General features: G+C 70.3%; 102 protein-coding genes and 3 pseudogenes (1 of these 105 running past the window's edge). 51 read left to right on the top strand and 54 right to left on the bottom strand.

Translation table 11 applies throughout. The features are described from left to right. Positions 1–28: 28 nt before the first annotated feature. From ACFVWD_RS07855 to ACFVWD_RS07875, 5 genes are all read right to left on the bottom strand, one after another. Positions 29–445, bottom strand: coding sequence for a hypothetical protein (locus tag ACFVWD_RS07855; RefSeq protein ID WP_389594448.1), 417 nt, complete (start codon positions 443–445; stop codon positions 29–31). A 2-nt stretch (positions 446–447) separates the two neighbouring features. Then, a complete protein-coding gene (locus ACFVWD_RS07860; protein ID WP_389594449.1) occupies positions 448–648 on the bottom strand; it encodes a hypothetical protein in 201 nt (66 codons plus the stop codon). Beyond that, complete coding sequence (locus ACFVWD_RS07865) at positions 645–1,079, bottom strand: ATP-binding protein (RefSeq protein WP_389594450.1); 435 nt, start codon at positions 1,077–1,079, stop codon at positions 645–647. Before ACFVWD_RS07865 ends, ACFVWD_RS07860 begins: the two co-directional genes overlap by 4 nt. 535 nt (positions 1,080–1,614) lie before the next feature. Then, positions 1,615–2,394: an anti-sigma factor family protein gene (locus ACFVWD_RS07870; protein WP_389594451.1), complete on the bottom strand. Its 780-nt coding sequence runs from the start codon at positions 2,392–2,394 to the stop codon at positions 1,615–1,617. A gap of 25 nt (positions 2,395–2,419) precedes the next feature. Beyond that, on the bottom strand, positions 2,420–3,022 hold the full coding sequence (locus ACFVWD_RS07875; protein WP_389594452.1) for a sigma-70 family RNA polymerase sigma factor: 603 nt from the start codon (positions 3,020–3,022) through the stop codon (positions 2,420–2,422). A gap of 619 nt (positions 3,023–3,641) precedes the next feature. Between ACFVWD_RS07875 and ACFVWD_RS07880 the strand changes: the two genes are divergently transcribed. From ACFVWD_RS07880 to ACFVWD_RS07930, 11 genes are all read left to right on the top strand, one after another. Beyond that, entirely contained in the window at positions 3,642–3,938 is a 297-nt protein-coding gene (locus tag ACFVWD_RS07880; RefSeq protein WP_168513593.1) for a plastocyanin/azurin family copper-binding protein, read from the top strand. Then, the gene (locus ACFVWD_RS07885) at positions 3,935–4,936 is read left to right on the top strand and encodes a metallophosphoesterase family protein (protein ID WP_389594453.1); all 1,002 of its coding nucleotides are present in this window, start codon (positions 3,935–3,937) and stop codon (positions 4,934–4,936) included. The genes ACFVWD_RS07880 and ACFVWD_RS07885 overlap by 4 nt, the downstream gene beginning before the upstream one ends. Further along, a complete protein-coding gene (locus tag ACFVWD_RS07890; RefSeq protein WP_389594454.1) occupies positions 4,933–5,373 on the top strand; it encodes a hypothetical protein in 441 nt (146 codons plus the stop codon). The genes ACFVWD_RS07885 and ACFVWD_RS07890 overlap by 4 nt, the downstream gene beginning before the upstream one ends. Before the next feature lie 50 nt (positions 5,374–5,423). Continuing rightward, positions 5,424–5,696 carry a hypothetical protein gene (locus tag ACFVWD_RS07895; RefSeq protein ID WP_389594455.1) on the top strand — a complete coding sequence of 91 codons (273 nt, stop codon included), beginning with the start codon at positions 5,424–5,426 and terminating at the stop codon, positions 5,694–5,696. Positions 5,697–5,863: 167 nt separating this feature from the next. Continuing rightward, positions 5,864–6,928, top strand: a complete 1,065-nt coding sequence (locus tag ACFVWD_RS07900; protein ID WP_389594456.1) for a Rieske 2Fe-2S domain-containing protein — start codon at positions 5,864–5,866, stop codon at positions 6,926–6,928. Further along, positions 6,925–7,116: a hypothetical protein gene (locus ACFVWD_RS07905; protein WP_389594457.1), complete on the top strand. Its 192-nt coding sequence runs from the start codon at positions 6,925–6,927 to the stop codon at positions 7,114–7,116. Before ACFVWD_RS07900 ends, ACFVWD_RS07905 begins: the two co-directional genes overlap by 4 nt. Next, positions 7,113–8,048, top strand: a complete 936-nt coding sequence (locus ACFVWD_RS07910; protein WP_389594458.1) for a PDR/VanB family oxidoreductase — start codon at positions 7,113–7,115, stop codon at positions 8,046–8,048. The genes ACFVWD_RS07905 and ACFVWD_RS07910 overlap by 4 nt, the downstream gene beginning before the upstream one ends. Before the next feature lie 175 nt (positions 8,049–8,223). Then, positions 8,224–9,195: an ABC transporter substrate-binding protein gene (locus ACFVWD_RS07915; RefSeq protein WP_389594459.1), complete on the top strand. Its 972-nt coding sequence runs from the start codon at positions 8,224–8,226 to the stop codon at positions 9,193–9,195. Further along, the gene (locus ACFVWD_RS07920; RefSeq protein WP_389594460.1) at positions 9,192–9,965 is read left to right on the top strand and encodes an ABC transporter permease; all 774 of its coding nucleotides are present in this window, start codon (positions 9,192–9,194) and stop codon (positions 9,963–9,965) included. Before ACFVWD_RS07915 ends, ACFVWD_RS07920 begins: the two co-directional genes overlap by 4 nt. Continuing rightward, positions 9,962–10,741, top strand: coding sequence for an ABC transporter permease (locus tag ACFVWD_RS07925; protein ID WP_389594461.1), 780 nt, complete (start codon positions 9,962–9,964; stop codon positions 10,739–10,741). Before ACFVWD_RS07920 ends, ACFVWD_RS07925 begins: the two co-directional genes overlap by 4 nt. Positions 10,742–10,761: 20 nt before the next feature. After that, positions 10,762–11,574, top strand: a complete 813-nt coding sequence (locus ACFVWD_RS07930) for an ABC transporter ATP-binding protein (RefSeq protein WP_389594462.1) — start codon at positions 10,762–10,764, stop codon at positions 11,572–11,574. Between the two features lie 117 nt (positions 11,575–11,691). On the opposite strand, the gene ACFVWD_RS07935 is transcribed toward ACFVWD_RS07930, so the two are convergent. The 15 genes from ACFVWD_RS07935 to ACFVWD_RS08005 all read right to left on the bottom strand — a co-directional run bounded on the left by ACFVWD_RS07935 (position 11,692) and on the right by ACFVWD_RS08005 (position 27,600). Next, on the bottom strand, positions 11,692–13,284 hold the full coding sequence (locus ACFVWD_RS07935; RefSeq protein WP_389594463.1) for a glycoside hydrolase family 13 protein: 1,593 nt from the start codon (positions 13,282–13,284) through the stop codon (positions 11,692–11,694). Positions 13,285–13,314: 30 nt separating this feature from the next. Then, a complete protein-coding gene (locus ACFVWD_RS07940) occupies positions 13,315–14,196 on the bottom strand; it encodes a carbohydrate ABC transporter permease (protein ID WP_067361564.1) in 882 nt (293 codons plus the stop codon). Beyond that, positions 14,193–15,164, bottom strand: a complete 972-nt coding sequence (locus ACFVWD_RS07945) for a carbohydrate ABC transporter permease (RefSeq protein WP_389594464.1) — start codon at positions 15,162–15,164, stop codon at positions 14,193–14,195. Before ACFVWD_RS07945 ends, ACFVWD_RS07940 begins: the two co-directional genes overlap by 4 nt. 8 nt (positions 15,165–15,172) lie before the next feature. Then, positions 15,173–16,522, bottom strand: a complete 1,350-nt coding sequence (locus ACFVWD_RS07950; RefSeq protein ID WP_389594465.1) for an ABC transporter substrate-binding protein — start codon at positions 16,520–16,522, stop codon at positions 15,173–15,175. Between the two features lie 158 nt (positions 16,523–16,680). Next, a complete protein-coding gene (locus ACFVWD_RS07955) occupies positions 16,681–17,679 on the bottom strand; it encodes a LacI family DNA-binding transcriptional regulator (RefSeq protein WP_180292789.1) in 999 nt (332 codons plus the stop codon). 63 nt (positions 17,680–17,742) lie between these two features. Next, the gene (locus ACFVWD_RS07960) at positions 17,743–18,435 is read right to left on the bottom strand and encodes a GntR family transcriptional regulator (protein WP_389594466.1); all 693 of its coding nucleotides are present in this window, start codon (positions 18,433–18,435) and stop codon (positions 17,743–17,745) included. A gap of 58 nt (positions 18,436–18,493) precedes the next feature. After that, complete coding sequence (locus tag ACFVWD_RS07965; RefSeq protein ID WP_389594467.1) at positions 18,494–19,495, bottom strand: proline racemase family protein; 1,002 nt, start codon at positions 19,493–19,495, stop codon at positions 18,494–18,496. A 57-nt stretch (positions 19,496–19,552) separates the two neighbouring features. After that, the gene (locus ACFVWD_RS07970) at positions 19,553–20,449 is read right to left on the bottom strand and encodes a dihydrodipicolinate synthase family protein (protein ID WP_389594468.1); all 897 of its coding nucleotides are present in this window, start codon (positions 20,447–20,449) and stop codon (positions 19,553–19,555) included. Positions 20,450–20,524: 75 nt separating this feature from the next. Then, positions 20,525–21,973 carry an FAD-dependent oxidoreductase gene (locus ACFVWD_RS07975; RefSeq protein ID WP_389594469.1) on the bottom strand — a complete coding sequence of 483 codons (1,449 nt, stop codon included), beginning with the start codon at positions 21,971–21,973 and terminating at the stop codon, positions 20,525–20,527. Continuing rightward, positions 21,963–22,262 carry a (2Fe-2S)-binding protein gene (locus ACFVWD_RS07980; protein ID WP_389594470.1) on the bottom strand — a complete coding sequence of 100 codons (300 nt, stop codon included), beginning with the start codon at positions 22,260–22,262 and terminating at the stop codon, positions 21,963–21,965. The genes ACFVWD_RS07975 and ACFVWD_RS07980 overlap by 11 nt, the downstream gene beginning before the upstream one ends. Then, positions 22,259–23,410: an NAD(P)/FAD-dependent oxidoreductase gene (locus tag ACFVWD_RS07985; RefSeq protein ID WP_389594471.1), complete on the bottom strand. Its 1,152-nt coding sequence runs from the start codon at positions 23,408–23,410 to the stop codon at positions 22,259–22,261. Before ACFVWD_RS07985 ends, ACFVWD_RS07980 begins: the two co-directional genes overlap by 4 nt. A 175-nt stretch (positions 23,411–23,585) precedes the next feature. After that, on the bottom strand, positions 23,586–24,401 hold the full coding sequence (locus ACFVWD_RS07990; protein WP_389594472.1) for an ABC transporter permease: 816 nt from the start codon (positions 24,399–24,401) through the stop codon (positions 23,586–23,588). Positions 24,402–24,411: 10 nt separating this feature from the next. Next, the gene (locus ACFVWD_RS07995) at positions 24,412–25,302 is read right to left on the bottom strand and encodes an ABC transporter permease (protein ID WP_389594473.1); all 891 of its coding nucleotides are present in this window, start codon (positions 25,300–25,302) and stop codon (positions 24,412–24,414) included. Between the two features lie 10 nt (positions 25,303–25,312). Beyond that, positions 25,313–26,533: an ABC transporter substrate-binding protein gene (locus ACFVWD_RS08000; RefSeq protein WP_389594474.1), complete on the bottom strand. Its 1,221-nt coding sequence runs from the start codon at positions 26,531–26,533 to the stop codon at positions 25,313–25,315. A 29-nt stretch (positions 26,534–26,562) separates the two neighbouring features. Further along, on the bottom strand, positions 26,563–27,600 hold the full coding sequence (locus ACFVWD_RS08005; protein WP_389594475.1) for an ABC transporter ATP-binding protein: 1,038 nt from the start codon (positions 27,598–27,600) through the stop codon (positions 26,563–26,565). A 104-nt stretch (positions 27,601–27,704) separates the two neighbouring features. On the opposite strand from ACFVWD_RS08005, the gene ACFVWD_RS08010 reads away from it, so the two are divergent. After that, positions 27,705–28,541 carry a FadR/GntR family transcriptional regulator gene (locus ACFVWD_RS08010; protein ID WP_389594476.1) on the top strand — a complete coding sequence of 279 codons (837 nt, stop codon included), beginning with the start codon at positions 27,705–27,707 and terminating at the stop codon, positions 28,539–28,541. Continuing rightward, positions 28,498–29,277, top strand: a complete 780-nt coding sequence (locus tag ACFVWD_RS08015; protein ID WP_389594477.1) for a hypothetical protein — start codon at positions 28,498–28,500, stop codon at positions 29,275–29,277. Before ACFVWD_RS08010 ends, ACFVWD_RS08015 begins: the two co-directional genes overlap by 44 nt. A 31-nt stretch (positions 29,278–29,308) precedes the next feature. Here the strand turns inward: ACFVWD_RS08015 and ACFVWD_RS08020 are convergent, their stop codons facing one another. Beyond that, the gene (locus tag ACFVWD_RS08020; protein ID WP_389594478.1) at positions 29,309–29,956 is read right to left on the bottom strand and encodes a hypothetical protein; all 648 of its coding nucleotides are present in this window, start codon (positions 29,954–29,956) and stop codon (positions 29,309–29,311) included. 240 nt (positions 29,957–30,196) lie between these two features. Here ACFVWD_RS08020 and ACFVWD_RS08025 point away from each other — a divergent pair, with 240 nt between their 5' ends. The 4 genes from ACFVWD_RS08025 to ACFVWD_RS08040 are packed head-to-tail and all read left to right on the top strand — an operon-like array spanning position 30,197 to position 34,066. After that, positions 30,197–30,853 (top strand): helix-turn-helix domain-containing protein, encoded by a 657-nt coding sequence (locus ACFVWD_RS08025; RefSeq protein ID WP_389594479.1) that lies wholly within the window; start codon positions 30,197–30,199, stop codon positions 30,851–30,853. A 32-nt stretch (positions 30,854–30,885) separates the two neighbouring features. Next, positions 30,886–31,416, top strand: coding sequence for a toxin-antitoxin system, toxin component (locus ACFVWD_RS08030; RefSeq protein ID WP_101403922.1), 531 nt, complete (start codon positions 30,886–30,888; stop codon positions 31,414–31,416). Positions 31,417–31,431: 15 nt separating this feature from the next. Further along, positions 31,432–32,634: an MAB_1171c family putative transporter gene (locus tag ACFVWD_RS08035; protein WP_389594480.1), complete on the top strand. Its 1,203-nt coding sequence runs from the start codon at positions 31,432–31,434 to the stop codon at positions 32,632–32,634. Beyond that, positions 32,618–34,066, top strand: coding sequence for an NAD(P)/FAD-dependent oxidoreductase (locus ACFVWD_RS08040; protein WP_389594481.1), 1,449 nt, complete (start codon positions 32,618–32,620; stop codon positions 34,064–34,066). Before ACFVWD_RS08035 ends, ACFVWD_RS08040 begins: the two co-directional genes overlap by 17 nt. Before the next feature lie 47 nt (positions 34,067–34,113). Here the strand turns inward: ACFVWD_RS08040 and ACFVWD_RS08045 are convergent, their stop codons facing one another. Beyond that, complete coding sequence (locus ACFVWD_RS08045; RefSeq protein WP_389594482.1) at positions 34,114–35,157, bottom strand: alpha/beta fold hydrolase; 1,044 nt, start codon at positions 35,155–35,157, stop codon at positions 34,114–34,116. 239 nt (positions 35,158–35,396) lie between these two features. On the opposite strand from ACFVWD_RS08045, the gene ACFVWD_RS08050 reads away from it, so the two are divergent. After that, on the top strand, positions 35,397–35,639 hold the full coding sequence (locus ACFVWD_RS08050) for a hypothetical protein (protein WP_389594483.1): 243 nt from the start codon (positions 35,397–35,399) through the stop codon (positions 35,637–35,639). Here ACFVWD_RS08050 and ACFVWD_RS08055 read toward each other — a convergent pair. Continuing rightward, positions 35,636–36,331 carry a 4'-phosphopantetheinyl transferase gene (locus ACFVWD_RS08055; protein ID WP_389594484.1) on the bottom strand — a complete coding sequence of 232 codons (696 nt, stop codon included), beginning with the start codon at positions 36,329–36,331 and terminating at the stop codon, positions 35,636–35,638. The genes ACFVWD_RS08050 and ACFVWD_RS08055 overlap by 4 nt on opposite strands. Beyond that, entirely contained in the window at positions 36,279–37,187 is a 909-nt protein-coding gene (locus tag ACFVWD_RS08060) for a metallophosphoesterase family protein (RefSeq protein WP_389594485.1), read from the bottom strand. Before ACFVWD_RS08060 ends, ACFVWD_RS08055 begins: the two co-directional genes overlap by 53 nt. A gap of 288 nt (positions 37,188–37,475) precedes the next feature. On the opposite strand from ACFVWD_RS08060, the gene ACFVWD_RS08065 reads away from it, so the two are divergent. Together ACFVWD_RS08065 and ACFVWD_RS08070 are read left to right on the top strand one after the other, a co-directional pair. After that, positions 37,476–38,654, top strand: coding sequence for an ATP-grasp domain-containing protein (locus ACFVWD_RS08065; RefSeq protein WP_389594486.1), 1,179 nt, complete (start codon positions 37,476–37,478; stop codon positions 38,652–38,654). A 221-nt stretch (positions 38,655–38,875) separates the two neighbouring features. Further along, on the top strand, positions 38,876–40,576 hold the full coding sequence (locus tag ACFVWD_RS08070; RefSeq protein WP_389594487.1) for a carbohydrate binding domain-containing protein: 1,701 nt from the start codon (positions 38,876–38,878) through the stop codon (positions 40,574–40,576). A gap of 96 nt (positions 40,577–40,672) precedes the next feature. On the opposite strand, the gene ACFVWD_RS08075 is transcribed toward ACFVWD_RS08070, so the two are convergent. From ACFVWD_RS08075 to ACFVWD_RS08090, 4 genes are all read right to left on the bottom strand, one after another. Continuing rightward, the gene (locus ACFVWD_RS08075; RefSeq protein ID WP_389594488.1) at positions 40,673–41,263 is read right to left on the bottom strand and encodes a sulfotransferase; all 591 of its coding nucleotides are present in this window, start codon (positions 41,261–41,263) and stop codon (positions 40,673–40,675) included. A 151-nt stretch (positions 41,264–41,414) separates the two neighbouring features. After that, positions 41,415–44,462, bottom strand: coding sequence for an alpha-mannosidase (locus ACFVWD_RS08080; RefSeq protein WP_389594489.1), 3,048 nt, complete (start codon positions 44,460–44,462; stop codon positions 41,415–41,417). A gap of 44 nt (positions 44,463–44,506) precedes the next feature. Further along, positions 44,507–45,844: a 6-phospho-beta-glucosidase gene (locus ACFVWD_RS08085; protein WP_389594490.1), complete on the bottom strand. Its 1,338-nt coding sequence runs from the start codon at positions 45,842–45,844 to the stop codon at positions 44,507–44,509. Beyond that, the gene (locus ACFVWD_RS08090; RefSeq protein ID WP_101402039.1) at positions 45,841–46,608 is read right to left on the bottom strand and encodes a DeoR/GlpR family DNA-binding transcription regulator; all 768 of its coding nucleotides are present in this window, start codon (positions 46,606–46,608) and stop codon (positions 45,841–45,843) included. The genes ACFVWD_RS08085 and ACFVWD_RS08090 overlap by 4 nt, the downstream gene beginning before the upstream one ends. 126 nt (positions 46,609–46,734) lie before the next feature. On the opposite strand from ACFVWD_RS08090, the gene ACFVWD_RS08095 reads away from it, so the two are divergent. From ACFVWD_RS08095 to ACFVWD_RS08125, 7 genes are all read left to right on the top strand, one after another. Continuing rightward, on the top strand, positions 46,735–47,772 hold the full coding sequence (locus ACFVWD_RS08095) for a carbohydrate kinase family protein (RefSeq protein ID WP_389594491.1): 1,038 nt from the start codon (positions 46,735–46,737) through the stop codon (positions 47,770–47,772). A 151-nt stretch (positions 47,773–47,923) separates the two neighbouring features. Further along, the gene (locus tag ACFVWD_RS08100; protein WP_389594492.1) at positions 47,924–49,210 is read left to right on the top strand and encodes an ABC transporter substrate-binding protein; all 1,287 of its coding nucleotides are present in this window, start codon (positions 47,924–47,926) and stop codon (positions 49,208–49,210) included. Next, positions 49,210–50,172 carry a carbohydrate ABC transporter permease gene (locus ACFVWD_RS08105; RefSeq protein ID WP_101402036.1) on the top strand — a complete coding sequence of 321 codons (963 nt, stop codon included), beginning with the start codon at positions 49,210–49,212 and terminating at the stop codon, positions 50,170–50,172. Before ACFVWD_RS08100 ends, ACFVWD_RS08105 begins: the two co-directional genes overlap by 1 nt. A 42-nt stretch (positions 50,173–50,214) precedes the next feature. Then, on the top strand, positions 50,215–51,069 hold the full coding sequence (locus ACFVWD_RS08110) for a carbohydrate ABC transporter permease (RefSeq protein ID WP_389594542.1): 855 nt from the start codon (positions 50,215–50,217) through the stop codon (positions 51,067–51,069). After that, a complete protein-coding gene (locus tag ACFVWD_RS08115) occupies positions 51,069–53,987 on the top strand; it encodes a glycoside hydrolase family 2 TIM barrel-domain containing protein (protein ID WP_389594493.1) in 2,919 nt (972 codons plus the stop codon). Before ACFVWD_RS08110 ends, ACFVWD_RS08115 begins: the two co-directional genes overlap by 1 nt. A 110-nt stretch (positions 53,988–54,097) precedes the next feature. Beyond that, entirely contained in the window at positions 54,098–55,942 is a 1,845-nt protein-coding gene (locus ACFVWD_RS08120; RefSeq protein WP_389594494.1) for a LamG-like jellyroll fold domain-containing protein, read from the top strand. Between the two features lie 59 nt (positions 55,943–56,001). Further along, complete coding sequence (locus tag ACFVWD_RS08125) at positions 56,002–57,672, top strand: PHP domain-containing protein (protein WP_389594495.1); 1,671 nt, start codon at positions 56,002–56,004, stop codon at positions 57,670–57,672. Positions 57,673–57,698: 26 nt separating this feature from the next. Here the strand turns inward: ACFVWD_RS08125 and ACFVWD_RS08130 are convergent, their stop codons facing one another. The 4 genes from ACFVWD_RS08130 to ACFVWD_RS08145 are packed head-to-tail and all read right to left on the bottom strand — an operon-like array spanning position 57,699 to position 61,477. Then, positions 57,699–58,154, bottom strand: a complete 456-nt coding sequence (locus ACFVWD_RS08130) for a MaoC family dehydratase (protein WP_101402031.1) — start codon at positions 58,152–58,154, stop codon at positions 57,699–57,701. A gap of 14 nt (positions 58,155–58,168) precedes the next feature. Further along, a complete protein-coding gene (gene menE / locus ACFVWD_RS08135) occupies positions 58,169–59,677 on the bottom strand; it encodes an o-succinylbenzoate--CoA ligase (RefSeq protein ID WP_389594496.1) in 1,509 nt (502 codons plus the stop codon). Positions 59,678–59,687: 10 nt separating this feature from the next. Continuing rightward, positions 59,688–60,560 (bottom strand): amidohydrolase family protein, encoded by an 873-nt coding sequence (locus ACFVWD_RS08140; protein WP_389594497.1) that lies wholly within the window; start codon positions 60,558–60,560, stop codon positions 59,688–59,690. Beyond that, entirely contained in the window at positions 60,560–61,477 is a 918-nt protein-coding gene (locus tag ACFVWD_RS08145; protein WP_389594498.1) for an SDR family NAD(P)-dependent oxidoreductase, read from the bottom strand. Before ACFVWD_RS08145 ends, ACFVWD_RS08140 begins: the two co-directional genes overlap by 1 nt. Positions 61,478–61,642: 165 nt before the next feature. Here ACFVWD_RS08145 and ACFVWD_RS08150 point away from each other — a divergent pair, with 165 nt between their 5' ends. Further along, positions 61,643–62,197 (top strand): MarR family winged helix-turn-helix transcriptional regulator, encoded by a 555-nt coding sequence (locus ACFVWD_RS08150; protein ID WP_389594499.1) that lies wholly within the window; start codon positions 61,643–61,645, stop codon positions 62,195–62,197. Further along, positions 62,194–62,961 (top strand): IclR family transcriptional regulator, encoded by a 768-nt coding sequence (locus tag ACFVWD_RS08155; RefSeq protein ID WP_389594500.1) that lies wholly within the window; start codon positions 62,194–62,196, stop codon positions 62,959–62,961. Before ACFVWD_RS08150 ends, ACFVWD_RS08155 begins: the two co-directional genes overlap by 4 nt. 71 nt (positions 62,962–63,032) lie before the next feature. On the opposite strand, the gene ACFVWD_RS08160 is transcribed toward ACFVWD_RS08155, so the two are convergent. Further along, positions 63,033–63,488, bottom strand: a complete 456-nt coding sequence (locus tag ACFVWD_RS08160; protein ID WP_389594501.1) for a hypothetical protein — start codon at positions 63,486–63,488, stop codon at positions 63,033–63,035. A gap of 71 nt (positions 63,489–63,559) precedes the next feature. Between ACFVWD_RS08160 and ACFVWD_RS08165 the strand changes: the two genes are divergently transcribed. Beyond that, positions 63,560–64,855 (top strand): Ig-like domain-containing protein, encoded by a 1,296-nt coding sequence (locus ACFVWD_RS08165; protein WP_389594502.1) that lies wholly within the window; start codon positions 63,560–63,562, stop codon positions 64,853–64,855. Positions 64,856–65,254: 399 nt separating this feature from the next. Beyond that, entirely contained in the window at positions 65,255–66,640 is a 1,386-nt protein-coding gene (locus ACFVWD_RS08170; RefSeq protein ID WP_168497913.1) for a glycoside hydrolase family 16 protein, read from the top strand. 123 nt (positions 66,641–66,763) lie between these two features. On the opposite strand, the gene ACFVWD_RS08175 is transcribed toward ACFVWD_RS08170, so the two are convergent. Further along, the gene (locus ACFVWD_RS08175; protein ID WP_389594503.1) at positions 66,764–67,675 is read right to left on the bottom strand and encodes an AraC family transcriptional regulator; all 912 of its coding nucleotides are present in this window, start codon (positions 67,673–67,675) and stop codon (positions 66,764–66,766) included. A gap of 146 nt (positions 67,676–67,821) precedes the next feature. Between ACFVWD_RS08175 and tkt the strand changes: the two genes are divergently transcribed. From tkt to ACFVWD_RS08215, 8 genes are all read left to right on the top strand, one after another. After that, positions 67,822–69,915 carry a transketolase gene (gene tkt / locus ACFVWD_RS08180; RefSeq protein WP_389594504.1) on the top strand — a complete coding sequence of 698 codons (2,094 nt, stop codon included), beginning with the start codon at positions 67,822–67,824 and terminating at the stop codon, positions 69,913–69,915. Between the two features lie 19 nt (positions 69,916–69,934). Beyond that, positions 69,935–71,080: a transaldolase gene (gene tal / locus ACFVWD_RS08185; RefSeq protein ID WP_389594505.1), complete on the top strand. Its 1,146-nt coding sequence runs from the start codon at positions 69,935–69,937 to the stop codon at positions 71,078–71,080. 212 nt (positions 71,081–71,292) lie between these two features. Further along, positions 71,293–72,870: a glucose-6-phosphate dehydrogenase gene (zwf, locus tag ACFVWD_RS08190; protein WP_389594543.1), complete on the top strand. Its 1,578-nt coding sequence runs from the start codon at positions 71,293–71,295 to the stop codon at positions 72,868–72,870. Continuing rightward, positions 72,867–73,805 (top strand): glucose-6-phosphate dehydrogenase assembly protein OpcA, encoded by a 939-nt coding sequence (gene opcA, locus ACFVWD_RS08195; RefSeq protein WP_389594506.1) that lies wholly within the window; start codon positions 72,867–72,869, stop codon positions 73,803–73,805. Before zwf ends, opcA begins: the two co-directional genes overlap by 4 nt. Next, a complete protein-coding gene (pgi, locus tag ACFVWD_RS08200) occupies positions 73,798–75,483 on the top strand; it encodes a glucose-6-phosphate isomerase (RefSeq protein ID WP_389594507.1) in 1,686 nt (561 codons plus the stop codon). The genes opcA and pgi overlap by 8 nt, the downstream gene beginning before the upstream one ends. A gap of 5 nt (positions 75,484–75,488) precedes the next feature. After that, positions 75,489–76,367, top strand: a complete 879-nt coding sequence (gene gnd / locus ACFVWD_RS08205; RefSeq protein WP_248003255.1) for a phosphogluconate dehydrogenase (NAD(+)-dependent, decarboxylating) — start codon at positions 75,489–75,491, stop codon at positions 76,365–76,367. Positions 76,368–76,372: 5 nt separating this feature from the next. After that, complete coding sequence (locus tag ACFVWD_RS08210) at positions 76,373–76,978, top strand: histidine phosphatase family protein (protein WP_389594508.1); 606 nt, start codon at positions 76,373–76,375, stop codon at positions 76,976–76,978. Positions 76,979–77,060: 82 nt separating this feature from the next. Further along, complete coding sequence (locus ACFVWD_RS08215; RefSeq protein WP_054234523.1) at positions 77,061–77,516, top strand: tellurite resistance TerB family protein; 456 nt, start codon at positions 77,061–77,063, stop codon at positions 77,514–77,516. 53 nt (positions 77,517–77,569) lie between these two features. Here the strand turns inward: ACFVWD_RS08215 and ACFVWD_RS08220 are convergent, their stop codons facing one another. The 3 genes from ACFVWD_RS08220 to ACFVWD_RS08230 all read right to left on the bottom strand — a co-directional run bounded on the left by ACFVWD_RS08220 (position 77,570) and on the right by ACFVWD_RS08230 (position 81,677). Next, the gene (locus ACFVWD_RS08220; RefSeq protein ID WP_389594509.1) at positions 77,570–78,532 is read right to left on the bottom strand and encodes a hypothetical protein; all 963 of its coding nucleotides are present in this window, start codon (positions 78,530–78,532) and stop codon (positions 77,570–77,572) included. 245 nt (positions 78,533–78,777) lie between these two features. Further along, entirely contained in the window at positions 78,778–80,580 is a 1,803-nt protein-coding gene (locus ACFVWD_RS08225; protein WP_389594510.1) for a bifunctional sugar phosphate isomerase/epimerase/4-hydroxyphenylpyruvate dioxygenase family protein, read from the bottom strand. A 221-nt stretch (positions 80,581–80,801) separates the two neighbouring features. Further along, complete coding sequence (locus ACFVWD_RS08230) at positions 80,802–81,677, bottom strand: shikimate dehydrogenase (RefSeq protein WP_389594544.1); 876 nt, start codon at positions 81,675–81,677, stop codon at positions 80,802–80,804. Between the two features lie 163 nt (positions 81,678–81,840). Here ACFVWD_RS08230 and ACFVWD_RS08235 point away from each other — a divergent pair, with 163 nt between their 5' ends. Beyond that, the gene (locus ACFVWD_RS08235; protein WP_389594511.1) at positions 81,841–82,506 is read left to right on the top strand and encodes a TetR/AcrR family transcriptional regulator; all 666 of its coding nucleotides are present in this window, start codon (positions 81,841–81,843) and stop codon (positions 82,504–82,506) included. Between the two features lie 302 nt (positions 82,507–82,808). Continuing rightward, positions 82,809–84,161: an MFS transporter gene (locus tag ACFVWD_RS08240; RefSeq protein WP_389594512.1), complete on the top strand. Its 1,353-nt coding sequence runs from the start codon at positions 82,809–82,811 to the stop codon at positions 84,159–84,161. A 161-nt stretch (positions 84,162–84,322) separates the two neighbouring features. On the opposite strand, the gene ACFVWD_RS08245 is transcribed toward ACFVWD_RS08240, so the two are convergent. Beyond that, on the bottom strand, positions 84,323–84,988 hold the full coding sequence (locus ACFVWD_RS08245) for a TetR/AcrR family transcriptional regulator (RefSeq protein ID WP_389594545.1): 666 nt from the start codon (positions 84,986–84,988) through the stop codon (positions 84,323–84,325). Between the two features lie 138 nt (positions 84,989–85,126). On the opposite strand from ACFVWD_RS08245, the gene ACFVWD_RS08250 reads away from it, so the two are divergent. Continuing rightward, the gene (locus ACFVWD_RS08250; RefSeq protein WP_389594546.1) at positions 85,127–86,065 is read left to right on the top strand and encodes an NAD(P)-dependent oxidoreductase; all 939 of its coding nucleotides are present in this window, start codon (positions 85,127–85,129) and stop codon (positions 86,063–86,065) included. Here ACFVWD_RS08250 and ACFVWD_RS08255 read toward each other — a convergent pair. Further along, positions 86,018–86,458, bottom strand: a complete 441-nt coding sequence (locus tag ACFVWD_RS08255; RefSeq protein WP_389594513.1) for a PPOX class F420-dependent oxidoreductase — start codon at positions 86,456–86,458, stop codon at positions 86,018–86,020. The genes ACFVWD_RS08250 and ACFVWD_RS08255 overlap by 48 nt on opposite strands. Positions 86,459–86,557: 99 nt before the next feature. Between ACFVWD_RS08255 and ACFVWD_RS08260 the strand changes: the two genes are divergently transcribed. The 3 genes and pseudogenes from ACFVWD_RS08260 (at position 86,558) to ACFVWD_RS08270 (ending at position 89,825) form a co-directional block, all read left to right on the top strand. Further along, positions 86,558–87,136 (top strand): TetR/AcrR family transcriptional regulator, encoded by a 579-nt coding sequence (locus ACFVWD_RS08260; RefSeq protein ID WP_389594514.1) that lies wholly within the window; start codon positions 86,558–86,560, stop codon positions 87,134–87,136. After that, a pseudogene (locus ACFVWD_RS08265) lies at positions 87,133–88,541 on the top strand (MFS transporter). Before ACFVWD_RS08260 ends, ACFVWD_RS08265 begins: the two are co-directional and overlap by 4 nt. Before the next feature lie 57 nt (positions 88,542–88,598). Further along, on the top strand, positions 88,599–89,825 hold the full coding sequence (locus ACFVWD_RS08270; RefSeq protein WP_389594515.1) for a serine hydrolase domain-containing protein: 1,227 nt from the start codon (positions 88,599–88,601) through the stop codon (positions 89,823–89,825). A 6-nt stretch (positions 89,826–89,831) separates the two neighbouring features. Here the strand turns inward: ACFVWD_RS08270 and ACFVWD_RS08275 are convergent, their stop codons facing one another. The 5 genes from ACFVWD_RS08275 to ribA form a co-directional block, all read right to left on the bottom strand. Next, the gene (locus tag ACFVWD_RS08275) at positions 89,832–90,983 is read right to left on the bottom strand and encodes a saccharopine dehydrogenase family protein (RefSeq protein ID WP_389594516.1); all 1,152 of its coding nucleotides are present in this window, start codon (positions 90,981–90,983) and stop codon (positions 89,832–89,834) included. Then, positions 90,976–92,103 carry a saccharopine dehydrogenase gene (locus ACFVWD_RS08280; RefSeq protein WP_389594517.1) on the bottom strand — a complete coding sequence of 376 codons (1,128 nt, stop codon included), beginning with the start codon at positions 92,101–92,103 and terminating at the stop codon, positions 90,976–90,978. Before ACFVWD_RS08280 ends, ACFVWD_RS08275 begins: the two co-directional genes overlap by 8 nt. Further along, the gene (locus ACFVWD_RS08285) at positions 92,100–93,245 is read right to left on the bottom strand and encodes an NAD(P)/FAD-dependent oxidoreductase (protein ID WP_389594518.1); all 1,146 of its coding nucleotides are present in this window, start codon (positions 93,243–93,245) and stop codon (positions 92,100–92,102) included. Before ACFVWD_RS08285 ends, ACFVWD_RS08280 begins: the two co-directional genes overlap by 4 nt. Next, positions 93,242–94,219 (bottom strand): ornithine cyclodeaminase family protein, encoded by a 978-nt coding sequence (locus ACFVWD_RS08290; RefSeq protein WP_389594519.1) that lies wholly within the window; start codon positions 94,217–94,219, stop codon positions 93,242–93,244. Before ACFVWD_RS08290 ends, ACFVWD_RS08285 begins: the two co-directional genes overlap by 4 nt. A 75-nt stretch (positions 94,220–94,294) precedes the next feature. Beyond that, positions 94,295–94,984 carry a GTP cyclohydrolase II gene (ribA, locus tag ACFVWD_RS08295; RefSeq protein ID WP_389594520.1) on the bottom strand — a complete coding sequence of 230 codons (690 nt, stop codon included), beginning with the start codon at positions 94,982–94,984 and terminating at the stop codon, positions 94,295–94,297. 37 nt (positions 94,985–95,021) lie between these two features. Between ribA and ACFVWD_RS08300 the strand changes: the two genes are divergently transcribed. Beyond that, positions 95,022–95,825 (top strand): creatininase family protein, encoded by an 804-nt coding sequence (locus ACFVWD_RS08300; protein WP_389594521.1) that lies wholly within the window; start codon positions 95,022–95,024, stop codon positions 95,823–95,825. A gap of 167 nt (positions 95,826–95,992) precedes the next feature. Here the strand turns inward: ACFVWD_RS08300 and ACFVWD_RS08305 are convergent. From ACFVWD_RS08305 to ACFVWD_RS08325, 5 genes and pseudogenes are all read right to left on the bottom strand, one after another. Further along, positions 95,993–97,120: pseudogene (locus tag ACFVWD_RS08305) on the bottom strand (lysylphosphatidylglycerol synthase transmembrane domain-containing protein); the annotation flags it as partial. After that, positions 97,117–98,061 (bottom strand): class I SAM-dependent methyltransferase, encoded by a 945-nt coding sequence (locus ACFVWD_RS08310; RefSeq protein WP_389594522.1) that lies wholly within the window; start codon positions 98,059–98,061, stop codon positions 97,117–97,119. The gene ACFVWD_RS08310 and the pseudogene ACFVWD_RS08305, both read right to left, overlap by 4 nt. Continuing rightward, complete coding sequence (locus ACFVWD_RS08315; RefSeq protein WP_389594523.1) at positions 98,058–99,386, bottom strand: glycosyltransferase family 4 protein; 1,329 nt, start codon at positions 99,384–99,386, stop codon at positions 98,058–98,060. Before ACFVWD_RS08315 ends, ACFVWD_RS08310 begins: the two co-directional genes overlap by 4 nt. Further along, complete coding sequence (locus tag ACFVWD_RS08320; protein ID WP_060900963.1) at positions 99,383–99,781, bottom strand: 6-carboxytetrahydropterin synthase; 399 nt, start codon at positions 99,779–99,781, stop codon at positions 99,383–99,385. Before ACFVWD_RS08320 ends, ACFVWD_RS08315 begins: the two co-directional genes overlap by 4 nt. A gap of 137 nt (positions 99,782–99,918) precedes the next feature. Beyond that, on the bottom strand, positions 99,919–100,899 hold the full coding sequence (locus ACFVWD_RS08325) for a zinc-binding alcohol dehydrogenase (protein WP_168513473.1): 981 nt from the start codon (positions 100,897–100,899) through the stop codon (positions 99,919–99,921). 106 nt (positions 100,900–101,005) lie between these two features. Here ACFVWD_RS08325 and ACFVWD_RS08330 point away from each other — a divergent pair, with 106 nt between their 5' ends. The 3 genes and pseudogenes from ACFVWD_RS08330 to ACFVWD_RS08340 all read left to right on the top strand — a co-directional run. Then, positions 101,006–101,818, top strand: coding sequence for a CDP-alcohol phosphatidyltransferase family protein (locus ACFVWD_RS08330; protein ID WP_389594524.1), 813 nt, complete (start codon positions 101,006–101,008; stop codon positions 101,816–101,818). A 96-nt stretch (positions 101,819–101,914) separates the two neighbouring features. Continuing rightward, a complete protein-coding gene (uvrA, locus tag ACFVWD_RS08335; RefSeq protein ID WP_389594525.1) occupies positions 101,915–104,755 on the top strand; it encodes an excinuclease ABC subunit UvrA in 2,841 nt (946 codons plus the stop codon). After that, a pseudogene (locus tag ACFVWD_RS08340) lies at positions 104,740–105,777 on the top strand (RNA polymerase sigma factor); the annotation flags it as partial. The gene uvrA and the pseudogene ACFVWD_RS08340, both read left to right, overlap by 16 nt. Before the next feature lie 276 nt (positions 105,778–106,053). Here the strand turns inward: ACFVWD_RS08340 and ACFVWD_RS08345 are convergent. Both ACFVWD_RS08345 and ACFVWD_RS08350 read right to left on the bottom strand, forming a co-directional pair. Next, positions 106,054–106,419 (bottom strand): hypothetical protein, encoded by a 366-nt coding sequence (locus ACFVWD_RS08345; RefSeq protein ID WP_389594526.1) that lies wholly within the window; start codon positions 106,417–106,419, stop codon positions 106,054–106,056. A 402-nt stretch (positions 106,420–106,821) separates the two neighbouring features. Continuing rightward, complete coding sequence (locus ACFVWD_RS08350; protein WP_389594527.1) at positions 106,822–107,154, bottom strand: hypothetical protein; 333 nt, start codon at positions 107,152–107,154, stop codon at positions 106,822–106,824. Positions 107,155–107,264: 110 nt separating this feature from the next. On the opposite strand from ACFVWD_RS08350, the gene ACFVWD_RS08355 reads away from it, so the two are divergent. Continuing rightward, a complete protein-coding gene (locus tag ACFVWD_RS08355; protein WP_389594528.1) occupies positions 107,265–110,564 on the top strand; it encodes a BTAD domain-containing putative transcriptional regulator in 3,300 nt (1,099 codons plus the stop codon). A 106-nt stretch (positions 110,565–110,670) separates the two neighbouring features. Here the strand turns inward: ACFVWD_RS08355 and ACFVWD_RS08360 are convergent, their stop codons facing one another. After that, the gene (locus ACFVWD_RS08360) at positions 110,671–110,952 is read right to left on the bottom strand and encodes a hypothetical protein (protein WP_389594529.1); all 282 of its coding nucleotides are present in this window, start codon (positions 110,950–110,952) and stop codon (positions 110,671–110,673) included. Between the two features lie 217 nt (positions 110,953–111,169). On the opposite strand from ACFVWD_RS08360, the gene ACFVWD_RS08365 reads away from it, so the two are divergent. Continuing rightward, positions 111,170–111,643 carry a hypothetical protein gene (locus ACFVWD_RS08365; protein ID WP_389594530.1) on the top strand — a complete coding sequence of 158 codons (474 nt, stop codon included), beginning with the start codon at positions 111,170–111,172 and terminating at the stop codon, positions 111,641–111,643. A 309-nt stretch (positions 111,644–111,952) separates the two neighbouring features. On the opposite strand, the gene ACFVWD_RS08370 is transcribed toward ACFVWD_RS08365, so the two are convergent. Together ACFVWD_RS08370 and ACFVWD_RS08375 are read right to left on the bottom strand one after the other, a co-directional pair. Continuing rightward, entirely contained in the window at positions 111,953–112,282 is a 330-nt protein-coding gene (locus ACFVWD_RS08370) for a hypothetical protein (RefSeq protein ID WP_389594531.1), read from the bottom strand. Positions 112,283–112,314: 32 nt separating this feature from the next. Next, positions 112,315–112,396 carry the 3' portion of a hypothetical protein gene (locus ACFVWD_RS08375; RefSeq protein ID WP_389594532.1) on the bottom strand. Its footprint extends 77 nt past the window's final position, so the window shows 82 of its 159 coding nt (coding positions 78–159); its start codon lies beyond the right edge, outside the window; the stop codon is at positions 112,315–112,317.

Genomic DNA, 112,396 nt, shown 5'->3' on the forward strand with positions numbered 1-112,396 from the left:
TCTATTCGGGGTCGGGGTCGGGGTGGGTTCAGGTGCCGGGGCGCCCGGCGGCCGTCCATGCGGCGTACTCCTGGCGGACGTAGGGGCGGCGGCTGGGGTCGAGCGAGATCATGTCGGGGTGGTGCGGGCCGGCCACCAGGCCGGGATGACGTCGGTCGTACAGCACGAGTTCTTCGGCGGTTTGTGCGGCGGCGCCGACCGGGCCGGGGCCGGGGTCGTCCAGGGCCATCCGGTCCATAAGAGCAGCCCTACGCAGCAGCCAGGCCCGTTCGGCAGCCGTCGCATCGACCGGCGGGCCGGAGAGGGGCCGGACTTGACGGCCGTCGCGTTCGGCCCCGAGGGCGAGCACCTGGCGCATCTCGCGGCGCAGGTCGGGGGCGTCGGCGTACGCCTGGTGCGAAGGCGGCGCGTCGATGACCTCGGCGGTATTCGGGGTGACCCGCATGCTCACACCTCCGCCGGTACGTCGAGGCCGCAGCGTTTGCAGAGCACCGTGTCCTGGCCGGGGTCGCCGTGGTCGAGGGCCGACAGGTTTGCCGGGGAGGGCACGAGCACCTGCGCCGGGCCCAGGCAGCCGTCGACGGGGCACGGCCTGTGGGTCGCGAAGGCCCGAGCGGTGGGGCCATCGGGCGATCCGGGGCCGGTCATGCCGAGCACCTCAGGCAGGCGCGGACTTCGCGTCCGCTGCGCGTCTGGTGGACCTCGGTCGACTGCGCGAGGTACTGGACGATGCCGGTGCCGCGGCCGTGTTCGTCCGGGGCGATGTCGGGGCGAAGGTGCTCCACGGCCGTTCCGGAGTCACTGACCACTATGTGCAAAGTGCCGTGGTCGAGGACGAGCACCAGGGTCATGCGCTCGCGTCCGTACTGGGCGGCGTTGGCGGCGAGTTCGTCAACGATGAGAACGGCGGAGTCCCGTTCGCTCGTGGGAACACTCCAGGTATCCAGCAGATCGGCCGCGAAGTGACGAACGGCGGAGACGTGCGCCTCCTGCGCGGGCAGGGTGAGCAGCGCCTGCCGGCTGCAGTGCCGGGTGAGCGGCGAGCTCGGGCGGGGGGAATCGGTGACAAACATGGCCATCTGGGTTTTCTGTGGATGTACGGAGACCGGAAAGTGGGGGACCGCCGACGACTTCGAGGGACGGTCGGTATGCCGGATCCTGCATGGGAGCGCTCATTCAGTTCCACGGCGGCGCGTGGCGAACGGTTCGAGTCATTCGCGCCTTTTGCCCAACTTCTTGTGGGTCAGGTCAACGCCGATGGCCGGGCTGAGCTCACTCGCCTCGGCCAGGCCCTTGTGAGCCTCAGGGCGCCGTCACCGGCCACCCGGAGGGGGCGTGCACGCCCTGTCGGCGCACTCACGCATCAAGTGCGGCTGAGGACCGGCCCGTTTCGCGGGAGCCGACGGCGAGGCATCAGTCCCTGACCATAGAGGCCGATGTCGGCCTTCGGGGCCACCGCGGGCATCCGCCGGGCGCCCTTGCCGGACGCTCTCGATCTCGCCGATCCCGGAGCCGTACGGCATGGTGGCGTCGGTCGACGACAGCGCCCACGGGCTCGCCTTCGCGGCCGATGCCACGAGCACTGGCCTCCTCGATGACCGGGCTCTCGGCCCCTCACGCCTGCATCGTGACCAGCTTCTGACCGTCGCCTGCGACGATCTCGAAGTGCTCGATGGCTCCCGGAGACATGGCGACCGCCCCTGGGATCGTGGTGCCGGGAGGGTACTCGCCTGCCCGCCAGGTGGCGCCGTCCGCCCTGGCTCCGCCGGGCCCGACCGCCTGCAGCCGGCAGGTGATTCCGGCGGGCGCCCCCTTGGCGGAGACCTGCAGGACACTGCCCCAGGCAGAGGGTGAGACCTTCACCGAGGCGGTTACGCCGGTGGCGGGATCGCTTCCGGAGAAGGTACGCCAGGCAGTCGGCGCGGTCGGCCCCGGCTGTGTCGCCAGACTGCCCACCGATCCGACAGCCGCCAGCCATGTGCCGCCGATCGCTGCCGCGATGAACGTCAGGGAGGCGGCGGCGCCGGCCAGTTGCAGACGCCAGGTCCTGCGGCGCCGGGCCGCGGCCTGCTGGAGCAGCCTCTCCAGCACACCCGCCTGCGGCACCGCAGGCACGGCGGGCCGTGCAGGCGAGGAGCCCTGAGCGCTCTCGGCCGCCCGCGCCACCAGCCGGTCGACCAGGTCATCACCGGCCGCCGGCACCGTCTGGCCCGCGGCTTCGGCTGCGGTCACCGTCGCCAGCAGCGCGGGCAGTCCCGCCAGTTGGGCGTGTTCCGCCCGGCACTCGGCGCATTCCGCGAGGTGGGCGCGCGCTTGTTCCATCTCCGCCGGGGGCAGCGTGCCCAGGACGTATCCTCCCAGCACCTGCCTGAGGACGTCGTGCTCCGCGCTCATGGTCGCCACCTCCTGCATGCCACGGTCATGGCTCGATGCCCCGTTCCAGCAGCGCCAGCCGCAGGGCGTGCAGGGCGTAGTACGTCCGCGACTTCACGGTGCCCAGCGGGACGCCCAGCACCCGGGCGGCCTCCGCCATGGTCCGGCCCCGGTAGTAGGTCTCCAGCAGGACCGCGCGATGGTCCGGGGACAGCGTCCGGATGGCATCGGCCACCGCCCAGCTCTGCAGTGCCTGCTCGATCTCGTCCTCGCCCGGTGCCTGCTCGGCGACTCGCTCCAGCGCCTCGCCGCCGGCCTCGGCCGGTCTGGCCTTCCGGGCCCGGTGGGCATCGATGACCAGGCGCCGGGCCACGGTACACAGCCATGCCCGGGCCGGGCCGCGTGCCGGGTCGAACGCGGCGGGATGCTGCCACGCTCGCAGCAGCGTCTCCTGCACGACATCCTCCGCCCATTGCCAGTCTCCTGAGGTCAGTCGCAGCACGTAGTGGAACAGGGGGCCTGCGTGCTCCGCGTACAGAGTCCGCAACAGTTCCTCGTCTGCGGTCGAAAGGGTCCCTTTACCAGAGACACGGTGCGCGGAGTCATCCGGATCGGTCCTTTGATCACGTTTTCGAGAACTCCAGGGCATAAGTCGATCATCGCGCATATGTATTGCTTTGTCGTGTAACGCATGGCGTGGTGCCGGTGACACTCCGTGAACGCTTTGGGCGGCACCGCCTCTGCCGGGCCCGACGGCACCACCGAGACCACGCGAGCGGAGCACCCAGGGCCTGCCGATCTACGAAGATCACCAAGAAGCATCATAAAAAGTACATATCCACCGAACCGTGCGCCCCCGCCGCCCGTGGAACCGGACAAGAGCCGATTTACGCGGCACTCCTCCTCCATCCGTCAAGGGCACGCGGCCGTGACGCGGCATCCACCACACATCACTGCGGTTGCGTGCGCTCAGCCGGCACATTCCCCCGTCTCTGCCTGATCAGCGAGGAACGAACACCATGCACCTGAACTTTCGTAAACCAAGTCGGCGATCACGCGCCGCGGCCGGGCTGGCCGTCGCCACCGCCTGCGCGTTGGGGCTCCTCAGCGCATGCGGCCAGTCGTCGCATCCCTCGTCCACCGGAGCCGGTGCCATCAGGCCCGGTCCAGGTCAGCACCAGATAGCAGGGATGTCCGGTGCCGCCGGACCGGGGAACACGGCGGGCTCCGCTCCCGGCACCTCGCCGATGCCCAGCATGAGCATGCCCATGAGCCCCCCGAGCACGGGCGCGGCTGCCGCGCCGGTGGCCGGGGACGCCGTGGCGATCAAGAACTTCGCATTCGCCCCGGCCACACTCAAGGTCAAAGTGGGCACGACGGTGACCTGGACCAATCAGGACACCGACGCCCACACGGTCACCAGCACGGGATCGGGCGGCCCGTTGCAGTCGGCAGCCCTGAACACCCACGCAACCTACAGCTACACGTTCACCAAGCCCGGCACCTACTCCTACCTCTGCACCATCCATCCGTTCATGACCGCCACCGTGGAGGTGACCCGATGACCGGCTACTACGACAGTCACGACAGTGCACCGGCCGGCGATACCGAGCAGCCCGCCACGGAGCACGGTATGTCCCGGCGCCAACTCATCCGCCACGCGGGGTGGTTCGGCGGCGCCGTGGTACTGACCGTGGCCAGTGGAGAGGTGATCAGCCACATCGCCGACTCCCGGGAGACCAAGTCCATGGCCGCCGCCGGCGCCACCGCAGCGGCGAACAGCTCGCTGCGGTTCGTGCAGGTCTCCGACAGCCATATCGGGTTCCATGGCCCGGCGAACACGGACGTGGTCGGCTCATTCACCGAGGCGATCAACCAGGTCAACTCGCTCGGATTCAGACCCGACTTCGTCATGCACAGCGGCGACCTGACCCACCTGTCCACGGCCGGCCAGTTCGACCAGGTCAAGCAGATGCTGACCGGTATGCAGACAGACCGTGTCTTCACCGTACCGGGCGAGCACGACTCCATCGGCGATGCGGGCCGCGCCTACCGGAAGACCTTCGGCATGGGCACGCTCGGCGATGGCTGGTACAGCTTCGACACCCACGGTGTGCACTTCATCGCCCTGGTCAACACCCTGAGCCTCGAGAAGCTCGGCCATCTCGGCAACGACCAGATCGACTTCGTCCGCAAGGACATCGCCGGACTGTCGTCGGACACTCCCATCGTGGTCTTCAGCCACATCCCGCTGTTCGCCATGTACCCGCGGTGGGGCTGGAGCACCGATGACGCCCTCAAGGTCATCGCCCTCCTGCGCCGCTTCTCCTCCGTCACCTGTCTCAACGGGCACGTCCACCAGCTGTTCACCAAGACAGACGGCAACATCACCTTCCACTCCGCCACCACCACCGCCTACCCCCTGCCCAAACCGGGCCGTGGCCCCGCCCCCACTCCGCAGGTCGTCCCCGCCCGGCAGCTCAAGGACGCACTCGGCATCCGCACCGTCGGCTACCGCCAGGGCGACCGCGAACTGGCCGTCAAGGATCAGAGGCTGGCATGAACACCCGAAGACTCCTCGCCCCCACCCTGCGATCGGCGAGCGCCGCCACCCTCGCCGCCGGCGGCTACATACACGCCCAGCTCTACGTCGACGAGTACCGCTTCATCCACATCATCGGTCCGCTGTTCCTGCTCCAGGCCAGCGCCTCCTTCGCCCTCGCCGCCCTGCTGCTGTTGGGGACACCACCCCTGCTTCTGAGGGCCGCCGCAGCCGGTGTCACGCTCGGCGCCCTCGCCGGCTTCGCCGCCTCACGCACCGTGGGCGTCTTCGGATTCACCGAACACGGCCTGCAGCCTGCCCCGCAAGCCCTCCTCAGCCTCCTCACCGAAACCGGCACGCTGCTGCTCCTCTCGATCTGGCAGATGACCGTGACAAGACAACACCGCGCCGCCCGAACACCCGTCAGGACACCCATCCGGGAGCGGGCCACCAACTGAACCACCGCGGCCAAGCCACTCGGGATGGCCCAGGACCAAGGAGTATCCCCATGCACCTGGAACCGCGCCCAGGAACCGCCGGGCCGAGCCCACACCTCCGCGAACTGAAGGATGCCGTGCGCGCCCTGCTCGGCCTGGACAACGACACCGCCGTCATAATCCGCCAACTCACCTGCAGCGAACCCGGCTGCCCACCGCTGGAAACCGTCGTCGCCGTGGTGCCGATGGACAGCGAGGCCCACCGCTGGACACTCCACCGCCCCGCCGACCAAATCACCGAGAACGACCTGAGGGCCACCCTGCTCCCCCACCGACCGAGCTGACCGGAACAACCGAACGGCTTCCTAGGAGCAACTCCCTGAACAGCCATTTCACGGAAGCCCTTCCGCCTGACAGAAGCCGCCTTGCCGAGCCACCGCGCACATCACGACCCTGTTCCCAACCACGGCACGCGGGGCGACGGCGCCCCGCCGACAGGGACGGGAACGCCATGCCTCACATGACCGCCTTCGCCAGGAACCAGTGGTACGTCGCCGCCTACTCGCACGAGATCGGGCGGGAGTTGCTCGGGCGGACGATCCTCGGCGAACCGCTCGTCTTCTACCGAACCGAGGACGACGGGACGGCCGTCGCCCTGGCGGACCGCTGTGTGCACCGCCGCTTCCCGCTCTCGGAGAGCCGGCTCGACGGCGACCGGATCGTGTGCGGGTACCACGGGTTCACGTACGACACGACCGGCAGCTGTGTGTACGTGCCGGGGCAAAAACGCATACCGCGCACGGCCCGGGTCGCCTCGTACCCCGTCGTCGAGCAGGACTCGTTCGTCTGGGTCTGGATCGGCGACCCGGCACTCGCCGACCCGGGGTCCGTCCCCCGCGCCCGGCACATGGACTCGCCGGACTGGACCACCGTCTGCGGCATGGAGCCCATCGACGCCGACTACGGGCTGCTGGTCGACAATCTGCTCGACCTCTCGCACGAGACGTATCTGCACGGCGGTTACATCGGCACGCCCGAGGTCGCCGAGACGCCGATCACCACCGAGGTCGACGAGGGCGCGGGCATCGTGCGGGTCAGCCGGCACATGGACGACGCCGAGTGTCCGCCGTTCTACGCCCGTTCGACCGGCATCGAGGGCCGGATCACCCGCTGGCAGGACATCGAGTACCACGCGCCGTGCCTGTATCTGCTGCACAGCCGGATCGCCCCGGTCGGGGTGCTGCCCGAGGCGGACGGCAGCGACCCGAACGGCTTCCACACCGAGATCACCTACGCGATCACTCCGTCGAGCGACGGCCGTGTCTACGACTTCTGGGCGGTCTCCCGGGACTTCGCGAAGGAGGACGAGGAAGTCACCACGTTCCTGCGGGACTTCAACCACACCGTGGTGATGCAGGACGTGGACGCGCTCAACCTGCTGCAGAAGACGCTCGGCACCGAGCGGACGGGCTACCAGGAGCTGAGCATCAACATCGACACCGGCGGTCTCGCGGCCCGCCGCATCCTCGCCCGCCTGGTCGAGGAGGGCGACAAGCCGATGGAGAAGGTCCTGTGACCACGCCTCCCCGCTTCGTGACCCGCGAGATCTACCGCATCGACTGGATCCCGGGCACCGATGTGCTGCACGGCACCTGTCACTGCGGTGCCGAGCACAGCGCCCAGGACCCGATCGAGATGTGGGAGTGGATGCTCGGCCACCCCGAAGGACATCGGCCGCAAGAGTCACGGGGGCTTGGATCATGAGCTCCTACGAAGTCGAACTCGTCGTGGACAGCGGAGAGTTCGTTGCCGATGGCGTGCTCTCCCTCACCCTGCGCCATCCTCGTGGTGAGGAACTCCCCGCCTGGGAGCCCGGCGCCCACATCGACGTTGTGCTCGGGGTCGGCCTTGAGCGGCAGTACTCGCTGTGCGGGGATCCCGCGGACGGTCGGGCGTGGCGGATCGCGGTGCTGCGGGAACCGGACGGGCGCGGCGGATCCTCGTATGTGCACGAGCAGTTGGGCTCGGGCGACAAGGTCCGGGTCCGCGGCCCGCGCAACCACTTCGCTCTCGCGCCCGCCGCCCGCTACCGCTTCGTCGCGGGCGGCATCGGCATCACCCCGATCCTGCCGATGCTCGCCGCGGCGGAGGCGGCGGGCGCCGAGTGGACGCTGCTGTACGGCGGGCGGACACGCGACTCCATGGCGTTCACCGGGGAGTTGGAGCGGTACGGGGATCGGGTGACGGTCGCCCCGCAGGACGAGTGCGGACTGCTGGACCTCGACTCCGTCCTGACCGGGGTCCCCGAGGGCACGCTCGTCTACTGCTGCGGTCCCGGCCCGCTGCTGGACGCGGTGGAGGCGCGCTGCCCCGCCGGGCTGCTGCGCGTCGAGCGTTTCCGCCCGAAGGTTCAGGAGACGGGCGGGGACAGTGAGTTCGAGGTGGAGCTCGCACGCAGCGGGCGTACGCTGACCGTCCCCGCGGGTGCCTCCGTGCTCGACACCGTGCGCGGCGCGGGCGTCGAGGTGCTCTTCTCCTGCACCGAGGGCACCTGCGGGACCTGCGAGACGGACGTCCTGGAAGGGACCCCGGACCACCGGGACTCGGTACTCACGGACGAGGAGCGGGAGGCGGGCGAGACCATGCTCATCTGCGTCTCCCGGTGCCTCGGGAAGCGGCTCGTGCTGGACTTGTGAGCCGCGGGGTTCTGGAGGCCCGCCTCGGCGCGGGCCCCCACCCGGCATCAACTGTCAACAATATTGTTAGCCAAAGCCATTGACCCCGCCGTACGAGGGCTCTACCTTCCCGCTGAGCACCCATTGCGGTGCGCGCACAGCCTGTCGGAACAATGTCGTCTGCACAGGAGGAGCCATGCGTCGTCTGCTCGCCGGTCTCGCGGTCGGATCCTTTCTGGTCGCCGCGTCGGCCTGCGGTTCGTCCGGCGGCGGTGGCGCCTCGGACAAGAACGCGTCGTCCGGCGGTACCACCACGGTCAAGATCGGGGTCATCCCCATCGTCGATGTCGCGCCTCTCTACCTGGGCCAGCAGAAGGGCTTCTTCAGCAAGCGCGGCCTGAAGCTGTCCATGACGACCGCGCAGGGCGGCGCGGCGATCGTGCCGGGAGTGGTCAGCGGCCAGTTCCAGTTCGGGTTCAGCAACATGACCTCGCTGATGATCGCGCAGAGCCAGAACGTGCCCGTGAAGGCCGTCGTCAACGGCGTCGCCTCGACGGGCGTGGCGGGCAAGGACTTCGGCGCCATCACCGTGAAGAAGGGCAGCCCGATCACGTCCGCGAAGGAACTGGAGGGGAAGAAGGTCGCGGTCAACACGCTGAAGAACATCAACGAGACGGCGGTGCGCGAGTCGGTGCGCAAGGCGGGCGGTGACCCGTCCAAGGTGAAGTTCGTCGAGCTGGCCTTCGACCAGATGCCCGCCGCCCTCGACAGCGGTCAGATCGACGCCGCGATGGTGGTCGAGCCGGCGCTCGCCACCGTCAAGAGCCAGGGCGCCACGGAGATCGCCTCGTCCCTGGTCGACGTCGCCAAGGACCTCACCGTGGCGATGTACTTCACCTCGACGCGGTACGAGCAGAAGAACCCCGACGTGGTGAAGAAGTTCCAGGAGGCGACCGCGGAGTCCCTCGCCTACGCCGACGCCCACCCGGACGAGGTCCGCCAGGCCGTCACCACGTACACGAAGATCCCGGCGGCGACACTGGCCCAGGTCACCCTCCCGAAGTGGCCGGCCGATCCGAACCGCGCCTCGATCGAGGCACTGGAGAAACTGGGCGAGCAGGACGGGCTGTTCAAGTCGACGCCCGACCTCGACAAGCTGCTGCCGTGAGGGGTACGAACGCCGCCCTGGGCGCAGCCGGGCTCGCGGCCTTCCTCGCGCTGGGCGAGGCGGTGCCGCGGCTCGGTCTCGTCAAGGAGGCGTACTTTCCGCCGACCAGCCGCATCGCCGACGCGCTCGGCCAGGAGGTCACCGACCACGCCTTCTGGACGGCGCTCGGCGACACCCTGACCGGCTGGGCGCTGGGCCTGGCGATCGCGGTCGGCGCGGGTGTCGTCGTGGGGCTGCTCGTCTCGGTCGTGCCGTATCTGCGCGAGGCCACCGCCTCGACCATCGAGTTCCTGCGCCCGATCCCCTCCGTCGCCCTGATCCCCCTCGCCGTGCTGCTCTACGGCACCGAACTGCGCTCCGTCCTCCTCCTCGTCGTGTACGCCTCGTTCTGGCAGGTCCTCGTCCAGGTCCTGTACGGCGTCCAGGACGTCGACCCGGTCGCCGAGGAGACGGCCCGCTCGTACGGTCTCGGCCCGTGGGCACGCGTCCGGTACGTCCTGTGGCCCACGGCCCTCCCGTACGTCATGACGGGCGTCCGGCTCGCCGCCGCGGTCGCCCTCATCCTCGCCGTGACCGCCGAACTCGTCATCGGAGCACCGGGGTTGGGCGCGCGGATCGCGGTCGCCGAGTCCTCGCAGGCGGTCCCCGACATGTACGCGCTGGTGGTGGTCACCGGTCTGCTCGGGCTGTTCATCAACGTGGGCGCCCGTACGGTGGAGCGCCGGGCGCTGGCCTGGCACCAGTCGGTGCGCGGGGAGGTGATGGTGTGAGGTCCTTCCTGCTGCGGCTGCTCTTCGTCGTCGCGCTGCCCACGCTGCTCGTCGCGCTCTGGTGGCTGGCGTCCGACGGCAGTACGAACGTGTACTGGCCGCCGCTGCGCACCATCCTCAGGACCTTCCCGGACGTCTGGACGAGCGAGCGGCTGCGCTCCGACCTCGTGCCCAGCGTGCTGCGTCTGCTCGCCGGTTACGCGGCGGCGGCCGTCGTGGGCGTGGCGCTGGGCACGGTCATCGGCTCGTACCGGCGGGTGCGGGCCGCGTGCGAGCCGGTCCTCGAATTCCTGCGCGCGGTTCCGCCTCCCGTCCTGGTCCCCGTCATCATGCTGTTCGCCGGTATCGGCGACACGATGAAGATCGCCGTGATCGCGAGCGGCTGTGTCTGGCCGATCCTGCTCAACACGGTCGAGGGCGTTCGGGCGGTCGACTCGGTGATGGCGGAGACGGCACGTTCGTACGGCATCACCGGCATGGCCCGGCTGCGCAGCGTGGTCCTGCGTGCGGCGAGCCCGCAGATCTTCGCGGGTCTGCGCCAGGCCCTGTCCATCGGGATCATCCTGATGGTCATCAGCGAGATGTTCGCGGCCAGCAACGGCCTCGGCTTCACCATCGTCCAGTTCCAGCGGAGCTTCGCGATCCCCGACATGTGGACCGGGATCCTCGTCCTGGGCCTGCTCGGTTTCCTTCTCTCGGTCGTCTTCCAACTGGTCGAGCGCCGGGTGCTCGGCTGGTACCACGGTCTGCGCGCGGTGTCCCGGCGGTCCCCGTGAAGCTCGCGAAAGGGCGGTCCATGCACGCGTCTCTTGTCGTATCCGGCCTGAACAAGGTCTACGAGGGTTCCGGCCGCAGGGTGGAGGCGGTACGGGACCTCACCTTCACCGTCGAGGCGGGCGAACTCGTCTGTCTGGTCGGCCCGTCGGGATGCGGCAAGACCACGCTCCTGAAGTGCATGGGCGGGCTGCTGACGCCGACGGCGGGCGAAGTTCGGCTGAACGACCGCCCGGTGAGCGGTCCGCCGCCGGGGATGGCGTTCGTGTTCCAGGAGTACGGACGCAGTCTGTTCCCCTGGATGCGGGTGCGGGACAACGTCGAACTGCCCCTGAAGCAGAAGCCGTTGAGCAAGGGGCGGCGCCGGGAGCTGGTCACGGACGCGTTGGAGTCGGTCGGGCTCACGGATGCCGCGGGGGCCTACCCGTGGCAGTTGTCCGGCGGGATGCAGCAGCGCGTCGCGATCGCCCGCGCGCTCGCGTACGAGCCCGACGTCCTGCTGATGGACGAGCCGTTCGCGGCGGTCGACGCGCAGACCCGGGCCGATCTGGAGGACCTGGTGCGCGGCCTGTGGCGGGAACGCGGCATCACGATCCTGTTCGTCACCCACGACATCGACGAGGCCGTGTACCTCGGCGAACGGGTCCTGATCCTCTCCGCCTCCCCCACCGTCGTACAGGAGCAGCTGAAGGTCGATCTCCCCGACGAGCGGGACCAGTTGCACACCCGGGCCGCCCCGCGCTTCGCCGAACTGCGGACCCACGTGTACGAGCAGATCCAGGCGGCGAAGCGCGGGGGGACCGATCCCGGTCCCCCCGAAAAGACGCTCACCTGAGTTACGCCTCCACCCGTTGGCATGCGCCTGACAGATCTGGACTGTTGTGCAGGTGCTGATCCCTTCATGGTCGGGGTGCGGGGACAGCGGTATACGGTCGGCGCTGTCGACGCGGTCTCAGCCGCGCAGCCAGACCGCCGTGTCCTTCGGCAGTCGCCCCTGTGGGTCCAGGGGACCGCTGCCGAGGAGGAGTCGGGAGTGGGCGGGGAGGTCGGCGGGGGCGTCGGCGAGGTTGACGGTGCACAGCAGCCGTCCCTCCTGTCCGGGCCGGGCGAAGGCGAGCACCCCCTCGGGCGCGGGCAGCCAGGTGAGCGGGCCGTCGCCGAACTCCGGCCTGGCCCTCAGGGCCGCGCGGTAGAGGGAGAGCATCGAGCCGGGGTCGGCGGCCTGGAGGTCGGCTGCGTACGCGGACCAGCCGTTCGGCTGCGGCAGCCATGGCTCGCCGCCGAAGCCCGCGTACGGCGCGTCGGCCGTCCACGGGAGCGGGACCCGGCAGCCGTCCCGGCCCGGGTCGGTACCGCCGGAACGGAAGTGCATCGGGTCCTGGATGCGGTCGCGCGGTATCTCGGCCTCGGGCAGGCCCAGCTCCTCCCCCTGGTAGAGGTAGACGGCACCGGGCAGGGCGAGGGAGAGCAGGGCCCCGGCGCGGGCCCGGCGGGTGCCGAGAGCGAGGTCGGCCGGGGTGCCGAAGGCCTTGGTGGCGAAGTCGAAGCCGGATTCGGCGCGGCCGTAGCGGGTGACCGTGCGGGTCACGTCGTGGTTGCACAGCACCCAGGTGGCGGGCGCGCCGACCGGGGCGTGTTCAGCCAGGGTCTCGTCGATGGACGTCCGCAGGCGTCCCGCGTCCCAGGGGCAGGACAGGAAGGAGAAGTTGAAGGCGGTGTGGAGTTCGTCGGGGCGCAGATAGCGGGCGAAGCGCTCGGTGTCGGGAAGCCAGACCTCACCGACGAAGATGCCGTCGTAGGCGTCGGCGACCGTGCGCCAGGAGCGGTAGATGTCGTGGAGCTCGTCGCGGTCGACGTACGGATGCGGATCGCGGCCCTCGACGAAATCGGGGAGGTCCGGGTCCTTGGCGAGCAGGGCGGCCGAGTCGATGCGGACGCCCGCCACGCCGCGCTCGAACCAGAACCGCAGGATCTCCTCGTGTTCCTGGCGGACGGCGGGGTGCGCCCAGTTGAGGTCGGGCTGCTCGGGGGTGAACAGGTGGAGGTACCAGGTGCCGTCGGGCAGCCGGGTCCAGACGGGCTCGGCGGAGCCGGCGAACTGGGACGGCCAGTCGTTGGGCGGGAGTTCACCGTGTTCGCCGCGTCCAGGACGGAAGTGGAAGAGCTCGCGTTCGGGTCCGGCGGCCAAGGCGGCCCGGAACCAGGGGTGTTGGTCGGAGACGTGGTTGGGCACGATGTCGACGAGCGTGCGGATGCCCAGCTCCTTCGCCTCGGCGATGAGCTTCTCCGCCTCGGCGAGCGTCCCGAAGGCCGGGTCGATGACACGGTAGTCGGCGACGTCGTAGCCCCCGTCCTTCATCGGGGACAGGTACCAGGGGTTGAACCACAGGGCGTTCACGCCGAGTTCGGCGAGATACGGGAGTTTGGCGCGGACGCCCGCGAGGTCGCCGGTGCCGTCGCCGTCGCCGTCCGCGAAGCTGCGGACGTACACCTGGTAGATGACGGCGGAGCGCCACCAGTTCTGGGCATGGGTGGGCTGTCCCACGGTGCCTGCCTTTCTGTTGCGGGGTCGGTGTCAGCCCTTCGTGCTGCCCGCGCTGATCCCGGCGATGATGTGCCGCTGGAACACCAGGAACATCAGGACCATGGGGATGCTGGCGATCACCATCGCGGCGATGAGCACGGTCAGCTGGATGTTCTGCGACAACTGGACGAGGGCCACGCTGATCGGCTGCTTGTCGGTGTCGGAGAAGACCATCAACGGCCAGAGGAAGTCCTGCCAGACGGCGACCAGGGCGAAGATCGACACGACTCCGAGGACGGGGCGGGACATGGGCAGCACGATGGACCAGAGGGTGCGCAGCCGTCCGGCGCCGTCGATCTCGGCGGCCTCCAGGACATCGCGCGGGATCTGGTCGAAGAAGCGCTTGAGGAGATAGAGGTTGAATGCGTTGGCCACGGCGGGCAGCCAGATGCCGAGCGGGTCGTTGAGCAGGCTGGTGTGGATCAGTGGGAGGTCGGCGACGGTCAGGTACTTCGGTACGACCAGCGCCTGCGCCGGGACCATCAGGGTGGCGAGGATGCCGCCGAGGATCACCTTGCCGAAGGCCGGCTTCAGCTTGGAGAGGGCGTACGCGGCGGCCGTGCAGAACACGAGCTGGAGCAGCCAGGCGCCGGCGGCCTGCACCACCGTGTTCCACAGGTGGGTGGGCAGGTCCATCAGGTCCCAGGCGTCGGTGTAGCCGCTTAGATGCCACGCCTTGGGCACAAGGGTCGGCGGGGTCCGCGTCACCTCGTCCGGGGACTTCATCGCGCCGGTGACCATCCAGTAGACCGGGAAGAGGAAGGCGAGCGCGAAGAGCAGGACGACGGCCGTGAAGACGGTCCAGTAGAGGGCCTTGCCGCGGGGGCGGGCGAGGGTGAGCGGGGAGACCAGGGTGCGGGTGCCGCTGCTCATGAGTACTCCTCCCCCGACGAGCGGGTCAGCCGCAGATAGACCGCGGAGAAGAGGCCGAGCAGCACGAGGAGCATGACGCTCAGCGCGCACGCGCCGCCGAAGTCGTTGTAGAGGAACGCGTACTTGTAGATGAGATAGAGGACGGTGACCGTGGCGTTCTCGGGGCCGCCGCCGGTGATGACGAACGGCTCGGTGAAGACCTGCATCGTGGCGATGATCTGAAGCAGCATCAGCATGAGGACGATGAACCGTGTCTGTGGGATCGTCACGTGTCGGATGCGCTGGAGGATGTTCGCGCCATCCAGTTCCGCCGCCTCGTACAGCTCTCCCGGGATGCCCTGGAGTGCGGCCAGATAGATCAGGACCGTGCCGCCCATGTTGGCCCAGGTGGCCACGATGACCAGGGAGACGAGCGCGGTGTCGGCGCCGTTGGACCAGTTCGAGGTGGGCAGGTGCAGAAAGCGCAGCGCCTCGTTGGCGAGGCCCGCTCCGGGATCGTAGAACCACTTCCACAGCAGGGCGCTGACCACCGGCGGGATCATCACCGGCAGGTACACCACGGCCCTGAAGAAGGCCTTCGCGTGCCGGAGTTCGTTGAGGACCAGGGCCATCACGAACGGGACGGCGAAGCCGATGAGCAGGGCGAGCAGTGTGAAGGCGAACGTGTTGCGCCACGCCGCGGTGAACTCCGGGTCGTGGAACACACGGGTGAAGTTGGCGGTACCGACCCACTGGGGCGGTGAGCCCGGCGTGTACTTCTGGAAGGCGATCACGACCGCGCGGATCGCGGGGTACCAGGAGAACAGCGCGAAGCAGAGCAGGCCGCCGACGAGGAAGGCGTACGCGCGGGACTGGTCGGCCAGGCGCCGACGCCACGGGCCCCCTGCCCGGCGCCCGGCCGACCGCGGTACCTCCGGCGCGCCGACGGCGGCCGGAGGAAGCACCACGGGCTTCGATGCGGTCTTCATACGCGTGGTCAGCCCCGGGCCAGGATGGAGTCGATCTTCCCGGAGGCGTCCTTGAGGAGCTGGTCGATGTTCGCGTCCTTCTTGGTGAGGACCGCGGAGACGGCTCCGTCGAGGACCGAGTAGATCTGCTGCGCCTGGGGCGGCTCGATCTTCATCTGCAGGCTCTGGTTGCCGTCGAGGAAGGCCTGGTAGTTCTCCACGGGCACATTGGCGTTGGCCTTCTTGACCTGCTGGTCCTTGGCGTCGGCGGCGCCGGTGAAGAGGCGGGGCTCGGGGAGGCCGACGGGGGCGTTGTTCTGCTTGGCGCGGGCGTAGTCGCCGAGGAAGCCCGTTCCGGGGGTGAGGAACATGTGGTCGAGCCACTTCAGGCCGGCCTTGATCTGCTCGGGGCTGTCCTTCTTGTTGAACATGTAGCCGTCGCCGCCGATGAGCGTGCCCTTGCCGCCGGGCATGGGCGCGAGGGCGAGGTCGTCGTAGTTGCCGCCCTTCTCCTTGACGAGGATCGGGATGTTGTCGGGCGCGGAGAGGTACATGCCGAGCTTGCCGGAGCCCATCAGCTGCTGGACGTCGTTGATGACGAGGAGCTGCTTGCTGCCCATGGAGTTGTCGGTCCAGCGCATGTCGTGCAGGTTCTGCAGGACGGCCTTGCCCTCCGGGGTGTCGACGCTGGCCTTCCTGCCGTCCGGCGTGACGACGTCGCCGCCCTGCGAGTACATCTCGGCGGTGAAGTGCCAGCCGCCCTGGTTCTGGGCGCTGTAGTCGGCGTAGCCGACGGTTCCGCCGCCGAGCGCGGCTATCTTCTTGGCGTCCGCGCGCACTTCTTCCCAGGTCGCCGGGGGCTTGTCGGGGTCGAGTCCGGCCTTCTGGAAGAGCTTGCGGTTGTAGATGAGTCCCATCGAGTAGCCGGTGCGCGGTACTCCGTAGATCTTGCCGTCGACGGTGTAGATGTCGCGCAGTTGCTGCTGGATGGTGCCGTAGCTCTTGAGGTCCTTGACGTACGACGTGATGTCGGCGGCCTGGTTGATGTCGACGACGTGCTTGGAGTCGGTGAAGTACGTGTAGAAGACGTCCTCCATCTGGCCGCCGGCGAGCTTGGCGTCGAACGTCTTGGGGTCCTGGCAGGGGAACGCGTCGTGCGCGACGACGTCGATGTCCGGGTTCTGCTTCTCGAACGCCTTGATGTCGGCCTCGAAGAACGAGCGGTCGACCTTGGCGCTCTTCGGAGGCATGCAGTTGACCGTGATGCGGGTCTTGCCACCCGCGGAGCCGTCGTCGCTGCCACCGCAGGCGGTGGCGGTGAGCGCGAGGGCGGACGCCGTGAGCACGACGAAGGTACGGCGGAACCCGGTACTTCTCATCGGTGGACCCCTTTGGGCAGGAGCGAGGAAGGCCCACGGGGGCGCGCCACCTTGATCTGGCGCACCGCCGTGTGCTGGCGCCGCACACTCAAGCACCGCCGACAAGGGTCCGCAAGATGTCGCGCAGAATCTGGAATTATTTGACAGCAGAATGGATCTCAGAGGCGGGGCGCTTGCGCGGTGGACCCCCGGACCACCAACTCCGGTTCGAACAAAAGCTCTTCGGCGGTGACGCTGCTCCCGCCGATCTGGGCGTTGAGCAGCTCGACGGCCGCACGGCCCATCGACTCGATGGGCTGGCGGACGGTGGTCAGGGGCGGCTCGGTGCAGTTCATCAGCGCGGAGTCGTCGTAGCCGACGACGGACACCTGTGAGGGCACGCCGAGTCCCTTGCGACGGGCGGCGCGTACGACACCGAGGGCGAGCGGGTCGCTGGCGCAGATGAAGCCGGTGACCCCGCGGTCGATGAGCCGGGCGGCCGCCGCGTGGCCGCCCTCGATCGAGAACATGGCCCGCGCGATGTGCGCGTCGGGCAGCTCGGGGGCGAGCGCGCGGGCCGCCGCCAGCTTCCGGGCCGAGGGCATGTGGTCGGCGGGCCCGAGGACCAGTCCGATGCGCTCGTGACCGAGCGAGACGAGGTGGCGCCAGGCCTGCTCGACCGCCACGGCGTCGTCGCAGGAGACGCCCGGGAAGCCGAGGTGCTCGATGGCCGCGTTGACCAGCACCACCGGGATGTTGCGGTCCGCCAGCTGCCGGTAGTGCTCGTGCGGGGCGTCGGCCTGCGCGTACAGCCCTCCCGCGAACACCACACCGGAGACCTGCTGTTGGAGCAGCAGCTCGACGTAGTCGGCCTCGGAGACGCCGCCCTTCGTCTGGGTGCAGAGCACCGGCGTCAGCCCGAGCTGGGCGAGCGCGCCGCCGATCACTTCGGCGAACGCCGGGAAGATCGGGTTCTGCAGCTCGGGCAGGACGAGCCCCACGAGCCGCGCGCGTTCACCGCGCAGTTGGGTGGGCCGCTCGTAGCCGAGCACGTCCAGCGCCGAGAGCACCGCCTGCCGGGTGGAGTCGGAGACACCGGGCTTTCCGTTGAGCACCCGGCTGACCGTGGCCTCGCTGACCCCGACCTTTTTCGCCACCTGAGCAAGTCGTCGCGTCATGCGCGCAAGAATAGCGCAAGAAATGCAAGCTGCTTGCGTAACACTCACTTGGCCCAGTCGAACCTAGTGGGCCGCCCACAGGCCACGGACATGGCCCAGGTGCCGGGTCATGACCCTGCGTACGGCCTCGGGGTCGCGGTCCACGAGGGCGTCGAGGAGTTCGAGGTGCTCCTCGGCGGAGTCCTGGAGGCGGCCCGCCTCGACCAGGGCGTCGAGGCCGTACAGGCGCGAGCGCTTGCGGAGGTCGCCGACGACCTCGACCAGGTGGGCGTTGCCCGCGAGGGCGAGCAGACCGAGGTGGAAGCGGATGTCCGCCTCGACGTAGGCGATGAGGTCACCGGCCGCCGCCGCGGTCACGATCTCCCGGGCGGCCGGGCGCAGCGCCTCCAGGGAGACCGGGTCCGCGGCGGTGGCCAGCTGCACGGTGGTGGGGATCTCGATCAGCGAGCGGATGTGGGTGTACTCGTCGAGCTGCTTCTCGGAGACCGCGGTGACCCGGAAGCCCTTGTTGGGCACCGTGTCGACGAGGCCCTCCTTGGCGAGGTCGAGCATGGCCTCGCGCACCGGTGTCGCCGAGACGCCGAAGCGGGCGGCGAGCGTCGGCGCGGAGTACACCTCGCCGGCCCGCAGTTCGCCCGCGATCAGCGCGGCCCGCAGGGCGTCGGCGACGCGCTCGCGGTAGCTGCTCTTCTTGCCGCCGAGAACGGGCAGGGCGGCGGGAGCGGCGGAGGGTGCGCTGCTGCGCGTGGCGGACATGGGTCGACTCCTCGTACGGCATGGCGGGTTTGTGCAATGTCACGTGACATCAGTATCTCTAGAGCACGAAACCCGCCGGGAACGGGTCGGTCGGGTCCAGGAGGTACTGGGCGGTGCCGGTGATCCAGGCGCGACCGGTGAAGCTGGGCAGTACGGCGGGGATTCCGGCGACCTCGGTCGTGCCGAGCAGTCGTCCCGTGAACTGTGTCCCGATGAAGGACTCGTTCACGAAGTCCGTGTGCAGGGGGAGTTCACCCCGGGCGTGCAGTTGCGCCATGCGCGCGCTGGTGCCCGTACCGCAGGGCGAGCGGTCGAACCAGCCGGGGTGGATCGCCATGGCGTGGCGCGAGTGGCGGGCGGTGGCGCCGGGCGCATACAAGTGGACGTGGTGGCAGCCGCGGATGGACGGGTCCTCGGGGTGGACCGGCTCGTCCTCGGCGTTGACGACCTCCATCAGCGACAGGCCGGCGGCGAGGATCTCCTCCTTTCGCGACCGGTCGAAGGGCAGGCCGAACTGCTCCAGCGGCAGGATCGCGTAGAAGTTGCCGCCGTACGCGAGGTCGTACGTCACCGTCCGGCCGTCGGGCAGGGTGGCCTTGCGGCCGAGGCCCGCCGAGAAGGACGGCACGTTCTTGAGCGTGACCGCGCGGGCGGCGCCGTCCTCGACCGCGACCTCGGCGACGACGAGGCCCGCCGGGGTGTCGAGCCGGATCGTGGTGACCGGCTCGACGACCTCGACCATGCCGGTCTCCACCAGGACCGTCGCCACGCCGATGGTGCCGTGCCCGCACATCGGGAGATAGCCCGACACCTCGACGTAGAGGACTCCGTAGTCGCAGTCCGGGCGGGTGGGCGGCTGGAGGATGGCGCCGCTCATCGCGGAGTGGCCGCGCGGCTCGTTCATCAGGAGCTGCCTGATGTCGTCGCGGTGCTCGCGGAAATACAGCCGCCGCTCGTTCATGGTCGCGCCGGGGATGGTCCCGATGCCGCCGGTGATCACCCGGGTGGGCATGCCCTCGGTGTGCGAGTCGACGGCGTGCAGGACGAGTTTGCTGCGCATGGGATCTCCGTAGCTCCTGCTGTTCGCGGGGAACTTGGCTCGCTCAAGGAGCGGCGCTCAGGCGAGACCGGCGGCGAGGGCCTTCTCGGTGGCGGCGCGGACCGCGGCCTCCTGCTCGGGCCGCAGCGGGACGCGCGGTGGACGCACCCGCCCGCCGTGCCGGCCCACGATGTCCATGGAAAGCTTGATGGCCTGGACGAACTCGACCTGGGAGTCCCAGCGCAGCAGTGGGTGCAATTGGCGGTAGAGCAGCCGCGCCGTGTCGAGGTCGCCCTCGACGGCGGCGTGGTACAGCTCGACGCTCGCGGCGGGCAGCGCGTTCGGGTAGCCGGCCACCCAGCCCTTGGCGCCCGCGACGGCGAGCTCCAGCAGGACATCGTCGGCGCCGATCAACAGGTCGAGTTCGGGGGCGAGTTCGGCGATCCGGTAGGCGCGGCGGACATCGCCGGAGAACTCCTTGACGCCGTGGATGTAGCCCTCCGTGTGCAGCTTCGCGAGCAGTTCGGGCACCAGGTCGACCTTGGTGTCGATGGGGTTGTTGTACGCGACGACCGGGACGCCCGCCTCGGCGACCGCCTCGTAGTGGGCGAGGACGGAACGCTCGTCGGCGCGGTAGGCGTTCGGCGGCAGCAGCATCACGGACCGGCAGCCGGCGTCGCGGGCCTGCTCGGCCCAGCGGCGGGCCTCGGCGGAGCCATAGGCGGCGACGCCGGGCATCACGCGGGAGCCGCCGATCGCCGACACCGCCGTCTCGACGACCTTCGCGCGCTCCTCGGGCGTGAGCACCTGGTACTCGCCCAGCGAGCCGTTCGGTACGACCCCGTCGCAGCCGTTCTCGACGAGCCAGGCGCAGTGCTGCGCGTAGCGGTCGTAGTCGACGGAGAGGTCGTCGTTCAGCGGGAGCGCGGTGGCGACGAGGACGCCGCGCCAGGGACGGTTCTCGGTGACGGTCATGAGCGGTTCCCTCTCCATGGTGTGTGACATTCTACTGAGGTTCGGTCCCGGTGGGGCGGGGCGGTACGAAGGTGGTCAGTCGTCGTCGGGGTCCCCGGCCCTCGCCAGCACCCCCAGCGGTACCGGGCGTGCCAACAGCCGCCGCGTGGGCGTCTGTTCGCATCCGGCGAGTCCGGCGACGGCGGGCTCGCACATCCGGCCCTGGCACCAGCCCATCCCCGCGCGGGTGAGCAGCTTCACGGTCCGTACGTCGCCCGCGCCGAGCTCGTCGACGGCGTTCCTGACCGCACCGGCGGTGACCTCCTCGCAGCGGCAGACGACGGTGTCGTCGGTGACCTGCTGCGTCCAGTGCGCGGGCGGAGCGTAGACGGTGTCGAGCGCGGCGAAGAACTCCCGCGCTCTCCTGCGGGACCTGGCGGCGCGGGCCCATGCGCGGGGGTCGGGCCGCGTCCCGGTCAGCCGGGCCGCGGCCGAGCGTCCCGCGATGTGGCCCTCGGCGAGCGACAGCGCCGCGCCACCGATGCCGGTGGTCTCACCGGCGGCCCATACGCCGGGGACGTCGGTGCGCTGCTCCTCGTCCACCGCGACGTTCAGGCCGTCGATACGGCAGCCGAGCGACTCGGCGAGGTCGATGTGCGCCAGCATGCCGTGGCCGACGGCGAGCGTGTCGCACGGGACGCGCCGTTCGGTGCCGGGCCCGACCCGTCCGTGCGTGTCGAGCGCGGCGACGGTCACGGCGTCGAGCCGCTCCTCGCCGTGTGCCGCGACGACGGTGTGCCGTGGGAGCAACTTGACTTGGTGTCGCAGGAGTTGGGCGCCGTACCGTACCCCCTCGGCGACCTTCCCGGGCTGTGCGGCCAGTGCCACGGGCCGCCGCAGCAACGCCTTCGGTTCGGCGGACTCGACGAGGGCGGCGACCTCGACCCCCGCCGCGGCGAGCCCGGTCGCCACGGGCAGCAGCAGGGGCCCGGTCCCCGCCACGACCGCCCGCTGCCCGGGGACGACGAGCCCGCCCTTCAGCATGGCCTGCGCACCACCGGCGGTGACGACCCCGGGAAGGGTCCACCCCGGGAACGGCAACACCTTCTCGTACCCGCCGGTGGCGAGAAGCACGGCGTCGGCGCGGACGGTGACGGGCTCCTCCTGAAGGGGGCCGAGCAGCGCGTGCACGACAAAGCCGACGGAGCCAGGTCGGGCCGGGGGCGATGCGGTGTCCGGCGGCGCTTCGGGTACGGCGGGTACGACGCACCACACGTGATGGTCCGCCAGATGCCTGATCGTGCCCGCCTCGACCCGCGCGGCCAGTGCGTCCTCAAGGCGCCGCCAGGTCCGCCACCGATGGTGCAGCGCCTCCGGGCGCCGGGCCCCGAGCCCCTCCGAGGGCCGCCGGTAGAACTGGCCGCCCGCTCCGGCCGCCGAGTCGATCAGCGTGACCCGGACACCGTGCGCCGCGGCGGCCAGGGACGCGGCCACCCCGGCCGGCCCCGCACCGATCACCGCGAGGTGCGGTCGCTCAGTCGCCATGGCCCGTCCCCTCCTGCGTACGGATCGTGTCGCCCGCCCGGACCGGCACCAGGCAGGCCCGCTGGTTGGGGCGATCGTTGACGGTCACCAGGCAGTCGAAGCAGACGCCGATGCCGCAGAAGACGCCGCGCGGGCGGCCCGCGCCGCGGGTGGCGCGCCAGGAAGTGACGCCCGCCGCCCACAGTGCCGCGGCGACGGTCTGCCCGGGCAGGACCGTGATCTCGCGGCCGTCCAGGGTGACGGTGAACGCGGGGCCCGGCTCGGCCCCGACCAGTTCCAGGGGATTCACCCGGCCTCCTTCGGGAAGCGGTCGGGCCGGAACGGCGTGAGGTCCAGGTCGGGTGACCTGCCCGAGACGACCTGTGCGATCAGCCGCCCGGTGCCGGTGGCGAGGCCGATTCCCGCGCCCTCGTGCCCACAGGCGTGGAAGAGCCCGGGCACCCGTGGATCGGGGCCGATCGCGGGCAGGTGGTCGGGCATGTACGGGCGGAAACCCAGGTACGTCCGCAGGGCCCGTACGTCGGCCAGGAACGGGAACAGCCGGGTCGCCCCGGCCGCCAGCGCCCGTACCGCCGGCAGTGAGAACGACCGGTCGAAGCCGACCCGTTCACGACTCGCGCCGATCAGGATCGGCCCCGCCGCGGTGCCCTCCACGACGGGTGAGGTCCCCAGCGCGGCCGAGTCGCTGGCCACGTCGGCGACGTAGTCCGCGGCGTACACCTTGTGCCGCACCCGGCGCGGCAGTGGTTCGGTCACCAGCACGAAGCCGCGTCGGGGCAGAACGGGCAGGAAGACGCCCGCGAGGGCGGCCATGTCGGCGCCCCAGGTGCCGGCGGCGTTGACGACCACCGGGGCGTGGAGGTCGCCACGGTCGGTCCGCACGCCGCGTACCGACCCGTCCGCCGTGCGCAGCACCTCGGTCACGGTCCGCCCTGTCAGGAGCCGCGCCCCCGAGGCCCGTACCAGGTGCGCCGCGGCGAGTGCCGGCATCACCTGGCTGTCCTGGGGGTAGTGCATGGCGCCCGTGAGGCCGGGTGCCAAGTGGGGTTCCAGGGAGTGGAGTTGGTCGGCGGCGACCTGCACCGCCTCGACCCCGGCGGCTCGTTGTCCCGCCGCGAAGGTCTCCAGCGCGGTGAGCCCCTCGGGCGTGGCGGCCACGACGACGCCCCCTTTGGCCTCGTACTCGACGGCCTCGCCCAGCTCCTCCGCGAGGTCGGCCCACAGGCGCCCCGACAGCAGGGCGAGGTCGAGTTCAGGCCCGGGTTCCTTGTCGGAGACGAGGAGATTGCCCTCACCCGCGCCCGTGGTCCCGCCTGCCACCGGGCCGCGGTCCACGAGAGTGACGTCGAGGCCCGCCCGGGCGGTGTACAGCGCGCAGGCCGCGCCGACCATTCCGGCTCCGACGATCACGACATCACAGGTCAGCCGCTCACTCACGCCAGTACTATGTCACATGCCTCTCTCGCCGGGAAACACCTCGATGGCGACCCATGCCGACTTCCACGAGGCCGCCCAGCGGTCGATGCCCGGGCTGCCCCGCTCGGCCGACGAAGTCGGGGCATGGATGAGGGAGTTCGACCGGTAGCCGGCCCGCACCGCATCCTGCTCCCGCTCACACCCGGCTCCCGGACGCCGTGTCGGCGGACAGCCGCTGGGCCGCGTAGATCGGGAGCACGGAGAGCAGGACGAGCACCGCCGCCACGACGTTGACGACCGGTGCCTGCTGGGGCCGCGTCATGTTGTTGAAGATCCAGATCGGCAGGGTCTCGATGCCGGGCCCGGCCGTGAACGTCGTCACCACGATCTCGTCGAAGGAGAGCGCGAAGGCGAGCAGTCCGCCCGCCAGCAGCGCCGAGCGCACCAGCGGGAAGGTGACGTCGATGAAGGCCCGGAAGGTGTCCGCGCCCAGATCCATCGCCGCTTCCTCGTACGAGACCGAGGTACGCCGAAGCCTCGCGACGACGTTGTTGAAGACGACCACGATGCAGAAGGTGGCGTGGCCGACGATCACGGTGAACAGGCCGAGACCGACGCCGAGTGGCTCAAGTACCGTACTGAACGCCGAGTTGAGCGCGATGCCGGTGACGATGCCGGGCAGTGCGATCGGCAGGACGACCACGAACGAGATGGCGTCGCGGCCGAAGAACCGGTGCCGGGCCACGGCGAAGGCGATCAGCGTGCCCAGCACCAGGGCGATGGCCGTGGCGCCCAGGCCCGCCTTCACCGAGACCCATAGCGCCGCGCGGGCACCCTCGTTCTCCCAGGCGACCGACCACCAGCGGAAGGTGAGTCCGGACGGCGGCCAGCTCGCGCTGCGGTCCGGGTTGAAGGAGTTGACCAGGACCAGCGCGAGCGGGACGTAGATGAACGCGAAGCCGACCCCTGCGGCGACGCGGAGCGCGATGCGCGCGGAACGGGAGAGTTGCACGGCTGGCTCCTCAGAGACTGCTCAAGGCGCCCGTGCGGCGCATCGCGAGCAGGTAGAGCACGATGACGACGACGGGGACCGTGCCGAGCGCGGCGGCCATGGGCAGGTTCAGTTCGATGTTGGAGTAGACGAGGTTGCCGATCAGCTGGGTCTTGCCGCCGACGATCTGCACGGTGATGTAGTCCCCGAGGCTGAGCGAGAAGGTGAAGACCGAGCCGGCCGCCACGGACGGCAGCACCATCGGGACCACGACCGAGCGGAAGGTGCGTCCGGCGCGGGCGCCCAAGTCCGCGGACGCGTCGAGCAGGTTGGCGGGCAGCTGCTCCAGTGCCGTGTGGATCGGCAGGATCATGTACGGCAGCCAGAGGTAGGTCAGCGCGATGATCGCCGCGACCAGTCCGAAACCGGGTCCGCCGAGCCCGAAGGGCTTCAACATCCAGTCGGCGAACCCACCTTGAGAGAGGATCAGCCGCCATGCGTACACCTTGACGAGGTAACTCGCCCACAGCGGAGTGAGAATGGCGACCACGAGCAACGGCCGCCACTTGGGCTTGGCGATGCGGGCCGTGTAGAAGGCGACCGGGAAGGCGATCACCGCGGACAGAGCGGTGACGGCGAGCGCCACACCGATGCTGCGCAGGATCACCTGCCGGAAGACAGGCGTCGTGAACAGGGCGTGGAAGTTGTCGGTCGACCAGACCTTCACGACCTCGGAGGTGAAGGAGTTGGTCGTCCAGAACGCCGAGACGAACAGCACGGCCAGCGAGCCGAGGTAGAGCACGGCCAGCCACAGCAGCGGCGCGGTGAGCAGCAGGGACAGCCTGAGCCGCGGCCGGCGGTGCAGGGTCCCGGCGAGCCGCCGGACGGGGGACCGTCCGGCGGCCTGCGCGGTGGAGGTCATCGGTTGTCTCTCAGCCCTTGATCTCGGTCCAGGCCTGGACCCACTTCGCGTACGGCACGCACTTCACGTCGGTGCGGCCGTCCAGGCACTGCTCGATGGGCGTGTTCCAGAAGGCGATGTTCTTCCAGTAGCTCTCGTCGGCCGCGTGGAAGGTGTCGCAGAAGGACTTGTCGCTGGTCTCGGTGCACGCCTTGGAGTTGGCCGGGGCCTCACCGAAGTACTCGGCGACCTGGGCGTTCACCTTCGGCGAGATGATCCAGTCCATCCATTTGTAGGCGCAGTTGGGGTGCTTGGCCTTGGCGGAGATCATCCAGGTGTCCGACCAGCCCGTGGAGCCCTCCTTGGGCACGAAGGCCTTCACCTTGGCGCCCTCGCCCTGCGCGAGGTTGGCGATGACCTGCCAGGTGGTGCCGACCACGGAGTCACCACTCTTGAAGGCGGAGATCTCCTTGAGGTAGTCGCTCCAGTACTCCCCCACGTTCACACTCTGCTTCTTCAGCAGCGCGACGGCCGCGTCGAACTGCTTCTGGTCCAGCGCGTAGGGGTCCTTGATCTTCAACTCCGGCTTGGTCGCCCTCAGATACAGCGCCGCGTCGGCGATGTAGATCGGCGAGTCGTACGCCGTCACGTGCCCCTTGTGCTTCGAGGCGTCCTCGAAGACCGCGGACCAGGAGGTGGGGGCCGGCGTGACCTTCTGCGTGTTGTACATCAGCAGGTTGGCGCCGCGGCCGTGCGGGATGCCGTACATCTTGCCGTCGACGGAGTTCCAGGCCCCGTTCTTCAGGCCGCTGAAGACGTCCTTGTAGTTCGGCACGAGGCTGGTGTTGACGGGGGCCGCGTCGCCGGAGGCTATGAGGCGCAGGGACGCGTCACCGGACGCGGAGACGGCGTCGTACTGGCCGGTCTTCATCAGCTTGACCATCTCGTCGGAGCTGGCGGCGACCTTGGAGTTGACCTGACAGCCGGTCTGCTTCTCGAAGTCACTGACCCAGTCGACCTTGGGGTCGTTGGAGCCGTCCTCGACATACCCGGCCCAGGCGACCAGGTTGACCTGGCCCTCGGTCTTGCCCAGCTTCGACTGCGCCTTGAGGTCGGGTGGGTTGAGGCCGGTGGCCGAGGAGGCGCCCGAGTCGGACGACCCGCAGGCGGTCGCGGCGAGGAGCACCGCGACGGCGGTGAACGAGAAAAGAGAGGTGCGGACGGTTCGGTTCGGGCGCACGACGTACTCCATACGTGATGGGGGACTGAGTGTGGGGGTCGTCAGCGGGGGGCGGGGACCTTGAAGGTGTGACGGTGGTGCCACTGGAGCCGGACCCGAGTGCCGCGATAGGCGGCGACGTCCTCGGAGGAGGTCTCCAGGTTCTGCTGGAGCGCGGTCAGCCGTCCGCCCGCGTCGAGGTCCACCAGGAAGCGGGTGGCGTCGCCCAGATAGACGACCTCGACGACGGTGCCCGTGGCGGTGGAGTGGTCCGGCTCGTCGGCCTCGGCGGACTCCTTGAGGACCCGGATCTTCTCGGGCCTGATGCTGTACGTGCCCGAGGCGCCCACCACCTGCTGCGCCGAGTCGCCTTCGAGCAGGTTGGAGGTGCCGACGAAGCCCGCGACGAAGGGGGTGGCGGGGCGTTCGTAGATCTCGGCGGGGGTGCCGACCTGTTCGATGCGGCCCTGATTGAAGACGGCGATGCGGTCGCTCATCGTCAGGGCCTCCTCCTGGTCGTGGGTGACGAAGACGAAGGTGATGCCGACCTCGCGCTGGATCGCCTTGAGTTCGACCTGCATCTGCTCGCGCAGCTTGAGGTCGAGGGCGCCGAGCGGTTCGTCGAGCAGCAACACCCGGGGGCGCCCGACGAGGGCGCGGGCAAGTGCGACGCGCTGACGCTGACCGCCGGAGAGCTGGGAGGGGCGGCGGGCCCCGAAGCCTTCGAGGCGTACGTCCGCGAGCGCTTCGCGGGCCTGTTGGAGCCGCTCGGCCTTGGGCACCTTGCGGACCTTGAGGCCGTACGCGACGTTCTGCTCGACGGTCATGTGCGGGAACAGCGCGTAGTCCTGGAAGACGGTGTGCACGTCCCGCTCGAAGGGAGCCAGCCCGGTGACCTCCTGGCCCGCCAGCTCGATCCGGCCCGCGGTCGGGCTCTCGAAGCCGGCGATCATCCGCAGGACGGTCGTCTTGCCCGAGCCGGACGGGCCGAGCATCGAGAAGAACTCACCGTCGGCGATGTCCAGGTCCACTCCGGCCACGGCGGTCGTCTCACCGAACGCCTTCCGCAGGCCCTGGAGCCGGATCGCTGTTGCCTCCATGGGCGGGAACCTTTCTGGTGGACTGGCGCGTTGACCGGAAAGATATGAAGTCATAGTTCAAAGCTCAAGACCCCCTTAGAGTAAAGGTTGAGTCAACGCACAAGGTGGTGGCCGTGAAGCAGTACGTGAACAACAACGCCGAGGGTGCCCGCAGAGCCGTCTTCACCCCCGTGGACAACCGCGCCCGGGTGGACACGGTCATCCGCAGGCTCAGCGACGCCATCGAGCTCGGCCTGCTCGCCGACGGGGAGCAGCTGCCCGGCGAGATGGAGCTGGCCGGTCAGCTCGGCGTGTCCACGGTCACCCTGCGCGAGGCGCTGATGGCGCTGCGCCAACAAGGGCTGGTCACCACCCGCAGGGGGCGCGGCGGCGGCAGCTTCGTCTCCCTCCCCGAGGAGCCCGGCGAGGAGCGGCTCAGGGTGCGGCTGGCCGGCTGGAGCACGGAGGAGCTGCGCGATCTGGGCGACCACTGGGCTGCCCTGTCGGGCGCGGCCGCCCAGCTGGCCGCGGAGCGCACGGAGCCGGGTGACCTACAGCAACTGCGGCGCACACTGCATGAGTTGGCGTCCGCCGAGGACGCCGCGGCGCGCAGCCGGGTCTACGGCCGGTTTCATGTCGAGCTCGCCGCGGCGGCCCAGTCCGCCCGGCTGACCCGCGAGCAGGTCGCGCTCCAGACGGAGGTGGGGGCACTGTTGTGTCTCGTGCTCGGGGACGACGCATATCGTGAAGAAGTCGCAGACCGTCACCGCTCCGTAATCTCGGCCGTGCAAGATGGAGCCCACGCATCGGCCAGAGCGCTGGCCGAGCGGTGCGTCCAGGCCTCGACGGCACGGCTCATCGCCGTCCGCCTCGCGATGCCGCGTGCCGCGTCCGGTCCCCGTCCGCTGGAGGGCGTCCATGAGCAGGAGCCCCGGTCCGGCCGGCGCCACGGCGACGCTTGACGCGACACCGGAGGCGGCCGTCGCCGCCCAGGTCCGCTCCACCCTTGAGGCCGTGTTCGAGGCGGTTGCCGAGACGCGCGCCGACACCACGACCCGGCTCACCGGGGTCGCCGCGCAGGGCCGTCGCCCCGCGACCGTCGACCTGGCCGCGCTGCGCCCGGGGCTTCATCTCCGGCTCGCCCGGCAGGAGTTGGTGTCGGGCGTCGGATTCGTCGCCGCGCCGGGACTGCTGAGTGACGTACCGGCGTGGCTGGAGTGGTGGCAGACGGGCTCCGACGGAGACGTACGGCCGCTGCTGCTCGACCTCGACCCCGCGCACTCCGCGTACTCCGACTACACGCACTGGGACTGGTTCGCCCTCCCCCGTGACACCGGGCAGCGGGCGGTCGCCGGCCCCTATGTGGACTACCTCTGTTCCGACGAGTACAGCCTGACGCTGTCCGCACCCGTGCAGGTGAAGGGCCGGTTCGTGGGGGTCGCCGCGGCCGACGTGTATCTGCGGCACTTCGAGGCGGCCGTCGTGCCGCTGCTCCAACAGCTTCCCGGAGCCGCCCACTTGGTGAACGGGCGCGGGCGGGTGGCCGCGTCCGCCGATCCGGCGCATCTGGCCGGATCGCTCACCAAGGGCCCGGACTTCGGGGCCGTACTGGCAGGGGCGCGGACCGCGCGCCACGACGGGATGCGGCTGATCCCGTGCGACGGAGTGCCCCTTGTGCTCGTTGTACTGGACCCCTGAGCGGGCCCACACCCTGGACCGCCGAGCGGGCTCACACCACGCGCAGCTCCGCCGCGCCGTTGCGTGTCCTGCGCGGTCCGGCCGTCATGTGCCGCGCCTCGCGCAGGACCAGGGTCATCCGCGTATATCCCATGCCCTGAAGGGTCTTGGGGGTCTCGCCGACGATCCGGCAGTCCATGCGGCCCCAGCGGGGATCGGGGTGCACCAGCGGCCGTACGGCGCCGTCGTGCTCGACGGCGTCCGGGCCGACGGCGCGGATCCAGTGCGGCAGGCCCTGCCGGTAGGCGGCCTCCATGATCGGGTCCTGGGCGATGTCGCGGCGGATCGACTGGAGTCCGCGGTCCTGACCGTGGCGCTCCACCGCCGCGGCGAACTGGGCCAGCAGCGGCAGGCACCAGCTCGACTCGTGCTCACCGAGGACCGTGGCAGCGTCCGGGTGAAAGAGGACGAACCGGAGGAAGTTGTCACCCGGCATGGCGGTCGGATGGGGGCCTACGCCGCTGAAAAGTGTCTCGAACGCGGCGTTGGCCAACACGACGTCCCAGCGGTGGTCGAAGACGACGGACGGGAACGCAACGGCCTCCAGGAGAGTGGCGTAGTCCTGGAGATACGCCTGAGCCTCGAGACTCTCGGGGACAGGTCGCGGCTGGGACCGCTGCCATCCTGCCTGGTACGCCATCGGGAGGTCACCCCTCTTGCCTCTGCGGCCTTCACGCGGCGCCCCGATCCTGCTGCCCGGACCTCAGCCATGTCAACTATCGTGGCATTTGGCGCTTGTTGACGGCTGATTCGCGCCACAGTTGTGGCGACCGCTGGATGTGAGTTCGAGCGAGCGGCTAGTCTCCCGTTGGTCCCTGACCCTTGCGAGAGGGACCTGACGGACCTGAGCGAGACTGAGAGAGATGTAGGAGATCAGTCGGTGACGGATGGCTTCGAAGTTCCGGGCGCCACGGCGACGGTTCTGCTGCCGGCCGTCGTGGCCCGGGTCACCGCACTCGCCGACCGGCTCGATGTGCAGCACTCCGAGGTTTTCGACGTCCAGCGCCTGTCGGCCGAGTCCGGCGTCCCCCAACCCGTGGCGCGGGCCCTGCTGAGCGGTCGCCCCGCCGGGGAACCCGATCTGCAGGCCCGCTTCCTCCAGCGCCTGGACCTGTTGCGCCGCACCCGGCTCAAGCCCAATGGGCGCAAATACACCCAACAGGAGATCGCCGACGGCGCCGGAATGTCGCGTCAACAGGCGGGCGCCCTCATCAACGGCGACCGGCGCCCCACCATGGAGCACTGCGACGCCATCCAGCGCTTCTTCCGGGTGCACGCGGGGTTCCTGACGGCCGAGGACTCCGAGGCGCTCGTGGGTGCCCTGCGGCGCTCGGAGCAGGAGCTGCTGCAACAGCTCGCCGACCGTGAGCGCGAGGCGGCCGCGGCCGCCGACGACCCGCTGGAGCGGCTGCTCCAGGACCACGGTGTCCGCGGAATCGCCTGGCGGGCCGCGCAGTTGCCCACCGACCAGCACCGCGACAAGGTCGCCGAGTGGCTGGACATGCTCTTGGAGAGCGTCAAGCGGCCCGAGTCGTGATCCGGGGGAGAACTGTGGGCATCGGAAGGGACATGCGCCGCCTGTGCGGCGAGTTGGTCGCGGAGCTCTCGCTCCCGGCACCGGCGGAACCCGCCGACCTGTACGCCGCCCTGTGCGACGCCATGAGCAGACGCCGCGGCCGTCCCGTCCAGTTCCGTACGGCCGCGTTCCCGCCCGGCACGGCCAGCGGGCTGTGGCTCGACATGGCCGACCAGGACCTCGTCGTCATCGAGGAACGCACCGCCCCCGACCATCAGTTGGTGATCCTCGGCCACGAGCTGTGGCACATGAAGGCCGGGCACTGCAGTCACCACGTCGAGGGCGCCGCCGTCGCGGCCCGCTTACTCAGCGACACCGCCGATCTGCAGGCGACCGTCCTGAGGGTCGCCGCACGCACCCGCTTCGACCTCGCGGACGAGAAGGAGGCCGAGAGCTTCGGTCTGCTGCTCGCCAGCAAGTGCCGTACCTGGCTGGCCGGTTCGCCACTGCGCGGGCCGGTGAGCCGGGACGGTCTGGCCGGCCGCATCGAGGCGTCCCTGGGGTACCGCGGACCGCAGGGCTGAGGCGCCTTCCCGGACATGGACGGATCCAGCTACTACGTCCCGGCCGTCGCCATGGGCGTCGCCCTCGCCGTCAAGGCGCCCACCCTGATCCGCGGCTGGCGCGACCCGCTGCTGCGGTCGGTGGGCATCCTGCTGGCACTGGCCTGCCTGGTGTTCCTCTTCGCGGCCCCGCCGACCATCGCCGAGGTCAATGACCTCACCGGTATCCCCAACGTCTCGGCGCCCCTGGTCTACTGCCTGCTGAGCGTCTTCAGCGCGTCCTGTCTGGTGCTGATCATCCACTGGCGCGGCGGACCCCCCGAGGTCACCCGCCGGCTCTCCCGCCGCTGGATCACCGGGTACGGCGTCGTCAGCGTGGCGCTGGTCGTGCTCTACCTGCTCGGGGACTGCCCCGAGGAGCGCCTGCGGGACCTCGACACCTACTACGCGAACACCCCGTTCATCCGCGAGATGATCGTCCTCTACCTCGTGGCGCTGACCGTCGCGGGCGTCGCGATGAACGTCATGTGCTGGCGCTGGGCCCTTCAGGTGGACGGCTGGCTGCGCGCCGGGCTGCTGACGATCGCGGTCGGCTTCCTCTTCAACGTTCCCTACGCGGCGACCAAGTTCATCGCCGTGGTGGCCCGCTGGAACGGCGCGAACCTGGACGGTCTGAGCACCGACGTGGCCCCTGTGCTGGCCTCCGTCGGAGCCCAGGTCAGCGCGGTCGGCTTCCTGCTCCCGCTGGCCTGCCAGCGCATCGGGGACAGCTGGACCACCTGGTCGACGTACCGCCGGCTCGGGCCGCTGTGGCGCGAGCTGAGGACGGTCTCGGCGCACGCGGACCACGCGGTGCGGATCTCCTGGTGGTCCTCCGCCGAACTCCAGGTCACCCAGCGGGAGTCCGACATCCACGACGGCATGCTCAGCCTGTACCCCTACTTCGACTCCGAGGTACGCTCCCTCGCCTACGACGCGGCCGTGACGGCGGGCTCCGAGCCCGCCCAGGCTCAGGCCGAGGCCGACGCGGCGATGGTGACGGCGGCGGTGCGGGCCAGGGCGGCCGACCCGGAGGGCAGGGTCATCAGCGCGGCGGAGGCCGCCCCCGCCGCTTCCGCCGAGGGTCCACGCGACCTCGTACGGATGTCGATGGCCCTGCGTCAGTCACCCGTCGTCGGGGCCGTCAAAGGACGGGCCGCGACCAGGTCAGAGAGCGACTTTCATGAGCAATCCCGCTAGCGCGGCAGCAGGCGACAGAGCTACGGCCCCCCGTCGGGCCGTCGTCATCGGCGCGGGGACGGCCGGTCTGCTGGCCGCCGCCGCCCTGGACCCGTACGCCGAGGTCACCGTCGTCGAGCGCGACGTCCTGCCGGCCGGGCCCGCGCCGCGCAAGGGCCTCCCGCAGGCCCGGCACGCCCATCTGCTGTTGTCCGGCGGTGCCCGTGCGATGGAGGAGCTGCTGCCGGGGGTGACCGCCGCCTGGCTCGCCGCGGGCGCCCGCCGGATCCCGCTGCCCACCGGATTCGTCTCACTGACGGCGCAGGGCTGGCTGCAGCGCTGGCCCGAGATGGAGTTCATGATCTCGTGCAGCCGTGATCTGCTCGACTCGGTCCTGCGCGACCGGGTCGCCACGAAGGACCGGGTGACCGTCGTGGACGGCACGGAGCTGCTCGGCCTGGAGGGCGACGCCTCCCGGGTGACGGGCGTACGCGTGCGGACCCGCGACGGTGAGCAACGGGTGCTGCCTGCCGATCTGGTGGTGGACGCCTCGGGGCGCGGCTCGCGCTCCACCCGCTGGCTCGACGCGCTGGGCGTCGCACCTGCGCCGCTGGACGAGGTCGACTCCGGACTCACCTATGCCAGCCGGATCTTCCGGGCACCGGCGGGCACCGAGGACTACCCCGTGGTCGGTGTACAGCCCGACCCGGCGCAGCCCGTACCGGGCCGGTCCGCGACGATCGTGCCCGTCGAGGGCGGGCGCTGGCTGGTGACGCTGTCGGGCACCCGCGACGGACAGCCGACCGACTCCGCCGAGGAGTTCGAGCCGTTCGCTCGCGGTCTGCGCCACCCCGTGGTGGGCGAGCTGATCGCGCACGCGCAGCCGCTGACGGACGTCACCATCAGCCGCAGCACGATCAACCGGCGGCGCTTCTTCGAAAAGGTCAAGGGCTGGCCGGAGGGGTTCGTCGCGCTCGGCGACGCCGTCGCCACCTACAACCCGGTCTACGGGCACGGCATGGCGGTGGCCGCGCAGGGCGCGCTGGCGCTGCGCGGGCAGCTCGCCGAGCACGGGATCGCGGCGCCGGGGCTCGCGCGGCGGGTACAGCGAGCGGTGGCGCTTCCGGTGACGATCGCCTGGGAGCTGGCCACGGGCACGGACATCCGCTACCCGGGCGCGATCGGCGAGCAGCCCGGGGTCACGCGGAAGTTGCTGGGGCGCTATGTCGAACGGCTCCTGCGGACGGCGGCGGGACGCCCCCTGGTCGCCCAGGTGTTCCTGGCCGTGTTCACCCTCTCCGCGCCCCTGTCCGCGCTGGTCAGACCGGAGGTCGTCTTCGCCGTACTGCGCGGACCGCGCCGCCCTCCCCTGACCGCCCCGCCCCTCACGGCCGAGGAACGCGAAGCGGTACTGAGCGCCCCGGAGCCGTCGGGAACACCGGCGGTCGGCTGAGCGGAGGGCGGGCATCCGGCGGCGCCGGACACCGCCGGCGGCGGGTGTCAGGTCGCGCTGCGTTCGCTCGCCTCGCGCAGGTCGCGCTCCACCGCCCGGTTGTGGGCGGTGTCGGGCCGGCCGGCCGTCGTGCCGGGGCGGCCCGCGCGCAGCAGTTCGCGCCAGTGCTCCCGGCTCCAGTCGGCCGGGCTGGTGGTGCTGGTGAACTCCTCGACGAGGTCGAGGAAACGGCCCGGGTCACTGTGGAAGGGGAAGTGGCCCGCGCCCTCGAAGATCTCCAGCCGGCTGCCCGGCATGGCCTGGTGGGCGCCGTACGCGTGCCGCACCGGCACCACGCTGTCCCGGTCGCCCCAGAGCAGCATCGTGGGCATGCCCTCGGTCAGATAGCAGCGGTCGAGCATGGTCACCGCCTGCCCGCGCCAGTCGACGACCGCCCGCAGGGTGCGGATGAACGCGCTGCGGGAGGTCGCGTCGGGCAGCGCGTCGACGAGGTTGAGCAACTCCGGCGCGTCCTGGCCCAGATCGGTGTCCAGTAGCCTCATCAGACGCAGGAACAGCCCGACTTGGAGCCGCATGCCGGGCAGCCGCAGCGTGGAGAGCATGAGGTGGGCGCCCGGCAGCGAGACGGCCCGCAGAACGGGGTTGACCTCGCCGCCGACACCGCCCGCGCTGACCAGGATCAGCCGTTCGGTGCGCTCCGGGAACTGGTAGGCGAACTGCATCGCGACGCCGCCGCCGAGCGAGTGCCCGACCAGGGTGGCGGACTCGATGTCGAGCGTGGTGAGCAGATCGCGGACCCCGTTGGCGTACGCGGCCACCGAGTAGTCGGCGCGCGGCTTGTCGGAGGAGCCGTGGCCGAGCAGGTCCGGCGCGATCACCGTGTGGGTGCGGGCGAGCTCGGGGATCAGGTCGGCCCAGGTCGCCGAGGAGTCGCCGATGCCGTGGATCAGGACGAGCGCGGGGCCTTCACCGGCCGCACGGTAGGCACGACGGTAGCCGTGCACGACACGGTGCTGCAGACGCAGCTCCGCGCCGCCCACCGAGCGCAGCCGCGGGTTGCGCCGCGGACGCCGAGGCGGTACGTCGACCACGGGCTCACCTCCTGTTCCGGGCCGCCGTGAAAGCGGCTTCCCCGCCGCCGAGAAGGCGCTTCCCGGCTCTTCCCACCACCCTAGGGCCCCTGTCCCACAAGGGATTTCCGTGAGGTTTCGCCTCCGCTAAGCGGGCGAACCTCCACGCATCGAAACGGCATTGTCAGTGGCGGTTGGCAAGCTGGAGGCACGTACCGCCATGTACCGCTTCGACCAGCCGACCCGGGGAGAGCCGTCCGATGCCGACCGCCGTACTGACCGACCACGAACGCGCCGCCGTGCAGGCCTATCTGCGTCTCCTTCAGACCGTACGAGCGGCGTTCGACGGTCCGCCGGACGGGCGTCGACCACCCGTGGTGCCGCCCGCCGCGCTCGCCGAGGCGGAGCGGGCGCTGGCGGCTGCCGGACTCGCGGGCAACGAGGAGGAGTTCTTCCGGCTGCTGCGCAGCTGGTGCCCAGAGCCCGGAGGCCGCCTTGCCTAGGCCGTGTCGGCCCCGGGGTGCGGGACGGTGACGGCCGTGGCCAGCAGGCCTCGTCGCACGGTCCAGCGTCCTTCGAAGGACTGTATGCGTCGCCCGTCCACCAGCGGTCCCGGCACGAGGAGTTCGGCACGCAGGCCGCCGGAGCGTGCGGGGCCGTCGTCCGCGAAGAGTTCGATGTCCGCTTCGAGGAAGTCCAGCCACTTTCCGGTGAGGGGGTACCACGCCTTGTAGACGGACTCCTTGGCGCTGAACAGCAGCCGGTCCCAGTGCACGGAGGCGTCCCGCCGCGCCAGCTCGCGCAGCCGGTCGTTCTCCGTGGACAGGGCCACGGAGGCGATGACGTCGTCGGGGAGTTCCTCGTGGGGTTCGGCGTCGATGCCCAGGGAGGCCAGATCGGTGGCGCGGACGAGGGAGGCGGCGCAGTAGCCCTCGCAGTGCGTCATGCTGCCGATCAGTCCGTCGGGCCAGACGGGCGCCCCGTGCTCGCCGCGCAGGACGGCCTGCGCGGGCACGCCGAGCTTCTCCATGGCCCGGCGGGCACAGGCGCGCACGGCGGCGAACTCACGGCGCCGCTTCTCCACGGACCGCGCCACGAGCTGCTGCTCCCCGGGGTACAGCGGCGCGCCCCAGTCCTGGTCGTCACCGTGTGCCTCCACGGTCACGACCGATTCCGGGAGCAGCTCCTCGATCACCGGTTCCGACCTCCATCGGCAGAATGTGGCGCAGGGTGTCCGGCGGGCCGGGACGGGGCCGCCACTCCCGGGGGTATCCCACCGAGACCTCTTCGAAGCGGACGCCCTCGTGGTGGGTGGTCCGCGGGATGTGCAGATGACCGTAGACCATGGCCTGGGCGCGGAAGCGGCGGTGCCAGTCGGCGGTCAGCCGGGTGCCGCACCACATGGCGAACTCGGGATAGCGCAGGACGTCGGTCGGGTGGCGGTCCAGCGGGTAGTGGTTGACCAGGACGGTGGGCAGGTCCTCGGGCAGCTCGGCGAGCCTGCGCTCGGTCTCGGCGACCCGGGCCCGGCACCAGGCCTCGCGGCTCGGGTAGGGGTCGGGGTGCAGGACGTGCTCGTCGGTGCAGATCACCCCGGTCCCCTCGGCGTACGCCATGCCCTCGTCCTTGGTCGCGCAGCCCGGCGGCAGGAACGAGTAGTCGTAGAGCAGGAAAAGCGGTGCGACGACCGCGGGGCCGCCCGGCCCGTCCCAGACGGGGTAGGGGTCCTCGGGGGTCGTGACGCCCAACTCCCGGCACATGGCGACGAGATGCTCGTAGCGGGCGACACCGCGCAGCTGCACGGTGTCCTTGGGATGGGTCCACAGCTCGTGGTTGCCGGGCGCCCAGAGGACCTTGCGGAAGCGTCCGCTGAGGGTTTCGAGGGCCCAGTGGATGTCGGCCACGGTCTCCGAGACGTCACCGGCCACCAGGAGCCAGTCGTCGTCGGTGTGCGGGCGCATCTTCTCGACCAGGGCGCGGTTCTCCGCGTACCCGATGTGCAGGTCGCTGATGGCCAGCAGGTTTCCGTGTCCGCCGGCCGTCGACCGCACCCTTGCCACCTCCGAGAAAAGGACTGGAAACACAAGAACACATTCGTCCCCGCGGGACAAGGACGGCCCGCGCGCCGGGCCTCGCGCCCCGGCGCGTCGGGCCGGATTCCGGGGTGTCGGGAAATCCGTAACACGCCCGTAGCGTCACACCGGGCTCGCGCCCCTTATGATCGCCCCAACACAACCGCCACGAACCCTTCTCGGCGTATGGCGGTTTGCTGTTCCTCCCTCTCCCCTGGCCGGGCACGGCCTGCTCCGCCGTGCCCGGAACCCTGAAAGGCGGCCTGCATGGGTTCTCGCGTACGCGTCTGGCTCAACCGCACGTACGCGGAGAACGTGTTCTTCATGGACCAGCTGCGAAGTAATCCGCAGCTCCGCCCGGTCGAGATCCATGCCACCCACGGCGATCCCGACTCCCCCGTGCTGGCCGCCGCCGACACCGCCGCCATGGAGCCGGAAGGCCTCTCCCCCGCCGCCTACGTCGAGTACGCCCTCGACCAGTGCGCGCGCCACTCCATCGACGTGTTCGTGCCGGTCCTGCAGCAGGCGGCGATCGTGGCGCACCGCGCCGAGTTCGCGGCGCTCGGTACGGCCCTGCTGGCGCCGCCCTCCGAGGCCGTGGCCGTTTTCCTGGACAAGGCCACCGCGTACCAGGCGGTGCAGGCGGTGGGCGTGCCGGTGCCGCCGTGGTGGCGGGTGCGCACCGAGGAGGAGCTCGTCGCCGCGGTCGAGACGCTGGAGGCCGAGGGTCACAAGGCCTGCTTCAAGCCGGCGGCGGGGGCGGGCGGAGTGGGCTTCCGCGTCATCACGCGCGCCCCCTTCTCGCTCGCTCACCTCAATGGATTCCCGAGCCCGTACGTGCCGCTCGACCTGGTCGTGGAGGCACTGCGGTCGGCGGACGAGCCCGTCGACTGGCTGGTCATGCCGCTTCTGGGGCAGCCGGAGGTGTCCGTCGACTGCCTCACGGCGCCGGACGGCCGGGTCCGTATGGCGGTGGGCCGCACCAAGAACGGACGGCGTCGCGGTTTCACGCTGCACCCTTCGTTCATCGAGCCCGCGCGGCTGCTCGCGGAGGCGTTCGGACTGCACTATCTGACGAACATTCAGTTCCGCATGCTCGGTGACGACCCGGTCCTCATGGACGTCAACACCCGCCCGGCGGGCGGTCTGCATCAGCTCTCGCAGTGCGGCATCAACGCCCCTTGGGCGGCGGTGCAGTTGGCGCTCGGCGAGGAGACGGGCGAGATGGTGCCGCCGCTGCTCGGGCAGGACTACACCGTGCTCGCGGGCCCCCGTCCGGTGCGTCCGGTCTCGCTGCCGCACCAGCGCACCGACGCGCCGGCGTCCACCCTGCCCGCCGTGCCCGCCCCGGCCCCCGCGACGGAGGACGCTCCGGCACCGGAGCCCGCGCCCGCCCATGCGTCCAAGGCCTCCAACGCGACCACGGCCGCCACCGCGCCCGCCTGAGCCCTACGCCCCGGCCTCCACTCCTCACCTCTCGCCTCTCACTCTTCACCTCTCGCCCCTCACCCCTCGCACTTCACCTCTCACCCTCACCACCCGCTCACCGGTCTGGACCAATTCCGCGCAACGCCTTGACAGCGGGATTGGTCCATACCAACTTGGTTGCGCACCTCTCAGCACTCCCGAAGCACTCCCGAACACCCCCATGCCTCAAGGGAGATCGCGTGCGCATCAACCTCAGAACAGACCTCAGGCGTTCCAGACATCGCGTCCTCGCGCTGCTCGGCACCGCCGCCCTGGCGCTGGCCGGGGCGGTCGCGCTGCCCACCACGGCCCAGGCGGCCAACATCCTGTCCAACCCCGGCTTCGAGTCGGGCAGCCTCTCCCCCTGGTCGTGCACCGGGAACCTCGGCTCGGTCGTCTCCAGCCCCGTGCACGGCGGCTCCAAGGCCCTTGCCGGGGCGGCGAGTTCGAGTGACAACGCCCAGTGCAGCCAGACCGTCTCGGTCCAGCCGAACACCACGTACAGCCTCTCGGGCTGGGTGCGCGGCAGTTACGTCTACCTGGGCGTGGACGGCGGTGCCTCGACCTGGACGACGTCCCCGTCGGCGTACAGCCAGCTCAGCGTCTCCTTCACGACCGGCGCCTCGCAGACCAGCGCCAAGATCTACGTCCACGGCTGGTACGCGCAGGGCACCTACTACGCCGACGACATCAGCCTGGACGGTCCGGGCGGCGGCGGAGGCGGCTCGGACACCCAGGCACCGACCGCGCCGACGAACCTGACCTCCACCGGCAAGACCTCCTCCAGCGTGTCCCTGTCGTGGGGCGCGTCGAGCGACAACGTGGGCGTCACGGCGTACGACATCTACAGCGGCTCGAACCAGGTGCTGAGTGTCTCGGGTACGAGTGCGACGGTCAGCGGTCTCTCGTCGAGCACCGCCTACACGTTCACGGTGAAGGCGCGGGACGCGGCCGGGAACACCTCCGGGGCCTCCAACTCCGTGTCCGTGACCACGGACGCGGGCGGTGGCGGCGGCACCGGCTTCAAGCAGGCGGCACCGTACCTCTACCTCGGCTGGGGCGACCCGCCGAGCGCGACCTCGGTGATGAGCTCGACCGGCGTCAAGTGGTTCACGATGGCGTTCATGCTGGACTCGGGCGGCTGCAACCCCGCCTGGGACGGCAGCAGGGCGCTCACCGGTGGCAACGACCAGACCGTCATCAACCAGATCCGCTCCGCCGGCGGTGACGTCGTCCCGTCGTTCGGCGGCTGGCAGGGCAGCAAGCTCGGGGCCAACTGCTCCTCGGCGAGCGCGCTCGCCGGTGCGCTGCAGAAGGTGATCGACGCCTATGGCCTCAAGGCGATCGACATGGACATCGAGAACACGGACGAGTTCGAGAACGAGGCCGTCCAGGCCAAGATCCTGACCGCGCTGAAGACCGTCAAGGCCAACAACCCGGGCCTCAGGACGATCGTCACCTTCGGCACCTCGACGACCGGACCGACCTACTACGGCAACCGGCTCATCGAGCAGGCGCAGTCGCTGAACGCGGGCATCGACGTCTTCACGATCATGCCGTTCGATTTCGGCGGCGGCTCCGACATGTACGGCAACACCGTCAATGCCGCCGAGGGGCTGAAGGCCAAGCTCAAGTCCACCTTCGGCTGGGACGACGCCACGGCCTACTCCCACATCGGCATCTCCGGCATGAACGGTCTGTCCGACCAGCAGGAGAACACCACCCCGGCGATCTGGACCCAGATCCGCGACTGGGCGAACTCCCACCACATCGCCCGTCTCGCCTACTGGGCGGTCAACCGTGACCGGCCCTGCCCCGGCGGGGGTGTGGTGAGCAACTGCTCCGGCATCAGCCAGAACAACTGGCAGTTCACCTCCATCACGGCCGGGTTCACCGGCTGACGCTCCCGGCGTGGGGGTATCCGGCCGTCAGACGGTCGGGTACCCCCACGTGTCGCTCCAGTCGCCGGGAGGCGCAGCAGCACTTGGGTTCCTGTTTCACGGGCCCTGCCGACTGGTGAGGGTCGGTCTTACAAGGCCTCCGCAGGCCTGACTTCCCGCCCGTCCGGCGGTAGGTCCGACACCTCGGTGGGCAAGAGTTCGACAGCGGGCGCTGGGCCGACATCGGTGCAGGCGGGGCCAGACAAGGGTGTTCGGCGGGGTCTTGTCGACGATGATCCGCTTGCCGCTGCGGGTGAGTTCGAGGTGCAGCAGCCGGTCCCACAGCGTGTGCTCCAGCTCGTCCTTGTCGAGTTCGAGGGCCCGCATGGCGTCCGCGGTGAAGTCCCGGGACAAGTGGACGTGGACGGTGCGCAGATGCATCTCGTGCGGGGCGCGGATCTGGCTGTGGCTGTTGAGCAGGACCCGCAGCAGGGTCGAACCGGAGCGCACGGACGAGAGCACGAAGACGGGCGAGTCCACCAGCCTCGGGGCGGGCGGGGCGACGTACGGCCGCCCGTCGGCGCCCTCGGGACTCTGGGGCGACGGCACCCCGTCGAGGGTTCGCCGCGGCGGGCGCACCGCCTCCGCCATCAGCCTCCCCCGGCGCTTCAGTCCCTTGCCGATCGCGGACATACGCGGGTCTCGCACCGTGACACCTCATTCTCGCCGGTCCCCGCGTCACAAGGGGGAAGGGCGAACTCCAGGTGTCGCACAGAAGAAGCGCCGTGGTCACGGCGGGCGCGAGACCCGCCGTGACCAGGCATTTTACCGTTTCCTCAATACTTCATGGGAACTGGGGTCACGCCTTCGCCACGACCAGCCGCAGCGTCTGCACCTCGAAGGGGCGCAGTGCGACAGGAACCGCGTTCCCGTCCGTGTCCACGGTCGTCAGCGGGCGCTCCAGGAGGTCGGTCACCTGGGCCCCCGCGAGCGGGAAGCCGGTGCGCAGGGTGCCGGCGCCTCGACCGCCACGGGACTCGTACAGGCGTACGACGACATCGCCCGAGGCGTCGTCGGCGAGCTTGACCGCCTCGATGGTCACGCCCTCCCCGTCCACCGAGACGACGGGCTCGGCGGGACCGGCCGAATCCGCCACCCGCAGCGGCAGGTTGAGCGCGTAGCCCTCCGCGATCGCGTCCTCGATGCTCGCCCCCGGCAGCAGCGCGTACGTGAAGCGGTGCTTGCCCTGGTCGGCCTCGGGGTCCGGCACCCGCGGGGCGCGCACCAGCGACAGCCGGACGGTCGTCGTCGTGCCGCCGTCCTCGCGGACCGTGCGGGAGACGTCGTGGCCGTATGTCGAGTCGTTGATGACCGCGACGCCGTAGCCGGGCTCGGCGATGTGCACCCAGCGGTGACCGTAGACCTCGAAGCGGGCGGACTCCCAGCTGGTGTTGGTGTGGGTGGGCCGCTGGACATGGCCGAACTGGATCTCCGCGGAGGAGTGCGGTGCCCGGATGTCCACCGGGAAGGCCGCTTTGAGGATCTTCTCCGCCTCGTGCCAGTCGATCTCGGTCTCGACGTCGATCCGGCGGCTGCCGGCCCGCACGGTGATCGTCTGCACGATCCGGGAGCCCTTGCCGAAGGCGCGCTCCACCTTCAGCGCGCCGAGCAGCGGGCCGTCCTCGACGACCGTGACGGACTCGGCGTCGAGCAGGTCCGTGTAGCGGTTCTTGTAGTGCTTGTCGATGTCCCAGGCGTCCCAGTAGTTCGGGAGGTCGCTGTGCAGACGGAGCAGGTTGCCCTTGTCGGCGAGGACCTCACGGCCGGCCGTCAGGTCGCGTACGGAGGCCAGCGTGCCGTCCTCGGCCAGTTCGACGCGGACCAGTCCGTTGTCGAGGACGCGGCCTTCGACGGTCACCGGCCGCGGGGGCTCACCCGCGTCGAGCAACGCGCTGCCGTTCGCGGGGACTTCGGCGTACATCGGGATGCCGACGGAGGTGCGGACCACCTCGGCGCGGTCGACCGGGCTGGTGTTGAACACCCGGGTCTCGCCCGTGCCCAGCGCGGCCACGGCCTCGGCCGTGATCGCCTCGACCTCCTTGGCCACCCGCGCGTACTCCGCCTCGGCCTCCCGGTGTACCCAGGCGATGGACGAGCCGGGCAGGATGTCGTGGAACTGGTGGAGCAGGACCGTCTTCCAGAGCCGGTCGAGCTTCTCGTACGGGTAGGAGTAGCCCGGCGCGTTCAGCGCGGCGGTGGTCGCCCACAACTCGGCCTCGCGCATGCGGTGTTCGCTGCGCCGGTTGCCCTGCTTGGTACGGGCCTGCGAGGTGTAGGTGGCGCGGTGCAGCTCCAGGTACAGCTCACCGGACCAGACCTGGTCCCCCGGGATCTCCTCGCGGGCGGTGGCGAAGAAGGCGTCCGGGTGCTCGACACGGACCTTCGCCGAACCCTCCAGGCTCGCCAGTCGGCGGGCGCGCTCCATCATCTCGCGGGTGGGGCCGCCACCGCCGTCACCGTGGCCGAAGGGGGCCAGGGACGTCGTACCGCGACCCTTGTCCTGGTAGTTGCGGACGGCGTGCGCCATCTCCTTGCCGGAGAACTCGACGTTGTAGGTGTCGACGGGCGGGAAGTGCGTGAAGATGCGGGTGCCGTCGAGGCCCTCCCACCAGAAGCTGTGGTGGGGCAGCTTGTTGGTCTGGTTCCAGGAGAGCTTCTGGGTCAGGAACCAGTCGTTGCCGGCGAGCTTGGCGAGCTGCGGGTAGGCCGCGTTGTAGCCGAAGGAGTCCGGCAGCCAGACGCCCTTGGTCTCGATGCCGAAGTGCTCGATGAAGAACCGCTTGCCGTGGATGAGCTGGCGGGCCAGCGCCTCGCCGCCGGGCAGGTTGCCGTCGGCCTCCACCCACATGCCGCCGACCGGCGCCCAGTTCCCGTCGGCGACGGCCTTCTTGATGCGCGCCCACACGTGCGGGTAGTTGTCGCGCACCCACTCGTACTGCTGGGCCTGGGAGCAGGCGAAGACCAGTTCCTCGTACTCCTCGGCGAGCGCGGTGACGTTCGAGAAGGTGCGGGAGGTCTTGCGCTTGGTCTCGCGGATCGGCCACAGCCAGGCGGAGTCGATGTGCGCGTGACCGGCGGCGGAGAGGGTGTGGGCGCTGGCGTGCGCGGGCTTGGCCAGGGTGGGGGCCAGCGCCGCGCGGGCGGCGGCGGCCGTCCCGGAGATGTCGTCCAGGTCGAGGGCGTCCATCGCCTGGTCCAGCGCGATCATGATCTCGTGGCGGCGCGGGTCGAGCTCGCCCAGCTCCAGCATGAGTTCGCGCAGCACCTGGACGTCGAGGTCGAGGTGCCAGACGTTCTCGTCGAGGACGGCGATGTCGGCGCGCTTGAAGGTGTAGAGCGGCTTGTCACCGGCCGTGAGGCGGTCGCCGAGCGGGGTCGGGCCCGCGAAGTCGTTCGCCAGGATGTCGGGGTTGGAGGCCGCCTCGACCAGGTAGTGGATCTCCTCGCCGCCCGTGGCCGGGTGGGCGATCGGCACGTACTGGTTCTGCGGGTTGACCGCCTTCAGCGGGACCCCGTCCGGCAGGTGGACGAGCGCCTCGGCCTGGTTGCCGGGCCAGTCGCCCACGAAGCCGAGGTCGAAGACGGCCTCGACGCGCTTGCCCGCCCAGTCCGCGGGAACCGAGCCGCGCATCCGGAACCAGGTGGTGCCCCACGGCGGCCCCCAGGGGGTGTCCATCGTGAAGGGCTTGTACGGCGCCGCGGCGGCCTCCTCGAAGGGGACCGGCTCGCCGGGCGCCTGCCAGGCCTCGACCTCGAAGGGCACCGAGGCGGCGTAGATCGCGGGCTTGATGCGCTGGTCGTGGACGCGTGCGACGCGCTCCTCGATCCGGCGGCGTTCGTCGTGCATGTGAGGTCTCCAGGAGCCAAGAAGCCAAGAAAGGGGGAAAGCGCTTACTTAAGGTACGCCAGGCCGGGATGGACCGACGCGTACCCCTCGACCAGACGACGGGCCACGTTCACGGAGTCGACGAGCGGGTGCAGGGCGAAGGCCTTCACGGCGGTCGCGCGCGAGCCGGACTCGGCCGCGGACAGGACCTCGCGCTCCACCGCCTTGACCGCGCAGACCAGTCCACTGGCGTGGTCGGGCAGCGGGTCGACGGCGACCGGGTGGGCGCCGTTGGCGTCGACGAGGCAGGGCACCTCGATGACGGCCTCCGTGTCGAGCACGCCCAGCGTGCCACGGTTGCGGACGTTGAGGATGAGCGTGGTGCGCTCGTCGCGGGCGATGGCCCGCATCAGGGCGAGTGCCACCTTCTCGTAGCCGCCGGAGAGGTCGTCGGCGTCGCGTTCGCCCGCGCCCGCCGCGTCCCGGTTCTCCGCCATGTAGGTGGCCTCGCGCTCGGCCCGCGTACGGTCCCAGGCGGTCAGCGCGTCGGCGTCCGGGCGCTTCATCTCGGCGTAGAACTGTTCCTGCTGGTCGCGCAGGAACGCGCCGCGGGTCTTCTCCGCCTGCTGGTAGGCCCGGACGGCCTCCCGGTTGAAGTAGTAGTAGTGCAGGTATTCGTTCGGGACGGCGCCCAGGGACTGCAGCCACTCCACGCCGAAGAGCTTGCCCTCCTCGAAGGAGCCGAGCAGCTCGGGGTCGGCGAGCAGCCTCGGCAGTTCGTCGCGGCCCGCGACGCGCAGCCCGCGCACCCAGCCGAGGTGGTTGAGGCCTACGTAGTCGATCCAGGCCTCGCGGGGGTTGGCGCCCAGGACGGTGGCGATGCGGCGGCCGAGGCCGACCGGCGAGTCGCAGATGCCGATGACGCGGTCGCCGAGGTGGCGGGACATGGCCTCGGTGACCAGTCCGGCCGGGTTGGTGAAGTTGATGACCCAGGCGTCGGGGGCGAGCCGGGCCACCCGCTGGGCGATGTCGACGGCCACGGGAACCGTGCGCAGGCCGTACGCGATGCCGCCAGCGCCGACCGTCTCCTGGCCGAGGACGCCCTCCGCGAGTGCCACCCGTTCGTCGTCGGCACGTCCCGCGAGGCCGCCGACGCGGATCGCGGAGAAGATGAAGTCGGCGCCGCGCAGGGCGTCGTCGAGGTCGGTGGTGAAGGACACCTCGGGGGCGTCCGGCAGGTCCTTCGCCTGCTCGGCCAGCACCCGGGCGACGGCCGTGAGCCGCCCGGCGTCCACGTCGTGCAGCACGACATGGGTGACGCGGCCCTCGGCGCGGTCCCCGAGGAGTGCCCCGTACACGAGCGGCACCCGGAATCCGCCGCCACCCAGAATCGTCAGCTTCACGCCGTTTCCGCCTTTCCTGTCACGACCACTTGCACGCCCGCTTCTTCCAACGACGACCGCGTCGCCGGGTCCAGCGGGTCGTTCGTCACCACCACGTCCAGCTCCTCGGGGCCGCAGACCCGCGCCATCCCCGTACCCGGGAACTTCGCGCGGTCGGCGAGCAGGACGACCTTGTCGCCCGCCTCGATCATGGCCCGCTTGACCGGCACCTCGACGACGGTGGTGTCCATCACCTGCCCGCCGGGCCGTACCCCGCTGGTACCGAGGAACAGCCAGTCGGCGTGCAGTTGTCGCAGGTTGTCCTCGGTGAGGAAGCCGACCAGGGAGCGGTACTCACGGCGGACCATTCCGCCGAGCAGCACCAGCTCTATGTCCTCGTCGTCCACCAGCTCCTCGTAGACCACCAGGTTGCTGGTGATCACGGTGATCCGGCGGCCGTGCAGCTGCCGGGCCAGCCGGTAGGCGGTGGTACCGATGTCCAGCAGGACGGACTGGCCGTCCTGGACCATCGAGGCGGCGCGCGCCGCGATGACGTCCTTCTCGGCCACACGGACCTCGGCGACCTCGGCGAAGGGCTGGTCGCCCTCCTCCACGACCGCCCCGCCGTGCACCCGCGTGAGCAGGCCTTCCTCCTCCAGTTTCAGCAGGTCACGGCGGACCGTGGCGGGGCTCACGCCCAGCTGTTCGGAGAGATCGGTCACGGCTGCGGGCCCGCCGGAGCGCAGGGCCCGCAGGATGAGTTGATGTCGTCGCTCTGCCAGCACCCTGTGAACAGTACTCGTCATTCCCAATCATTTCTATGCTCAGTTCTGCTCGACTCTTGCCAAATTGGCCAGAGGCGCGCACGATCCTGTGCACCGCTTGCAGAGTTTTGACGAGAGGATGCGCTCGTGGGTGACGAACGGCCCGATGTGCTGCTGACCGGGCTGCTCTTCTACGACCTCGTCCTCACCGGACTGGGGAAGCCGCCGACGGCCGGCGAGGAGATCTGGACCGAGGGCATGGGCGTGAGCCCCGGTGGCATCGCCAACCTGGCGGTCGCGGCCTCGCGCTTCGGTCTGCGCACCTCCCTGGCCACGGTCTTCGGCGACGACTACTACGGCGCGTACTGCCGTGAGGTCCTCGCCGACCAGGAGGGCATCGACCTCTCCCTGTCCCGCACCGCGGACGGCTGGCACACTCCCGTCACCGTCTCGCTGGCCCACGGCAACGACCGGGCCCTGGTCACCCACGGCCAGGAACCGCCGTACTCGCAGGACGAGCTGATGGGCGACCCGCCCGAGGCGCGCACCGCCCTCGTGCACATCGAGGCCGAGCCGCGCGCCTGGCTCGCCAAGGCCGCCGCGGCCGGCACGCAGATCTACGCGGACGTCGGCTGGGACCCCACACAACAGTGGTCCCGCGACCTCCTCGACCAGCTCTCCCTGTGCCACGCCTTCCTCCCGAACGAGACGGAGGCGATGGCGTACACGCGCACCGAAAACGCGGTCGCGGCTCTGGGCGCACTGACCGAGCTGGTGCCGGTCGCCGTGGTCACCCGGGGCGGCGACGGCGCGGTCGCGGTGGACCAGACGACGGGCGAGTACGCGGAGGTGCCCGCCCTCCCCGTCGACGTCCTGGACGCGACGGGTGCCGGAGACGTCTTCGGCGCGAGCTTCGTCGCCGCCTCGCTCGGCGGCTGGCCGCTGGAGGAACGGCTGCGCTTCGCGGTACTGACCGCGGGCCTGTCCGTACAGCGGCACGGCGGTGCGCTCGCCGCGCCCGGCTGGTACGGCGTCCACCGCTGGTGGCAGTCGCTCGAAGACCGTGAACTGCGGCGTGCGTACGGCTTCCTGGCCGATCGCCTCCCTGCGGACCCGGGCCCGCCCGTCCGCCCCGCCCCCGTGACCCCGCCCGACGCCACACGTCGGCCGGGCGCACCCCGATGACCCCACGCGCAACACCCCGCAAGTCCCCCCGCATGACACGCACGACCCCACGCATCACAACGCGAAACACCCCTCGCACGACACCTTGCAAGACCCCACGTAACACCCCACGTACGCGAAGACCGAAGAGAACCGAAAGGCGGTGGGAGCTGTGCGGCTCTCACGAAGGGGCCTGCTGCGCGCCGGCCTGGCCGGTACGGCCGCCACGGCGCTGGGCGGCCTGGCAACCGGCTGCGGCGTTCCGACCGGCTCGACCGGGCGCAACATGGTCCTGTGGTACTGGAGCGGCGGGCTGAGCCCGAAGGTCGTCCAGGATGCCAAGACCCGCTACGACAGCGCGGTGAACCTGCAGGCCATCCAGATCGGCGGCTACTACCGCTCGAAGCTGATGACCACGATGACCGGACGGGCCCACATCCCGGACATCGCCGGGCTCAAGGGCGAGGACATGGCCTCGTATCTGCCCAACTCCGACCAGTTCGTGGACCTGCGCACGCTCGGAGCCGAGAAGCTCAAGGACCGGTACCTGCCCTGGAAGTGGGACCAGGGCATCGCTCCGGACGGTTCGATGGTGGGCTTCCCGATCGACTGCGGTCCGGTCGCGCACTACTACCAGCCCGCCGTCTTCCAGAAGGCCGGACTGGCGTACGAGCCCGAGGACGTCTCCAGGGAACTGGCCACCTGGGACCAGTTCTTCGCGGCCGGCGAGCAGCTGAAGAAGCGCCTCCCCGGCACGTTCATCCTGACCGACGCCCTCGGCGTCTTCGGCATCTCGGTCAACCAGACGACCAAGCGGTTCGTCGACAAGGACCGGCACTTCATCGGCGACCAGGAGCATGTACGCACCGCCTGGGACCGTTCCGTCGAGGCCACCCGTCGCGGACTGGTCTCGAAGATCATCAACGGTACGGCCGACAACACCTCGGCCACCGAGCGGGGTCTGCTGCCCAGCCAGCTGAACGCCTCCTGGGCGGCCGGCGACATCAAGCTCAACGTGCCGAAGACCAAGGGCAAGTGGCGGGTGGCCGCGTGTCCGGGCGGTCCCTCGAACATCGGCGGCTCGTTCCTCGCGATCACCAAGGCGTGCCGGGAGCCCGAGAAGGCCTTCGAGATGATCACCTGGATGCTCGACGCGAGCAACCAGGCCCAGGGCTTCGCCGACTCGGTGCTCTTCCCCTCGACCCCGGCGTCCTACGGGATGAAGAAGCTGCGTGAACCCGACGCCTTCTTCGGCGACCAGGTCACCATGGACGTCTTCGGTCCGGCGGCGCAGCAGATCCCGGTCGCCTTCAACAGTCCGTACGACATCGCGCTGAGCACCCCGATCAACGACGAGCTGCGGAACTTCTCCGTCCTCGGCAAGGACGAGAAGCAGGCCTGGAGGGACGCCATGAGCAAGTGCCGGCGCATCGCGGACCACCTGGGGGTGAGTTACTGATGGCTACCGCACCCGTGGTCGACACGCCCCGCGCGGCCCTCGCCGAGACCCCCGTCACCCACCCCAAGAAGGGCATCCTCAGCTACTGGCGGCTGTACGCCGCGATCTCCCCCTTCTATCTGCTGTTCCTCGCCTTCGGTCTGATACCGGTCGGCTTCTCTCTCTATCTGTCGTTCCACCGCTGGGACGGCCTCGGCTCGATGGAGTTCGCGGGGCTCTCGCAGTACCGCTATCTGCTGTCGGACACCCAGTTCTGGACCTCGATCGGGAACACGATCATCATCTGGGCGCTGGCCACCTTCCCGATGATCTTCCTGGCGATGGTCACGGCCGTGATGCTCAACTCGGCCGTCCGCTTCAAGAACCTCTACCGCTTCGCCTACTTCCTGCCGAACGTCACCTCGATCGTCGCGGTCGCGATCATCTTCGGCTCGGTCTTCTCCACCAACTTCGGCCTGGTCAACGCGTTCTTGCAGGCGATCGGCCTGGACCAGGTGGCCTGGCTGAACACACCGTGGGGCATCAAGGTCGCCATCGCCACGCTGATGACCTGGCAGTGGACCGGCTACAACGCGATCATCTTCCTCGCGGGGCTCCAGACGATCCCGGGCGAGCTGTACGAGGCGGCGCGGATGGACGGCGCCGGGCCCATCCAGACCTTCTTCCGGATCACGCTGCCGCTGATGCGTCCGGTGCTGCTGTTCGTGCTCATCATCTCGACGGTCACGGGCCTGCAGACGTTCTCCGAACCGCAGGTGCTGCTGCAGACCACGGACAACAACTCGTCGTTCGCGGGCGGCCCCGGCCACTCCGGCCAGACCATGGTCCTCTACTTCTTCCAGCAGACCTTCGACAACAACGACTTCGGTTACGGCGCCGCCGTGGCCTGGGGCATCTTCCTCGTCGTCATCATCTTCTCGATCATCAACTGGCGCCTGGTGCAGCGCCGGGGCGAAGACTAGGGAGGCCCCACCATGGCAATCCTCAAGGGTTCAACGGCCTCCATGAAGGGGGCGGGGCGCAGGTCGACCATCAAGGGGTCACAGCGCCGGGGCATCGCCCTCCACCTCTCCCTGATCGTCGGTCTGCTGCTCTCGGTCTTCCCGTTCTACTGGGCCGTGATCATGTCGACGCACTCGTCGACGGAGATCTTCTCCTACCCGCCGAAGCTGCTGCCCGGTACGCACTTCCTCGAGAACGTCCGCAACCTCTTCGACAACGTCGACTTCTTCGGGTCGATGTTCAACTCGCTGCTGGTCGCGTGCTCGGTGACCATCCTGGTCCTGTTCTTCGACTCGCTGGCCGCGTTCGTGTTCGCCAAGTTCCAGTTCCCGGGCCGCCGGGTGCTGTTCGCGCTGATGATGGTGATCTTCATGGTCCCGGCGCAGCTCCAGGCGATCCCGCAGTTCGTGATCATGGCGAAGCTGGGCTGGATCGGCTCGATGACCGCGCTGATCGTCCCGGCGGCGGCCAACGCGTTCGGCATCTTCTGGATGCGCCAGTACATGAAGAGCGCGATCCACGACGAGCTGATCGACGCCTCGAAGCTGGACGGGGCGGGCTTCCTGCGCCAGTACTGGCACGTGGCGCTCCCGGTGGTCCGGCCGGGCCTCGCCTTCCTCGGCATCTTCACCTTCATGGGCCAGTGGAACGACTACGCCTGGCCGCTGATCGCCCTCACCAACCCGGACAACGTGACCCTCCAGGTCGCGCTCTCCCAGCTGAACGGTGTCCACGGCACCACCAACTACGGAATGGTCATGACCGGCGCACTTCTCGCCCTCATCCCGCTGCTGATCGTCTTCGCGATCGGCGCCAAGCAGATCATCGCGGATCTCGGCAAGGGGGCCATCCGCTGATGACGGACCCGCTGCTCGCGCTCCGCCCCTGGGAGTCACCTGAGGTGACCTCCTGGGGGCGGTTGCCCATGAACGCCGTCGACCGCCGGGCCGGTGCCCTCTCGCTGGACGGCTCCTGGCGCTTCCAACTGCTGCCCACGCCCACCTCGGCCCCCGGTCTCGCCTGGTCCTCGCTCCAGGTGCCCGGCTCCTGGACCACCCAGGACACCGACGACCTGCCGCAGTACACCAACTTCAGGATGCCCTGGGGCGAGTTCCCGCCCACCTCGCCGGACGCGAATCCGACGGGCGTGTACGAGCGTGAGGTGGACGTCCCCGCCGAGTGGGCCGGCCGCCGGATCGTGCTCCAGGTCGGCGCCGCCGAGAGCGTGCTGCTGGTCCATGTGGACGGGCGGCCGGTCGGCGTGTCCAAGGACTCGCACCTCGCGGCCGAGTTCGACCTCTCCGACGTCGTACGGCCCGGAGAGCGCGCCTCGCTGCGGCTCACCGTCGTCAAGTGGTCGGACGCCTCGCACCTCGAGGACCAGGACCAGTGGTGGCACGCCGGGATCACCCGCTCGGTACTGCTGTACGCGACCGATCCGCTGCGGCTGGCCGACGTGACCGTACGGGCCCGGTGCGACGGCGGGCTGCGGGTCGACTGCCAGGTGCGGGACGCCGGGGGCGCGCTGCCGGAGGGCTGGTACGTCACCGGGGAGCTGGACGGCCACCTGCTCACCCAGGACGCCGAGTACGAGCGGTTCAAGGAGGAGGACGGCCGGGTCTCCGACTTCCTCGGCGAGGCACGGCTCACCACGGTCGTCGAGGGCGTCCGCGCCTGGACCGCGGAGACGCCCGAGCTGTACGACCTGACCGTACGGCTGCACCGCGCCGACGGCTCGGTCGCCGACACCTCGCACCACCGCGTGGGCTTCCGCGAGGTCGAGATCCGCGGCCGGGACCTGCTCCTCAACGGCGAGCGGGTCTACATCCGGGGCGTCAACCGGCACGACTTCCACCCGCTGACGGGCCGGACGGTGTCGTACGACGACATGCGCGCGGATCTGGTGACGCTGAAGCGCTTCGGGTTCAACGCGATCCGTGCCGCCCACTACCCCAATGACCCCTCCCTGCTCGACCTCGCGGACGAGCTGGGCCTGTACGTCGTGGACGAGGCGAACATCGAGGCGCACGACCACGCGCACGAGATCGCCGACGACCCCCGCTACCTCGGCGCCTTCGTGGACCGCGTCTCCCGTATGGTCCTGCGCGACAAGAACCACCCCTCGGTGATCATCTGGTCGCTGGGCAACGAGTCCGACTACGGCGCCAACCACGACGCCGCCGCGGGCTGGGTGCGCCGCCACGACCCGAGCCGGCCCCTCCAGTACGAGGGCGCGGCCAAGCTCGGCTGGGCCGATCCGAAGGTCGCCTCCGACATCGCCTGTCCTATGTACGCGCCGATTGAGGACTGTGTCGCGCACGCCCTCTCCGGGGAGCAGACCAAGCCGCTCATCCAGTGCGAGTACTCGCACGCCATGGGCAACAGCAACGGCACGCTGGCCGACCACTGGGCCGCCATCGAGTCAACCCCAGGGCTTCAGGGCGGTTTCATCTGGGAGTTCTGGGACCACGGCATTCTTCAACGCGTGAACGACGGAAGACCGGCCGGGCGCGGTGGCGCCGGGCTGTATGACAACGGTGTCGCCGCGCCGGGCCACCGCTGGGCCTACGGCGGCGACTTCGGCGAGACGATCCACGACGGCGCCTTCATCGCCGACGGGGTCGTCTTCCCCGACCGCACGCCCAAGCCGGTGATGTACGAGCACCGGGAGATCGCGGCGCCGGTACGCCTCGCGTACAGCGGGGGCGAGCTGCGGCTCACCAACCACCAGCACTTCCGGGGCCTTGAGTGGCTGACCGCCGAGTGGGAGCTGTCGCTCGCTGAGGGCGGCACGCTGACGGCTCCGGCCGAGCTGCCCGACGTACGGGCGGGCGCATCGGTGGCCGTGCCGATGCCGTTCACGCTGCCGGAGGACGGCGGCGAGGCCTGGCTGACGCTGCGGGTGACCACCGCGGACGAGGAGGCGTGGGCACCGCGCGGCACGGAGGTGTGTGTGCCGCAGGTACGGCTCAGGGCGGCCACCCCCGTGGGTCCGGTCGCGCTGCCGGACTCCCCCGTCGAGGTCGACGAGGACGGGCTGCTGGTCCATCCGCTGCTCACCGCGGCCCCTGTGCTGTCGCTGTGGCGGACACCCACCGACAACGACGAGCTCGGCGGCATGGCGGTGCGCTGGCGGGCCTGGGGGCTCGACGCGCTGGAGCGCAAGCTCGTCGATGTACGCAGCGAGGGCGGAAGCGTCACGGTGGTCGCCGAGTACGCGACCCTGGCGGGCGCCGTTCGTCACGAGCAGGTGTTCACCCGTGTCGAGGGCGGGGTGCTGATCGAGGAGACGGCGCAGCTGCCGGCCGCGCTCGACGACGTGCCGCGGGTGGGTTCGGTCTTCGAGACGGTCGCCGGGCTCGATGTCCTGGAGTGGTACGGGCAGGGCCCCTGGGAGTCCTACCCGGACCGGAGCGCAGGCGCGCCGGTGGGCCACCACTTGCTCCCCGTGGACGAGTTGTTCACCCCCTATCTGCGTCCGCAGGATAGCGGCGGGCGGCACGGTGTACGCCGCTTCACGCTCTCGGCGCCCGACGCCACGGGCTTCGCGGTCGCGCTCGACGAACCGCGCCAGGTGACCGTGACCCGCTACCAGGCGGCGGACCTGGCGGCCGCCACCCATCACGACGAGTTGGTACCGCGGCCCGGCTGCGTGGTGCACCTCGACGCCACGCACCGGGGGGTGGGCACGGCCTCGTGCGGGTCCGACACCTCGGCCGGCTGTCTCGTCCCGGCCGGCACCCACCGCTGGTCCTGGACGCTGCGCGTGCTCTGACCCGCGCGCGGCGCGCCGCGTGTCCCACCGGCTCGACCCGTTCGACCCGACTCGACGCTCGACCTGACTCGAACTCCTCACTGACCCTTTCGCACCTTCATGGAGCAGACGTGTGTACTTCGCATGACCAGGCGACGGAGGCCGAGCAGGCCGGCGCCGGCAGACGCAACTTTCTGCGGGCCACGGCCCTGATCGGCGCGGCGGCCACCACCTCGGTCGCCCTGCCCGCGGTGACGGCACAGGCGGCGACGCGTGAGGCGAACTGGCGGCCCGACGCCGACAGCCGCCGCTTCACGCTCGCCGTCATGCCCGACACGCAGTACCTCTTCGACGGGCCGAGCATCAACCCCGCGCCGATCGAGGCCTCGCTGCGCTATCTCCTGGAGCACGGCAAGGACGAGAACATCGTCTTCCTCTCGCACCTGGGCGACCTCACCGAGAACGGGGCGCAGCCCGAATTCGCCGCCGCGGGCAAGGCGTTCGAGCTGCTCGACCGGCGCGGCGTCGGCTACAGCGTGCTCGCGGGCAACCACGACATCAGGTCGTCCACGAACGACCAGCGGGGCGCGACCCCCTACCTGGACGTCTTCGGCCCGAAGCGCTTCCAGGGCAAGCGCACGTTCGGCGGCGCCTCGCCGGACGGCTACAACACCTTCCACCTGTTCCGGGCGGCGGGCATGGAGTGGCTCGTCCTCGCCCTGGACTGGCGGCTGTCGGCGCAGGGTTACGCGTGGGCGAAGGACGTCATCGCCCAGCACCCGAAGACGCCGGTCATCCTCACCACGCACGAGCTGGTCGTGGACGACGACACCCTGTCCTCGTACGGGCAGCAGCTCTGGGACCAGCTGATCCACGACCACGACCAGATCTTCCTGACCCTGAACGGGCACTACTGGCCCGCCGCCCGCGCCACCCGCACCAATGCGGCCGGGCACGACGTCCACCTCCATCTGACGAACTATCAGAACCGTTACTACGGCGGCGCGGCGATGATCCGCCTCTACCGCTTCGACCTCGACCGCAACACCATCGACGTCGAGACCATCTCTCCGTGGATCCTGGGCCGGGCGGCCAAGGGGCTCAACGAGCTGGAGCGGCAGGAGATCGAACTCAGCGGCGACGCCGACCGGTTCTCGGTCGCCGTCGACTTCGAGGACCGCTTCGCAGGCTTCGCGCCGCTGCCCGTCCGCTCGTCGCGCCCGGTGTCCGAGATGCTGGTCCGGGGCACGGTCGCGTACTGGCGCTTCGACGGGCACGCGGACGGTACGGCGGCCGAGGGCACGGTCCGCGACCAGTCCGGACACGGCAACGACCTGACCGTGGTCAAGGTCGGTGACAGCGCCCTCACCTGGTCCTCGGCCCACCACCCCGACCAGCCGGGCCACGGCAGCCTCTTCTTCCAGGGCGGCAAGCCCCCGCTGAAGGGCGCGTATCTGCGCACGGTCGACGGGGCACCCCTCAACTCAGCGACCTTCAAGCGCGGTTACACCATCGAGGCCTTCTACCAGCTCCCCGCCGACTGGGACGCCTCGCACAACGCCTGGGCCTCGCTGATCAGCCGTACCGGCACGGGTGGTGGCGCGGGCAAGACCGCCGACGACCCGGACGAGCCGCTCGCCACACTCTCCCTGTCCGACGGGCCCGGCCCGCAGTGGGCCGTCCGGCCGCTCAACCAGCAGGGAATCGTCACCAACTGGGGCGACGAGACGGCCCGCGAGCAGTGGTGGCACGTCGCCGTCGTCAACGACGGCTCGCACACCACGATGTACGTCCAGGGCTGCCCGGTCGCCCGCAACCCGCACACCGTCGCCGTCGGCCTCACCTCGCTCGGGCTGCCCTGGCTGCTCGGCGGCTACGAGTACGCGGGCAAGATCGACCAGATCCTGCACGGACGGCTCGGCGACGTACGCGTCGTCGAACGGGCGCTGTCCGTCTCGCAGTTCATGAACCACTGAGCCGTCTCGGCCACCGGTGACCCCGAAGACCTTCTGACTCCCCGAGGGAGAACTTCCGCATGTCCGAGCAGCAACTGCCCGCCTGGGCCGATCCATCCGTCTCCCCCGCCGCGCTGGACCCGCAGGGCATGTCACGGCGCGGGCTGCTGCGCAGCGCCGGCCTGTTCGGGGCGGCCTTCGCGGTCGGCTCGCTCGCCACGCCCGCGACGGCCGACTCCCGGCGCCTCGGCGGCGACGACCCGCGCCTCGCCTATCTCGTCGGCGACCACCACGTCCACTCCGTGTACAGCCACGACGCGAAGTACACGTTCTCCCAGCTCGCCCAGGCGAGCGCGAAGTACGGCCTGGACTGGATGGTCTTCAACGAGCACTCCAACTTCGGGCACGCCAACTACGGCGCCCAGCTGGAGCACCAGGAGATCCTGAAGGCGCGCGCCGAGAACCCGCGTCAGCTGATCTTCCAGGGTCTGGAGTGGTACATACCGGGCGCCGAGCACGCCACGGTCTTCGCGGCACCCGGCCGGCACGAGGTGGATCTGCTCACGAAGTTCGAACTCGCCTACGACGGCAAGCTGCTGGGCTACACGGCGGGCTCGCCGACCAGCCCCGACACGGCCCGCAACGAGGCCCACGCGGTCAAGGCCGTCAAGTGGCTCGCGGAGCAACGCCGCACCGGTTTCGTCGACGACGTGCTCGTCCTCGCCAACCACCCCACGCGCCTGGGCATCGACTCCCCGCACGAGATACGGGGCTGGCGGGACGCGGCGCCCGAGATCATGATCGGCATGGAGGGCGCGCCCGGCGCCCAGGGCGGCGGCATCCCCGGCTGGGTCGGCTCGGGCCAGCAGCGCGGCGAGTACACCAACAAGCCGTCCGAGAACTCCTTCGCCGGCTACCCGGAGAACGCGTACGTCCTGTACGGCGGTTTCGACTGGATGACGGCGACCGTCGGCGGCATGTGGGACGCGATGCTCGCCGAGGGCAGGCTGTTCACCATCACCACCAACTCCGATGTGCACCGCGTCGTCTTCGACACCTGGAAGAACGGCGACTGGGCGCCCGGGCAGAACTTCGACAACACCGGGCACGTTCCCGACCCGGTGAACACCGCCTCCCAGCAGCCGGGCGGCGACTTCTGGCCCGGCCAGTTCAGCCGCACCCATGTGGGTGTGACCCGCTACGGCTACCGCGCCGTGATGGCGGGCCTGCGCGCGGGCCGCGTCTGGCTCGACCACGGGCACCTGCTCGACGGGCTCGACGTCCGGGTGAAGCGGGACTGCGACCACGGTCCGGGTGTCACCATGGGTGGCCGGATCCGCGTCCGCAAGGGCGAGAAGCTCACCCTGTCGGTCACCGTGACGACCGCCTCGCGCGCCAACCCCCATGGAATCCTGCCGGAGTTGGCGCACGTCGACGTGATCCGCGGCGCGGTGCGCGGCCCGGCCGCCGACCGCGACGACTGGCGCGCGCCCGACACCAAGGTCGTCCGCACGGTGGACGTGAGCGGCCGCACGGGCACGTACACCCTGCGCATCCCACTGGTCGCCGGTGACGAGTCCTTCTACGTACGGCTGCGCGGCAGCGACGGCAACCGCAACGGTACGGGCTACCTGGGCGCCTCGATCGACCCGCACGGCCCGATTCCGCACGTGCCCGGAAACGGTGACCCGTGGGTCGACACGTGGTTCTACGCGAACCCCGTGTTCGTCGACGTGGTGGGCGGCCGGTAGGGAGAACAGCCGTCTGACGTGGACCGTCAGGCGTAGAAGCGCGACAGGCTCTGGAGGACGGCGGCGGGCTTCCCGCCGCCGTCGATCTCCACCGTCCCGTCGACGGCGATCTGCACCCCGCCCGGCACGTCCTCGACCGAGGCGAGCCGCGCGACCAGCCGGATGCGCGAGCCGACCTTCACCGGGGCGGGGAAACGCACCTTGTTCAGACCGTAGTTGACCTTCGTCGACACGCCCTCGACCTCCAGCAGCTCGGTGAAGAGCGGGATGAAGAGGGAGAGGGTCAGATAGCCGTGCGCGATGGGCGCGCCGAAGGGGCCCCCGGCGGCCTTCTCCGGGTCGACATGGATCCACTGGTGGTCGCCGGTGGCGTCGGCGAAGGTGTTGATCCGCTCCTGGGTGACCTCGATCCACTCGCTGGTGCCGAGGTCGCCGCCGGCGAGCTTCTTGAGCTCGTCGAGACCGTTCACGGTGATGCTCATGTGTACTTCCTTGCTTACGAGTCGGTGGTGCCGTACCGCGTACGGACACGGGTCTTGAGGAGCTTTCCGGAGGCGGTGCGCGGGAGTTCGTCCACGACGACCACCGACTTCGGGATCTTGTACTTGGCGAGGCGTCCGGCGAGCGAGGCGATGACCTCGTCCGGGTCGAGCTCGACTCCCTCGCGGGGAACGACGACCGCGCGCGGCACCTCGCCCCACTTGTCGTCGGCGACGCCGATGACGGCGCACTCGACGATGCCGGGGTGACCGAGGAGCAGGTCCTCGATCTCGGCGGGGTAGATGTTCTCTCCGCCCGAGATGATCATGTCCTTGATACGGTCGACGATGAAGACATAGCCGTCCTCGTCGACCCGGGCGGCGTCCCCGCTGCGGAACCAGCCGTCGGCGAACACCGCGGCCGTCTCCTCGGGCAGTCCCCAGTACCCGGGCATGACGTGCGGCCCGCGGACGACCACCTCGCCGGTCTCCCCGATGTCGACCGGCGTGAAGTCGGGCCGTACGACCCGCACATCGCTGAAGAAGTGCGGCACGCCCGCCGAGCCCGCTTTGCCGACCGCGTGTTCCGCGTCCAGGAAGAGGGTGCCGGGCGAGGCCTCGGTCATGCCGTAACCCTGGAGGAAGGTGAGCCCGCGCTCCTGGTAGGCGGCGATGAGCGGGGTCGGTACGGGTGAGCCGCCGCAGGTGAGGATGCGCAGCGAGGACAGGTCGGCGTCGGCCCACCGGGGATGACGGGCCACCTGCTCGAACATGGTCGGCACCCCGAACATGAAGGTGATCCGGTGCCGTTCGATCAGGTCGAGGGTGGCCGCCGGATCGAAGGACTCGACCAGGACACAGGCGCCGCCCTTGAGCAGCACCGGCAGGGTCAGCATGTTCAGCCCGGCCGTGTGGAACAACGGGGCGGACACCAGGGCGCGTTCGTCGGCGGTCAGGTCGTGGTCGACGAGGACGTTGACCGCGTTCCAGATCAGATTTCCGTGGGTGAGCATCGCGCCCTTGGGGCGGCCCGTCGTGCCCGAGGTGTACATGATGATGCACATGTCGTCGGCGGTGACGGGCTGGTCGATCGGTTCCTCGGCGGCTTGGTCGATCAACTCCTCGTACCGGGAGCCGACTTCGACGAACGTCCGGACGTGCGCGTTGCCCGGCAGCCCCGCGACGAGTCCGGCCGTCGAGGGCGCGTACACGAGGACCTTGGCGCCCGAGTCGCTGAGCTGGTAGGCGATCTCGGGTCCGGCGAGGCGGGGGTTGAGCGGCACGAAGACCGCGCCGAGCGTGCCCGCCGCGAAGAGGGTTTCGAGGTAGGCGGGGTGGTTGGGGCCGAGATAGGCGATACGGTCGCCGCGGCGCACGCCGAGCGCGCGCAGCGCGTGGGCGAGGCGGGTGGTGCGGGCGTACAGCCCGGCATAACTGACGGTGGTGTCGCCGTGGATCAGGGCGGTGCGGTGCGGGGTCTTGCGGGCCCGGCGTGCGGGCCACGACCCCAGTCCCTCATTGCGCATCTGTGGCCCCTTACGGTGTCAGCCCGAGCAGCCGGGCGGCGTTCTCCTTGAGGATCTTCGGCTTGACCTCGTCCTTGATCGTCAGCTTGTCGAAGTCGGCGAGCCAGCGGTCGGGGGTGAGGACGGGGTAGTCGGAGCCGAAGAGCACCTTGTCCTTGAGCAGCGTGTTGGCGTACTGCACGAGCTGCGGCGGGAAGTACTTGGGCGACCAGCCGGACAGGTCGATGTGCACACCCGGTTTGTGGGTGGCGACGGCCAGCGCCTCGTCCTGCCAGGGGAAGGAGGGGTGCGCCAGAATGATCTTGAGGTGCGGGAAGTCGGCTGCCACGTCGTCCACGTGCAGGGGGTTGGAGTACTTCAGCCGGATGCCGCCGCCGCCCGGAACCCCGGCCCCGATCCCCGTCTGCCCGGTGTGGAAGAGGGCGATGGTGCCGGTCTCCTCGATCACCTCGTACAGCTCGTACGCCACCGATCTGTCGTTGGGGAAGAAGCCCTGGATGCTGGGGTGGAACTTGAAGCCCTTCACCCCGTACTCCTCGACCAGTCGGCGGGCCTGCTTGACGCCCGCCCTGCCGCGGAAGGGGTCGATGGAGGCGAAGGGGATCAGCACGTCCGGGTTCGCGGCGGCGGCCTCGGCCACCTCCTCGTTCGGGACGGGCGCGGTGCCGGTGGCGGACTCGGCGTCCACCGTGAAGATCACGGCGGCCATCTTCCGCTCGCGGTAGTAGACGGCCGTCTCCTCCAGGGTGGGCTTCCGTTTGCCCTCGACCTTGAAGTAGGCGCTGGAGGCTTCGTGCAGATCGTCGTCGAGCGAGGCGTGGCCCTTCGAGGACACCTCCGCGTGGGTGTGGACGTCGATCGCGACGAGTTCGTTCAGGTCCATCACGCCTCCGGAAGCTTCGGCGCGGGGATCCCGACGGTCTGCGGCTCGGCGCCGACCGACGTGGCCCAGGCGTCGGCCAGGGTGTCGGGGGTCCAGCCGCCGTCCGCGTACGCCGCCCTGACCTCCTGCGGGTGCGACCAGAGTGCCACCTTGTCGCCGCCGATGCCGATGGCCTGGCCGGTGACCCCGCGGGCGGCGTCGGAGGCGAGGAAGGGGACGAGGGCGGCACAGTCCTCGGGGGTGCCGAAGCCCTCGCCCTTGCGGAGGAAGTCGGGCAGCGGCTCCCCGTTTCGCATGGCCTCGGCGTACGGGGCGAAGGCGGGGATGGTCTCGGTCATCGCGGTGGCGGCGACCGGCACGATCGCGTTGACGGTGATGCCCGCGCGGCCCAGCTCCATCGACCAGGTACGGGCCATGGCGGCGATGCCCGCCTTCGCGGCGGCGTAGTTCGTCTGGCCGAAGTTCCCGCGCTGTCCGGCCGGCGAGCCGACCAGGATCAGCGAGCCGCCCTCGCCCTGCTCGCGCATGCGCACGGCGGCGGCGCGGGCACAGGTGAAGGTGCCCTTCAGATGCGTGGTGATCACCGCGTCGAAGTCCTCGTCGGTCATCTTCCACAGCACCTTGTCACGCAGGATGCCCGCGTTGGTGACCAGGATGTCGAGCCGTCCGAACTGCTCCACCGCACGGGCGACGAGCCGGTCGGCCGCCTCGGTGGTGCCGACCGGGACCACCTCGGCCACGGCCTTGCCGCCCGCGGCGGTGATGGACTTCACGGCCTGCTCGGCCACGGCCTCGTCGACGTCGTTGACGACCACGCAGGCGCCGACGGCCGCGAGGGCGTGCGCGTAGGCCAGGCCGAGGCCACGGCCGCTGCCGGTGACGACGGCCACCTTGCCGGTGAGATCGATGCTGGGCACGAGGGGGTCCCTTCGACGCTGAGGGTCCAGAGCGCGGCGTGCGAGGCCGAGCTGCGGCTACGAGATCGAAGCTAAGGACAATAATTGTTGACGTCAATAGTTGTTGCCGACTCATCCGTGCGGCATGCTGTGTGGAGTACGGCGCGATGCTGTACGCAGTACGGCATGCCGTACCCGGCACGAAGAACCGCCCCGCCCGGGGCCCGGCCCAGGGAGCCCGTCATCACAGGCCAGCAGCACGCCACCAGCCCGGCCACCGGCCCCGCCCCCATCGACGCCCAGGAGCCGTGGATGCGCGGACTGCACGCCGACACCGGCTATCTGCTGTACCGGCTGGGCCTTCGCTCCGGGCAGCTGTTCAACACCTTCCTCCAGGAGTCGGGGCTGCGGCTGCGCCACTACGCGCTGCTGCGCTTCCTTGCCACCTCCGAGGGAGCGCTCCAGCGGGAGCTGAGCTCGCGGCTCGGCTACGACCCGAGCGCGATCGTCGGACTCGTCGACGACCTGGAGAAGCTCGGTTTCGCCGAGCGCCGCCCGTCGCCGGACGACCGCCGCAGCCGGATCGTCGTGCTCACGGACGACGGCCGGGCGTTCCTGCGCGACACGGACGAGGCGGGCCTGCGCGTCACGAACGACCTGCTCCAGCCGCTCGCCCCCGCCGAGCGGGACGCCCTGCACACGCTCCTGCAACGGGTCGCGGAAGCCGAACTGAGCTCATGACCACGCTGTCCGCGCCCGACCGTCTGCTCGCCGTGCTCGCCGCCTTCGACCACCAGCACCCGGCACTCTCCCTGACGGGAATCAGCCGCCGGGCCGGACTGACCCTCACCACCGCGCACCGGCTGGTGGGTGCCCTCACCGACTGGGGAGCGCTGGAGCGGGACGCGGACGGCGTCTACCACGTGGGCCTGCGCCTCTGGGAGATCGCGGCCCTCGCACCCCGTGGCCTGGCCCTCCGCCAGATCGCGCTGCCGTACCTGGAGGACCTGTACGAGGCCACGCACGAGAACGTGCAGATGGCGGTCCGCGACGGCTCCGAGGTCGTCTACATCGAGTGGATCTCCGGACGCTCCGCGGTCGGTGTACGCATCCAGGTGGGCGCCCGCTGGCCCCTGCACGCGACGGGCGTGGGCCTCGCGCTGCTGGCCCACGGCGATTCCGCGTCCCAAGAGGCCTACTGTTCGGGGCCGTTGGCCGCGTTCACCCCGCACACCCTCACCGACGGGGCCCGCCTGCGCCGCGCGCTCGCCGAAGTCCGCCGCACCGGCGTGGCGGTGAGCAGCCGTCAGGTCACCGACGACGCCCTGTCGGTCGCCGCTCCGGTGCGCGAGGCGGGCGGCACGGTGGTCGCGGCGGTCTCCGTCGTGGTCCCCGAACACGAGGCCCAGGTACCGGCGTTGATCCCGGCGGTACGGCTGGCGGCGCGGGGGATCTCCCGCGCCCTGGGGTGGCAGCCGCAGACACGGACCGAGCCGGGCACCTGAGGCTCCCGGGGCGCGGCCCCGCCCCGCGGCGACGAATCCGCCGCGGAGGTTCAGCTGCCCGACGGCTTGCCCTACGTGTGCGCGGAGAGGCCGGACTCGTTGATCGCGTTCACGGCGGTGAGCACCTCGCCCACCTCCGCGCCACCGTAACCGGACGCACCGAGCGCGAGAAGCCCGTTGAAGTTGAAAGCCGGGTCCTTGAAGAGGGTCATCGCCCCGGGTGCGGCCATGCTCGCCCGGGCCGAGGCCGACGCCCTGGGGCCGGAGGTGAACACCTCCGCGGGCTCCGCGTCCGACGAGGTGCAGCCGGCGGCCGGCAGGGCCCCGGCACCACCGACGAGCCCGGTCAGCGCGGTACGGCGGGTGGAGCCGGACTCGCGGTCACGCGATACATGGGTCACGTCGGCCGAACGTACGAGCCACGCCTCCTCGCCCCTGTCCACGGCACTCGCCGTTCCCTCGAACGGCGCCTCGCGCATTGCCGTACGCCGTTTCTTCAGGCCGATTCTCAGGTCCTCTTCACGCAAGTCTCAGACGGAAGACCCGGGTTTCAAAGAATCACCCCAGGAAGGCGGCGCAGGATGCACCAGCAGACGTGATGGTCATCCAGGAAAGGCGTGCCGTGGGCTTCGCGAAGAATTCGAACCGGTCCGAGCGGCGGACGGCGAACCGGTCCGAGCGGCAGGCCTGGTCGCGGCGCGGGGTGCTGGCCGCCCTCGGCGTCGTGCCGGCCGTGGGCATCCTCGCGGGCTGCAGCGGCTCGGCGGACGCCTCGGAGGGAACGGACGCGAAGGCGGAGGCGACGGCGGGCGCGAGCACAAAAGCCGAGGTCAAGACCCCGACCGTGACCGTCACCCCGGCCGACGGCACGAAGAAGGCCGGTTTCACGGACCCGGTCGAGGTCACCGTCAGCGCCGGCACGCTCGCGAGCGTCGAGGTCAGCGGAAACGACGGCTCCACCCTGGCCGGATCCTTCAATGACGCCCGTACGAAATGGACGTCCGCGAAAAACCCTTACTCGGGCACCAAATACACGGTCACGGCCACGCCGAAGGGCGCCGCCGCACAGAGCGCGAGCTTCGTCACCAAGCAGCCCTCGGAAACGTTCGTGGGTTACTTCACGCCCGAGGCGAATTCGACCTCCGGTGTCGGCATGCCCGTGTCGATCAACTTCACCGAGGCCGTGAAAGACCGGGCCGCCGTGGAAAAGGCGATCACGGTGACGGCGGAGCCCGCGGTCGAGGTGGTCGGCCACTGGTTCAGCGACACTCGGCTCGACTTCCGGCCCGAGGAGTACTGGGCCGCGGGCACGAAGATCACTCTGAGCCTGCGTCTGAAGGACGTCGAGGGTAGGACCGGCGTCTACGGCACCCAGTCCAAGGACGTCACCTTCCACATCGGCCGCCGCCAGATCAGCACGGTCGACCTGGCGAAGAAGACCATGACCGTCGAGCGCGACGGCTCCACCCTCGCCACCTACCCGGTGAGCGGCGGCGACGCCGACCACACCACCTGGTCCGGGATCATGGTGATCAGCGAACGGTTCAAGCAGACCCGGATGGAGTCCTCGACCGTCGGGCTCGGCGACGAGTACGACATCTCGGACGTCCCGCACGCCCAGCGCCTGACCACCTCCGGCACCTTCATCCACGGCAACTACTGGGCCTCGACCTCGGTGTTCGGCTCCGTCAACACCAGCCACGGATGTGTCGGTCTGCACGACGCCAAGGGAGCGGACGACAGCTCCGTGCCGGGCTACAAGTTCTACGCCAGTTCGATGCTCGGCGATGTCGTCGTCGTCAAGAACTCGGGCGAGAAGACCGTCGAGGCGTCCAACGGCCTCAACGGCTGGAACCTGTCCTGGTCGGACTGGAAGGCGGGGAGCGCCCTCTAGGTCCTGTCCGGCGGATCAGGTCGCAGGAAACGGGCGGTGCCTCATCGACGCCGGTGAGCGGGGCTTGGTGCGTGCAGCCGCAAGGCGGAGGAGGGAGTCGACGCGGAGCGATGGGGGTCCCTCTCTGCTCGAGCGAAGTCGAGAGCTTGGGGGAGAGTGACGACAACGCGGCAGATGTGCGTGCCAAACCCCACGTCTGCGGCATGATCCGCCGGACAGGCCCCAGGCAGGGCCCCGTGCATCCCACTCTTCATTGCATGAACTCCCGTACAGGGAAAGGAGTTTCTCGGCTTTACCTCTTGACGCTCGGAGTGACAGAGAGCACATTGGCCGCGCACCTTGCTTGAGAGCGCTCTCAGCAGCATCCGCGCACCCCCACTCCGTACCGAAGAGGCATTCATGAGTGAACCCTCCGGCACACCTGTCAGACGCGGCCCCCTGCGGCGCGTCATCCTGGCAGCGGTCGGCACACTGTCCCTGGCCGTGGCCGCGGTCCTCCCCGCGAACGCGTCCGCGCCCACTCCCCCGGCCGGCTGGTCCCAGGTCTTCGTCGACGACTTCAACGGGGCGGCCGGCTCCGGCGTCAACACCTCCAACTGGCAGTACGACACCGGCACCAGCTATCCGGGCGGCGCCGCCAACTGGGGCACCGGTGAGGTCGAGACGATGACCTCAAGCACCAACAACGTGGCGCTCGACGGCAACGGCAACCTTTTGATCACCCCGCGCCGGGACGCCTCGGGCAACTGGACCTCGGGCCGTATCGAGACCACCCGCACCGACTTCCAGCCGCCCGCGGGCGGCAAACTCCGCGTCGAGGCGCGCCTCCAGATGCCGAACGTGACCGGCGCCGCCGCCAAGGGCTACTGGCCCGCCTTCTGGACGCTGGGCGCGCCCTACCGCGGCAACTACCAGAACTGGCCGAGCGTCGGCGAGCTGGACATCATGGAGAACGTCCAGGGCCTCAACACCGAGTGGGCCACCATGCACTGCGGCACCAACCCGGGCGGCCCGTGCAACGAGACCAGCGGCATCGGCGGCAACACCCCGTGCGCCGGCACCACGTGTCAGGCCGGCTTCCACACCTACGCCATGGAGTGGGACCGCTCGACGAGCCCCGAGGAGATCCGCTTCTACCTCGACGGCGTCAACTTCCACACGGTCAAGGCGAACCAGGTCGACGCGACCACCTGGGCGAACGCCACCAACCACGGATACTTCGTCATCCTGAACGTGGCGATGGGCGGCGGTTTCCCCGACGCGTTCGGCGGCGGTCCGGACAGCGGCACCGAGCCCGGCCACCCGCTGGTCGTGGACTACGTCCAGGTGCTGCAGGCCAGTGGGAGCGGTACCACACCGCCTCCGACCGGCAACCGTGACGCCTACAGCGCCATCCAGGCCGAGTCGTACGACAGCCAGTCGGGCACCAGCACCGAGACCACCACGGACACCGGGGGCGGCCAGGACATCGGCTCGCTCGCAAGCGGTGACTGGGCGCTCTACAAGGGCGTCAACTTCGGCTCCACGGCGGCCACGCAGTTCTACGCGCGGGTCGCGAGCGGTGCGGCGAGCGGGGTCAGCGGTCTGGTCGAGGTGCGCCTCGACAGCCGTACGAGCACCCCCATCGGCAGTTTCGCGGTGGGCAACACCGGCGGCTGGCAGAGCTGGCGGACGGTCCCGGCCAACATCACCGGCGTCACCGGCACCCATGACGTCTATCTGACCTTCACCAGCGGCCAGCCGGCCGACTTCGTGAACGTCAACTGGTTCGACTTCGGCCACTGACGAGGAGGCTCCCCGGCGAGCGGTACGAGGAGCGAAGGGGCGGGCCCGCGGGCCCGCCCCTTTTCTTCGGCACGGACCCTTTTCGCCTCTTCCTCGGCACGGACCCTTCTCGTCGGGACGGACTCAGCGCAGCTCCGCCCGGAACACCACCGGGCTCGTCCCCGTGTGCTGGTGGAAGAACTTGGAGAAGTTCGCCGAGTCGGGGAAGCCCACGGCGACGCCGATGCGGCCGATGGGCATCTCCGTGTGGGCCAAAAGCCGTTTGGCCTCCAGGACCACCCGCTTGTCGATGAATCCCTTCGGGGTCTCACCGGTGGCCGCGCGCACCGCGCGGACCAGGGTGCGGCGGGAGTAGCCGAGGGCGTCGGCGTACGCGCTGACGCTGTGGTTGGTGGCGAAGTCCTTCTCGACCGCGTCCCGGAAGCGCGTGAAGGTGGTGTCGGTCTGCTCGCGGGCCGCTTCGGCGGAGCTGGCCGCGAGATGGGCGAGGCGCAGCAGGAACGCGGTGAGGGAGTGCCGCAGCACCGCGGTGTGCAGACTGAGCGGCAGCGTGGTGGTGTCGACGTACTCGCGTTCGAGCTGGGTGAGCGAGTGCTCCAGGGCGGCCAGTTGGGCGGCGCCGGGGCGCAGCAGCGGCCGCTGGTCGTAGCGGTAGAGACCGGTCGCCTCGACGGTCGCGCGCGGCAGGAAACCGGGCTGCATGATCAGGACGGTGCCGCGGTAGCGGTCGGTGCGGGAGAACCGGTGCACCTGACCGGGGCGGATCCACAGGATGTCGCCGGCGGACGCCTCGTACTCGGCGAAGTCGATCATGTGTCTGACCGGGCCCTCGTGAAAGAGCATCACGACGTGGAAGTCGATCCGGTGCACGCGTTCCAGCGGGGCGTCGACGTGCCAGACACGCCCGGTCCCCATCGCGCCGACCTGCATACCGACGCCGGACAGGCTCAGATCGACCGGGAAGGGGAAGGTCCTGATCCCGTCCTGGGTCCCGCCTTCGCCCCCTGCACCGCCTTGGGTGGTTCTGTCTGCCATGTCCCTCTCGCGTCGACTCGCTCCAGCACTCCGTGTCCCACTTTCACCGAAGGCTGACACACGGGCACCTTCCCCGGCAAAAGTCAGACTTTTACTTTTGAAGGCGTTCCACCAGAGATTCCAGATCCAGTGAGGACTTCTTGAAGATGAGTGCGCAGAGCCCCGACGGCTTCGAATGGACCGAGCTCGACCGGCGGGCCGTCGACACCGCCCGCATCCTGGCCGCTGATGCCGTACAGAAGGTCGGCAACGGCCACCCGGGCACCGCGATGAGCCTGGCCCCGGCCGCGTACACGATCTTTCAGAAGGTGATGCGACACGACCCCGCCGACCCGGAGTGGACCGGCCGCGACCGGTTCGTCCTGTCCCCCGGTCACACCTCGCTGACCCTTTACACGCAGCTCTTCCTCTCCGGCTACGAGCTTGGGCTGGACGATCTGAAGGCGTTCCGCACGCACGGTTCGAAGACGCCGGGGCACCCCGAGTACGGGCACACCGCGGGTGTGGAGACGACGACCGGTCCGCTGGGGCAGGGTGTCGCGAACGCGGTGGGCATGGCGATGGCCGCCCGCTACGAGCGTGGTCTGTTCGACCCGGAGACGCCGGAGGGTGAGTCGCCCTTCGACCACACCATCTGGGGCATCGTCTCGGACGGTGACCTGGAGGAGGGCATCTCCGCCGAGGCCTCGTCCCTCGCGGGCCACCAGAAGCTGGGCAACCTGGTCTTCGTCTACGACGACAACCACATCTCCATCGAGGGCGACACCGCCACCGCGTTCTCCGAGGACGTGCTGGGGCGCTACGAGGCGTACGGCTGGCACGTGCAGCGCATCGAGCCCTCGGCCGACGGCGACATCGACGTCCGCGCGCTGTACACGGCGCTGAAGTCGGCGCAGGCGGAGACCGGACGGCCCTCGATCATCGCGATGCGCACGATCATCGCCTGGCCCGCGCCGAACGCCCGCAACACCGAGGCCTCGCACGGCTCGGCGCTGGGCGCGGACGAGGTCGCCGCCACCAAGCGTCTGCTGGGCTTCGACGCGGAGAAGTCCTTCGAGGTCGCGGGCGAGGTCCTCGCCCACGCCCGCCAGGCCCTGGACCGGGGTGCCGAGGCGCACGCCGCCTGGGACAAGCACATCGCCGAGTGGCGCACCGCGCAGCCCGAGCGGGCCAGGCTGTTCGACCGGATCGTCGCCGGCCAGCTTCCCGAGGGCTGGCAGGAGAAGCTCCCGGTGTTCGAGGCGGGCACGTCCGTCGCCACCCGCGCCGCCTCCGGCAAGGTCCTTCAGGCGCTGGGCGCGGTGATCCCCGAGCTGTGGGGCGGCTCGGCCGACCTGGCCGGCTCGAACAACACCACCATCGACAAGACGTCCTCCTTCCTGCCGAAGGGCAACCCGCTGCCGGAGGCCGACCCGTACGGCCGTACCGTCCACTTCGGCATCCGCGAGCACTCCATGGCCGCGGAGATGAACGGCATCGCCCTGCACGGCAACACCCGCATCTACGGGGGCACCTTCCTGGTCTTCTCCGACTACATGCGCAACGCCGTACGTCTGTCCGCGCTGATGCAGCTCCCCGTCACCTACGTGTGGACGCACGACTCCATCGGTCTGGGCGAGGACGGCCCGACCCACCAGCCCGTCGAACACCTGGCCTCGCTGCGCGCCATCCCGGGCCTGAACATCGTCCGCCCGGCCGACGCCAACGAGACCGCGATCGCCTGGGCCGAGATCCTCAAGCGGCACGCCACCAACCCCGCCCCGCACGGCCTGGCCCTGACCCGCCAGGGCGTCCCCACCTACGAGGCCAACTCCGAGGCCGCCAAGGGTGGTTACGTGCTGCGTGACTCCTCCACCGAGACGCCCGACCTGGTCCTGATCGCCACCGGCTCCGAGGTCCACCTCGCCGTCGAGGCGCGTGAGCTGCTGGAGGCCGAGGGGATCGGCACCCGGGTCGTGTCGATGCCGTCCGTGGAGTGGTTCGAGGAGCAGTCCCCGGAGTACCGGGCGAGCGTCCTTCCACCGTCCGTGAAGGCCCGCGTGGCGGTTGAGGCGGGCATCGGTCTGACCTGGTACCGGTACGTGGGTGACGCAGGACGCATCATTTCGCTCGAACACTTCGGCGCTTCCGCCGACGCCAACACCCTGTTCGCCGAGTTCGGTTTCACCGCCGAGAACGTCGTCGCCGCCGCCCGGGCTGTGCTTAATTCAACGACTGGCCTCGCCGCCGCCCGCGGTTGATCCGATCGCACGAAGGAAGATGATCACTGTGACCGAAGCAACCGCGACCGCGGTAACCCTGAAGCGCCTCTCCGACGAAGGCGTCTCCATCTGGCTGGACGACCTCTCCCGCAAGCGCATCGCCTCCGGCAACCTCGCCGAACTCGTCGAGACCAGGCACGTGGTGGGCGTCACCACCAACCCCTCCATCTTCCAGGCCGCCATCGGCTCCGGTGAGGGGTACGAGGAGCAGCTCGCCGACCTGGCCGAGCGCGGCGTGACGGTCGACGAGGCCGTGCGGATGATGACCACGGCCGACGTCCGCGCCGCCGCCGACATCCTGCGCCCGGTGTACGACGCCACCGCCGGCCGTGACGGCCGGGTCTCCATCGAGGTCGACCCGCGCCTCGCCCACAACACGAGGGCGACCGTCGCCGAGGCCAAGCAGCTCGCCTGGCTCGTCGACCGCCCGAACGTGATGGTCAAGATCCCGGCGACGAAGGCCGGTCTCCCGGCGATCACCGAGGTCATCGGCCTCGGTATCAGCGTCAACGTCACGCTGATCTTCTCGCTGGAGCGCTACCGCGAGGTCATGGACGCCTACCTGGCGGGCCTGGAGAAGGCCAAGGCGGCGGGCACCGACCTCGCCACCATCCACTCCGTCGCCTCCTTCTTCGTCTCCCGCGTCGACAGCGAGATCGACAAGCGGCTGACGAAGGTCGGGACCGATGAGGCCCTCGCTCTCAAGGGCAGGGCGGCGCTCGCCAACGCGCGGCTCGCCTACGAGGCGTACGAAGAGGTGTTCGCCTCCGCCCGCTGGACCGCGCTCGCTCCGGCCGGCGCCAACAAGCAGCGCCCGCTGTGGGCCTCGACGGGCGTCAAGGACCCCTCGTACAAGGACACGCTGTACGTCGACGAGTTGGTCGCGCCGGGCACGGTCAACACCATGCCGGAGGCGACGCTCAACGCCACGGCCGACCACGGTGACATCCACGGCGACGCGGTGACCGGCGGCTACGCCCAGGCGCGCGCCGACCTGGCCGCCGTGGAAGGGCTCGGGATCTCCTACGACGAGGTGGTCGGCCTGCTGGAGGACGAGGGCGTCTCGAAGTTCGAGGCGGCCTGGGAGGATCTGCTCGACGCGGTCGCGACCTCGCTGAGCAGCAAGGGAGTTGAGGGGGAATGACCGAGCGTACTGTGCCTTCCCGGGGGGCAACCCCCGGGCCCCCGGCCGAAAAAGCAGGTCCGACGAGTCAGCCGGAGCGTGCTCGTGAGGTGGACTCCAGTGAAGCGCTTCGGGACGGTACCCCGCAGGATGCGGCCACCACGCCGGAGGGATCTGGTGACACGACCGTGGAACCGGTGGGTGTGAAGCCGGACGGTGTGAAGCAGGTTGATGTGAAGGCTGTCGACGTGAAGGCCGAGGCCAAGAGCAACGGCCCCGTTCCGGTGGCGGAATGGGAGAACCCGCTCCGTGACCCCCGTGACCGCCGCCTCCCCCGTATCGCGGGTCCCTCGGGCCTCGTCATCTTCGGTGTCACCGGCGACCTGTCCCGCAAGAAGCTGATGCCGGCCGTCTACGACCTCGCCAACCGCGGTCTGCTGCCGCCGGGCTTCTCGCTCGTCGGGTTCGCCCGCCGCGACTGGGAGGACGAGGACTTCGCGCAGATCGTGCACGACTCGGTGAAGGAACACGCGCGCACCCCGTTCCGGGAGGAGGTCTGGCAGCAGCTCGCCGAGGGCATGCGGTTCATCCCGGGCACCTTCGACGACGACACGGCGTTCAAGCAACTGCGCTCCGCCATCGAGGAGCTGGACGCGGCCCGGGGCACCAGCGGCAACTACGCGTTCTACCTCTCCGTACCCCCGAAGTTCTTCCCGAAGGTCGTCCAGCAGCTCAAGAAGCACGGGCTCGCGAGCCCGCCTGAGGGTTCCTGGCGGCGTGCGGTCATCGAGAAGCCGTTCGGCCACGACCTGGAGAGCGCACGCGAGCTGAACGCGCTCGTGCACGACGTGTTCGACCCGGAGCAGGTCTTCCGCATCGACCACTACCTCGGCAAGGAGACCGTCCAGAACATCCTGGCGCTCCGCTTCGCCAACCAGATGTACGAGCCGATCTGGAACCGGTCGTACGTCGACCACGTGCAGATCACCATGGCGGAGGACATCGGCATCGGCGGCCGGGCCGGCTACTACGACGGCATCGGTTCGGCCCGTGACGTGATCCAGAACCACCTGCTCCAGCTGATGGCGCTGACCGCCATGGAGGAGCCGATCGCCTTCGACGCAGAGTCGCTGCTGACCGAGAAGCTCAAGGTCCTCAAGTCGGTGAAGCTGCCGGAGAACCTGGGCGAGCACACCGTGCGCGGCCAGTACGCGGCGGCCTGGCAGGGCGGCGAGAAGGTGCGCGGCTATCTGCAGGAGGAGGGCATCGACCCCAAGTCGACGACCGACACCTACGCGGCCGTCAAGCTGGAGGTCGACAACCGCCGCTGGGCGGGCGTCCCCTTCTATCTGCGCACCGGCAAGCGCCTTGGCCGGCGGGTGACGGAGATCGCGGTGGTCTTCCAGCGCGCCCCGCACTCCCCGTTCGACTCGACCGCCACCGAGGAGCTCGGCCAGAACGCGATCGTCATCCGCGTCCAGCCCGACGAGGGCATGACGGTGCGCTTCGGATCGAAGGTCCCGGGTACGTCGATGGAGATCCGGGACGTCACGATGGACTTCGCCTACGGCGAGTCGTTCACCGAGTCCAGCCCGGAGGCGTACGAACGGCTGATTCTGGATGTCCTGCTCGGCGATGCCAATCTCTTCCCCCGTCACCAGGAGGTGGAAGAGTCCTGGAAGGTCCTCGACCCGATCGAGGAGTACTGGGAGACCCATGGCAAGCCCGCGCAGTACCCCTCGGGCAGCTGGGGTCCGAAGGAAGCCGACGAGATGCTCGCACGAGACGGACGGAGCTGGCGCAGGCCATGAAGATCGACCTGACCGACACCACGGCAAGCAAGATCAACAAGGCGCTCGTGCAGGGGCGCCGCGCCATCGGCACCCCCGCCGTGGGCATGGTCCTGACGATGGTCATCGTCACCGACGAAGAGAACGCGTACGACTCGATCAAGGCCGCCGAGGAGGCCTCGCGCGAGCACCCCTCGCGCACCCTGGTCGTCATCAAGCGGCACGCCCGCACCCCGCGCGACCGCACCAACTCGCGCCTCGACGCCGAGGTCCGGGTGGGCGCCGACTCAGGCGCCGGTGAGACCGTCGTGCTGCGGACCTACGGAGAGGTGTCCGACCACGCCGACTCCGTGGTCCTGCCACTGCTGCTGCCGGACGCGCCCGTCGTCGTCTGGTGGCCGGTGGACGCCCCCGAGGTACCGGCCAAGGACCCGTTGGGCGCCCTCGCGCAGCGCAGGATCACCGACATGTACGCCGTCGAGTCGCCGCTCACGGCCCTGGAGGCCCGCGTCAACTCGTACGCGCCGGGCGACACCGACCTGGCGTGGACCCGGCTGACGCCCTGGCGCTCGATGCTGGCCGCCGCGCTCGACCAGGCCCGTACGAAGGTGATCTCGGCCGCCGTCGAGAGCGAGGCCGACAACCCGAGCGCCGAGCTGCTCGCCCGCTGGCTGGGTGCCCGGCTCGACGTGCCGGTCGAGCGGGTCGTCACCGCCGGTCCGGTGGTGACCGCGGTGCGGCTCGGCACGGAGAACGGCGAGATCGTGATCGACCGGCCCGAGGGGCCGCTGGCCACGCTGTCGCTGCCCGGGCAGCCCTCCCGCACCCTCGCGCTGAAGGTGCGCAGCACTTCCGAGCTGATCGCCGAGGAACTGCGCCGCCTCGACGCGGACGAGATGTACGCCGTCGCCCTGCGGGGCGAGGGCGGCACCAAGGAGACCCCCCGTCATGTCTGACTCCCCCAAGCTCACGCGGCGTCCGGAGTGGGTGGCCCTGGAGGACCACCGCGCGGACGGTCTGCTCCACCCGCGGCTGCGTGAGCTGTTCGCCGCCGATCCCGCCCGCGCGGAGCGCTATGTCGTGCGGGTCGGCGATCTGCGGATCGACTACTCCAAGCACCTGATCACGGACGAGACCCTCGCCCTCCTCCAGGAACTGGCCACCGCCACCGACGTGTTCGGGCTGCGGGACGCGATGTTCCGCGGCGAGAGGATCAACGTCACCGAGGACCGGGCGGTGCTGCACACCGCGCTGCGGTCCCCGCGGAACGCGGTGATCGAGGTCGACGGCGAGAACGTCGTCCCTGGCGTGCACGCCGTGCTCGACAAGATGGCCGACTTCGCCGAGCGGGTCCGCGCCGGCGAGTGGACCGGTCACACGGGTCGTCCCATCCGCAATGTCGTCAACATCGGTATCGGCGGCTCCGACCTCGGTCCGGCGATGGCCTACGAGGCGCTGCGCGCCTTCACGGACCGTTCGCTGACCGTGCGGTTCGTGTCGAACGTGGACGGCGCCGATCTGCACGAGGCCGTCCGCGACCTCGACCCGGCCGAGACGCTGTTCGTCATCGCCTCGAAGACGTTCACCACGATCGAGACGATCACCAACGCGACCTCGGCGCGGACCTGGCTGCTCGCCGCGCTGGAAGATGGGGGCACCTCCCGCTCGAGCGAAGTCGAGAGTGGGGGAGAGAAGGCGGTCGCCAAGCACTTCGTGGCGCTGTCGACGAACGCCGGCAAGGTGTCGGACTTCGGTATCGACACGGCCAACATGTTCGGGTTCTGGGACTGGGTCGGCGGACGCTACTCCTTCGACTCGGCGATCGGCCTGTCGCTGATGATCGCGATCGGCCCGGACCGGTTCCGGGAGCTGCTCGACGGGTTCAGGATCGTCGACGAACACTTCCGTACGGCTCCCGCCGAGGCCAACGCGCCTTTGTTGCTCGGCCTGTTGGGTGTCTGGTACGGCAACTTCTTCGACGCCCAGTCGCACGCCGTACTGCCGTACTCGCACTACCTGTCCAAGTTCACCGCCTATCTGCAGCAGCTGGACATGGAGTCCAACGGCAAGTCGGTGGACCGCGACGGCAACCCGGTGGAGTGGCAGACCGGTCCGGTGGTGTGGGGCACGCCCGGCACCAACGGGCAGCACGCCTACTACCAGCTCATCCACCAGGGCACGAAGCTGATCCCGGCCGACTTCATCGGCTTCGCCAACCCGGTGGACGAGCTGGAGCCCGAACTCGCCGCCCAGCACGACCTGTTGATGGCGAACTTCTTCGCGCAGACCCAGGCCCTCGCCTTCGGCAAGACGCCCGACGAGGTGCGCGCCGAGGGCGTGCCCGAGGAACTGGTCCCGCACAAGACGTTCAAAGGCAACCACCCGACGACGACGATCCTCGCGAGCGAGCTGACGCCGTCGGTCCTCGGCCAGCTCATCGCCCTCTACGAGCACAAGGTCTTCGTCCAGGGCGCGATCTGGAACATCGACTCCTTCGACCAGTGGGGAGTCGAGCTCGGCAAGGTCCTCGCCAAGCGCGTCGAACCCGCGCTCACCGAAGGCTCCGACGTGCCCGGCCTCGACCCCTCCACCGCCGCCCTCGTGGCCGCGTACCGCACCCTCCGAAAGAAGTGACTGTCATGCAGCTCGGACTCATCGGCCTCGGCAAGATGGGCGGCAACATGCGCGAGCGGATCCGCCGCGCGGGCCACACGGTCGTCGGCTACGACCGCAACCCCGAGGTCTCGGACGTCAGCAGCCTCACCGAACTCGTGAGCGCGCTCGAAGGCCCGCGCGTGGTGTGGGTGATGGTCCCCGCAGGGGCCGCCACGCAGTCCACCATCGACCAGCTCGGCGAGCTCCTGGAGCCCGGTGACACCGTCGTGGACGGCGGCAACTCCCGCTGGACGGACGACGAGAAGCACGCGGAGGAACTGGCCGCCAAGGGCATCGGCTTCGTCGACGCGGGCGTCTCCGGCGGCGTCTGGGGCCTCAAGAACGGCTACGCGCTGATGGTCGGCGGCGACGCCGAGCACATCGCCAAGGTGCAGCCGGTCTTCGACGCCCTCAAGCCCGAGGGCGACGCCGGCTTCGTACACGCCGGCAAGGTCGGCGCCGGCCACTTCTCCAAGATGGTCCACAACGGCATCGAGTACGCCATGATGCAGGCCTACGCCGAGGGCTGGGAGCTCCTGGAGAAGGTCCACTCCGTCACCGACGTCCGAGAGGTCTTCCGCTCCTGGCAGGAAGGCACCGTCATCCGCTCCTGGCTGCTCGACCTCGCCGTCAACGCGCTCGACGACGACGAGCACCTGGAGAAGCTGCGCGGCTACGCGGACGACTCCGGCGAGGGCCGCTGGACCGTCGAGGCGGCCATCGACAACGCCGTCCCGCTGCCCGCCATCACCGCCTCCCTCTTCGCCCGGTTCGCCTCCCGCCAGGACGACTCCCCGCAGATGAAGATGATCGCGGCACTGCGCAACCAGTTCGGCGGCCACGCCGTCGAGTCGGCGAAGTAACGACCATGGGCGACCTCCTGCTGGTCCGTCACGGTGAGACCGAGTGGAGCGTGTCGGGCCAGCACACCAGCTGGACCGACCTGCCGCTCACCCAGCACGGCGAGGAACAGGCCAAGTCCCTCGCCCCGCTGCTCGCCGGCCGGACCTTCGCCCTGGCCCTGACCAGCCCGCTCGGCCGCGCCATACGCACGGCGGCACTCGCGGGCGTGTACGGGGCCGTGGCCGATCCCGATCTGCACGAGTGGGACTACGGCGCGTACGAAGGCATCACGACCGTCGAGATACACCGCACCAGGCCCGACTGGTTCCTGTGGAACGACGGCGTGCCGTCCGGCCCCGACGGTCATGCCGGCGAGTCACCGGCGGAGGTGGGAGAGCGCGCCGACCGCGTGCTGTCCCGCGTCGGACCGGCGCTCGCCGACGGCGACGTGATCCTCGTGGCACACGCCCACTTCCTGCGTGTGCTGACAGCCCGTCGGCTCGGGCTGTCCCCCGCGGACGGGCGGCTGTTCCAACTCGCGACGGGCACCGTCAGCCGGCTGTCCACCGAGCACGGGCATCCTGTGATCGCCGAGTGGAACGCCACCGGAACTTCTGCGGCGGTTCGCTAGTTTCTACATTGCTGTAGAAATCGAAGAGGTCACGGTCCGCCCTCCGGGGCGGGCCGGGCCTCTCCCAACGTATGGAGCTCTCATGGCCCTGTGGGACCGCATCAAGGAGTCCGCGTCGACGATGCAGACCCAGCTCGTGGCGAAGAAGAACGATCTGAAGAGCGGTGCCTTCCGCGACGCGAGCATGGCGATGTGCGCGCTCGTCGCCGCGGCGGACGGGACGGTCGATCCTTCCGAGCGCCAGCGCGTCGCGCAACTCATCGCCACGAACGAGGTGTTGCAGAACTTCGACGCCGACGACCTGCGCCGCCGCTTCGACGACAACCTGAACAAGCTGACCGCCGACTTCGCCTTCGGCAAGGTCAGCGTCCTCCAGGAGATCGCCAAGGCGAAGAAGAAGCCGGCCGAGGCGCGCGCCGTCATCCAGATCGGCATCGTCATCGGCGGCGCCGACGGCGACTTCGACAAGACCGAGCAGGCCGTCGTGCGCGAGGCGTGCTTCACGCTCGACCTGCCGCCGCACGAGTTCGACCTGTAGTTCCCCACCGGCCCCGGCCGTGCCATCTCGACAGCCGGGACACGTGAGGTGGCTCAGGCGCCGCGCGTCGCGCGCCTGCGCCACTTCACGAACTCCGCCTCCGGGTCGCCGGTGCGGGACCAGGGCATCCGGCTGGCGCGCACCCCCAGGGTCCGGAAGAGCGGGGCCGCGAGGTCCGACAGGCCCGCGTAGCTGGCGGCGTGCGCCAGGTAGTTGAGGCCGCGCACCTCCTCCGGCGCGGGCTGGCCGTCCGGGCGCACGGATATCCAGCGCTCCCAGGTGTGCCGTACGTCGTCGACGGCTCCTTCGTGGTTCCAGTGCCCGTCGAGGCCTGCGGGCGTGTCCGGCCGCCCGTTCGCCTCCTCCTGGAGAAAGCGGTACTCCTCCACACGGGCGAACTGCACCAGGACCGGCAGCGCGCAGCCCGGCGGGGCGACGGCCGCCGCGTCGCGGGCGAAGTCGTACATCAGGCCGTGGGTGCCGTGCCAGCGCGCCGAGTAGTAGCGCAGCACATGGAGGTGGCCCTCGATCGTGTAGGGGTCGCGGGCGTGCAACTCGTCCCACCAGCGGCCGAGTTCCTGGCGGCGCACCCCGGCGGCATAGAGCCGGGCGACGGAGATGAGGCAGATCCAGGGTGTGGGGTCCTCGGGGTAGGCCTCGGTGCCCTGGAGACAAGCCAGCACCGCCCGGTCGACGCGCCGCTGTTCGACGGGTACGCGCCCGCCCGCGGCGGTGGCGAGGGTGAAGGCCCTGGCCACCTCGGTCGCGGCCCGCAGTACCAGGGCGTCGGCGCTGCGCGGCTCCGCGGCGAGCCAGGACTCGACCGCCGAGTTGCCCGCGCACGCCGGCGCGAGCAGCCGGATCCGGTGGGCGCGCACGGACCACGCGGGACCGGTCACCCGCAGCAGATCCCGCAGGCCCTGCCAGCGCCCGTTGGCGATGTCCTTGCGTGCGGTGGAGAGGGGCGCGTCCCCGTAGTCGGGGTCGAAGTCGGGGGTGAAGCGGTCTCCCGGCATGGGCTCCCTCTCAGAACGTGAAGCACTGAAACCGGCCTCGGAGCCGGAGGCCGATTGCTCCACGTCCTGGGCAGCAGACTGGGGGCGATACCGTGCTGCCGCTGTCATCGGCCGACGGTCGCTCCGCAGAGGTGTTCCGCGGGTGGTGTGATGATAGCGGTGGCCATTGACGTTTCAATGTCAACTCGCGGGTAATATGCGCCGCCCGGGACTCGGACGAGCGGCGGCGGCACACGGCTGAAGCGTCACCGCCCCGGTCGGCGTGGCAGGTGCTGCGCGGCCAGCCGCACAGGGGCGTTCTGCGCTCCGTAGCCCCGGTAGCCGCCGTCACGCTGGACGAGTTCGAAGAAGACACGGCCGACCGTCTCGGTGTAGCAGTGGCGGAACTCGCCCTCCGCGTCACGGTCGTAGAGGATGCCGAGTTCGCGGTACGCCGCCGCCTCGCCGTCGGCGAACTCATACCGTGCGGCGAGGTCGTCGTAGTAGTTCGCGGGCATCGCCAGCAGTCGGCCGCCGGCCTCGCGGAAGCGGCGGGCCGCGGTGAGCACGTCGTCCGTGGCGAGGGCGATGTGCTGGGCGCGGGCGCCCTCGTCGGTGGGGGCGGGCCCGACGCCGAGGGCGATACGGACGCTGCCGTCGGCGTTGGTGACCGCGCGGCTGCGGTGCAGTCCGTACGGATCGGCGACATCGACGCTGTCCTGTGCGCTCAGCCCGAGCACACTGCGGTGGAAGAGTGCCGCCTCGTCGAACTGGTGCCAGGGCTGGGTGAGGGCCAGGTGGTCGATACGGGCCACGTGCTGCGGGAGTCGTTCGTGCGGGACCGGCACGAAGTCGCCCGTCCAGCTCACGGGTTCGGGATGCCCGGAGCGATCCGTGACGCAGAAGAAGAGTTCGGTGCCGTCGGGGGCGGCCACCGCGTCCAGCGGTGCGTCCTCGGGGGCACGGCGGCGGGGCAGAACCGGGGCCAGGAGGGATTCGGCGCGCCGGGCCGCGGCGGCCGGGTCCGGGGACTCCAGGCCGACGGCGGCGAGGGAGGTGCCGTCGCGCCGGGCGGCCGGTCCGGTGTTGACGAGGACACGGGCCTCGCCCTGCTGCCAGAGGTCGACCGGCTTGCTGCGGTGCCTGGCCCTGCGGGTGAAGCCAAGGGCGCCGAGGAGCGCGGTGACGGGTTCGACGTCGGGGGTGACGAGCTCGGCGAAGGCGACACCGGTCGGCACCACGGGCGCGGGCGGGGCCACGAGTCCCGTCGCCTCCTGGAGGACGAGGAGGGAGCGGCGCGCGTCCACGGCGGTCGGCCCGGCCTCGGCCTGCCGGAAGACGTCGTTGAAGACCTCGAGGGAGAGCGGTCCGCGGTATCCGGCCCGCAGGACGTGTCCGAGGAACCCCGCGATGTCGAAGCCGCCCTGGCCCGGGAAGCAACGGTAGTGGCGGCTCCACTGCAGGACGTCCATCGCCATCAGGGGGGCGTCGGCGAGTTGCAGGAAGAAGATCTTCTCGCCGGGGATGTCCTCGATGCCCTTGGGGTCGCCGCCGCGGGCGAGGATGTGGAAGCTGTCCAGGCAGGTGCCGAGGGCGGGGTGGTCCGCGGCTTCGACGATGCTCCAGGCGTGGTCGTACGTACTCACATGGCGGCCCCACGCGAGCGCCTCGTAGGCGACGCGCATGCCGAAGTCCTGAGCGAGGTCCGCGAGCCGGCGCAACTGGTCGGCCGCGAGCGCGTCGTCGTCCACGGCGAGCGGGGAGACGCTGGAGCAGACCAGGACCGTGTCGGTGCCGAGGCGGCGCATGAGTTCGAACTTGTGCCGGGCGCGGCGCAGATTGAGGGCGAACTCCTCCTCGGGCACCGCTTCGATGTCCCGCATCGGCTGGTACAGGTCGATGCTCAGACCGAGGTCCGCGGCATGGGCCCGGATCTCCTCGGGTGGGAGGGGGCTCGCGAGCAGATCGTTCTCGAAGATCTCCACCCCGTCGAACCCCGCCCGCCCCGCGGCCGTGAGCTTCTCGGTCAGGGACCCACTGAGCGAGACAGTGGCAATGGACGTACGCACGTCGATACTCCTTGGCTATCGCTCCACACAAAGGCACGGCCGGACCCGAGCCCCGTAAGGGGCGCGGGCCTGTGACATCTGCGGCTCCGCCGCGTGGGCGCGCCCCGCACCCGCGAGACAACCCGAACCACGCCCCGCAAGGGGCGCGGGGAACTGCGCGATCAACCCCCACCGCCCCTCAGCCGCCACACAACCGGAACCACCCCATCCATCAGGCGCCCTCAGCCACCAACACCCGCACCCGGCACACCCGCCAGCTCGGAAATGTCCGCCAGCATCCGGACGGCATCCGGCTCCCGCCCCGTGAACAGCCGAAACGCGTCCGCCGCCTGGAACACGGCCATGCCCCCGCCATCCAGCGTCGCGCACCCCACCGCCCGCGCCGTGCGCAGCAACTCGGTCTCCAACGGCCGGTACACCACCTCGGCGACCCACAGCCCGGGATGCAGCAGCCCGGCAGGGAACGGCAGCCCGGGATGGGCCGCCATCCCGGTGGGCGTCGCGTGCACCACCCCGTCGGCCAGGCCGAGCAGCCCCCCGAGCGCATCCGGCGTCCCGGCCGCCGCCCGCCCCGCACCGAAGTGCCGGTTCAGCCCGGCGGCAAGACCCGCCGCCCGGTCAGGCATCGCGTCCACGACGGTGACGTGCCCCGCGCCCAGCGTCAGCACGGCGTGGGCGACCGCCGCCCCCGCCCCGCCCGCACCCAGCTGCACGACCCGCTCCAGCGGCACATCGGGCAGCCCGCGCGCGAAGGACGCCGCGAACCCGGTGACATCGGTGTTGTGCCCGACCGCATGACCCCCCTCGAAGACGACGGTGTTGACCGCGCCGAGGGCCGCCGCCTGCGGAGCGAGCTCGTCGAGGTGGTCGATGACCAGTTGCTTGCAGGGATGCGTGATGTTCAGCCCGTCGAAGCCGAGGTCCCGTGCGGCACGTACGAGATCGCCCACCGCCTCCGGCCCGACGCCGAGCACGTCGATGTCGATCAGCCGGTACAGATAGCGAAGTCCCTGCCGGTCGGCCTCCCGCTCGTGCAGCGCGGGGCTGAGCGAGGGGCCGATGCCGGAACCGATGAGGCCGACGAGATACGTGTCCATGGTCACGGCGGACCTCCTGAGCGACTCACTAATGTACGAACTAGTACGTTAGCTATATCAGCATCCCGAGCTCGCGGGAAGGCCCGCCCCGGAACTCGGGACCACGGCGACAGACCCTGCTTCTACAATCGCGGGCACCGACCCTCTCGCCCGAAGGAAGCCGATGACCAGCGTCGAAGAACCTGCACGGCCCGTCGGGCGCATCCGCGACGCCGCCCGGACCAAGGCCGAGATTCTCGACGTGGCGACCCAGGAGTTCTCGCGGGCCGGCTTCGCCGGTGCCCGCGTCGACGAGATCGCCGCCCGCACCCGCACCACCAAGCGGATGATCTATTACTACTTCGGCGGCAAGGAGCAGCTGTTCACGGCCGTTCTGGAGCGTGCGTACTCCGTGATCCGGATGGCCGAACAGGAGCTGGACGTCGAGCACTTGGACCCGGTCGCGGCCATCCGCAGGCTCGCCGAGCTGACCTTCGACCACCATGAGGCGCACCCGGACTTCATCCGGCTGGTCAGCATCGAGAACATCCACGAGGCGGAGCACATTGTCGCGTCCGAGGAGCTCGGGAAGATCGGTTCACCCGCGCTGGAGGTGATCCGCCGGATCCTGGAGACCGGCAGGAGGTCGGGGCTGTTCACGGCCGACGTCGACGCCGTGGACCTGCACGCGATGATCAGCTCGTTCTGCTTCTTCCGGGTCTCCAACCGGCATACCTTCGGCGCCCTCTTCGGCCGTGACCTGGTCGCCCCCGACCAGCGGGAGCACTACCGGACCATGCTCGGCGACATGGTCATCGCCTATCTGACGGCGGACCGCACCGAGGACTGAGTACCCGGGCACCGACGCCCCGTCCCACGCCCCGCTCCGGGGCCGGGACGGGGCACGGCCTGAAAGATCCTTCAGCACGACCTCTTGACACCCGGGAAACGTCGGCGCAACATCCGTAGCCATCCACTACTAACTATCCAGTGGGTTAATTAGCTGGATGCGCAACGTTGAGCAGACTCCCTACCGTCAAGCAGACTCGGCGCATCCGGCACGGCCGACCCGCACACCCCCAGGGCCCCGGCACCTCTCCCCTCCGCCACTCCGTCACTCCCGTCCCCGGAGTTCCCTCGAAGGAGCACGCCGTGTCTGTCCCCGCCGTCCCGCTCGACGCGCCACCCGGCCAGCCCCGGAAGGCCGCCATGGCCGCCTGGATCGGCAGCGCCCTGGAGTACTACGACTTCTTCATCTACGGCAGCGCCGCCGCCCTGATCTTCCCGAAGGTCTTCTTCGACGAGTCGGACCCCGCCACCGCGACCCTCCTCTCGCTGGCCACGTTCGGTGTCGCGTACGCGGCCCGCCCGGTCGGCGCGCTCTTCCTCGGCCACTTCGGCGACCGGGTCGGCCGCAAGAAGATCATGGTCTTCACGCTGATCCTGATGGGCCTGTCGACGTTCCTCATCGGCTGTCTGCCCACCCGCGCCCAGGTCGGCGGCCTCGCCCCGGTCCTGCTGGTGCTCTGCCGCGTCCTCCAGGGCATCTCCGCGGCCGGTGAGCAGGCGAGCGCCAACTCCATGACGCTGGAACACGCGCCACCCAACCGCCGGGGCTTCTTCACCAGCTTCACCCTCAGCGGCACCCAGGGCGGCCAGCTCCTGGCGACCCTGGTGTTCCTGCCGGTCGCCGCGCTGCCCGAGGACCAACTGCTCTCCTGGGGCTGGCGCGTGCCGTTCTGGGCGAGCGTCGCGGTCGCCGTGGTCGGCTATGTCATCCGCCGCACCCTCCAGGAGACGCCCGCCTTCACCCGGCAGGCCGCGAGCGAGGGCGTTCCCACACTGCCGCTCCTCGTGCTCCTGCGCGAGCACTGGGCGGACGTCCTGCGGGTCGTCGCGGGCGCCCTGATCGCCTCGGTCAGCACGATCTTCACGGTCTGGGCGCTGGCGTACGGCACGAGCGACTCGGTCGGGCTGTCGCGCACGCAGATGCTGTGGGTGGGCGCGCTCGCCAACGTCGTCGCCCTCGGCGCGATCCCCGCCTGGGCCACGCTCTCCGACCGCATCGGCCGCCGTCCGGTCTATCTGATCGGCGCCGCGGGCAGCGCCGTGCTGATGTTCGCCTACCTGTGGGCCCTGTCCACCGGCTCGTACCCCCTCGTCCTCCTCTTCGGCATTCTCGCCTTCGGCGTCGTGTACAGCGCGGCCAACGGTGTCTGGCCGTCCTTCTACGGCGAGATGTTCTCCACCCGCGTCCGGCTCTCCGGTATGGCGATCGGCACACAGATCGGCTTCGCCGTCGCCGGGTTCGCGGTCACCTTCGCCGCGCAGATCGCGGGCCCTGGCGGCGACGACTGGTCGTCCGTGGCGCTGTTCACCGCGGCCCTGTGCGTCCCGCCGGTGATCGCCGCGCTGACCGCCCGCGAGACGCACACGGTGCCGACGGAGGAGTTGGGCGAGCGGGCGCCCCAGGGCGCCGCGAAGCGCGAGACCGTGACCGCCTGAACCCCTGACCGCGCGCTCCCGTACGCCGGTCATCAGCGTCCCCGGCAGCCCCGGACTGCCGGGGACGTGGCCGTTCTCGGGCCGGTGCGGTCGGGGCAGAGTTGACAGCCGACGTTTTCGGCAAGAACATCGGCCGGTACAAGCGGAAAGAAACAGCGCGGTCACACAGAGCCACTCCGCGCACCCCGGCCGGGTTCAGGGGCGGCCGGTGTGCGCGGAGACCCCATCGAACCTCGGCTCACCGTTCGAGCCCCGTCCAGCAGGGGACCGAGCTCGTGGGCCACAGCGGTCAGGGCCCGCACGTCCCGTTCGGCTCTGGCGATGAGGAGTGCCCCCTCCAGGGCACTGATCATGAGCGTGGCCAGCGGTTCGGCCCGTTCGGCCGGTACACCCATGTCCGTCAGGGCCTCGGCCACCGGGCGGTTCCAGCGGGCGAACGCGGCTGCGGCAGCGGTCCTGGTGGACTCGGTGGACTCCGCACAGTCCACGGCCGCCGCCGCGACGGGGCAGCCGGAGGCGAATCCGGCCTCCTGGAACTCGTCGGTCCACTGCCGCACCATCGCCGCGAACAGACCGCTCGGCGTCGGCCGGGACAGCGCGGCGAGGAAGCGGGCGACGCGCTTGCCCGCGTAGCCGCCCGCCCAGTCCACGGCCTCGTTGACCAACTGCTCCTTGCCGCCCGGGAAGTAGTGCTGGAGCGAACCGCGCGGCGCCCGCGCATGCGCGGCGACCTCGCGCATGCCCGTCGCGGTGACCCCGTCGCGCCGGATGAGCTGTGCCGCGCTGAACACCATCCGCTCGCGCGGCCCCCGCTCGGAATCCGTCATCATCGACCTCCCACCAGGACTGACTAGGCACACTATCCACTATGACCGCTGTCATAGGGCTGGCTATCATGACAGCGGTCATAGGCGGCGACGGCGGCCCGACAGGGATGCCGGCAGAGACGGTGGTGTGTCGTGTCCATGGGATTCATCGGCTCCGTGGGATTCATCGGCCTCGGTGTCATGGGACAGCCCATGGCGCTCAACCTCGCGAGGGCGGGCACCCCGCTGGTCGTCTGGAACCGCACCGCCGCGAGGACCGAGCCGTTGCGCGCCGCGGGAGCGGAGGTGGCCGCGGACCCGGCCGAGGTCTTCGCGCGCTCCCGCGTCGTCTTCCTGATGCCGGCGAACGGCTCCGTGACGGACACCGTCCTGGGCCGCGGAACCGCGGACTTCACCGCGCGCGTCGAGGGGCGCACCGTCGTCCCCATGGGCACGACGTCCCCCGAGTACTCACGCGGCCTGGAGGCCGAGGTGCGCGCGGCGGGCGGTCGGTACGTCGAGGTCCCGGTCTCCGGGTCGCGGGTCCCTGCGGAGGCCGGTCGGCTGGTGGCGATGCTCGCCGGGGATCCCGCGGCCGTCGAGGAGGTACGGCCGTTGCTCGGCCCGATGTGTCACGAGAGCTTCGACTGCGGGCCGGTGCCGAACGCCCTGTTGATGAAGTTGTCGGTGAACCTGTTTCTGATCACCCTGGTGACCGGCCTCAGCGAGGCGTTCCACTTCGCCGATCGGCAGGGCCTGGACCGCAAGCTCTTCCTGGAGGTGCTGGACGCCGGTCCGATGGCCAGCGGCGTCTCCCGGATGAAGGCCCCGAAACTGCGGGACCGCGACTTCGCCGTGCAGGCCGCGGCCCGTGACGTCCTGATGAACAACGAGCTGATCGCCGGGGCCGCCCGCCGAGCGGGGCTGGCCTCACCCCTGCTCGACGTCTGCCACGCCCTTTTCGGCGAGACCGTGGCACAGGGCCACGGCGGGTCCGACATGGTGGCCGTGCTCCGCGCGATCGAGGCCCGCAGCGGCGAGGGAGCGGGCTCAGCGTCCGCGGGGGATGCCGTACGCGCGCTCCACGTGGAGCCGTAGGACGAGTCGGCCGTCGCCGACCATCGCGGCCCGGTAGTCGTCCCAGTCGGGGTGCTCGCCCCGGACGGCCCGGTAGAGCCGCACCAGCTCCTCGACGGTCTCGTCGTGGGGGTCCCGGGCGACGGGGGTGAGCTCGGCGGTGCCCTCGGCGACCGTGTACGCCCAACGGTCCTCGGCCGTCACGTGGTAGGAGGCACGCGGGTCCCGGCGCAGATTACGGGTCTTGGCGCGGTCGTCCGTGATCGAGACCCGGACGATCCGCTCGTCGGGATCGTAGGCGTGGTTCACATTGGACAGCTGGGGCCGGCCGTCCTTCTTGAGGGTGACCAGCACCCCGCCGTCGTACTCGGAGAGCAGCTTGAGCAGTGTGTCCTGCGTCGCGTCCTGAGTCATGTATCGCTCAACCCCGGCGGACGCATGGCCATTCCCGTCTCGTAGACACTGTCTACCACCGAGATAGACAGTGTCTACGAGAACTGGTAGACACTGTCCATGAGTGAAGCGGAGACGGGGCTGCGGGCCCGGTTGATCGAGGTGGGCGTGGACCTGGTGACCACGCAGGGCGCGCAGGTTCTGACCCTGCGGGAGATCGCCCGTCGCGCGGGCGTCTCCCACGGTGCCCCGCGGCGCTACTTCCCGACCCATCTGGAGCTGCTCTCCGCCATCGCGCGCCGGGGCTTCGCCGACCTGGGAGCCCGGGCGACGGAGGCGCTGGGCGACGAAGGGGCGAGTCCCCGCGCCCAGTTGGCGACGCTGGGGAGGGTCTACCTCGACTTCGCCTTCACTCAGCCCGGAATGTATGAGCTGATGTTCCGTCATGATCTGCTGGAGAGTGGGCGACTGGGACTCCGGGAGACCAGCCTGCCGCTGTTCGGCGTCCTGGTGGACCTGGTCGGCGGGGCGCGCCCCGCGGCCGACGCCACGCTCGTCGCGAGCGCCCTGTGGGCGAATCTGCACGGGATCGCCCAGCTGTGGGGCTGGGGCAGTCTCCAACTCGCCACGGGAGACACCGACTTCGTACCCCTGTTGGATGCCGCGCTGGACGCGCACCTCGGGCCGGAGGAGCGGTGAATCCCACGGCGCGGCGCCGTCTCACGCTGGCCAACAGCGTCGTCGGGGCCGTGATCGTCGCGCTGGACGGAACCGTCCTCACGGTCGCTCAGCCCACGCTGCGGCGCGACCTGGACGCGTCGTTCGCGCAGGTGCAGTGGACCAGTACCGGCTATCTCATCGCGGTGGCGAGCCTGTTGGTGTTCGCGGGGCGTCTCGGGGACCGGTACGGCCACCAACTGGTCTTCGGCGTGGGGATGGTGGGGTTCGGGGCGGCGTCGGCGGGGATCGGTCTGGCACCCGACATCGGCTGGGTGATCGGACTGCGGGTCGCCCAGGGGGTCTTCGGCGCGCTGGCGCAGCCCGCCACGCTCGGGATGCTGCGCGCGGCCTACCCGCCCGACCGGCTCGGCATGCCCATCGCGCTGCGCACCAGTGCCATCGGTCTCGCGGCCGCCGCGGGTCCCCTCCTCGGCGGGGCGCTGGTCACCCAGCTGGGCTGGCGTGCCGTCTTCTTCCTGAACGTCGTACCGGCGCTCGTCATCGCCGCCCTGGCCCTGACCGTCCGGGACGCGCCCCGGGACAGAGGCTCGGCGGCCGGACTCGACGTGCCCGGCGCGGCGCTGCTCGCGGTGGCCCTGGTCGCCCTCGTGCACACGCTCGTCGTGCTGCCGGAGACGGGCCGGCCCGCGGCGACCGTGCTCGGGCCGCTCGTGGCGACGGCCGCGGCAGCCGCGTTCGTACGGCACGAACGGCGCGCGGCGAGCCCGCTGGTGCCGCCCGGCCTGCTCGGCTCCCCCACGGTCGGCGCGGCGCTCGGCACCCTCGTGTGCGCCTCAGCGGCGCTGTTCGGCACGCTCTTCGTCAGCACCTACTACCTACAGGACGTGCTCGGCCTCGACCCGCTCCAGAGCAGTCTGCGCGCGCTCCCGCTGGCCGTGATGATGGTGCTGGGCGCGCCGGTCTCGGCCGTACTGCTGCGCCGCTACCGCGCCGCACGACCGGGACCGCGATGCTGCTGATCCTCCTCGGCGTCCTGCTGCTGTCCCGGCTCGACCGCGCCTCGACGGACCTGGCGATCGGCGCCGGATTCCTGCTCCTGGGCGCGGGGTTCGTCGCGGTGATGGTGAGCGCGACGGCCGTCGTCGTGCGGTCCGCGTCCGCCGGGTCGGCCGGGGTGGCGGGCGGGCTCCAGCAGACCGCGATGAACATCGGACCGGCGGTGGGGGTGGCCGTCGCGACCACGCTGGTCGGCCTGGCCGGTGTCGACATGGGCCCCGCGCTGACCGTCCTCGCGGCCCTCACGGCGGTCGGCGCGCTGTCGGCGCTGCGGCTCCCGGGCCGCGGCGAAGCGCCGGCCGCCGAGCGACGACCCGCCGGTCACCCACCCACCGACGCCGCTTGCGAAGTCCGTACGAGACGATGAGGACGAGCGAGACGATGAGGACGAGCGAGTCCGAGAGCCGCAGTCCGGAGGAGAACCATGGGACATCTGCGACAAGAGGTCGAGCCGAGCGAGGCCGGCCTTGATCCGAAGGCGCTGACCCGCCTGGACCAGCACTTCTCCCACCTGGTCGACGACCTCCGGCTGCCCGGCTACCTCGTGTCCGTGTCCCGGCACGGCCGGGTCGCGCACCTCACCACGTACGGCCACCGCGACCGCGAGGCCCGACTCCCCGTCGAGACCGACACCTTGTGGCGGATCTACTCGATGACGAAGCCGGTCACCTCGGTCGCCGCGCTGATGCTCCTGGAGGAGGGACGCCTCCGGCTCGACGACCCCGTCGCCCGTTTCCTTCCCGCCTTCGCCGATCCCCGGGTGTACGTCAGCGGGTCCGGCACGGGCATGAAGACCCGCCCGGCCGAGCAACCCCTCCTGATCCGTCACCTGTTGACCCACACCTCGGGTCTGACCTTCGGCTTCTACCACTCCCACCCCGTCGACGCGCTCTACCGCGACGCCGGTCTGGAGTCGTCGGTGGCGCCGGGCTCGGACCTGGCCGGCACCTGCGACGTGTACGCCGGGCTGCCCCTGCAGTTCGAGCCGGGCACCGAGTGGAACTACTCGGTCTCCACCAATGTGCTCGGCCGCCTGATCGAAGTGGTGTCGGGGCAGGACCTCGACGAGTTCCTCGCCGAGCGGATCTTCGGGCCGCTGGGGATGACGGACGCCGGGTTCTGCGTCACCGACGAGCAGGCCGGGCGGCTCGCCGAGCTCTACGGGGAGGACGCCGAGGGCCGCATCACCCCGATCGCCGGGCTCCCGCTGCACGGTCGCCCGCGTTTCCTCTCCGGGAGCGGCGGCATGGTGGCCTCCGCGCACGACTACCACCGCTTCATGGAGATGCTCCGCCGCCGCGGCGAACTCGACGGGGCCCGGCTGCTGAAGCCGGGGACCGTGGACTCGATGGCCGCCAACCACCTCCCGGGCGGGGCCGACCGCCGCACCTTCGGCAGCGCGCTGCACCGGGAACCCGGCAACGCGGGGCTCGGCTTCGGGCTCGGGGTCTCCGTCGTGGTGGACCCCGAGATCACCCGGTCGCCGTCCAGCGAGGGCGCGTTCGGCTGGAGCGGGGTCGCCAGTACGACCTTCTGGGTCGACCCGCGCCACGACCTGACCGTGCAGTTCTACACCCAGGTCCGCCCGACCTCGTCCCACTCGATCTATCCCGAGCTCAAGCGGCTCGTGCACGAGGCGGTGCTCGACTGAGCCCGGCTATCCCGCACGCAGGGTGAAGGGCACTCCCTCCCGGGCGAGTTCGGCCAGCCACTGCTCGGAGCGCTCCGCCGTCTCCGCGGCGCGGCCGAGCCCCGGCGGGAGCGAACCGTCCAGGATGTGGCGGACTCCGAGGGCGAGCGTGCGGGAGACACAGCGGGCCATGGCGCTCTCCTCGGCGGTGCCCACGAGATCGAGGAGATAGCGCCCCGACCAGGCCGCGCCGGAGCCGCCGCGGACGTCGAGGGAGACGGCGAGGACGACCCGGTCACGGTCCGATTCGGTGGTCGGATAGGTCTTCGCCAGCTCCTGGGCGAGGGCGGTGATCCGCCGGTCGTCGCCCGCCTTCAGCTCCTCGAAGACCGCGTCCCAGGCCCGCAGCCAGCCGTCGAGACGCAGGGTGCCGCGCACGAAGGTCTCCGGCTTCCAGGTGCCCGGGAGCCCGTACTGCTCGACGAAGGGCACGCTGTCGCGGTTGGGGTAGACCTCGAAGGTTTCGCCGTCGATCAGATGGGGGCGGGTGGCCTCCCAGGGGCGGTCGGCGGTGGTCTCGGTGCCGTCCTCGACATAACGGGCGGGCGAGCGGAGAGCGTTGAGCACGCCCGCGGGTGCCCAGCTGAAGCGGTACTTGAAGTCGTTGGGCACGGCGGGGATGCCGCCGCAGTACGAGGTGAGGCGGTACGACGCGGCCGACTCGGCGCCGATCTCGGCCTCGGCCCGGGCGATCAGACTGTGCGCGAAGAGGTGGTCGATGCCCGGATCGAGCCCGCACTCGGTCAGTACCACCACTCCCGCCGCCTCGGCCGCGGGCACCTGGTCGAGGACCGCGTCCGACACATAGCTGGAGCAGGCGAAGTGGGCGCCGCGCTCGACGCAGACGGCGAGCAGCGGGGCGTGTTCGGGTGCGGGCAGCATGGAGACGACGACGTCTCCGGGGGCGAGCTCGGCGGCGAGCGCCTCCAGGGTGTACGCGCGGGGCTCGGCCCGCCCGGTCAGGCCCAGCGCCTCCAGGCTGCGCGCGGCGCGCTCTTCGGTGCGGTGCCACAGGCGTACGCGGTCGGCGGCGTCGCAGGTCGCGGCGAGACCGCTGCCGGTGGACAGGCCCGCGCCGATCCAGTGGACGGTGCCGCTCGCGGCCGTCACCTCAGACATCACGCGACTCCCCTTCTTCTGTCTTCTCGTCTTCGTCTGCTTCCTCGGCTTCCCTGGCTTCCTCGGCTTCCCCGGCTTCCCCGGCTTCCCCGGCTTCGAGGGCGCGGCACGCCTCGTGGAAGCGGTCCAGGCAGCGCCCCCACGGACCGCCGACCCCGAACTCCAGCAGCTGGGGCAGCAGCGCCGCCGAGAAGTCGACGCTCGCCTCCAGCGGCAGCAGCGACGGCAGATTGTCGATGGCGATCAGGTCGAGGGCGGGCCGCTCGCGGATGCGGCGGGCGGGGTGCGTCCAGTCCGTCGTGGTGTCGTAGATCGGCAGCACGTTCAGGGGGGAGCCGACGTCGCACGTGACGTCGCACAGCGTGCGCAGCCGGCGGCCGGGCTCGTCGAGGTCCCTGTCCGTGAGGAAGGGCGGGATCGGCCGGGTGGTGAGCACGGTGTTGACCATCAACTCGTGTGCCAGCAAAGCCGGTCGGTCCAGCTCACGGGTCTCGGCGAGATCCCAGCACGTGGGCTCGACCCCGGCCACACCCAGCGCCACGCGGGCGCCCCGGCCGCTGCGGCCGAGTGCGCCGATGACGAGGGCCCGCAACTCCCCTTTCTCTGAAGCTAGTTCGGCGTCGAGCTCCTCCTTCGACGTGGGCCGCAAAGGGGCCTTGAGGCTGCCCCGGTGGTGCAGCACCGCCAGGGCGGCGCCCAGGTATCCGGCCCAGTAGCCGAACGCGGCGAGCCTGCGCCCGTCGTCGTGCACCAGGTACTCGATGTCCAGCAGGGCCCCGCCCCCGGCGATGAACCTGTGGAGCAGAGCGGCTGCCCCCGGCTGCCGCTTGTAGGCATGTCCGAAGAAGACATGGCGGTGTGTCAGTGCGGGTGGCCCGACCGGGAGTTCCTTCAGGCCCACGACCACGGCGTCCGGCGGCGCCGACACCCAGGAGCCTGCCTTCGCGACCCGGCACCCGGCGTCCTCGTACGCCTCGATGGGGAAGACCCGCTGGGGCGACTCCTCGACCGTGAGCGTCACGCCGCTGTCGACGAGCCGTCGGGCGTCCGAGGGCACGATCGGGGTACGCCGTTCGGTCGTACGGATCTCGTGGCGCAGCCACAAGTGGAGCTCGGTCATACGAGGTTGACCTCCGGGCGCGGGGCGTCGGCGGTGAAGCGCTCGACGCTCAGGGGGCTGATGTCGACGAAGGGTACGCGGCCCAGGTACAGATCACGGATCACCTCGCCGACGGCCGGCCCCTGGAGGAAGCCGTGGCCCGAGAACCCGGTCGCGTACAGGAAGCGTGAGCACGAACGCGCCTCGCCGATCAGGGCGTTGTGGTCCGGGGTGATCTCGTACAGGCCCGCCCAGCCGCCCGTCCGGCGCAGGTCGAGCAGGGCCGGGGCACGGCGCTCCATCGCCTCGGACAGGCGGGGGATCCAGCGGTCGTGGGTGGTGGTGGCGAAGCCGGGGATCTCGTCGGGGTCGGACATGCCGAGGAGAAGGCCGGGGCCCTCGGCATGGAAGTAGAGGCTGGTGGTGAAGTCGATGGTCATGGGGAGGTCGGGCGGCAAGCCCGGGACGGCTTCGGTGACGGCGATCTGGCGGCGCAGCGGGTTCACCGGCAGGTCCACGCCCACCATCGCGCCGATCGCCCGCGACCAGGCACCGGCCGCACAGACGACCGTGTCGGTGGCGATCCGCCCCTGGTTGGTGACGACCGCGGTGATCTCGTCGCCGCGGGTCTCGATGCCGGTGACCTCGCGATGCCGCAGCAAGGTCGCGCCGTGCCGGCGGGCCCCGGCCGCATAGCCCTGGACGACGGACTCGGGCGTGCAGTGCCCGTCGTCCGGGGAGAAGGCCGCCGCCAGCAGCCCGTCGGTGGTGATCAGCGGGGACAGTCGCCGCGCCTCGGCCGGGTCGATCAGGCGGCTGGGCACCCCGAGCGCGTTCTGCAGCCGTACGCCGCCCTCGAAGGCGGCGACCTCCTCGGGCGTGGAGAGCAGGAACAGATAGCCGACCTGGTGCAGCCCGATGTCCTGGCCCAGCTCCTCACCGAAACGGGCGAACGCCTCCAGACTCCGGGCACCCAGCTGGATGTTCAGCTCGTCGGAGAACTGCGCCCGGACCCCGCCCGCGGCCCGCGAGGTGGAACCGGAGGCGAGTTCGTCGCGCTCGACGAGCACCACGTCCGGCACGCCCGCCCTGGCCAGGTGGTAGGCGATGCTCGTGCCCATCACCCCGCCGCCGATGACGACGACCCGCGCGCCCCCGGTCATCGGCCCGCCTCCTGGGCACGAGCGGCCTCGATCACGGCCCAGGCCGCGGCGGCGTCCTGGATGCCCAGCCCGACGCTGTTGTAGAAGACGATGTCGTCGGGGTGGGTGCGGGCCGGGTGGCGGCCGGTGAGGACGCCGCCGAGCGGGATCAGGTCGGCGCGGGTGAGTACTCCGTCCCGCAGCGCGTCCACGATCGGTCCGGCGTGCTCCGCCGCCGTCTCCGGGTCGTCGACCACGACCGCCGCCGCCCGCCGTACGACCTCCGTGTCGACCTCGCTGCGGGTGGGCTCGAAGGAGCCGACGCTCACGACCGTGCACCCGGGCGCCAGCCACGCGCCCCGTACGACGGGTGTGCTGCTGAGCGTGCAGGCGGCGACCATGGGCAGGCCCGCGACGGCTTCCTCCGCCGTGTCGACGGCCTTGGCCGCGACCCCGAGTTCCGTCGCGAGGCGCCGCGCCGCCCGCGCCCGTCGGGCCGGGTCAGGGCTCCACACCCGTACGGACCTGAGGTCCCGCACCCGGGCGACGGCCCGCGCGTGGGCGAGGGCCTGGGTGCCGGAGCCGAGAAGGCCCAGCTCCGCGCTGTCGGCGGTGGCCAGCGCGTCGAGAGCGACGGCGCTCGCCGCGGCGGTGCGCAGGGTCGTGACCGCCGTACCGTCCATGACGGCGGCGAGTTGCCCGGTCACCGGATCGAGCGCGTTGATCACGGCGTGCACCGTCGGCAGCCCGGCCGCCGTGTTGGCCGGGTTGACGCTGCCGAACTTGGCGACGGCCCCGGTGTCCGCGGACAGCCGGGCGAGGTAGGCGAAGACGACACTGTCGTCGAATCGGCTGGGGTGCATGATCTTGCCGGGGAGCTCGGCGGTGCCGTCACCGAGCGCGGTGAACGCCGCGCGCTGCGAGGCGATCGCCGCATCGGTGTCCAACAGCTCCGTCACCCGGTCCCGGGAGAGGTACAGGACGTCGTCGGTCATTCCTTGTACCTTTCCCCGCGCGCACCTCTCTCACCACAGCCGACGCCTCCGGGTGACGTCCTCGGGCGCGCGCGCTCAGGAGGAGTGCGAGACCACCACGTCCAGGTGCGGCAGGAAGTGGTCGAGGCGCTCCCGCTTGGTGCGCAGATAGGTGATGTTCTGCGGGCACGGCGGTATGAGCAGCGGGACCTGCTCGGTGACCTTGATGCCGTTGCGCTGGAGCGACTCCCGCTTGCGCGGGTTGTTCGAGAGGAGGCGTACGGAGCGGACGCCGAGGTCGTGCAGGATGTCCGCCGCGACCCGGTAGTCACGGGCGTCGACCGGGAGGCCGAGGGCGACGTTCGCCTCGACGGTGTCGAGGCCCTCCGACTGGAGCTTCATCGCCTGCAGCTTGGCGAGCAGGCCGATGCCGCGGCCCTCGTGGCCGCGGAGGTACACCAGGACACCACGGCCCTCCGCGACGATGGCGCGCAGCGCGGCGGCAAGCTGGTCGCCGCACTCGCAGTGGGTGGAGCCGAAGGCGTCCCCGGTGAGGCACTCCGAATGGAGCCGGGTGAGGATGCCCTCCTTCGTGGCGCCTTCCCCGCTCTTGCCGAGGTTGCCGACCTCGCCGTAAACCAGGGCCACTTGCTCCTCTCCGCGATCGTGATCCAGGAAGCCGACCGCCTGGAAGTCGCCGTACACGGTGGGCAAAGGGGCATTGACGACTCGTTCGACACCTGTGAGGCGTGCGGTCCCGGCGAGTACTCCAAAGTTATCTGTCATGATCTGGTTCCTAAGCAGAGTCGAAAGGCCGTGAAACATGAGTGGTTCGGGAACGCGCTCGGCGGTATCCGGTCTGTTGCCGGCGGACACCACGGAGGATGTGCGCGAGCGGGGGGCCGGTGTCGCCCGTGAGGTCGCCGTGCTTCCCGTCGGGAGTTTCGAACAGCACGGTGCCTATCTTCCGTTGGCGACGGACACCCTGGTCGCGTGCGCCGTCGCGGAACGGATCGCTGCCGCTCACCCGGTCCATCTCCTCCCTCCGGTGACGATCTCCTGCTCTCACGAGCACGCGGCCTGGCCGGGTACCGTCAGCATTTCCGCCGTCACGCTGCACGCCGTGGTACGGGACATAGCCGCATCGCTGCGCCATTCCGGCGTCGACACCCTGGTGCTGGTCAACGGGCACGGCGGGAATTACGTGCTGGGCAATGTGGTTCAGGAATCCGTCGGCACCGGTACGCGGATGGCGCTTTTCCCGGCCATGGAGGACTGGGAGGCGGCGCTGGAACGGGCAGGCGTGGAGACCTCGTTGCTCACCGACATGCACGCCGGTGAAATCGAGACCTCCATTCTTCTGCACACGCATCCTGAATTGGTCCGGCCCGGTTACGAGACCTCTGATTTCGTCGCGGACGACCGGCGTCATCTGCTCACCCTCGGAATGGCCGGCTATACCGAGTCCGGCGTCATCGGCCGTCCCTCGAAGGCGTCCGCCGAGAAGGGGAAGGAGCTCCTGGCCGGGCTGACCGAGGCCTTCGGGGCGTACTTCTCCTTGGTGACGGCGAAGACGCTGCCCACCGCCTCCGACGCGACCCCGGTCAAGGGGACTTCCGGAGTGTGAACTTCGGCGGTCTCTGACGCTCGGCATTGATCGTGCCCTCCTGCGTTCTCCTGCCGGGGGCGCCGCAGCGCCGCGAGCCACCGGACGACCAGGACCACGACGCCGGGCAGCGCGGCGGCGAAGCTGAGCACCCCGTAGATCACCGCGACGCTCAGGCCCATGCCGGCGCCCAGCCCGGCGGCGCCGAAGGCCCAGGCCATGACGCCTTCCCTGGGGCCCCAGCCGCCGATGTTCAGCGGCAGGCCCATGGCGAGCAGGGCCAGCAGGGCGAGCGGCAGCAGTACGGTGGCGGAGGCGTGGGATCCGGCGACGCGGGCGGCGAGCAGGAACATCGCCAGATGTCCCGCCAGCACCACGACCGACGAGATGAGCACGCCCGGCCAGTTGCCGCGGGCGAGCAGCGCGCCGCGCGCCTCGGTGAGCGCGGCGCGGACGGCTCCGTAGCGCCGGGACGGGCCGGACGAAGTGCTGCCCCTGCGGACCGCGCCCGCCGTCACGACGACCCCGCACACCGAGACGATGGCCAGGATCAGGGCGAGGTGGCGGGCGTCCGTGAGGACCGGTGACGGCAGGGTGAGCAGGACCACCGCGCCGACGGCCACCAGGACCGCCTGGCCCGCGGTCCGTTCGAGGACCACGGCGCGTACGCCGCGGCCGACGTCCCCGGTGCTCTGGCCGTGTCGTACGGCGCGGTGCACATCGCCGAGGACACCGCCGGGCAGTGCCGCGTTCAGGAACAGCGCGCGGTAGTAGTCCGCGACGGCGCCGCCCAGCGGCAGCCGGATCCGCAGCCCACGTGCCACCAGGCACCAGCGCCAGGCGCTGAACACGGTGGTCAGCAGACCGAGCCCAAGCCCCGCCAGCAGGGTCGGGCCGTCGACCCGCCTCAGCCCGTCCAGGAAGACACCGGTACCGAGCCGCCAGAGCAGCACACCGAGGATGAGGACACCGGCGACGGAACCGATGTGTGTGCGCAGCGCGCCCCCCTTGCGTCGGGCGGGGGTCGCTTCGGCTTCCTGCCGGGCCGGAGTCGGGGTCGGGGCCGGGGACGTCTCGGCGTCGGTGCGAACAGCGGCGGCCGCGTCCCGCCCGCCCTCTCCGGGCGCCGGTATGACAGCAAGCCTGCCGCGGTCGGCTTCCGCGGCGGGGCGTGGACGGAGGAGCTCCGTCACGCCGCGGGCCGACACCACGTTCGCCGTGCCCTCGGCGCGCGGCTCACCCGCCTCGCCACCGGTGCGCGTCACCGTGTCCGCGTCCACGCCGACCGCCTCCGCCGTCCCCGCCCCGGCGCTCACGCCGCACCGCCCGTCGGTCGCGGCAGCGCCAGTAGGTCGCTGTGGTGGACCCGTACGCGCAGCTCACCCGCGGCGCAGGCGGCGAGGCGGGATTGCAGATACGACTCTGCACGGGCGGCCAGCGCGGGCCGCTCCTCGACGGCCGCGCCGACCCAGCCGCGCAGCCACTCCGCCGTGAGGTCGGCCTCGTCGGCGCCGAGCCGCCAGGGGCTCGGATGCACCCGTACCGTCGCGCCGTGCCGGTCGAAGGCCTCGCAGGCCGCCGTGATCGCGTCGGGGCCGAGCAGTTCCCCGCGCCGCTGGTGGGCGTTGAACGCCTCGATGAACTCGGCGTCCAGCGGATCGGCCGGTGTGAACTCGACGCGCCCCACGACGGAGAGCGTGAGCAGGGCCGGCACCCCGGCGCCCACGCAGGCCGCCGCGAGCCGGTCGATCTCCTCGCGGGTCAGCACGTCGAGAAGGGCGGACGCCGTCACCAGTGACGCCCCGGTCAGCGCGTCCGCGGTCAGCCGGCCGATGTCACCGCGCTGGGTGGTGACCGTGACCCGGCTGCCGTCGGCGCCCGCGTGCGGTGCGCCCACGGTCGCGAAGTGCAGCAGATACGGGTCCCGGTCGTGCAGGATCCAGTGCTGGGCGCCGTCCAGCCGGGGGGCGAGCCACCGGCCCATGGAGCCGGTGCCGCAGCCGAGGTCGTGGATCACCAGGTCGCCGCCGCGGCCCGGCCGGTTCGCCAGCCGGATGCGCAGCGGGTCGAGCAGTTCGGGTGCCCGTGCGGCGGCGTCCGCCGGCTCCCGCAGCTGGAGCCACTGGGGGGCGTAGCGGGGCACGTCGTCGTCGGGCGCGCTCGCGCGCTGCCCCGGAACCCCGGACACACCACCCTGCACGCCCACCTCCGACACGCCCTGTTCCGGAACTCCCGACGGAGTCGCAGTCATACTCATGCCGCCCTCCGAGGCTGCTGCGGAAGACGTCCCAGCACACCGGCCAGGCTGCGGGCGGTGGTCGCCCAGCCGTCCAGCGCGGCCCGGCGACTGCGTGCGGCGGCCTTCAGCCGGCGGCGCACATCGGCTTCGCCGAACCAGCCGCGCAGTTCCGCGGCGAGCGCCGCCGGGTTCTCCGGGGGTACGAGGATGCCGGGGACCCCGCCGTCGGGCGCGCGCCCGCCCGCCTCGGGGAGACCGCCGACGTCGGTCGCCAGCACCGGGATCCCGCGCGCGAGTGCCTCGGTGACGGCCATGCCGTACGTCTCGGCGTAGGAGGTGAGGACCATGAGATCGGCCGCCGCGTAGCTCGCGTCGAGTTCCGCGCCCGCCTGCGGTCCGGCGAGGTGCAGCCGGTCGCCGAGCCCGTACTTCCCGATCAGGGCGCGCAGTTGGGCGACGTACGCCGGGTCCTGGGTGAGTCCGCCGACGCAGACGCAGCTCCAGGGCAGGTCGGTGACGGTGGCGAGGGCCTCGATCAGCCGGTGCTGGCCCTTGCGCGGGGTGACCGCGGCGACGCACAGCAGCCGGGAGACACCGTCGGTGCCGGAGGCGAGGGGCGCGATGTCGGCGCCCGGGGCGGCGACATGGACCCGTTCCGGGGCGAGCCCGTGGTGGGCGACCAGCCGGCGGACGGCCCAGTCGCTGGTGGCGACGACGGCGGACACGGCGCGCAGCGTCGCTCGTTCCTTCGCGTCCAGCTCGGCGGCCACGGCGGGCGCGAGCCCGGTCTCGTCGCCGAGCGGCAGGTGCACCAGGACGGCGAGATGCAGCCGTTCGGCCTCGGGGACGACGATCTCGGGGACGCCACAGGCGACCAGCCCGTCGAGGAGGACGACCGCGTCGTCCGGAAACTCACTGAGCGTACGAGCCAGCTCCGCACGGGCGGAAGCCGACGGCCGGGGCCAGCTGCCCGCGACGGCGTGCTTGTGAACCTGCCAGCCGAAGCCGGGCAGGTCGAGGCAGAGCCGCCGGTCGTAGGCGTTGCCGCCGCTGGGCGCGGACGTGTCGTCGACACCGCCCGGCATCACGAAGTGCACGGAGCGCAGGGACATGGGGATGATCTCGGCGTTCTTGAGAGCCGTGTGCTGCACGGGCACGTAGTTCAGGGAAGCCTGGTCGCCGTTCGCGGACGCCGGGCCTGTCTTCGGAGCCGCCGGGCCGGTCTTCGGGGACACCTGACCGGTCTTCGGAGCCGCCGGGCCGGTCTTCGGGGACACCTGACCGGTCTTGGGAGACACCTGACCGGTCTTCGGGGACGCCTGGTCCATGGTCGTGTCGGTCACAGTGCACGCTCGTAACTCGCCCAGGCGATGTGCGACTCGTGCAGGGTGACCGTGATGCCGGCGAGGCCTTGGGCGCCCTCGCCGAGGGCCCCCGCGTGCACGCGCTCGGCGAGGCGGTCGGCGATGACCTTGGCCAGGAACTCCGTCGAGGTGTTGGTGTTCTTGAAGTCCGGTTCGTTGTCGAGGTTGCGGTAGTTCAGCGCGCTCACGACTGCGCCGAGTTCCTGCGTGGCCAGACCGATGTCGACGACGATGTTGTCGTCGTCCAGCTCGGCCCGGCGAAACGTGGCGTCCACCAGGAACGTCGCCCCGTGCAGGCGTTGCGCGGGCCCGAAGACCTCGCCACGGAAGCTGTGGGCGATCATCAGGTGATCGCGGACGGTGATGCTGAACAACGGACGACCCTCCAGGTGCGGCACGTCTGATCCCCTGCCGGGACCATGCCGTGTAGTACGGCTGCCCCGTTCTCCTTGTTCAGCTGCCTGTTCCCCTTTCTTTGCAGTTTTTGGAGGTCAGGCAGGTTGTTCAGTGCTCAAACGCCCTCGTAGACGACGCGATGGCACAGGCCGGGTATCGATCCGGAGGCCAACTTCGGCATCACGTCGGGCAGTTCGTCGAAGCCGCACTCACCGGTGACAAGCGCGTCGAAGGCGGGCTCGGCGAGCAGTTCCAGGGCGAGCGCCAGCCGATCGGCGTACGTCCGGCTGGCGCGCCGCGCCGGTGAAACGGAACCCACCTGGCTGCTGCGCACGACCAGGCGCCGTGAGTGGAAGGCCTCGCCCAGCGGCAGGCTGACGCGCCGGTCGCCGTACCAGCTCATCTCCAGGACGGTGCCCTCCTGGGCGAGGAGCTCCAGCGACCGGGTGAGCCCGGCCTCGGTGGCGCTGGCGTGCACGACGAGGTCGCACTCGCCCGCGGCGTCCGCGGGGAGCGCGAAATCGACGCCCAGAGCGCGGGCGATGTCGGCGCGCGCGGGGTCGGCGTCGACGAGCTGGACGCGTACGCCCGGGAAGCGGGCGAGGAGCGCGGCGATGGAGCAGCCGACCATGCCGCCGCCCACCACGGCGATCCGGTCGCCGACCAGCGGGGCCGCGTCCCACAGGGCGTTCACCGCGGTCTCCACGGTACCGGCGAGCACCGCGCGCGGGGCTGGGACGGAGTCCGGTACGACGGTCACGGCGCTCAGCGGCACGACGTACCGCGTCTGGTGTGGATACAGGCAGAAGACGGTCCGGCCGCGCAGACCCGCCGGGCCTTCCTCCACCTGGCCGACGCTCAAATAGCCATATTTCACCGGTGCGGGGAAATCCCCGTCCTGGAACGGTGCACGCATCGAAGCATGCTGACTTTCCGGAACGCCGCCGCGGAAGACGAGGGTCTCGGTGCCTCGGCTCACCCCCGAGTAGAGCGTGCGCACCAGCACCTCCCCCTCGGCGGGGGCCGGCAGGGCGACCTCGCGTATCTCGGCGTGGCCGGGCGAGCTCAGCCAGAAGGCACGAGCTGTGAGTTCCATGAGCATCCCCCTGAACGATTCAGCAGATCTTCACGTACGGAGCGGTGACAAGCCGCGCACTGTACGCGGCGTTGATCGACTCTGTCATACGGCCGGAGGATGTGCGGTGGCCCTGAACAACACGTACGACGCGAGGCTCTTGGCGCAGGAGACCATGGTGGGAGCGGGTCTGCAGCTCCTGGTGCTGGCTCTGCTGGGCACGGCGATCGGGATGGGGCCCGCGGGCTGGCTGACCGGTCTTGCCTTCGCGCTCGCCACCTGGGCGGTTCTCACCCGTGCCCTGCGTCGCTCGCGGCCCCGTTCCTTCGGACCGGCCAATCGGGTGACGCTCGGCCGGGCCATCCTGGTCGGCGGGGTCACCGCCCTGGTCGCGGACTCCTTCGAGAGCTCGCCCCCGGTCAGCCTGCTCGTCGGTCTCACGGCGGTCGCCCTGATCCTCGACGGGGTGGACGGCAAGGTCGCCCGTCGCACCGGCACCTCGACCGCGCTGGGCGCCCGCTTCGACATGGAGGTGGACGCGTTCCTGATCCTGGTGCTGAGCGTGTACGTCTCGATGTCGCTCGGCCCGTGGGTGCTGCTGATCGGCACCATGCGGTACGCGTTCGTGGCGGCGGCCCGGGTGCTGCCCTGGCTGAACGCGGCGCTGCCGCACAGCATGGCGCGCAAGACCGTGGCGGCCCTTCAGGGGATCGTGCTGCTCGTCGCGGGCGCCGGGATCATGCCCCTGGAGGGCAACGCCGCCGCGGTGCTCCTCGCGCTCGCCTCGCTCATCTGGTCGTTCGGCCGCGACATCACCTGGCTGTACCGCCACCGCCACCCGGTCGAGGAGCGGACGCAGGAGCAGGCGCAGGCGCGGAACCAGCAGGAGCAGCAGGAGCAGCAGGTGCGGGACGGCGTCCGCGAGCTCGTCGAAGCGTGAGGCCGCGACGGCGACGGGCGGAGCAGCACCGAGGGCGGAATCAGTTGATAACGATTCCGCAACCGCACGCTCTACCGCGTCGTAGGGTTCGGATGTGTGAAAGACCGAATCGTCATCAAGGGCGCCCGTCAGCACAACCTGCGTGACATCTCCGTGGAGTTGCCCAGGAATGCGCTCATCGCTTTCACCGGAGTATCGGGCTCGGGAAAATCCAGTCTGGCTTTCGACACGATTTTCACCGAGGGCCGCCGGCGTTACGTCGAATCGCTTTCCGTCTACGCCCGACAGTTTCTCGGCGAGTTGGACAAGCCCGATGTCGATGTGATCGAGGGCCTGTCGCCGGCCATCGCGATCGAACAGAAGACGACCGGACGCAACCCGCGCTCCACGGTCGGCACCCTCACCGAGGTCTACGACCACCTGCGTCTGCTGTACGCCCGCGTCGGGCGCCCGCACTGCCCCGAGTGCGGCGAGCCGGTCGAACGGCAGACTCCCCAGCAGATCGTGGACCGCCTGCTCGCGAAGGGCGACGGGGTGCGCGTCCAGGTGCTGGCTCCGGTGGTTCGCAACCGCAAGGGCGAGCATGCGGACGTGTTCGGGCAGTTGCGGGCCGACGGGTTCAGCCGGGTGCGGGTCGACGGCGAGGTCCATCCGCTCACCGGTCCGCCGCCGCTGGACAGACGCAGGAAGCACTCGATCGACGTGGTCGTGGACCGGCTCGCGGTGAAGGCGAGTGCGCGACAGCGGCTGACCGAGTCCGTCGAGACCGCTCTCGGGCTCGCCGGAGGCGTCGTCCGCGTCGACTTCGTGGATCTGGACGCCTCCGACCCGGAACGTGAGGTGCGGTTCTCGGAGCGGATGGCCTGCTCGCGAGCGCACGACATCGGCCTCGAGGCGCTGGAGCCACGGCTGTTCTCCTTCAACGCGCCGTGGGGTGCCTGCCCCGAGTGCACCGGCCTGGGCTCGCGGATGGAGGCCGACCCCGGACTCGTCGTACCGGACGAGGAGAAGTCGCTGTCCGAGGGCGCCGTCGCGCCGTGGACGAACACCAGCGGCGCCGAGTACTTCACCCGGCTGCTCGAAGCGGTGGCCGCGGCGGCCGGGTTCAGCACCGTCGTCCCCTGGCGTCAACTGCCCGCTGCCGCGAAGAAGGTGGTGCTGCACGGGTTCCGGGAGCAGGTACACCTCACCTATCGGAACCGGTTCGGGCGCGAGCGTTCCCACCTCACCCGGTTCGAGGGCGTCCTCCCCCATGTCACCCGCCGCCACGCGCAGGAGGATGCCTCCCGGGAGCGGTTCGCGGGCTATATGCGCGAGGTGCCCTGCCCGGCCTGCGGCGGCGCCCGGCTGAAGCCGGGCGTGCTCGCCGTCACCGTGGGCGGACGCGCCATCGCCGAGCTGACGGCACTGCCGATCGATCAACTCGCACGATTTTTGCGGGACCTGGAGCTGGCGGGCTGGGAGCGGCGGGTCGCCGACGCCGTCATCGCGGAGATCGGCGAGCGGCTGCGGTTCCTCCTCGACGTCGGCCTGGACTATCTGTCGCTGAACCGGCCGGCCGCCAGTCTGTCCGGCGGCGAGGCGCAGCGGATCCGGCTGGCCACCCAGATCGGCACCGGTCTGGTCGGCGTGCTGTACGTGCTGGACGAACCGAGCATCGGGCTGCACCAGCGGGACAACCGGCGGCTCATCGAGACACTGCTGCGGCTGCGGGACCGTGGCAACACCGTGATTGTCGTCGCGCACGACGAGGAGACCGTGAAGGTCGCCGACTGGGTGGTGGACATCGGGCCGGGCGCGGGCGCGCACGGCGGACACGTGGTGCACTCGGGTACCGTGCGCGAGCTCCTCGGCCATCCGACCTCCCTCACCGGCGCCTATCTGTCAGGCCGACGGCGGATACCGCCGCCCGAGGCACGCAGGCCCCGCACGGAGGGGCGTGCGATCACGGTGCACGACGCCGGCGAGCACAACCTGCGCGAGGTGTCGGTCTCGTTCCCGCTCGGGCAGTTCGTCGCCGTCACGGGTGTGTCCGGCTCGGGCAAGTCGACACTGGTCAACGACATCCTCTACACGGCACTGGCCAGACGCCTCCACGGCGCCCACAAGGTGCCCGGCCGCCACCGCACGCTCACCGGCGTCGAGGAGATCGACAAGGTGGTCCAGGTCGACCAGTCCCCGATCGGCCGCAGCCCCCGCTCGAACCCGGCGACGTACACCGGAGTCTTCGACCACCTGCGGAAGCTGTTCGCGCAGATCCCGGAGGCGAAGGTGCGCGGCTACCAGCCGGGCCGTTTCTCCTTCAACCTCAAGGGCGGCCGCTGCGAGCACTGCTACGGCGACGGGACCATCAAGGTCGAGATGAACTTCCTCCCTGACGTCTACGTGCCGTGTGAGGTGTGTCACGGAGCGCAGTACAACCGGGAGACCCTGGACGTACACTTCAAAGGCAGGTCCATCGCCGACGTACTGGGCATGACCATCGAGGACAGCCTGGATTTCTTCGCGGAACACGCGATCATCTCCCGGCACCTGAGGACACTCCATGACGTGGGTCTGGGCTATGTGAAACTCGGACAGCCCGCCACGACGCTCTCCGGCGGCGAGGCACAACGCGTCAAGCTCGCCTCCGAACTGCAGAAACGCACCAAAGGCAGAACCCTCTACGTCCTCGACGAGCCGACCACCGGCCTGCACGTCGACGACGTCCGCCAACTGCTGGCCGTGCTCCACCGACTCGTCGACCAAGGCAACACGGTCGTCGTCATCGAGCACGACCTCGACGTGATCAAGACCGCCGACTGGATCGTCGACATGGGTCCCGAAGGCGGCCACCGCGGCGGCACCGTGATCGCCGAGGGCACCCCCGAACAGGTGGCGGCCCAGCCTCGGTCCTACACCGGGCAGTTCCTCCGACCGCTTCTGGAGAGGAGTTGAGCGCCATGGAAACGGACACTCAGGCATGGGAGCTGGAGTCGCCCCATCCCGACGCGTACCCGGACGAGGACGCCGACGCGCCCAGCCCCCGGCTCACCTCCGGCGGCGCCACGATCGATCAGGTGCGTGACTACCTCAAGCAGATCTCCCGGGTCTCCCTCCTCGACGCCGAGAAGGAGGTGGAGCTGGCGAAGCGGATCGAGGCGGGCCTGTTCGCCGAGCGGAGGCTGGCGGAGGAGTCGGCCCTCGGCCTGGAATTCCGACGCGAACTGGAGATTCTCGCCGCGGACGGGCACGTGGCGAAATCCCATCTCGTCGAGGCAAACCTGCGCCTGGTCGTCTCCATCGCCAAGCGGTACAGCAGGCGCGGAATGCTTTTCCTGGATCTGATCCAGGAGGGGAACACAGGACTGATCCGCGCGGTGGAGAAATTCGACTACACCAAAGGGTTCAAGTTCTCGACCTATGCGACCTGGTGGATCCGGCAGGCGATTTCACGCGCCCTCGCCGACCAGAGCCGGACCATCCGCATTCCCGTCCACATGGTCGAGGTCATCAACCGCATGGCCAAGGTCCGCCGGGAAATACTCCAGGACACCGGGGCCGAACCCACACCGGAACAACTCGCGGACAAGCTGGACGTCCCCGTCGAGAAGATCACCGAGATAGAGGGCTACAGCAAGCAACCGGTCTCACTCCACACTCCGCTCGGTGAGGACGGCGGCACGGAACTCGGTGACATCCTGGAGGACAGCGAGACCATCTCCCCCGCGGACATGGTCACCTTCCTCCTCCTCAAGGACGCCATCCAGGCCGTCCTCGCGAACATGACCGCACGCGAGGCCGGAATCATCTCCCTGCGCTACGGGCTCATCGACGGGCAGGCCCGGACCCTGGAGGAGATTGGGCAGGTGTACGGGGTGACACGCGAGCGGATCCGCCAGATCGAGTCCAAGACGATGTCCAAACTGCGCCACCCCTCCCGCTCCCAGGCCCTACGCGACTACCTCGACGTCAGCTGATCCCCTACTCCCGAAGCGGGTGTCGCAGGTTCGAATCCTGCCGGGAGCGCAGAGAGACGGGCCGGCTCGGGAGGGCCTCTTCCCAGGCCTGCCCTTCGGCGTTTCAGGCGCATCATCGGCCGGGGCCGCCGCGTCCGTCGCCCCCTGCCTCGGAGCCAGTCGCAAACGCGGGCCAGTCGTCGAAGTGACCGCCGGCGAGTGCGCACGACGGCGTTCGGGAACGTCCGGCCGGGCCGAGGGGCACAGGCCTCGGCCCGGGAGCCTCCGGAGGCTATGTCAGGCGGGTGGGCATCCGAACCAGTTCACCCTGCCGTTGCTGGAGGTATAGCCCATGCATCTGACGGTTCTGTTGTGCAGGGTCTCGGTCCGGACGACCCCTCCGTCCAGAGTGTCCCTCTTGTAATGGGCCTGTACGAGGGTGTCGATCTCGATGGTGTACCAGCGCTGCTTGTTGTTCGGGATGCTGCAGCGGTGGCCGGTCAGGTTACGACTGGGCCCGCTGCTCCACATGTCCTGTTCGGCGCGGTCACAATGCGCGCGGCTCGCGGCGCCGGCGGTGCCGGCGCCGGGGCCCAGCAGGACCGCCGCGCCCATGGTCACCGCCGCGGTAACGCCGAGCAGGCGCTTCAGAGTGAGGTTCATCGATGGTTCCTCCTGCCAGATGTGGTGACGGCTCGGAGTCGCCATGTCACCTTGGTGCGATAGTCGCACTTGTCCTGGTTGTCCGGCCCGGCGGGCGGCGGCGCAATCCCCCGACCCGGTGACGCCGGTGATGCCAATGCAGCAGGCCCCGGTCACATCCCCGACGGCCCCGGAGCGGGACTCGGTCGGCCACTTTCGGCGCTTTCCCCAAGCTCGTCGGCGAGGGTGACCTCGAAGAGGCGTCCGAGCAGGTGCGGGCGGAGGGTCAGCTCCGGCCCCCGGTCGTCCGTCCCTCATCTGCTCCGCACGCCGCAACCCTTTGCCCACTGCGTCACGGAAGCCGCGGTCGGGTCCGCGCCACCGGGACGTGATGTCGTACGTGTGCCTGAGTTGTCCACCGCGTCATGAGCGGACCATGTCCACGATGACGTGCCCTGTTCGACGGTCCGCGCGGAGCACTGCGCGGGCAGCCCCGAGGATCTCCTCGTCCATCTCCAGCCCGGAGGCCAGGATCTGGAGCAGCCGCGTCCGCCACACATCGGGGTCCGTCTCGTACGCGTGCAGCACCCGTAGGCCGTATCCACCCCACACGCCGTCGCCGCCGTCGGACAACCGTCGGCGGACCGCCTCACTCAGCATGGCCTGGAGGTCGTGGACGACTCCTCGTGAGGTGCCGGTGAGTCCGGCCGCCGCCCCCATGGCCAACGCGGTGGCCACCAACTCCGCTTCGGTCACGCGGACCCCCTTCGGTTGTGCGGGTTGTGCGATGTCGTGTCCATCACCATGGCCGGGGGTGCTGCAATTCTGATGAAATTTCGTTGACGTAGGGAAGCGGAGGCTTCGGGGTGGACGACGGATCTCCTCAGCTGCTGCGGTTCGAAGTGCTCGGACCGTTACGGGCATGGCGGGGCGGGACGCCGCTGGAGCTGGGGCCGGTCAAGCGGCAGGCCGTGCTGGCCGCCCTGCTGCTGCGCCAAGGGGCCGTGATGAGTCATGAGCGGCTGCTCGACGCGGTGTGGGGCGAGGAGCCTCCCGCAGGCGGCCACAGAGTGCTGCCCACTCACGTCAACTCGCTGCGCAGGGTGCTCGATCCGGAAGGCACCCCGCCCGCGGAGTCGGTGATCCGCAGCGGCAAGGGCTGGTACCGCTTCGTCGTCGAGGAGGTCAGGCTCGATACGGCGGATCTGGACGAACGGGGCGACGAGGCGCTGCGTACCGTCGCGTCGGGCGACCTGGCCACCGCCGCGGGCCAACTCTCCGCGGCCATCGGGCTGTTCCGGGGCGAGCCGCTGGCCGGGCTGCCGGGACCATTCGCGCGGGAGGAGCGGCAGCGGTTGGAGGAGCGCCGACGGACGTTCCGACTGGAGCGGCTCAAGTGCCTGGTCCTGCTGGGCCGGTTCGGCGATGCCCTCGACGACCTGGGCGGACTGTCAGCGTCTTCGGCGGCTGACCGCTACGACGAGTCGCTGACGGCCTTGCGCATGCGGGCACTGTACGGCCGCGGACGCCAGGCAGAAGCGCTCAAAACCTACGAGGACCTGCGCGTACAACTGCGTGACGAGCTCGGAACCGATCCCGGTGAGGAACTGCGCCGGGTGCACGGAGCGGTACTGCACCAGGACGACGCGTTCCTCCTGCGTCCACCCCCGCCGGTGCTCTCCACACCGCGCGAGAGCGCCGTGCCCGCCGAACTTCCGCACGACACTCCGGGTTTCGCCGGCCGCACCGGCGAACTCGAACGACTCCACTCGCTGCTTGCGCCCGCTCGGGCGCAGGGGAGGGCGAAGACCGTGGTCATCTCCGCCATCGGCGGCGCCGCGGGCATCGGCAAGACCGCGCTGGCCGTGCACTGGGCACACCAGGTCCGCGACCGCTTCCCGGACGGCCAGCTCTACGTCAACCTGCATGGCTTCGATCACGACCGGCAGCCCCTCGAACCCGGCGAGGCCCTTGAACTGGTGCTGCGCAGCCTGGGGCTCGCGGCGTCGGAGATCCCCCCGCACCACGAGGCCCAGGGCCGCGTCTTCCGGACCCTGCTGGCCGACCGGCGCATGCTCGTCCTGCTGGACAACGCGGCCTCCGCCGATCAGGTACGTCCACTGCTGCCGTCCGGCCCGACCTGCTGCGTCCTCGTCACCAGCCGCAACCGACTCGGCGACCTCGTCGCCCACGACGGCGCCCACGCCCTGCCCCTGGATCTCCTCCAGTCGGACGAGGCCCGCGCGCTGCTGAGCCGGGCCCTCGGCGCGGAACGGGTCGACGACGACAAACACGCGGTCGACGAACTGATCCGGCTCTGCGGCAGGCTCCCCCTGGCCCTGCGCGTGGCCGCCGCCAGGCTCGCGGGCGATCCGGCCCTGCGGACGGCCGACCTCGTCGCCGAGATGACCGAGGGCAACAAGCTGGAGGCACTGGAGCCGGACCGTGACGCCAACTCTCCTTTACGTACGGCCCTTTCGGTGTCGTACCGGGTCCTGGCACCGGGTGCACGCCGGCTGTTCCGCCTGCTCGGCCTGTTCCCGGGAGCGGAGTTCACCGCCGAGGTGGCGGCGGCGCTCCTGGATGCGCCGCTGTCGCAGGCTCGCCGTCTGATCGGTGCGCTGACCTCGGCCCACCTGATCGAACCCGCGACGGCGGGGCGTTATCGGTTCCACGATCTCCTTCGTGAGTACGCACAGGAATGTGCGCTGGTGGAGGAGGCGGCGCCGGACCGTGAAGCCGCCCTCGAACGGCTGCTGATCTGGTACCTGAACGCCACCCGAACCACCGCGGGGGTCGGGCTCTTTCCGGAGCTGCCCGGCAGCCTCCGCGCCGGCAGGCACCCGGGCATGCCGTCGGCCACCGCGCCTCGACCATGGCTGGATGCGGAACGGGCGAATCTGCTCGCCGTCATCAACCATGCCGCCCACCACGGCCCCCGCCCCGTCGCCTGGCACCTGACCTCCGCACTGTTCAGCGACTTCTGGATCCATCTGGCACGGAAGACCTGGCAGACCACCGCGCAGACGGCACTGGACGCGGCCGAGACCGAAGGGGACCTGTTCGGTCAGGCAGCGATGCACTCCAGCCTTGCAGCGGCGCGGTGGGACCGGGGGCATGTCCGACAGGCGATGGAACACGCCACACGCGCACTGGACATCAGCCGGGAGCTCGGTTGGGCGACGGGCGAGGCGTCGGGTGTCGGCCTCAGAGGCATGGCGTATTGGAGCATGGCGCGCCTCGACAGTGCGTACGCCGATTTCACCGTCGGCCTGCGCATCTTCCGTGAGACCGGGAATCGCTACTTCGAAGGATTCGGGGTGGTCGGCCTCGGGATGGCCTGTCGGGATCTGGGCCGGCTGCACGAGGCCGCCGATCACCTCGAACGTGCCGTCGGCCTCGAGGCAGAGGTCAGCTGGTGGGACGCCGGCTCGGCCCTGCAGATCCTGGGTGGGGTGTACTGGGAACTCGGCCGTCTCACCGACGGACTCGACCTCCTCGGCCCGGAGGTGGCCTCCGACAAGCGGGCCGGATACCGCGACGGCCACGCGATGATGCTCGACGCCATCGCGAAGATCAATGTCGAACTCGGCCGCCACAACGAAGGGCTGGAGCACGCCGAGCGAGCGTTCGCGCTGGTCGAGGACACGAAACGGTACTGGGTTCAGTCCGGCATCCTCAACACGGTCGCGGCAGCCCGCCGACGGCTGGGACAGCTGGACCGGGCTCTTCAGTCCGGCGAGCAGGCTCTCGCCCTGGCCCGCGCGGCGCGATTCCGGCGAGCCGAGGCGGACAGCCTCATATGCCTCTCCCTCACCTACAAGGAAGCGGGCCGGTACGACGAGGCCCGCACCCACGCCGAACAGGCGCTGGCCCTGGCCCGCGGCCACTCGTTCCGCGTGGTGGAGGGCCAGGCCCTGACAGCCCTGTGCGAGACGGTGGAGGGCGAGGAAGCACACGGCGCGGCCGTCGAGCTCGGCCAGGAGGCCCTCGCCGTACACCGCGAGACCAGCCACCGACTCGGCGAGGCCCGCACCCTCATGGCACTCGCCCGCGCCCACCGGAAGACCGACAGCGCCGCCGCCGAACTGATGAGGCGACAGGCATGGGCCATCTTCTCGGACATCGGCGTGCCCGAGACGGAGTACGCGGATCTCGACCGGTGACATCTCCTCAGCCGAGCCCGCTCGGTCCCTGGGGCGCCCCAGGGACCGAAGAGGCCGCCGGCGCGTCTTGCACGTCTCGTCCCGGACGTGAGCGGACGCACGCTCGCTACTTCAAGACGACCCCATCGCCTGCGGCATTCACCGAAGCCACCTTGTCGCTCCCCGCATACGACCAACGCCAGTATCCAGCGGCGTTCGCTGTCGTCGTCGTACTCAGGTAGCCCGCCGCGTTCGTGCGGACCGTCTTGATCGTCGTGTATGTGGTGCTGCCCGACTTTTTGAACTGCAGCTTCACCGACTGTCCCGCGTAGCCGGTGAACGCGGTGGCCGCGTCGGTCGTCGCGCGGGTCAGGCGGCCGTCGACCGTCAGTTTGGCGCCCTTGGCCACCGGTTCCGGGCCGGCGTTGACCGTCAGTTTCGATGTCTTCAGCAGGGTGACGCCGTCTCCCGTCGAAGTCGCGGCGGCGGACGTGCTGTTCGATGAGCGGAGGCACTGCGGGTCACCGGAGCCTGCCGAGTGCCGCTGGGGAATGGCAGTACGAGGACCGCATCGAGACGAGGAGAGCCCTCCTGCGCGGGGAACCCCACACGGTCTCGATACGGCGGTGCTCGGCACTGCGTGGGGAGCGGCTGACGATCTGATCTGGGACGCGGAGTACCACCGACTGCGCCCTCCGGGGCCGGGGGGCGGCGCGGCCGTGGTGCGGGAGAGGTCCTTTCTCGTGATCGGCGATGGCGAGGCGTACGCGGTGGGGCGCACCGGCCTGGCCCTGGGCGAGTCGGGATCCTGGACGGTCGACGATGGATACCGGCCCGTCGGCGCAGGCACGTACGGGTTGGACAGGGGGCGGGACGGCGGCCTTCTGTGGATCAGCGGTACGAGCACACGCCGTCGGGACGCCGCCGGCTGGCAGACCGTCGGCGTCGTGCTGAAGGCGGGACTGACCTTTCATTCGTGCGGCTGTGGGGGTCCGGGGTTCCGGCCTCGCACACCTGCGGAAGTGCGCGCCAGACGGATCGCCGCGATGCGACTGGGCGTACCTCTTCGGGAGGCATTGCAGCGCACTGAGGTCGATTGAGCGGAGCCGGTATCCAGCCCCCTGCGCGTGTCTACGTACCGGCCGTCGATTGTCTCCGCTCTACGAACGGGCGGTGAACTGCCTGCGGATTACCACGAGAGCGATCCCTCCAGACGCCATCACGAGTGCGCCCACCGCGGGCCACTGGCCACCTGTGTGAACCCCGAAAGCTGCCGAGGAGGCACCGGGGGTGCCGAGAGCGAGCGTGAGGACGATGGGCATGGCGTGAAGCTGCACACTCAGGAGTCGAGTCCCTCGGCCGGGCGGCAGCCGTGCGGACGCCCGGTTGGCTGCTGATTTCGGCACCGTTCAGGGCGAGGGGACGAAGCCGACTGACCAGTCGAGGTGAAAGGGAACGCCTGCGGCTGCTGGGGCCCAACCTTGTTGGAGGGCGAGTTCAATGGCGCGTGCAACATCGGAGGGCAGTACGGGCTTGGCCTCGCGTCCGAACCAGTTGCTCGCATGCGGCTGGTTGGTGGTGACCACGAGCGTTGTCCCCGGGACATCAGCATGTTCGACCGCGAACGTGTACGGGGTCCAGGACAGGGCCTGGAAATAGGTCGGCCGTCGGCGAAGCCGCCACCGGTACGCCTTACCGTCGACGACGATGCGTCGCGATCCCTTGCGTCCCAGTGCCATGGCTCCTCCTTGATACAGAGGATGTTAGCGAGTCAGGCGCCGCAACCCGCATCAATGAGCAAGCACCTCAGTGGGTGGAAGAGATGGACGAGGACGCCTTCCGTCGTTTCCACT

This window comes from Streptomyces sp. NPDC058086, from assembly GCF_042885015.1.
Taxonomy (GTDB): Bacteria; Actinomycetota; Actinomycetes; order Streptomycetales; family Streptomycetaceae; genus Streptomyces.

What these genes read in the sequence shown, in the direction of transcription:
- ACFVWD_RS07855 (WP_389594448.1), bottom strand. Translation starts at nt 445, where the DNA reads ATGCGGGTCACCCCGAATACCGCCGAGGTCATCGACGCGCCGCCTTCG.
- ACFVWD_RS07860 (WP_389594449.1), bottom strand. Translation starts at nt 648, where the DNA reads ATGACCGGCCCCGGATCGCCCGATGGCCCCACCGCTCGGGCCTTCGCG.
- ACFVWD_RS07865 (WP_389594450.1), bottom strand. Translation starts at nt 1,079, where the DNA reads ATGGCCATGTTTGTCACCGATTCCCCCCGCCCGAGCTCGCCGCTCACC.
- ACFVWD_RS07870 (WP_389594451.1), bottom strand. Translation starts at nt 2,394, where the DNA reads ATGAGCGCGGAGCACGACGTCCTCAGGCAGGTGCTGGGAGGATACGTC.
- ACFVWD_RS07875 (WP_389594452.1), bottom strand. Translation starts at nt 3,022, where the DNA reads ATGCCCTGGAGTTCTCGAAAACGTGATCAAAGGACCGATCCGGATGAC.
- ACFVWD_RS07880 (WP_168513593.1), top strand. Translation starts at nt 3,642, where the DNA reads ATGAGCCCCCCGAGCACGGGCGCGGCTGCCGCGCCGGTGGCCGGGGAC.
- ACFVWD_RS07885 (WP_389594453.1), top strand. Translation starts at nt 3,935, where the DNA reads ATGACCGGCTACTACGACAGTCACGACAGTGCACCGGCCGGCGATACC.
- ACFVWD_RS07890 (WP_389594454.1), top strand. Translation starts at nt 4,933, where the DNA reads ATGAACACCCGAAGACTCCTCGCCCCCACCCTGCGATCGGCGAGCGCC.
- ACFVWD_RS07895 (WP_389594455.1), top strand. Translation starts at nt 5,424, where the DNA reads ATGCACCTGGAACCGCGCCCAGGAACCGCCGGGCCGAGCCCACACCTC.
- ACFVWD_RS07900 (WP_389594456.1), top strand. Translation starts at nt 5,864, where the DNA reads ATGCCTCACATGACCGCCTTCGCCAGGAACCAGTGGTACGTCGCCGCC.
- ACFVWD_RS07910 (WP_389594458.1), top strand. Translation starts at nt 7,113, where the DNA reads ATGAGCTCCTACGAAGTCGAACTCGTCGTGGACAGCGGAGAGTTCGTT.
- ACFVWD_RS07915 (WP_389594459.1), top strand. Translation starts at nt 8,224, where the DNA reads ATGCGTCGTCTGCTCGCCGGTCTCGCGGTCGGATCCTTTCTGGTCGCC.
- ACFVWD_RS07930 (WP_389594462.1), top strand. Translation starts at nt 10,762, where the DNA reads ATGCACGCGTCTCTTGTCGTATCCGGCCTGAACAAGGTCTACGAGGGT.
- ACFVWD_RS07940 (WP_067361564.1), bottom strand. Translation starts at nt 14,196, where the DNA reads ATGAGCAGCGGCACCCGCACCCTGGTCTCCCCGCTCACCCTCGCCCGC.
- ACFVWD_RS07945 (WP_389594464.1), bottom strand. Translation starts at nt 15,164, where the DNA reads ATGAAGACCGCATCGAAGCCCGTGGTGCTTCCTCCGGCCGCCGTCGGC.
- ACFVWD_RS07950 (WP_389594465.1), bottom strand. Translation starts at nt 16,522, where the DNA reads ATGAGAAGTACCGGGTTCCGCCGTACCTTCGTCGTGCTCACGGCGTCC.
- ACFVWD_RS07955 (WP_180292789.1), bottom strand. Translation starts at nt 17,679, where the DNA reads ATGACGCGACGACTTGCTCAGGTGGCGAAAAAGGTCGGGGTCAGCGAG.
- ACFVWD_RS07960 (WP_389594466.1), bottom strand. Translation starts at nt 18,435, where the DNA reads ATGTCCGCCACGCGCAGCAGCGCACCCTCCGCCGCTCCCGCCGCCCTG.
- ACFVWD_RS07965 (WP_389594467.1), bottom strand. Translation starts at nt 19,495, where the DNA reads ATGCGCAGCAAACTCGTCCTGCACGCCGTCGACTCGCACACCGAGGGC.
- ACFVWD_RS07970 (WP_389594468.1), bottom strand. Translation starts at nt 20,449, where the DNA reads ATGACCGTCACCGAGAACCGTCCCTGGCGCGGCGTCCTCGTCGCCACC.
- ACFVWD_RS07975 (WP_389594469.1), bottom strand. Translation starts at nt 21,973, where the DNA reads ATGGCGACTGAGCGACCGCACCTCGCGGTGATCGGTGCGGGGCCGGCC.
- ACFVWD_RS07995 (WP_389594473.1), bottom strand. Translation starts at nt 25,302, where the DNA reads ATGACCTCCACCGCGCAGGCCGCCGGACGGTCCCCCGTCCGGCGGCTC.
- ACFVWD_RS08000 (WP_389594474.1), bottom strand. Translation starts at nt 26,533, where the DNA reads ATGGAGTACGTCGTGCGCCCGAACCGAACCGTCCGCACCTCTCTTTTC.
- ACFVWD_RS08005 (WP_389594475.1), bottom strand. Translation starts at nt 27,600, where the DNA reads ATGGAGGCAACAGCGATCCGGCTCCAGGGCCTGCGGAAGGCGTTCGGT.
- ACFVWD_RS08015 (WP_389594477.1), top strand. Translation starts at nt 28,498, where the DNA reads ATGAGCAGGAGCCCCGGTCCGGCCGGCGCCACGGCGACGCTTGACGCG.
- ACFVWD_RS08020 (WP_389594478.1), bottom strand. Translation starts at nt 29,956, where the DNA reads ATGGCGTACCAGGCAGGATGGCAGCGGTCCCAGCCGCGACCTGTCCCC.
- ACFVWD_RS08030 (WP_101403922.1), top strand. Translation starts at nt 30,886, where the DNA reads ATGCGCCGCCTGTGCGGCGAGTTGGTCGCGGAGCTCTCGCTCCCGGCA.
- ACFVWD_RS08035 (WP_389594480.1), top strand. Translation starts at nt 31,432, where the DNA reads ATGGACGGATCCAGCTACTACGTCCCGGCCGTCGCCATGGGCGTCGCC.
- ACFVWD_RS08040 (WP_389594481.1), top strand. Translation starts at nt 32,618, where the DNA reads ATGAGCAATCCCGCTAGCGCGGCAGCAGGCGACAGAGCTACGGCCCCC.
- ACFVWD_RS08050 (WP_389594483.1), top strand. Translation starts at nt 35,397, where the DNA reads ATGCCGACCGCCGTACTGACCGACCACGAACGCGCCGCCGTGCAGGCC.
- ACFVWD_RS08065 (WP_389594486.1), top strand. Translation starts at nt 37,476, where the DNA reads ATGGGTTCTCGCGTACGCGTCTGGCTCAACCGCACGTACGCGGAGAAC.
- ACFVWD_RS08080 (WP_389594489.1), bottom strand. Translation starts at nt 44,462, where the DNA reads ATGCACGACGAACGCCGCCGGATCGAGGAGCGCGTCGCACGCGTCCAC.
- ACFVWD_RS08105 (WP_101402036.1), top strand. Translation starts at nt 49,210, where the DNA reads ATGGCTACCGCACCCGTGGTCGACACGCCCCGCGCGGCCCTCGCCGAG.
- ACFVWD_RS08110 (WP_389594542.1), top strand. Translation starts at nt 50,215, where the DNA reads ATGAAGGGGGCGGGGCGCAGGTCGACCATCAAGGGGTCACAGCGCCGG.
- ACFVWD_RS08115 (WP_389594493.1), top strand. Translation starts at nt 51,069, where the DNA reads ATGACGGACCCGCTGCTCGCGCTCCGCCCCTGGGAGTCACCTGAGGTG.
- ACFVWD_RS08125 (WP_389594495.1), top strand. Translation starts at nt 56,002, where the DNA reads ATGTCCGAGCAGCAACTGCCCGCCTGGGCCGATCCATCCGTCTCCCCC.
- ACFVWD_RS08130 (WP_101402031.1), bottom strand. Translation starts at nt 58,154, where the DNA reads ATGAGCATCACCGTGAACGGTCTCGACGAGCTCAAGAAGCTCGCCGGC.
- menE (WP_389594496.1), bottom strand. Translation starts at nt 59,677, where the DNA reads ATGCGCAATGAGGGACTGGGGTCGTGGCCCGCACGCCGGGCCCGCAAG.
- ACFVWD_RS08140 (WP_389594497.1), bottom strand. Translation starts at nt 60,560, where the DNA reads ATGGACCTGAACGAACTCGTCGCGATCGACGTCCACACCCACGCGGAG.
- ACFVWD_RS08150 (WP_389594499.1), top strand. Translation starts at nt 61,643, where the DNA reads ATGCCGTACCCGGCACGAAGAACCGCCCCGCCCGGGGCCCGGCCCAGG.
- ACFVWD_RS08155 (WP_389594500.1), top strand. Translation starts at nt 62,194, where the DNA reads ATGACCACGCTGTCCGCGCCCGACCGTCTGCTCGCCGTGCTCGCCGCC.
- ACFVWD_RS08165 (WP_389594502.1), top strand. Translation starts at nt 63,560, where the DNA reads ATGGTCATCCAGGAAAGGCGTGCCGTGGGCTTCGCGAAGAATTCGAAC.
- ACFVWD_RS08170 (WP_168497913.1), top strand. Translation starts at nt 65,255, where the DNA reads ATGAGTGAACCCTCCGGCACACCTGTCAGACGCGGCCCCCTGCGGCGC.
- ACFVWD_RS08175 (WP_389594503.1), bottom strand. Translation starts at nt 67,675, where the DNA reads ATGGCAGACAGAACCACCCAAGGCGGTGCAGGGGGCGAAGGCGGGACC.
- tkt (WP_389594504.1), top strand. Translation starts at nt 67,822, where the DNA reads ATGAGTGCGCAGAGCCCCGACGGCTTCGAATGGACCGAGCTCGACCGG.
- tal (WP_389594505.1), top strand. Translation starts at nt 69,935, where the DNA reads ATGATCACTGTGACCGAAGCAACCGCGACCGCGGTAACCCTGAAGCGC.
- opcA (WP_389594506.1), top strand. Translation starts at nt 72,867, where the DNA reads ATGAAGATCGACCTGACCGACACCACGGCAAGCAAGATCAACAAGGCG.
- pgi (WP_389594507.1), top strand. Translation starts at nt 73,798, where the DNA reads ATGTCTGACTCCCCCAAGCTCACGCGGCGTCCGGAGTGGGTGGCCCTG.
- gnd (WP_248003255.1), top strand. Translation starts at nt 75,489, where the DNA reads ATGCAGCTCGGACTCATCGGCCTCGGCAAGATGGGCGGCAACATGCGC.
- ACFVWD_RS08210 (WP_389594508.1), top strand. Translation starts at nt 76,373, where the DNA reads ATGGGCGACCTCCTGCTGGTCCGTCACGGTGAGACCGAGTGGAGCGTG.
- ACFVWD_RS08215 (WP_054234523.1), top strand. Translation starts at nt 77,061, where the DNA reads ATGGCCCTGTGGGACCGCATCAAGGAGTCCGCGTCGACGATGCAGACC.
- ACFVWD_RS08220 (WP_389594509.1), bottom strand. Translation starts at nt 78,532, where the DNA reads ATGCCGGGAGACCGCTTCACCCCCGACTTCGACCCCGACTACGGGGAC.
- ACFVWD_RS08230 (WP_389594544.1), bottom strand. Translation starts at nt 81,677, where the DNA reads ATGGACACGTATCTCGTCGGCCTCATCGGTTCCGGCATCGGCCCCTCG.
- ACFVWD_RS08235 (WP_389594511.1), top strand. Translation starts at nt 81,841, where the DNA reads ATGACCAGCGTCGAAGAACCTGCACGGCCCGTCGGGCGCATCCGCGAC.
- ACFVWD_RS08245 (WP_389594545.1), bottom strand. Translation starts at nt 84,988, where the DNA reads ATGACGGATTCCGAGCGGGGGCCGCGCGAGCGGATGGTGTTCAGCGCG.
- ACFVWD_RS08250 (WP_389594546.1), top strand. Translation starts at nt 85,127, where the DNA reads ATGGGATTCATCGGCTCCGTGGGATTCATCGGCCTCGGTGTCATGGGA.
- ACFVWD_RS08255 (WP_389594513.1), bottom strand. Translation starts at nt 86,458, where the DNA reads ATGACTCAGGACGCGACGCAGGACACACTGCTCAAGCTGCTCTCCGAG.
- ACFVWD_RS08260 (WP_389594514.1), top strand. Translation starts at nt 86,558, where the DNA reads ATGAGTGAAGCGGAGACGGGGCTGCGGGCCCGGTTGATCGAGGTGGGC.
- ACFVWD_RS08270 (WP_389594515.1), top strand. Translation starts at nt 88,599, where the DNA reads ATGGGACATCTGCGACAAGAGGTCGAGCCGAGCGAGGCCGGCCTTGAT.
- ACFVWD_RS08275 (WP_389594516.1), bottom strand. Translation starts at nt 90,983, where the DNA reads ATGTCTGAGGTGACGGCCGCGAGCGGCACCGTCCACTGGATCGGCGCG.
- ACFVWD_RS08280 (WP_389594517.1), bottom strand. Translation starts at nt 92,103, where the DNA reads ATGACCGAGCTCCACTTGTGGCTGCGCCACGAGATCCGTACGACCGAA.
- ACFVWD_RS08285 (WP_389594518.1), bottom strand. Translation starts at nt 93,245, where the DNA reads ATGACCGGGGGCGCGCGGGTCGTCGTCATCGGCGGCGGGGTGATGGGC.
- ACFVWD_RS08290 (WP_389594519.1), bottom strand. Translation starts at nt 94,219, where the DNA reads ATGACCGACGACGTCCTGTACCTCTCCCGGGACCGGGTGACGGAGCTG.
- ribA (WP_389594520.1), bottom strand. Translation starts at nt 94,984, where the DNA reads ATGACAGATAACTTTGGAGTACTCGCCGGGACCGCACGCCTCACAGGT.
- ACFVWD_RS08300 (WP_389594521.1), top strand. Translation starts at nt 95,022, where the DNA reads ATGAGTGGTTCGGGAACGCGCTCGGCGGTATCCGGTCTGTTGCCGGCG.
- ACFVWD_RS08310 (WP_389594522.1), bottom strand. Translation starts at nt 98,061, where the DNA reads ATGAGTATGACTGCGACTCCGTCGGGAGTTCCGGAACAGGGCGTGTCG.
- ACFVWD_RS08325 (WP_168513473.1), bottom strand. Translation starts at nt 100,899, where the DNA reads ATGGAACTCACAGCTCGTGCCTTCTGGCTGAGCTCGCCCGGCCACGCC.
- ACFVWD_RS08345 (WP_389594526.1), bottom strand. Translation starts at nt 106,419, where the DNA reads ATGAACCTCACTCTGAAGCGCCTGCTCGGCGTTACCGCGGCGGTGACC.
- ACFVWD_RS08370 (WP_389594531.1), bottom strand. Translation starts at nt 112,282, where the DNA reads ATGGCACTGGGACGCAAGGGATCGCGACGCATCGTCGTCGACGGTAAG.